Origin of the sequence: Bradyrhizobium jicamae (assembly GCF_018130695.1) — a bacterium.
GTDB lineage: Bacteria > Pseudomonadota > Alphaproteobacteria > Rhizobiales > Xanthobacteraceae > Bradyrhizobium > Bradyrhizobium jicamae_B.
In genome coordinates, this window is sequence record NZ_JAFCJX010000016.1 from 1 (window position 1) to 113,345 (window position 113,345).

General features: G+C 64.6%; 109 protein-coding genes and 1 tRNA gene (1 of these 110 running past the window's edge). 45 read left to right on the forward strand and 65 right to left on the reverse strand.

Features of this window, described 5'->3' with window-relative positions; translation table 11 throughout:
* From JQ604_RS22965 to JQ604_RS22975, 3 genes are all read right to left on the reverse strand, one after another.
* Positions 1-719 (reverse strand): Hpt domain-containing protein (locus JQ604_RS22965; RefSeq protein ID WP_212362177.1); only part of this gene is annotated, 719 nt, incomplete at its 3' end.
* Positions 720-1,085: 366 nt separating this feature from the next.
* The gene (locus JQ604_RS22970; RefSeq protein WP_212362180.1) at positions 1,086-3,152 is read right to left on the reverse strand and encodes a flagellin; all 2,067 of its coding nucleotides are present in this window, start codon (positions 3,150-3,152) and stop codon (positions 1,086-1,088) included.
* A 412-nt stretch (positions 3,153-3,564) separates the two neighbouring features.
* Complete coding sequence (locus JQ604_RS22975) at positions 3,565-3,981, reverse strand: response regulator (RefSeq protein ID WP_212362183.1); 417 nt, start codon at positions 3,979-3,981, stop codon at positions 3,565-3,567.
* Positions 3,982-4,588: 607 nt separating this feature from the next.
* Between JQ604_RS22975 and JQ604_RS22980 the strand changes: the two genes are divergently transcribed.
* The 3 genes from JQ604_RS22980 to JQ604_RS22990 all read left to right on the forward strand — a co-directional run bounded on the left by JQ604_RS22980 (position 4,589) and on the right by JQ604_RS22990 (position 6,583).
* Complete coding sequence (locus tag JQ604_RS22980; RefSeq protein WP_212362185.1) at positions 4,589-5,299, forward strand: Crp/Fnr family transcriptional regulator; 711 nt, start codon at positions 4,589-4,591, stop codon at positions 5,297-5,299.
* 217 nt (positions 5,300-5,516) lie between these two features.
* The gene (locus tag JQ604_RS22985; RefSeq protein ID WP_433996276.1) at positions 5,517-6,209 is read left to right on the forward strand and encodes a Crp/Fnr family transcriptional regulator; all 693 of its coding nucleotides are present in this window, start codon (positions 5,517-5,519) and stop codon (positions 6,207-6,209) included.
* Positions 6,210-6,334: 125 nt separating this feature from the next.
* Positions 6,335-6,583: a hypothetical protein gene (locus JQ604_RS22990; protein ID WP_212362192.1), complete on the forward strand. Its 249-nt coding sequence runs from the start codon at positions 6,335-6,337 to the stop codon at positions 6,581-6,583.
* 78 nt (positions 6,584-6,661) lie between these two features.
* Here JQ604_RS22990 and JQ604_RS22995 read toward each other — a convergent pair whose 3' ends face one another.
* Positions 6,662-7,231, reverse strand: coding sequence for a response regulator transcription factor (locus JQ604_RS22995; RefSeq protein WP_249158582.1), 570 nt, complete (start codon positions 7,229-7,231; stop codon positions 6,662-6,664).
* A gap of 588 nt (positions 7,232-7,819) precedes the next feature.
* Here JQ604_RS22995 and JQ604_RS23000 point away from each other — a divergent pair.
* Complete coding sequence (locus JQ604_RS23000) at positions 7,820-8,260, forward strand: hypothetical protein (protein ID WP_212362200.1); 441 nt, start codon at positions 7,820-7,822, stop codon at positions 8,258-8,260.
* A gap of 92 nt (positions 8,261-8,352) precedes the next feature.
* A complete protein-coding gene (locus JQ604_RS23005; protein ID WP_212362203.1) occupies positions 8,353-8,994 on the forward strand; it encodes a hypothetical protein in 642 nt (213 codons plus the stop codon).
* 21 nt (positions 8,995-9,015) lie between these two features.
* On the opposite strand, the gene JQ604_RS23010 is transcribed toward JQ604_RS23005, so the two are convergent.
* Complete coding sequence (locus tag JQ604_RS23010; protein WP_212362206.1) at positions 9,016-9,198, reverse strand: hypothetical protein; 183 nt, start codon at positions 9,196-9,198, stop codon at positions 9,016-9,018.
* Between the two features lie 126 nt (positions 9,199-9,324).
* Positions 9,325-10,326, reverse strand: coding sequence for a glycoside hydrolase family 3 protein (locus JQ604_RS23015; RefSeq protein ID WP_212362209.1), 1,002 nt, complete (start codon positions 10,324-10,326; stop codon positions 9,325-9,327).
* Between the two features lie 156 nt (positions 10,327-10,482).
* Here JQ604_RS23015 and JQ604_RS23020 point away from each other — a divergent pair, with 156 nt between their 5' ends.
* Both JQ604_RS23020 and JQ604_RS23025 read left to right on the forward strand, forming a co-directional pair.
* Positions 10,483-12,528: an acetoacetate--CoA ligase gene (locus JQ604_RS23020; protein ID WP_212362212.1), complete on the forward strand. Its 2,046-nt coding sequence runs from the start codon at positions 10,483-10,485 to the stop codon at positions 12,526-12,528.
* Between the two features lie 37 nt (positions 12,529-12,565).
* Positions 12,566-13,699 carry a threonine synthase gene (locus tag JQ604_RS23025; RefSeq protein ID WP_212362215.1) on the forward strand — a complete coding sequence of 378 codons (1,134 nt, stop codon included), beginning with the start codon at positions 12,566-12,568 and terminating at the stop codon, positions 13,697-13,699.
* A 114-nt stretch (positions 13,700-13,813) separates the two neighbouring features.
* On the opposite strand, the gene JQ604_RS23030 is transcribed toward JQ604_RS23025, so the two are convergent.
* Both JQ604_RS23030 and JQ604_RS23035 read right to left on the reverse strand, forming a co-directional pair.
* The gene (locus JQ604_RS23030; protein WP_212362218.1) at positions 13,814-14,848 is read right to left on the reverse strand and encodes an aldo/keto reductase; all 1,035 of its coding nucleotides are present in this window, start codon (positions 14,846-14,848) and stop codon (positions 13,814-13,816) included.
* Positions 14,849-14,877: 29 nt separating this feature from the next.
* Positions 14,878-16,059, reverse strand: coding sequence for an MFS transporter (locus JQ604_RS23035; RefSeq protein ID WP_212362221.1), 1,182 nt, complete (start codon positions 16,057-16,059; stop codon positions 14,878-14,880).
* A gap of 100 nt (positions 16,060-16,159) precedes the next feature.
* Between JQ604_RS23035 and JQ604_RS23040 the strand changes: the two genes are divergently transcribed.
* Positions 16,160-17,119 carry a LysR family transcriptional regulator gene (locus tag JQ604_RS23040; RefSeq protein WP_212362225.1) on the forward strand — a complete coding sequence of 320 codons (960 nt, stop codon included), beginning with the start codon at positions 16,160-16,162 and terminating at the stop codon, positions 17,117-17,119.
* A gap of 19 nt (positions 17,120-17,138) precedes the next feature.
* Here the strand turns inward: JQ604_RS23040 and JQ604_RS23045 are convergent, their stop codons facing one another.
* From JQ604_RS23045 to JQ604_RS23055, 3 genes are all read right to left on the reverse strand, one after another.
* Positions 17,139-17,963 (reverse strand): substrate-binding domain-containing protein, encoded by an 825-nt coding sequence (locus tag JQ604_RS23045; RefSeq protein WP_212362229.1) that lies wholly within the window; start codon positions 17,961-17,963, stop codon positions 17,139-17,141.
* Positions 17,960-18,640: an ABC transporter permease gene (locus JQ604_RS23050; protein WP_212362232.1), complete on the reverse strand. Its 681-nt coding sequence runs from the start codon at positions 18,638-18,640 to the stop codon at positions 17,960-17,962. Before JQ604_RS23050 ends, JQ604_RS23045 begins: the two co-directional genes overlap by 4 nt.
* A 113-nt stretch (positions 18,641-18,753) precedes the next feature.
* The gene (locus JQ604_RS23055; protein ID WP_212362235.1) at positions 18,754-19,443 is read right to left on the reverse strand and encodes a hypothetical protein; all 690 of its coding nucleotides are present in this window, start codon (positions 19,441-19,443) and stop codon (positions 18,754-18,756) included.
* Between the two features lie 222 nt (positions 19,444-19,665).
* On the opposite strand from JQ604_RS23055, the gene JQ604_RS23060 reads away from it, so the two are divergent.
* A complete protein-coding gene (locus tag JQ604_RS23060; RefSeq protein WP_212362238.1) occupies positions 19,666-20,979 on the forward strand; it encodes an Hsp70 family protein in 1,314 nt (437 codons plus the stop codon).
* Positions 20,980-21,010: 31 nt separating this feature from the next.
* Here JQ604_RS23060 and JQ604_RS23065 read toward each other — a convergent pair whose 3' ends face one another.
* Genes JQ604_RS23065 through JQ604_RS23075 form a run of 3 tightly spaced genes read right to left on the reverse strand, consistent with a single transcriptional unit; the run spans position 21,011 to position 24,143 of the window.
* On the reverse strand, positions 21,011-22,258 hold the full coding sequence (locus JQ604_RS23065) for a metal-dependent hydrolase family protein (RefSeq protein WP_212362242.1): 1,248 nt from the start codon (positions 22,256-22,258) through the stop codon (positions 21,011-21,013).
* A 17-nt stretch (positions 22,259-22,275) separates the two neighbouring features.
* Positions 22,276-22,785 (reverse strand): GAF domain-containing protein, encoded by a 510-nt coding sequence (locus tag JQ604_RS23070; RefSeq protein WP_212362245.1) that lies wholly within the window; start codon positions 22,783-22,785, stop codon positions 22,276-22,278.
* Positions 22,785-24,143: an MFS transporter gene (locus JQ604_RS23075; RefSeq protein ID WP_212362248.1), complete on the reverse strand. Its 1,359-nt coding sequence runs from the start codon at positions 24,141-24,143 to the stop codon at positions 22,785-22,787. The genes JQ604_RS23070 and JQ604_RS23075 overlap by 1 nt, the downstream gene beginning before the upstream one ends.
* A gap of 115 nt (positions 24,144-24,258) precedes the next feature.
* On the opposite strand from JQ604_RS23075, the gene JQ604_RS23080 reads away from it, so the two are divergent.
* Positions 24,259-25,185, forward strand: a complete 927-nt coding sequence (locus JQ604_RS23080; RefSeq protein WP_212362251.1) for a LysR family transcriptional regulator — start codon at positions 24,259-24,261, stop codon at positions 25,183-25,185.
* A gap of 95 nt (positions 25,186-25,280) precedes the next feature.
* Positions 25,281-26,303 (forward strand): LLM class flavin-dependent oxidoreductase, encoded by a 1,023-nt coding sequence (locus JQ604_RS23085; RefSeq protein ID WP_212362254.1) that lies wholly within the window; start codon positions 25,281-25,283, stop codon positions 26,301-26,303.
* 6 nt (positions 26,304-26,309) lie between these two features.
* Here the strand turns inward: JQ604_RS23085 and JQ604_RS23090 are convergent, their stop codons facing one another.
* From JQ604_RS23090 to JQ604_RS23185, 20 genes are all read right to left on the reverse strand, one after another.
* Positions 26,310-27,410 carry an NADH:flavin oxidoreductase gene (locus tag JQ604_RS23090; RefSeq protein ID WP_212362257.1) on the reverse strand — a complete coding sequence of 367 codons (1,101 nt, stop codon included), beginning with the start codon at positions 27,408-27,410 and terminating at the stop codon, positions 26,310-26,312.
* A gap of 271 nt (positions 27,411-27,681) precedes the next feature.
* Complete coding sequence (locus JQ604_RS23095) at positions 27,682-28,383, reverse strand: HpcH/HpaI aldolase family protein (RefSeq protein ID WP_212362261.1); 702 nt, start codon at positions 28,381-28,383, stop codon at positions 27,682-27,684.
* A gap of 13 nt (positions 28,384-28,396) precedes the next feature.
* The gene (locus tag JQ604_RS23100; protein ID WP_212362264.1) at positions 28,397-29,194 is read right to left on the reverse strand and encodes an SDR family oxidoreductase; all 798 of its coding nucleotides are present in this window, start codon (positions 29,192-29,194) and stop codon (positions 28,397-28,399) included.
* 7 nt (positions 29,195-29,201) lie between these two features.
* Positions 29,202-30,884, reverse strand: a complete 1,683-nt coding sequence (locus JQ604_RS23105; RefSeq protein WP_212362267.1) for a hydantoinase B/oxoprolinase family protein — start codon at positions 30,882-30,884, stop codon at positions 29,202-29,204.
* A gap of 13 nt (positions 30,885-30,897) precedes the next feature.
* Positions 30,898-32,964, reverse strand: a complete 2,067-nt coding sequence (locus tag JQ604_RS23110; RefSeq protein ID WP_212362270.1) for a hydantoinase/oxoprolinase family protein — start codon at positions 32,962-32,964, stop codon at positions 30,898-30,900.
* Between the two features lie 198 nt (positions 32,965-33,162).
* Complete coding sequence (gene nac, locus JQ604_RS23115) at positions 33,163-34,104, reverse strand: nitrogen assimilation transcriptional regulator NAC (RefSeq protein ID WP_212362273.1); 942 nt, start codon at positions 34,102-34,104, stop codon at positions 33,163-33,165.
* An 89-nt stretch (positions 34,105-34,193) separates the two neighbouring features.
* Positions 34,194-35,402: an aspartate transaminase gene (locus JQ604_RS23120; RefSeq protein ID WP_212362276.1), complete on the reverse strand. Its 1,209-nt coding sequence runs from the start codon at positions 35,400-35,402 to the stop codon at positions 34,194-34,196.
* Positions 35,403-35,425: 23 nt separating this feature from the next.
* Positions 35,426-36,166: a branched-chain amino acid ABC transporter ATP-binding protein gene (locus JQ604_RS23125; RefSeq protein WP_212362280.1), complete on the reverse strand. Its 741-nt coding sequence runs from the start codon at positions 36,164-36,166 to the stop codon at positions 35,426-35,428.
* A complete protein-coding gene (locus tag JQ604_RS23130; protein WP_212362283.1) occupies positions 36,159-36,929 on the reverse strand; it encodes an ABC transporter ATP-binding protein in 771 nt (256 codons plus the stop codon). The genes JQ604_RS23125 and JQ604_RS23130 overlap by 8 nt, the downstream gene beginning before the upstream one ends.
* Positions 36,926-37,909 carry a branched-chain amino acid ABC transporter permease gene (locus JQ604_RS23135; protein ID WP_212362715.1) on the reverse strand — a complete coding sequence of 328 codons (984 nt, stop codon included), beginning with the start codon at positions 37,907-37,909 and terminating at the stop codon, positions 36,926-36,928. Before JQ604_RS23135 ends, JQ604_RS23130 begins: the two co-directional genes overlap by 4 nt.
* A 45-nt stretch (positions 37,910-37,954) precedes the next feature.
* On the reverse strand, positions 37,955-38,827 hold the full coding sequence (locus JQ604_RS23140) for a branched-chain amino acid ABC transporter permease (RefSeq protein WP_212362287.1): 873 nt from the start codon (positions 38,825-38,827) through the stop codon (positions 37,955-37,957).
* A gap of 12 nt (positions 38,828-38,839) precedes the next feature.
* Positions 38,840-40,024 (reverse strand): ABC transporter substrate-binding protein, encoded by a 1,185-nt coding sequence (locus JQ604_RS23145; protein WP_212362291.1) that lies wholly within the window; start codon positions 40,022-40,024, stop codon positions 38,840-38,842.
* Positions 40,025-40,258: 234 nt separating this feature from the next.
* A complete protein-coding gene (locus tag JQ604_RS23150; RefSeq protein ID WP_212362295.1) occupies positions 40,259-41,143 on the reverse strand; it encodes a LysR family transcriptional regulator in 885 nt (294 codons plus the stop codon).
* A gap of 58 nt (positions 41,144-41,201) precedes the next feature.
* Positions 41,202-41,696 (reverse strand): cupin domain-containing protein, encoded by a 495-nt coding sequence (locus JQ604_RS23155; protein WP_212362299.1) that lies wholly within the window; start codon positions 41,694-41,696, stop codon positions 41,202-41,204.
* 123 nt (positions 41,697-41,819) lie between these two features.
* Complete coding sequence (locus JQ604_RS23160) at positions 41,820-42,851, reverse strand: MBL fold metallo-hydrolase (protein WP_212362303.1); 1,032 nt, start codon at positions 42,849-42,851, stop codon at positions 41,820-41,822.
* 1 nt (position 42,852) lies between these two features.
* Entirely contained in the window at positions 42,853-43,245 is a 393-nt protein-coding gene (locus tag JQ604_RS23165) for a RidA family protein (protein WP_212362306.1), read from the reverse strand.
* A gap of 29 nt (positions 43,246-43,274) precedes the next feature.
* Positions 43,275-44,582, reverse strand: coding sequence for an MFS transporter (locus JQ604_RS23170; protein ID WP_212362309.1), 1,308 nt, complete (start codon positions 44,580-44,582; stop codon positions 43,275-43,277).
* A gap of 44 nt (positions 44,583-44,626) precedes the next feature.
* Positions 44,627-45,415, reverse strand: coding sequence for an SDR family oxidoreductase (locus JQ604_RS23175; RefSeq protein ID WP_212362312.1), 789 nt, complete (start codon positions 45,413-45,415; stop codon positions 44,627-44,629).
* On the reverse strand, positions 45,412-46,404 hold the full coding sequence (locus JQ604_RS23180; protein WP_212362315.1) for a D-2-hydroxyacid dehydrogenase family protein: 993 nt from the start codon (positions 46,402-46,404) through the stop codon (positions 45,412-45,414). Before JQ604_RS23180 ends, JQ604_RS23175 begins: the two co-directional genes overlap by 4 nt.
* Before the next feature lie 137 nt (positions 46,405-46,541).
* On the reverse strand, positions 46,542-47,288 hold the full coding sequence (locus JQ604_RS23185) for an RraA family protein (RefSeq protein WP_212362320.1): 747 nt from the start codon (positions 47,286-47,288) through the stop codon (positions 46,542-46,544).
* 125 nt (positions 47,289-47,413) lie between these two features.
* On the opposite strand from JQ604_RS23185, the gene JQ604_RS23190 reads away from it, so the two are divergent.
* On the forward strand, positions 47,414-48,424 hold the full coding sequence (locus JQ604_RS23190; protein WP_212362324.1) for a LysR family transcriptional regulator: 1,011 nt from the start codon (positions 47,414-47,416) through the stop codon (positions 48,422-48,424).
* Between the two features lie 861 nt (positions 48,425-49,285).
* Here the strand turns inward: JQ604_RS23190 and JQ604_RS23195 are convergent.
* Positions 49,286-49,375, reverse strand: a tRNA-Ser gene (locus tag JQ604_RS23195).
* A gap of 209 nt (positions 49,376-49,584) precedes the next feature.
* Here JQ604_RS23195 and JQ604_RS23200 point away from each other — a divergent pair.
* Positions 49,585-50,451 (forward strand): alpha/beta fold hydrolase, encoded by an 867-nt coding sequence (locus JQ604_RS23200; protein ID WP_212362328.1) that lies wholly within the window; start codon positions 49,585-49,587, stop codon positions 50,449-50,451.
* Between the two features lie 274 nt (positions 50,452-50,725).
* Here the strand turns inward: JQ604_RS23200 and JQ604_RS23205 are convergent, their stop codons facing one another.
* A complete protein-coding gene (locus JQ604_RS23205) occupies positions 50,726-51,865 on the reverse strand; it encodes an ROK family protein (protein WP_212362331.1) in 1,140 nt (379 codons plus the stop codon).
* Between the two features lie 332 nt (positions 51,866-52,197).
* On the opposite strand from JQ604_RS23205, the gene rplU reads away from it, so the two are divergent.
* The 3 genes from rplU to JQ604_RS23220 all read left to right on the forward strand — a co-directional run bounded on the left by rplU (position 52,198) and on the right by JQ604_RS23220 (position 53,724).
* Entirely contained in the window at positions 52,198-52,581 is a 384-nt protein-coding gene (rplU, locus tag JQ604_RS23210; protein ID WP_212362335.1) for a 50S ribosomal protein L21, read from the forward strand.
* Positions 52,582-52,686: 105 nt separating this feature from the next.
* Complete coding sequence (gene rpmA / locus JQ604_RS23215; protein ID WP_016847848.1) at positions 52,687-52,956, forward strand: 50S ribosomal protein L27; 270 nt, start codon at positions 52,687-52,689, stop codon at positions 52,954-52,956.
* 171 nt (positions 52,957-53,127) lie between these two features.
* A complete protein-coding gene (locus JQ604_RS23220; RefSeq protein ID WP_212362338.1) occupies positions 53,128-53,724 on the forward strand; it encodes a GNAT family N-acetyltransferase in 597 nt (198 codons plus the stop codon).
* A 4-nt stretch (positions 53,725-53,728) separates the two neighbouring features.
* Here the strand turns inward: JQ604_RS23220 and JQ604_RS23225 are convergent, their stop codons facing one another.
* The gene (locus tag JQ604_RS23225; protein WP_212362341.1) at positions 53,729-54,643 is read right to left on the reverse strand and encodes a DMT family transporter; all 915 of its coding nucleotides are present in this window, start codon (positions 54,641-54,643) and stop codon (positions 53,729-53,731) included.
* A 164-nt stretch (positions 54,644-54,807) separates the two neighbouring features.
* Here JQ604_RS23225 and JQ604_RS23230 point away from each other — a divergent pair, with 164 nt between their 5' ends.
* The 3 genes from JQ604_RS23230 (at position 54,808) to proB (ending at position 57,656) form a co-directional block, all read left to right on the forward strand.
* On the forward strand, positions 54,808-55,287 hold the full coding sequence (locus JQ604_RS23230) for a MaoC family dehydratase (protein ID WP_212362344.1): 480 nt from the start codon (positions 54,808-54,810) through the stop codon (positions 55,285-55,287).
* A gap of 101 nt (positions 55,288-55,388) precedes the next feature.
* A complete protein-coding gene (gene obgE, locus JQ604_RS23235) occupies positions 55,389-56,438 on the forward strand; it encodes a GTPase ObgE (protein ID WP_212362349.1) in 1,050 nt (349 codons plus the stop codon).
* Positions 56,439-56,513: 75 nt separating this feature from the next.
* Positions 56,514-57,656 carry a glutamate 5-kinase gene (gene proB, locus JQ604_RS23240; protein WP_212362352.1) on the forward strand — a complete coding sequence of 381 codons (1,143 nt, stop codon included), beginning with the start codon at positions 56,514-56,516 and terminating at the stop codon, positions 57,654-57,656.
* A 3-nt stretch (positions 57,657-57,659) separates the two neighbouring features.
* Here the strand turns inward: proB and JQ604_RS23245 are convergent, their stop codons facing one another.
* Entirely contained in the window at positions 57,660-57,956 is a 297-nt protein-coding gene (locus JQ604_RS23245) for a type II toxin-antitoxin system RelE/ParE family toxin (RefSeq protein WP_212362355.1), read from the reverse strand.
* A complete protein-coding gene (locus JQ604_RS23250) occupies positions 57,946-58,215 on the reverse strand; it encodes a type II toxin-antitoxin system ParD family antitoxin (protein WP_212362358.1) in 270 nt (89 codons plus the stop codon). The genes JQ604_RS23245 and JQ604_RS23250 overlap by 11 nt, the downstream gene beginning before the upstream one ends.
* 202 nt (positions 58,216-58,417) lie before the next feature.
* On the opposite strand from JQ604_RS23250, the gene JQ604_RS23255 reads away from it, so the two are divergent.
* From JQ604_RS23255 to JQ604_RS23295, 9 genes are all read left to right on the forward strand, one after another.
* Complete coding sequence (locus JQ604_RS23255) at positions 58,418-59,710, forward strand: glutamate-5-semialdehyde dehydrogenase (RefSeq protein WP_212362361.1); 1,293 nt, start codon at positions 58,418-58,420, stop codon at positions 59,708-59,710.
* A 50-nt stretch (positions 59,711-59,760) separates the two neighbouring features.
* Positions 59,761-60,378 (forward strand): nicotinate-nucleotide adenylyltransferase, encoded by a 618-nt coding sequence (locus JQ604_RS23260; RefSeq protein ID WP_212362364.1) that lies wholly within the window; start codon positions 59,761-59,763, stop codon positions 60,376-60,378.
* Between the two features lie 201 nt (positions 60,379-60,579).
* On the forward strand, positions 60,580-60,936 hold the full coding sequence (rsfS, locus tag JQ604_RS23265; protein ID WP_212362368.1) for a ribosome silencing factor: 357 nt from the start codon (positions 60,580-60,582) through the stop codon (positions 60,934-60,936).
* A gap of 50 nt (positions 60,937-60,986) precedes the next feature.
* Positions 60,987-61,469: a 23S rRNA (pseudouridine(1915)-N(3))-methyltransferase RlmH gene (gene rlmH, locus JQ604_RS23270; protein ID WP_212362371.1), complete on the forward strand. Its 483-nt coding sequence runs from the start codon at positions 60,987-60,989 to the stop codon at positions 61,467-61,469.
* 52 nt (positions 61,470-61,521) lie between these two features.
* Positions 61,522-62,859 (forward strand): murein hydrolase activator EnvC family protein, encoded by a 1,338-nt coding sequence (locus tag JQ604_RS23275; RefSeq protein ID WP_249158585.1) that lies wholly within the window; start codon positions 61,522-61,524, stop codon positions 62,857-62,859.
* Positions 62,856-64,223, forward strand: coding sequence for a S41 family peptidase (locus JQ604_RS23280; RefSeq protein WP_212362376.1), 1,368 nt, complete (start codon positions 62,856-62,858; stop codon positions 64,221-64,223). The genes JQ604_RS23275 and JQ604_RS23280 overlap by 4 nt, the downstream gene beginning before the upstream one ends.
* 173 nt (positions 64,224-64,396) lie before the next feature.
* Entirely contained in the window at positions 64,397-65,620 is a 1,224-nt protein-coding gene (locus JQ604_RS23285; protein WP_212362379.1) for a divergent polysaccharide deacetylase family protein, read from the forward strand.
* A 67-nt stretch (positions 65,621-65,687) separates the two neighbouring features.
* A complete protein-coding gene (locus tag JQ604_RS23290; protein ID WP_212362382.1) occupies positions 65,688-66,191 on the forward strand; it encodes an RNA pyrophosphohydrolase in 504 nt (167 codons plus the stop codon).
* Positions 66,192-66,209: 18 nt separating this feature from the next.
* On the forward strand, positions 66,210-66,707 hold the full coding sequence (locus JQ604_RS23295; RefSeq protein WP_212362385.1) for an RNA pyrophosphohydrolase: 498 nt from the start codon (positions 66,210-66,212) through the stop codon (positions 66,705-66,707).
* Here the strand turns inward: JQ604_RS23295 and JQ604_RS23300 are convergent.
* From JQ604_RS23300 to JQ604_RS23330, 7 genes are all read right to left on the reverse strand, one after another.
* Entirely contained in the window at positions 66,704-67,660 is a 957-nt protein-coding gene (locus JQ604_RS23300) for a helix-turn-helix transcriptional regulator (protein WP_212362388.1), read from the reverse strand. The genes JQ604_RS23295 and JQ604_RS23300 overlap by 4 nt on opposite strands.
* An 18-nt stretch (positions 67,661-67,678) precedes the next feature.
* Positions 67,679-69,355 (reverse strand): adenylate/guanylate cyclase domain-containing protein, encoded by a 1,677-nt coding sequence (locus JQ604_RS23305; protein WP_212362391.1) that lies wholly within the window; start codon positions 69,353-69,355, stop codon positions 67,679-67,681.
* A 144-nt stretch (positions 69,356-69,499) separates the two neighbouring features.
* Positions 69,500-69,907 (reverse strand): F0F1 ATP synthase subunit epsilon, encoded by a 408-nt coding sequence (locus JQ604_RS23310; protein ID WP_212362394.1) that lies wholly within the window; start codon positions 69,905-69,907, stop codon positions 69,500-69,502.
* A gap of 93 nt (positions 69,908-70,000) precedes the next feature.
* Entirely contained in the window at positions 70,001-71,440 is a 1,440-nt protein-coding gene (atpD, locus tag JQ604_RS23315) for a F0F1 ATP synthase subunit beta (RefSeq protein WP_212362397.1), read from the reverse strand.
* A 54-nt stretch (positions 71,441-71,494) separates the two neighbouring features.
* Positions 71,495-72,370, reverse strand: a complete 876-nt coding sequence (locus JQ604_RS23320; RefSeq protein WP_212362400.1) for a F0F1 ATP synthase subunit gamma — start codon at positions 72,368-72,370, stop codon at positions 71,495-71,497.
* A gap of 150 nt (positions 72,371-72,520) precedes the next feature.
* Entirely contained in the window at positions 72,521-74,050 is a 1,530-nt protein-coding gene (atpA, locus tag JQ604_RS23325; protein WP_212362403.1) for a F0F1 ATP synthase subunit alpha, read from the reverse strand.
* Complete coding sequence (locus JQ604_RS23330; RefSeq protein WP_212362406.1) at positions 74,050-74,610, reverse strand: F0F1 ATP synthase subunit delta; 561 nt, start codon at positions 74,608-74,610, stop codon at positions 74,050-74,052. The genes atpA and JQ604_RS23330 overlap by 1 nt, the downstream gene beginning before the upstream one ends.
* 633 nt (positions 74,611-75,243) lie before the next feature.
* On the opposite strand from JQ604_RS23330, the gene JQ604_RS23335 reads away from it, so the two are divergent.
* Positions 75,244-75,753, forward strand: coding sequence for a septal ring lytic transglycosylase RlpA family protein (locus JQ604_RS23335; RefSeq protein WP_212362409.1), 510 nt, complete (start codon positions 75,244-75,246; stop codon positions 75,751-75,753).
* 171 nt (positions 75,754-75,924) lie between these two features.
* Here the strand turns inward: JQ604_RS23335 and JQ604_RS23340 are convergent, their stop codons facing one another.
* Positions 75,925-78,135, reverse strand: coding sequence for a primosomal protein N' (locus JQ604_RS23340; protein ID WP_212362412.1), 2,211 nt, complete (start codon positions 78,133-78,135; stop codon positions 75,925-75,927).
* 125 nt (positions 78,136-78,260) lie between these two features.
* On the opposite strand from JQ604_RS23340, the gene JQ604_RS23345 reads away from it, so the two are divergent.
* The 4 genes from JQ604_RS23345 to JQ604_RS23360 all read left to right on the forward strand — a co-directional run bounded on the left by JQ604_RS23345 (position 78,261) and on the right by JQ604_RS23360 (position 81,916).
* Complete coding sequence (locus tag JQ604_RS23345; protein WP_212362415.1) at positions 78,261-79,232, forward strand: tyrosine recombinase XerC; 972 nt, start codon at positions 78,261-78,263, stop codon at positions 79,230-79,232.
* Between the two features lie 156 nt (positions 79,233-79,388).
* Entirely contained in the window at positions 79,389-79,631 is a 243-nt protein-coding gene (locus JQ604_RS23350; protein WP_249158587.1) for a hypothetical protein, read from the forward strand.
* 84 nt (positions 79,632-79,715) lie between these two features.
* Positions 79,716-81,221 (forward strand): sulfatase, encoded by a 1,506-nt coding sequence (locus JQ604_RS23355; RefSeq protein WP_249158588.1) that lies wholly within the window; start codon positions 79,716-79,718, stop codon positions 81,219-81,221.
* A gap of 104 nt (positions 81,222-81,325) precedes the next feature.
* Positions 81,326-81,916, forward strand: coding sequence for a DUF4337 domain-containing protein (locus JQ604_RS23360; RefSeq protein WP_212362418.1), 591 nt, complete (start codon positions 81,326-81,328; stop codon positions 81,914-81,916).
* A gap of 137 nt (positions 81,917-82,053) precedes the next feature.
* Here the strand turns inward: JQ604_RS23360 and JQ604_RS23365 are convergent, their stop codons facing one another.
* The 12 genes from JQ604_RS23365 to JQ604_RS23420 form a co-directional block, all read right to left on the reverse strand.
* The gene (locus JQ604_RS23365) at positions 82,054-82,584 is read right to left on the reverse strand and encodes a hypothetical protein (RefSeq protein WP_212362421.1); all 531 of its coding nucleotides are present in this window, start codon (positions 82,582-82,584) and stop codon (positions 82,054-82,056) included.
* Positions 82,585-82,619: 35 nt separating this feature from the next.
* Positions 82,620-84,020: a dihydrolipoyl dehydrogenase gene (gene lpdA / locus JQ604_RS23370; protein WP_212362424.1), complete on the reverse strand. Its 1,401-nt coding sequence runs from the start codon at positions 84,018-84,020 to the stop codon at positions 82,620-82,622.
* A 35-nt stretch (positions 84,021-84,055) separates the two neighbouring features.
* Positions 84,056-84,805, reverse strand: coding sequence for an SDR family oxidoreductase (locus tag JQ604_RS23375; RefSeq protein WP_212362427.1), 750 nt, complete (start codon positions 84,803-84,805; stop codon positions 84,056-84,058).
* Between the two features lie 67 nt (positions 84,806-84,872).
* Complete coding sequence (gene odhB, locus JQ604_RS23380; protein WP_212362430.1) at positions 84,873-86,114, reverse strand: 2-oxoglutarate dehydrogenase complex dihydrolipoyllysine-residue succinyltransferase; 1,242 nt, start codon at positions 86,112-86,114, stop codon at positions 84,873-84,875.
* Between the two features lie 155 nt (positions 86,115-86,269).
* Entirely contained in the window at positions 86,270-89,230 is a 2,961-nt protein-coding gene (locus tag JQ604_RS23385) for a 2-oxoglutarate dehydrogenase E1 component (RefSeq protein ID WP_212362433.1), read from the reverse strand.
* Positions 89,231-89,365: 135 nt separating this feature from the next.
* The gene (gene sucD, locus JQ604_RS23390; RefSeq protein ID WP_212362435.1) at positions 89,366-90,250 is read right to left on the reverse strand and encodes a succinate--CoA ligase subunit alpha; all 885 of its coding nucleotides are present in this window, start codon (positions 90,248-90,250) and stop codon (positions 89,366-89,368) included.
* A 31-nt stretch (positions 90,251-90,281) separates the two neighbouring features.
* Complete coding sequence (locus JQ604_RS23395; protein WP_212362438.1) at positions 90,282-90,758, reverse strand: DUF1579 family protein; 477 nt, start codon at positions 90,756-90,758, stop codon at positions 90,282-90,284.
* 1 nt (position 90,759) lies between these two features.
* Complete coding sequence (gene sucC / locus JQ604_RS23400; RefSeq protein ID WP_212362441.1) at positions 90,760-91,956, reverse strand: ADP-forming succinate--CoA ligase subunit beta; 1,197 nt, start codon at positions 91,954-91,956, stop codon at positions 90,760-90,762.
* A 170-nt stretch (positions 91,957-92,126) separates the two neighbouring features.
* On the reverse strand, positions 92,127-93,095 hold the full coding sequence (gene mdh / locus JQ604_RS23405; RefSeq protein ID WP_212362444.1) for a malate dehydrogenase: 969 nt from the start codon (positions 93,093-93,095) through the stop codon (positions 92,127-92,129).
* A gap of 249 nt (positions 93,096-93,344) precedes the next feature.
* A complete protein-coding gene (gene zapE, locus JQ604_RS23410; protein ID WP_212362447.1) occupies positions 93,345-94,532 on the reverse strand; it encodes a cell division protein ZapE in 1,188 nt (395 codons plus the stop codon).
* A 216-nt stretch (positions 94,533-94,748) separates the two neighbouring features.
* Positions 94,749-95,285 (reverse strand): RNA 2',3'-cyclic phosphodiesterase, encoded by a 537-nt coding sequence (gene thpR / locus JQ604_RS23415; protein WP_212362450.1) that lies wholly within the window; start codon positions 95,283-95,285, stop codon positions 94,749-94,751.
* A 169-nt stretch (positions 95,286-95,454) separates the two neighbouring features.
* Complete coding sequence (locus JQ604_RS23420) at positions 95,455-96,102, reverse strand: arylesterase (RefSeq protein WP_433996277.1); 648 nt, start codon at positions 96,100-96,102, stop codon at positions 95,455-95,457.
* 55 nt (positions 96,103-96,157) lie between these two features.
* Here JQ604_RS23420 and JQ604_RS23425 point away from each other — a divergent pair, with 55 nt between their 5' ends.
* The 4 genes from JQ604_RS23425 (at position 96,158) to JQ604_RS23440 (ending at position 101,085) form a co-directional block, all read left to right on the forward strand.
* Positions 96,158-96,877 carry an ABC transporter ATP-binding protein gene (locus JQ604_RS23425; RefSeq protein WP_212362453.1) on the forward strand — a complete coding sequence of 240 codons (720 nt, stop codon included), beginning with the start codon at positions 96,158-96,160 and terminating at the stop codon, positions 96,875-96,877.
* Positions 96,874-99,444 carry an ABC transporter permease gene (locus JQ604_RS23430; protein WP_212362456.1) on the forward strand — a complete coding sequence of 857 codons (2,571 nt, stop codon included), beginning with the start codon at positions 96,874-96,876 and terminating at the stop codon, positions 99,442-99,444. Before JQ604_RS23425 ends, JQ604_RS23430 begins: the two co-directional genes overlap by 4 nt.
* A gap of 233 nt (positions 99,445-99,677) precedes the next feature.
* Positions 99,678-100,469 carry a Bax inhibitor-1/YccA family protein gene (locus JQ604_RS23435; protein WP_212362459.1) on the forward strand — a complete coding sequence of 264 codons (792 nt, stop codon included), beginning with the start codon at positions 99,678-99,680 and terminating at the stop codon, positions 100,467-100,469.
* An 85-nt stretch (positions 100,470-100,554) separates the two neighbouring features.
* The gene (locus JQ604_RS23440) at positions 100,555-101,085 is read left to right on the forward strand and encodes a GNAT family N-acetyltransferase (RefSeq protein WP_212362462.1); all 531 of its coding nucleotides are present in this window, start codon (positions 100,555-100,557) and stop codon (positions 101,083-101,085) included.
* Positions 101,086-101,137: 52 nt separating this feature from the next.
* Here the strand turns inward: JQ604_RS23440 and JQ604_RS23445 are convergent, their stop codons facing one another.
* From JQ604_RS23445 to acnA, 3 genes are all read right to left on the reverse strand, one after another.
* Entirely contained in the window at positions 101,138-101,509 is a 372-nt protein-coding gene (locus tag JQ604_RS23445; RefSeq protein WP_212362465.1) for a DUF2794 domain-containing protein, read from the reverse strand.
* Between the two features lie 517 nt (positions 101,510-102,026).
* Complete coding sequence (locus JQ604_RS23450; protein ID WP_212362467.1) at positions 102,027-102,788, reverse strand: DUF1223 domain-containing protein; 762 nt, start codon at positions 102,786-102,788, stop codon at positions 102,027-102,029.
* A 225-nt stretch (positions 102,789-103,013) separates the two neighbouring features.
* On the reverse strand, positions 103,014-105,734 hold the full coding sequence (gene acnA / locus JQ604_RS23455) for an aconitate hydratase AcnA (RefSeq protein ID WP_212362470.1): 2,721 nt from the start codon (positions 105,732-105,734) through the stop codon (positions 103,014-103,016).
* Between the two features lie 236 nt (positions 105,735-105,970).
* On the opposite strand from acnA, the gene ccmA reads away from it, so the two are divergent.
* The 6 genes from ccmA (at position 105,971) to JQ604_RS23485 (ending at position 109,380) form a co-directional block, all read left to right on the forward strand.
* Positions 105,971-106,573 carry a heme ABC exporter ATP-binding protein CcmA gene (ccmA, locus tag JQ604_RS23460; protein ID WP_212362473.1) on the forward strand — a complete coding sequence of 201 codons (603 nt, stop codon included), beginning with the start codon at positions 105,971-105,973 and terminating at the stop codon, positions 106,571-106,573.
* Positions 106,570-107,238, forward strand: a complete 669-nt coding sequence (gene ccmB / locus JQ604_RS23465; RefSeq protein WP_212362476.1) for a heme exporter protein CcmB — start codon at positions 106,570-106,572, stop codon at positions 107,236-107,238. Before ccmA ends, ccmB begins: the two co-directional genes overlap by 4 nt.
* Positions 107,239-107,314: 76 nt before the next feature.
* Entirely contained in the window at positions 107,315-108,085 is a 771-nt protein-coding gene (locus JQ604_RS23470; protein WP_212362479.1) for a heme ABC transporter permease, read from the forward strand.
* A complete protein-coding gene (gene ccmD, locus JQ604_RS23475; RefSeq protein WP_212362482.1) occupies positions 108,082-108,264 on the forward strand; it encodes a heme exporter protein CcmD in 183 nt (60 codons plus the stop codon). The genes JQ604_RS23470 and ccmD overlap by 4 nt, the downstream gene beginning before the upstream one ends.
* Complete coding sequence (locus tag JQ604_RS23480; RefSeq protein WP_212362485.1) at positions 108,264-108,845, forward strand: DsbE family thiol:disulfide interchange protein; 582 nt, start codon at positions 108,264-108,266, stop codon at positions 108,843-108,845. Before ccmD ends, JQ604_RS23480 begins: the two co-directional genes overlap by 1 nt.
* A 166-nt stretch (positions 108,846-109,011) precedes the next feature.
* Positions 109,012-109,380 carry a ComEA family DNA-binding protein gene (locus tag JQ604_RS23485; RefSeq protein WP_212362488.1) on the forward strand — a complete coding sequence of 123 codons (369 nt, stop codon included), beginning with the start codon at positions 109,012-109,014 and terminating at the stop codon, positions 109,378-109,380.
* 139 nt (positions 109,381-109,519) lie between these two features.
* On the opposite strand, the gene JQ604_RS23490 is transcribed toward JQ604_RS23485, so the two are convergent.
* Entirely contained in the window at positions 109,520-110,119 is a 600-nt protein-coding gene (locus JQ604_RS23490) for a septation protein A (protein ID WP_212362491.1), read from the reverse strand.
* Between the two features lie 61 nt (positions 110,120-110,180).
* Positions 110,181-111,122, reverse strand: coding sequence for a signal recognition particle-docking protein FtsY (gene ftsY, locus JQ604_RS23495; RefSeq protein WP_212362494.1), 942 nt, complete (start codon positions 111,120-111,122; stop codon positions 110,181-110,183).
* Between the two features lie 49 nt (positions 111,123-111,171).
* Between ftsY and JQ604_RS23500 the strand changes: the two genes are divergently transcribed.
* The gene (locus JQ604_RS23500; RefSeq protein ID WP_212362497.1) at positions 111,172-111,873 is read left to right on the forward strand and encodes an RluA family pseudouridine synthase; all 702 of its coding nucleotides are present in this window, start codon (positions 111,172-111,174) and stop codon (positions 111,871-111,873) included.
* A gap of 103 nt (positions 111,874-111,976) precedes the next feature.
* Positions 111,977-113,098 (forward strand): DUF2336 domain-containing protein, encoded by a 1,122-nt coding sequence (locus JQ604_RS23505; RefSeq protein WP_212362500.1) that lies wholly within the window; start codon positions 111,977-111,979, stop codon positions 113,096-113,098.
* Positions 113,099-113,112: 14 nt separating this feature from the next.
* Here JQ604_RS23505 and mtaB read toward each other — a convergent pair whose 3' ends face one another.
* Positions 113,113-113,345, reverse strand: the 3' portion of a protein-coding gene (mtaB, locus tag JQ604_RS23510) for a tRNA (N(6)-L-threonylcarbamoyladenosine(37)-C(2))-methylthiotransferase MtaB (protein WP_212362502.1). It continues 1,033 nt past the right edge of the window; 233 of the gene's 1,266 nt are visible here — the last part of the coding sequence; its start codon lies off the right edge, out of view; the stop codon is at positions 113,113-113,115.

The window sequence follows — 113,345 nt, forward strand, 5'->3', positions numbered from 1 at the left end:
CGGATCGACTGGTTGGCGATCTTGTCGCCTTCCTGGACCTCGCTCTCGACAGCCACCGCCTTCTTGGCCGGCTTCTTTTCCTTGGGAGCTTCGGCCTCAACTTTCGCCGGTGCAGGCGCCGGTGCTTCGATCTCGGTCTCGCGGAAGGCACGTTCGAGCTCGTCGAGCGAGACCTCGCCGGGGCGCAGCGGACGCTCCAGCGTCTGATCCACCAGCGAACCGTGGGTCATCGCCTTCTCCGGCGCCTTGGCCTCAACGGCCGGGGCTTCCGGCGCAAGCGGCGGCGCTTCGGCGACGGGCGCAGCCGCCGCGATCGGCGAAGCCGACGCTGACATCGCGGCCATGCCGCGCTCGACCATCTCTTCCAATTGATCGATCAGGTCGCGGTCATCGCCTTCGGGCTCAGCCTCGGTCGCCTCGAGACCGGCGAGAATCTCCTTGATGCGGTCGATGCTCGACAGGATCAGCGTGACGGCTTCGGCCTTGACCGGCATGCCGTCGCGGAATTTGCCCATCAAGGTCTCGCCGGCATGGGCGAGCGCTTCGAGCCGGGGCAGACCGAGGAAGCCGCACGTGCCCTTGATGGTGTGGACCAGGCGGAAGATGTTATCGAGGATCTTTGCGTTGTTGGGGTCCTGCTCGAACTGCACCATCTGGTTGTCGACAGTGTCGAGGCTCTCGCTGCTCTCCGTCAGGAATTCCCGCAACAGATCGTCCATCGGATTCCGCCCCTCAAAGTGCTACGTAACGGCCGCCTCCAAGGGATACCGCGCACAGCTTCACGGCGACGTTAATATCGCCGTCCGTGCAAATACGGACCATGAAGGTCTTCAAGGAGTTGGGATGTTGCATTCCAACGTGTCCACGAGCGTCGACAGGACAGATATTCGCCTGCCGTCGGTAACAGGCTCCTTCAACCGGAAGCTTGCGTTTGATTCAAATTGAACCGAGCACGTTGATAAGCACGCGCCTCACCGCGCCTGTCACATGCGTTCGTCAAGCCGCATCGCGCGACACGGCGCACAAAGCAAAAGCGGCGGAGTTTCCTCCGCCGCTTCCGATCTCGTTGTTGCCTGCGGCTACGCTTAGCGGAGCAGCTGCAGCACGCTCTGCTGCGACTGGTTGGCCAGAGCCAGCGCGGACACCGCGATCGACTGGCGGGTCGACAGCGCCTGGCTGTTCGCCGCTTCCTCGTTGGTGTCGGCCAGCGTCAGGTTGGACGAGCCGGTCTGCAGCACGTTGATCAGGTTCTTGGAGAAGTCCTGACGGATCTGCACGATCGACAGGTTCGAACCGAGGGTCGAAGCCTGCGAGCGCAGCGTGCCGCTGGCTGCATTGAGTGCCTTGATCGCGGTGTTGGCCGAGGTGTTGTCGAGGAAGTCCGTTCCGGCGGTCAGCTTGGAGAGTTGGAGGCCGGCAGCGTTGAAGGTCACGCCCTGGATCTTCAGCGTCGAGGTACCCGTCTCGTTGAAGGTCAGCTTGAGCTGATCGCCATTGAGCAGGTTGATGCCGTTGTACGAGGCGTCCTGGGCCGTCGTGGTGATCTGATCCAGGATGTTGTTGTACTGGTCAACCAGGTTGGCACGGTTGGAGAGGGCCGTCGGATCCTGCACCGGCGCGGCACCGGCAAGGCCGGCGAACACGTTACCCACGGCAGCCGCGGTACCACCGATCGCGCCGATGGTGGCCGAAGCCGCATCGTTGGTGGTGGTGATGGTGAGCGCACCGGTCGAGCTCAGCGTCGCCTGCAGGTTGTTACCTGCGAGGGCGTTGTTGAGGTCGTTGAGCGACTTGACCTGGCCAACACCGTTACCGAACGTGATGTTCGTGGCAGTGCCGTTGCCGGTTGCCGCGATGGTTAGCGTCTTGCCGGTCAGGCCGGAGGGGGTACCACCAGCCGGCTGCGAAACGCCCGAGGCCGGCAAGCCCAGCGCGGCCAGCGCGGCCGTGTTGGTGCTGGTGATGTTCAGCGAACCATAGTTGGTGCCGGTGTGCAGCGTGATCGCGCCAGCTGCGATGCCCGAGCCGGTTGCGCCGCTCGCGGTATCGATCGCCGTCAGCAGGCTGCTGACATTCGCCGTGGCGAGGTCGAGATACTGGGTGTTGGCAGCAGAGCCCGCCGATCCGCCCACGCCGGAGTCGTAGAACACGATCGACTTGCCGTCGACCGCAATAGAGTCGCCTGCGGCGAACTGGCTCGACAGCACGCTGTTGCTCTGCGTGGCGACGCCCTGCAGCAGGGTGGTGCCGACGAGGGCCGTGGTCGTCGCGGTGTTGCCGCCGCGGCTGGACGAGGCAATGCCGAGGGCCGACAGGATCGCGGTGCTGTTGGCGTCGGTGCCGAAGGTGATGTCGCTTGTGGTGCCGGTCGACAGCGTGATGTGGCCGGTGCCATCGATACCAGAGGTGACGCCGGTGCCGGCGGCTGCCGCGATCGAGGTGGTGATGTCACCCACCGTCGAGGTCGTGCCCGCGCCAAGACCGATGGTCGTGACGGTGCCGGCGGTCGTGGTTGCGGTCGCCGCCGCGTTGAAGACGATCGTGTTGCCGTTGGCCAACGTCAGCGTCTTGCCCGACAGCGCCGTCAGCACGGCCGTATCGAGGTGGTTGGCAGCGGCCGCGTCGAGCGAGGTGCTCGCGGTCACGGCAGCCGGGGTGCCGGCGTTGTCCTGCAGGGCGACGGAGCCGGTGGTGCTGGTGGAGGTGTAGGCCGAGCGGGTGGCACCGGTGGCCGCGCTGCCGACGAAGGTCGCGTCTGTGTAGCCGGCGCCCGAGCCGAGCAGGTTGTCGGTGGTCGCGCCGGCGATCGCGCCGGTGGTCACGGACGACTTCTGGGAGTAGCCGACGGCAGCCTGGAGCGCCTGGTTGGCGACCGACTTGGCGCTGTCGACCAGCTTCTGCAGCGAGGTGATGCCGGTGTTGGCAGCCTGCAGCACCTGCACGCCGTTGCCGATGCCATCCAGCAGGTTGTTGATGTCGCTCGCGCGGTTGTCCAGCGAGGCGGCGGTGAAGAAGTTGGTCGGGTTGTCGAGCGCAGTGTTGACCTTCTTGCCGGTGGCAAGGCGGTTCTGCGTGGTGGCGAGCAGGTCAGCGGTCGACTGCAGCGAGAGCAGGTTCTGGCGAACCGATGACGAAAGAACGATGCCGGACATACGAGGTACCCTTCTGGATGAACACGATTGACGCGACGCCGCAGATTTCGCGCGGCGATCGGTGCCACCCTGAGCCGTCCGCGCTACTCGTTCGTTAAAGTGCTCCTCCGTACAAATACCCAGACGGCCCTCCGGCGGTAATCATACGGGACGTCCGTTCGCTCCCGCCAAGGCACGCGCCTTGGCGAAGGATCGAATTTGACGACGACTGACTTCGTGCTGGTTTTGCTGGCCTTGAGCGATATCGACGTTGCCGCACGCGTTCCCGACATGGCTGCGAGGAGACCTGGAAGACGGATTCTTCGCCGCGCCTTCGAGGTGGCAATGGTTAATGGAAATCAATAAATGCCGTCAAAAAACGCAACGTCTGCGCCCCGGCGCCGGCACGCGGCAACAAGTCTCTTGGGCAACGCTAACCCGTCTTGGCGGCGCCCGCACAATCCCGCCTGGCTTCAATCAGACACTCGTTGATCAGCGCGAGCAGCGCCGCCGGCGTGAACGGCTTGCGCAGGCAGCGCGTGGCACCGAGCTCGAGCGCCATGCGCAGGAAATCGGGCGCCGGACTGTCATGATTGGCGAAGGCGTAACCGGACATCGCGATCAGCGGCAGGGTCGGCGCGCGCTCGTGAAAGACCCGGATCGACTCGAAGCCGCGCATATGCGGCATGAAGATATCGACCAGCATCAGATCGAAGCCGCCCTGCCCAAGCGCGCGCAGCCCGCTCTCGCCGCCGTCGGCGATCGTGACGTCAAAACCCTGGCGCCCGAGATAGGTCTCGATGGCCATGCAGACCATGGGGTCATCATCCACGACCAAAATTTTCGTCATATGTGCCCCCTGAGGTGAAATGATTGGTATCCGATCATTCAAGTGATGCAAAACTCACGTCGGAACACACGCTACGTCGTCCGGTTCTCCTCGTTTCATGTTTTGCGGGACAAGCCTCCCCGGCTTCGCCGGCGGCGAAGACCACAGATCCGGCGTCTCATGAAGAGTCAGCCCGTCCCAGCCCGTTCGTTCAAATCCTTTCGTGACGCGCCGCCCCAATCCGGGCGCGCCGATGCAGTGACGGTCGCGAGCACATCGCGACCCCAAGGCCGTATCGGCTCAGCCAAGCGCCAATCGCGCGACGGGTATGCGTGTCATCGTCCACGACCAGAATGCGACGCATGCCGGTCTCCTCGCCGCGCCTCGCGCTTTCTCAGCATCGTCGATCACCTTGCAATTTTCGCGAGCGAATCAGCGCGCAATTCATTATTTGCGTCGCAAACGACTCTGGCTGTCTGCCCTCTAGAGTGTATAGGATCGATATCGCAACCCATGGATATCGCGACCCTTGTGCTATTGGATGGAGAAGCTATGGTGCGTTCCATCCCACACGCCAAGAGTAGGTGATGCGAGACCCACGTGCTCCCGCCTGACGGCAGGAGAATTCATGTCTGCGGTTCCGCATCCGCTCAATAGTTTGCTGCACGCTCTGCCCGCGGCGGAGCTCGAGCAAATCCGACCTCTCCTCGAAACGGTGGAGCTGACCAAGGACACCGTGCTGGCCGAGGCTGGGGCACCGGTGCAGCGGGTCTATCTTCCTCACAGCGGCATCGTCTCGATGGTGGTCAACCTCGCCGATGGACAGGCCGTGGAGACCGCGACCATCGGTCGCGACAGCATGGTCGGCGCTTCCGCGGCGTTGTTCGGCGGTCCGCTGCTGACGGATGCGATCGTCATCGTGCCGGGCAGCGCGGCGATGATGAAGGCCGACGATTTCCGCGCCGTTGCCAACCGCAGCAACACCTTCCGCACCCTTGTCATCCTGCACGAGCAGGCGTTGACGGCGCAGACCCAGCAATCCGTGGCGTGCAACGTCTCGCATTCGGTCGAAGCGCGACTGTCGCGCTGGTTGCTGCGCGCGCGCGACCTGTGCGGGAGTGAAGGATTGCCGCTCACCCAGGAGATGCTGGCGCAGATGATCGGCGTTCGGCGCAACGCGGTGTCGATCGTCGCCCATGCGTTTCAGCAGGCCGGCATTCTCCGCTACAGCCGCGGGTACATCGAGATCGTCGACATCGAGGGTCTGCGCCGGACCGCCTGTGAATGCTACCGCGCCGTCAAGACGCATACCGAACGCCTGCTCGGTCCGGCAGAATAGCGCGCTTCGGGACAGAAGAGCGGGCGATCCTGCATGGCCGTGGCACAAACTGCATAGCCCCATTGGCCAGTATGTCTGGCAGCCGGAACGTGGCAATATTGACCTGTCAGTATTGCTGTCGAAGTCGAATTGCGCGCGTCAGGCTGGGCACGGGACAAGCTTTGCTCGTTTAAGGCTGGAGGCTGCTTTGGATTCGGGTTCGCGCCCCCCAAATGGATTGCTCTCGTCGTTATCGGCGAACGATTTTGACCTGATCCGTCCGCATCTACGGAACATCGACCTGACCTCGGACATGGTGCTGATCGAGGTCGACGAGACGCTCAAGCGCGCCTACTTCCCGCACAAGGGCGTGATCTCGCTGGTCGTCAAGCTGGCGCGCGGCGAGCATGTGCAGGTCGCGATGGTCGGCCGCGACAGCGTCTTCGGCGCCTTCGCCGCGCTCGGCGACGCGACCGCGCTGAACAGCGCCGTGGTGCTGGTTCCCGGCGTGGCCTCGACCATCGAGCTCGAACCGTTGCGCGCCGCGGCCGACCGAAGCGCGACATTTCGCGCGGCGCTGGTGCGGCACGGCCTCGCCATCCATGCCCAGGCCCAGCAGACTGCGGGCTGCAACGCCGCGCACACCGTCGAGTCGCGCCTGGCGCGATGCCTGCTGCAAACCCGCGACCTCTCCGGCAGCGACAAGATCGTGCTGACGCAGGAGGCGATGGCGCAGATGATCGGCGCGCGGCGCAACAGCGTGTCGCTGGTCGCGCATACGCTGCAGCAGGCCAATTACATCCACTACAGCCGCGGGCATATCGAGATCACCAATCTTGACGGACTGCGCAAGACCTCGTGCGAGTGCTACGCCACCGTCAAGGCGCAATATTCCCGGCTGCTGCACGCCCAGGAATCCTGCACCGCCTGATCCGGAAGGCGCCCCGCCGAGGCGTCTGGTGCCGGCGGCAGCATTCCGGCCGTACTTCTACGGCTCGGAATTTTCACTGACGACTAACGATGACTGGCGATAGTGACGTGGACACGAGGCATCGCATGTTCACGTATGAAACGACCGACCCGAAGGAAGCCCGCCGCTTCCGCATCGCTCAGTTCAACGGCCGGAACGCCACCGCCCGATCGGCCGGCACGACCGTTACCGGCCGCGTCCGTGCGATTGTCGAAAACAAATCCGCGATTCCTGCGGCCTGGACCATCACCATCATCCCGGAAGAGCCGAAGACATCAGCGCCCGTGCTGCGCCCGGCCCCACGCGTCCGCGCCTTCGCCGAAGACTATCTCTGAGACGACCTCGTCGCTGTGACAGCGACGCCCCATCGCGCGCTCAGGCGCGGCGATCATCTTCCTTGAGATCAGCAACAATCAGGGGTGCAGCAGCGCCTTGCGGACGAGATCCGCGGTGTTGCGCGCGCCAAGCTTGCGCATGGCTTCGGCGCGATGGCTCTCGAAGGTGCGCGGGCTGATGTTCATGCGCAGCGCGCCCTGCTTGTTGGAATAGCCTTCGCTGATCAGGTTGAGCACTTCGCGCTCGCGCTTGGTCAGCGGCTTCTGGCCGGCTTCCGGCGACAGCACCATGTCGGGCGCCCGCGCCGGCTGGGTCTCGCGCGCCGGCTTCAGCTCGATCGCGGCAGGCACGGCCGGATGGAGATCGGAGATCTGCTTCAGCATCGCGCAGACCCGCTCGGTCTGTTCCAGCGCGTTCTCGACGATCTGCTGCAGGTAGATGCGGTTGCCCGGGCTCTGCGAGAACTGATGGCTGTGCTGCTTGATCTCATTCATGTAGAGCAGCAGCGCCGTCATCGGCCCATTGAACTGGCGCGCGATCGCAGCACCCGCCTCCTCGGCGGCCTGCACGCGCAGTGTCGACACCGCGATCGCCTCAGCGCGCATTTCGAGCGCACTCCGCTCCTCCGGCCACTTGGCCAGAGGCATTTCGGCTCGATGATCGTGGTGCGTCATGGTTATGGTTTACCGGAGCTGAACTGTGGCAGAGTTAATTCCAGGATCCGTAGAAATACGGAGAACGCAATTCGCGATTCAAACCTTCTGACGCCCAAACAGACGCGGATTGGCAAGGATTTGCAACAAAACTCGTATAAGAAATTCAAATTCCGGTAGTTCTACGGGTGGGGAAATTGCCTTAATCCCCGTAGTTTCACGGGCCATGCGTTTACCATGCGGTCCGTGCCGGGCCGTCCAGTCATGGATTGGTTACCTGACCTCAGGGTGATTCGAATCAGCGGGGACGGCCGGTGAACGCTCATCGGCGTCCTCCAGAGGCCGCCGCAGCCGCAAGAACTTCTCCAGGAAGCGTCCGGAAACGACGAACCTGAACCACCAATACGCCATGCGACGCGTCTTCATGTGTCATGTCCTCGACACCGAATTGGCCCAGCCTCTCCCCCTTAGCGCGTGGGGCGCTGCCGCGCTGTGAAGCGCTTCACACGGTTTACAGGCCTCGCACGCCTCGCGATGATCGCCCCCTCGATCATCCCAACAACATCCGAGAAGGAGACCGCGATGGCACGAGGACAGGGATCACGGATCGCAATGGCCGCGCTCGCTTGCGCAATCGGTCTTGCGCCCGCCGCGAACGCACAGACTTCGCCAGCCGGCAATGCGACCCCGGCACCCGCCAGCACCGCGGCGCCGACGGCGGACAATGCCGTGATGCTCACCATCTTCCTCAAGCATGATCAGTCGCGTCCGCTCGGCGAGCTCAACGCCCAGCTCGAACGTCAGGGCTTCTACAAGGCGTTTCCGCCTGAAGGCGTCGAGGTGGTGAGCTGGTATGTGATGATGGGCGTCGGCCAGGTGGTGACATTGCGGCTGCCGGCCTCGCGGCTGCGCGAGGTCAACCGCATTTTCGAAACCAGCGCCTGGGGCGCCTACCGCACCGAATTCTATCCGACCTACGACTACAAGGCGATCGGGATCGCCAATCACGACAAGGCAAAGTGATCGCGCTGACGAAAGAGTTGCACCGGCGCGATCTTGCTCGACTTTTCCCGCTCCGGTAGCATTGCAGAAACCCACCGAGTGATTTTCTTGCCATGAGTCTGCTCGCATTTGCCGCCGGCGCCCGTCGGCAGCCATACCTCGTATTGGCCCTGCTCGCCCTGCTTGCCTTCGTACCTGTCGCAGCACGCGCAGCCGACAACGTCGAGCATGTCGTGCTGTACGAAGAAGACCCCGCAAATCCTGCCGGCCTCCGCTTTCCCGGTTCGGTGGCCTGGCGCACCGAGAAAGTCACCTCCGCGGGCCAGCCCGATGACATTGCCGTGCGCGCCGATATCGACATTCCCGGCCAGTTCAAGATGAGGCTGGTCTTCAAGCGGAACCGCGATACTACGCTTCCGGCCAGCCATGTGGTCGATCTGACTTTCGTTCCCGCGCCAGGCTATCAGGGCCTCAACATCGCCAACGTTCCGGGCATGCTGATGAAATCCAACGAGGCGGCTCGCGGCACGCCGTTCGCGAGCCTTGCGGTCAAGGTCACCAACAACGTCTTCTTGATCGGCTTCTCCAATGTCGAGGTCGACCGCCAACGCAATCTGCAAATGCTCCGGGAGAAAACGTGGTTCGATATCCCGATGGTCGACGCGCGCCAGCGCCGCTCGATCATCGCAATCGACAAGGGACTTTCTGGCCAGCGCGCCATGACCACGGCGTTGACGGCATGGGGGCAGAACTGACGGCGCGAAGCCGTCAAGAGACTAGGCGTGCGCCCGCGCGCGCTGACTGAGCTTGCGGGCCAGCATCTGCAAATCCTCGCGGCGTCCGCTACACAGCAGCCGCGTGAATTCGTCGGAATCGACATTGGTGGGCGGGAAGGCGGCATCCGACTTGCGCGAGCGACGAAGCCAGGTCCAGCGGAAGAGACGCTTGAGCATCTTCATGGTTGTGAGCCCCGAGAAATCTCACAGAGAAGCCTGCGTGGAGCAGCTTGCGGATAAGTCGCGGGCTCACCGATTGGTTCCGCCTGCGGCCTCCGACTGCGGGCAATTCTGAGCCGATAAAGCTCTTCACGCAAGCAGCGCTTTACGCTTTCGCACCCGCAAAATGGATTGCGTGATCGCAGCCTGACCGAGCGTCCCATCCACGATCTGCCGCTCGGCCGCCTCGGCGATGCCGGCCATCTCCTGCTCCTGGTCGAGCAGATTGTTGCCGATGCAGACCATGTCCATGCCGGCCCTGATCGCCGCAAGGCTGGCGGCGTGGGTGCCGAGCGCCTTCTGCAGCCCTTGCATCTGCATGTCGTCGGTGATCAGCAGCGTTTCCGGCAGGCGCGCGCGCAACCGACCGATCCCCGCGGATGACAGCGTTGTCGGCAGGTCGGGATCCCATGGCGCGACGATGGCGTGACTGACCAGCACGGCATCGCCGAACATCTCCGGCGCCAGTTCGTAAAACAGCTCCTCCTGATCCTCGCGCAGCGCGTCCGAAATGTCCATGAACTCCAGATGCGAATCGACGTTGGCGCCGCCGATGCCCGGATAATGCTTCAGGCACAGCCCGACCCGAGCCGCGCGTGCCGCCGCGTCCACCAGCCGCGCATTGGCCTCGACCTCAGCGATCTCAGCGGAATAGGCCCGCTTGATCTTGCCAATGTTGGGATTATCAGGGTTGTAATCGACGTCGACGACCGGCGCGAAATTGTAGCTGACGCCGAGCTGCCGCAGCTCGCCGTAGCTCGCGGCGAGCAGCCGCCGCTTCTCCGCCTCGTCGAGCCGGTTGAAATCCCTCGCGCTCGGCAGCGGCTGGAAACCGCGCCCCTCCTTGAGGCGACGGACCAATCCGCCTTCCTGGTCGATGAACACCATCGGGCTTGACGGCAGCGCCGCGATCTCGGCGCAGAGCGCGCGGACCTGGTCGGGATTCTCGATGTTGTTGTCGTATTGCCGGGTCTGGCAGGAATAATCGAACAGGATCACACCGCCGAGCGAGAACCGCGCGGCAAATTCTCTCAGCCAGGACGGGATGGCCTTGCCGTGGAAGCCGAGGATGAAGAGTTCGCCGACCGACATGGGCCCTCGCAGAATCAACGCGCGCAGGAGGAAGCTAGCATGCGGCGGTATGACGATGCAGCCGACGGATGACGAAGACTGCGTTTGCCGCGTCCCATCGCGATGCTAAATCAGACCCCACGAGATGCGCCACCAGGCGCACGACAGGACCGGATCATGACAGCACCTTACGTTCCGCAGATGGCCCTCTACCGCCAATGGCTGAAGGACGTCAGCGGCCTTGCGTTCAGCACTTATGAGGAGATGCGGCGCTGGTCGGTGACCGACATCGACGGCTTCTGGCAGAGCATTTGGGACTATTTTGACCTGCGCTCGCCGACGCCGCACAGCGCGGTGCTGGCGCAACGCAAGATGCCGGGTGCGGTCTGGTTCCCCGGCGCCTCCGTCAACTATGCCCGCCAGGTGCTGCGCCATGTCGACGCCGCCGATGCCGCAGGCCTGCCGGCGCTGATCTCGGCCGGCGAGGACGGCGTGCTCACGGAGACGAGCTGGCCGGAGCTGAAGCGCAAGGTCGCCGCACTTGCGCTGCATCTGCGGGCGCAGGGCGTGACGTCGGGCGACCGCGTCGCCGCTTATCTGCCGAACATTCCGGAGACGATCGTCGCGTTTCTGGCGACCGCCAGCATCGGCGCGATCTGGAGCCTGTGCGCGCCCGACATGGCCGCGCCCGCCGTGATCGACCGCTTCAAGCAGATCGAGCCGAAGGTGCTGATCGCAACCGACGCCGTGACCTATGCCGGCAAGCGGCACGATCGCCGTAACGTCATCGCGGAGCTGCGGCGCGCGCTGCCGACGGTGCAGCATGTCATCCTGCACGGCGAGGCGGCAATGTCGGAGATCTCGCTCTCATCCATCTTCGCCGGCCGTGGCGCCGCGATCGACGCCTTCGAGCCGGACTGGCTGCCCTTCGACCATCCGCTCTGGATCGTCTATTCGTCCGGCACCACCGGATTGCCGAAGCCGATCGTGCACAGCCATGGCGGCATCATCGTGGTGGCGCTGCCGCTGTCGGTGCTGCACAACGACATCGGCTGCAGCTATCACGAGAATTCCTTCGGCGAGCGCTTCCACTGGTACTCTTCGACCGGCTGGATCATGTGGAATTGCCAGGTCGGCGGCCTGCTCAACGGCACCACCTGCTGCGTGTTCGACGGCAGCCCGGGCGGCTCAAAGGACAAGCCCGACTGGACCACGCTGTGGCGCTTCGTTGCCGACAGCCAATCGACCTTCTTCGGCGCGGGCGCGGCGTTCTTCGCCAACTGTGCCAAGGCGGAGATCGACCTTGCCGCTGCCGGCGACCTCTCGAAGCTGCGCACGCTCGGCTCGACCGGCTCGCCGCTCAGCGCCGACACGCAGGACTGGTTCAACACGCGTTTCGCGGCACTCTCGAAGACCAATGGCAGCGCGGCGCAGGCCGACATGTGGTGGGCCAACATCTCCGGCGGCACCGATTTCGCCGGCGCTTTCATCGGCGGCAATCGCGAGCTGCCGCAAGTTCCCGGCACCATGCAGTGCCGCTCGCTCGGCTGCGCGGTCGAGGCCTTCAACGAGCAGGGCCAGGCCGTGATCGACGAGGTCGGCGAACTCGTCTGCACCGAGCCGCTGCCCTCGATGCCGCTGCGCTTCTGGAACGATCCCGGCGATGTCAGATACCGCGCCAGCTATTTCGAGACCTATCCCGACAATTTCGACGGCAGCGGCCGCGGTCCGGTCTGGCGCCACGGCGACTGGCTCAAGGTCGATCCCTACGGCTCCTGCGTGATCTATGGCCGGAGCGATGCCACCATCAACCGCCACGGCCTGCGCATGGGCACCAGCGAACTCTATTCGGCGATCGAAGCGCTGCCGGAAGTGCTCGATACGCTCGTCGTCGACCTCGAATATCTCGGCCGCGACAGCTACATGCCGCTGTTCGTGGTGCTGCGCGACGGCGTCGCGCTCGATGCCGCGATGAAGACGAAGATCAACCAGGCCGTCGAGGCCGGCCTGTCGCGCCGCTTCCTGCCCAGCGACATCTTTGCGGTTGCCGAGATCCCGCGCACGCTCTCCGGCAAGAAGCAGGAGCTGCCGATCAAGAAGCTCTTGCTCGGACACGCCGTCGAGAAGGTGATCAACCGGGATGCGATGGCCAATCCAGGCTGCCTGGACTGGTATCTCGATTTTGCGAAAAGCCACTTGAACAAGAACGCCGGCGCGGCGTAACGAAGCTTCCGGCACCGTACCGCCCAGGACTTTCCCAATGCCCTCTCCCAGCTACATCGATCCCCTCACCGGAAAGCTCTACCCGCTCGACGTGCCGCGCTGGTGCTCCGACGAGGGCAAGCCGTTGATGATGACGGAGCTTAAGGGCATCTCGCGCGACGAGATCGATCGCGGCACGCGTTCGCTGTGGCGCTATCGCGCGGCGCTACCGGTCGAGATCAAGGCGCCGATCACGATGGGCGAGGGCTGCACGCCGCTGGTCGAGAAGGAGTGGGGCGATCTCCGTCCCCATTTCAAGCTCGAATGGTTCAATCCGACCGCGAGCTTCAAGGATCGCGGCACCACGGTGATGCTGTCAGCCATGCGCCAGCTCGGCGTCGGCGCCGTGCTGGAGGACAGTTCCGGCAATGGCGGCGCGTCGGTCTCCGCCTTTGGTGCGGCCGGCGGCATGCGGGTGAAAATCCTCGCGCCCGCGACGACGTCGCCGATGAAGGTCGCGCAGATGCATGCCTTCGGTGCCGAAGTGCAACTGGTGGAAGGCCCGCGCGAGGAATCGGAAAACGAGGCGATCCGGCAGTCGAAGCAGATCTTCTATTCCAGCCACAACTGGCAGCCGTTCTTCCTGCAGGGCACCAAATCCTTTGCTTACGAGATCTGGGAGGATTGCGGCTTCACCGCTCCCGATAATGTCATCATGCCCGTGGGCGCCGGCTCCAGCCTGCTCGGCTGCTATATCGGCTTCAAGGAATTGCTCGCTAGCGGCCAGATCAAGAAGCTGCCGCGCCTGTTCGCGTCGCAGCCACTGAACTGCTCGCCGCTCGATGCGAGCTTTGCAGCCGGCGTCGACACGCCTGTTGCCCGCGAGGTGCGCAAGACCATCGCCGAGGGCACCGCGATCAAGTCGCCGTTGCGGCTGAAGCAGATGGTCGCCGCGCTCAGGGAGAGCGGCGGCGGAACGGTCGCCATTCCCGAGGACGGCATCGTCGCGGCATTGAAGCGGATGGCGCGCACCGGCCTGTTCGTCGAGCCGACCTCGGCCTCGGCGGCAGCGGCACTCGACGAGCTTCACCGTCGCGGCGCGATCAAGCCGAACGAGCGTACGGTGGTGATCATCAGCGGCACCGGCATCAAGGCGTCGGCACTGATCACGGAGCTATTGGGCGCAAGCTAGAGCATGATCCGGAAAAGTGTGCAGCGGTTTTCAGAAAAGGCATGCTCAAACAAGGAGCTAAAGCGCGATGACGATTCAACTTATCTCATCGCGCTTTAGTCGTGCGCGCGGCCCTCACACCGCCGGCGGATTCAATCGTCGGAATCCGTCCTGGGTGCGATAGGGGTAATAGGGATAGCTCGGCATCGCAGCGCTGGCCTGGTCGAGGCGTGCGATCTGGTCTGATGTCAGCGACCATCCAACCGCGCCAAGATTGTCGCGCAACTGCGCCTCGTTGCGCGCGCCGATGATCACGGACGATACGGTCGGACGCGTCAGCAGCCAGGCAATCGCGATCTGCGGCACGGTGCGGCCGGTCTCCGCCGCCACCGCATCGAGCGCATCGACAACCGCATAGAGCCGCTGCTCGTCGACCGGCGGCCCGAACTGCGCCGTCTCGTGCAGACGGCTGGTGTCCGGCAGCTTCTCCCCGCGACGGATCCTGCCGGTGAGCCGGCCCCAGCCCAGCGGACTCCAGACCAGTGCGCCGACGCCTTGGTCCAGGCCGAGCGGCATGAGCTCCCATTCATAGTCGCGGCCGATCAGCGAGTAGTACACCTGATGCGCGCCATAGCGCGGCCAGCCGTGACGATCCGCCAGCGCGAGCGATTTCATCAGATGCCAGCCGGAGAAGTTCGAGACGCCGACATAGCGCAGCTTGCCGGCGCGCACGAGCATGTCGAGCGTCGACAGCACCTCCTCGATCGGCGTGAATGCGTCGAAGGCATGGAGCTGCAGCAGGTCGATATAGTCGGTGCCGAGCCGCCGCAGCGCCGCCTCGACTGCGTTCACCAGGCGATGGCGCGATGAGCCCGCATCGAGCGGGCCGTCGCCCATCGGCAGGCCGGTCTTGGTCGAGATCAGAACCTGATCGCGGCGGCCCTTGATGGCAGCGCCGAGAATTTCCTCGGATGCGCCGTTCGAATAGACATCGGCGGTGTCGAACAGATTGACGCCGGCCTCGAGGCAGATGTCGATCAGCCGGCGCGCGTCGTCGACGCCGCTGCGGCCCCAAGCCGAGAACAGCGGCCCCTGCCCGCCGAACGTGCCCGTCCCGTAGCTGAGCGCGGACACCTTCAGGCCGGATGTCCCGAGATTACGATAGTCCATGACAGACCTCCTTGCTTGACGCGTGATGCTCATTCGGCCGGGCAGGCCAGCGCAGACACCGCAGGTCGATCGAGACGCAGGCTCCATAGCGCAAGCAGCAACCCGGTCGCGGTGATCGCCGCCGCCACCAGCGGCAGCGCGCCGAGGCCGAAACCGCGATCGATGGCGAGCCCGCCGGCCCAGGCACCGAGTGCGTTGCCGAGATTGAAGGCGGCGATGTTGAGGCTCGAGGCGAGCGTGCGGCCTTCCGCGCCGGCGGCTTCGAGCACGCGCAGTTGCAACGGCGCGACCGTTGCGAACGCAGCGATTCCGAGCAGGAACAGCAGCGCCACCGCGAAGGCCTTGATCGAGAGCACCGCCGCCAACGCCCCCAGCACGAAGACAAGACCGCCCAGCGTGACGATCAACGCGCGCCCCAATCCGCGATCGGCGAGCTTGCCGCCCGCGACGTTACCGATCGCAAGGCCGGCGCCGAACACCAGCAGGATCGGCGAGACGGCGGCCTCCGGAAAGCCGGTCAGCCGGGTGAGGATCGGCTGCACATAAGTGAAGACGACGAACAGACCGGCAAAGCCGAACACCGTCATGGCGAGCCCGAGCAGCACCTGCGGGCGACCGAGCACCGCCAGTTCCTCCTGTAGCCGCGCCGGAGGATCGTTGCGGCCAACATGACCGGGCACGAGCACGGCCAGTACGATGAAGGCCACGACGCCGATCGCGGTGACCGCCCAGAATGCCGCGCGCCATCCCAGCATCAGTCCGAACCAGGCGCCAAAGGGGACGCCGAGCAGGGTTGCGACCGTCAGGCCGATAAACATGGTCGCAATCGCGGAGGCGCGCTTGTCCTCGGCCACCAGGCTCGTCGCCACCACGGAGCCGACGCCGAAGAACGTACCGTGGGCGAGCGAGGTGAGCACCCGCGCGGCCATCAGCAGCGCGTAGCTCGGCGCCAGCGCGCAGGCTGCATTGCCGAGCGTGAAGACCGCCATCAAGGCCAGCAGCACCGTCTTGCGCGGCATCTGCCGCGTCGCCAGCGTCAGGATCGGCGCGCCGACGAACACGCCAAGCGCGTAACCGGAGATCAGCAAGCCCGCGACGGGCACCGACACCTGGAGGTCCGCGGCTACCTGCAGCAGCAGCCCCATGATGACAAATTCAGTAGTGCCGATGCCGAAGGCACCGGCGGTGAGGGCAAGGACGGCGGCAGGCATGTGTCACTCCGGTCGGATGGATGTCCGCGCTGGAGATAGCGAAGCCGCCGAAGGAGGATTAGATTGCCCTTGATCCAATGATTTGTGACATGAATTCAACATGGCCCGTCCCGACACCAATCGCTCCGCCGAGATGGACGTCTTCGTCCGCGTCGTCGATCTCGGCGGCTTCACCGCCGCCGCCAAGAAACTGCGCGTCACGCCGTCGGGAGTGAGCAAGCTGGTTTCGCGGCTGGAGGCGCGGCTCGGAACGCGGCTCGTCAACCGCACCACGCGCAGGCTTCAGCTCACCGAGGAAGGCCAGGCCTTCTACCAGCGCGCGGTGCGCATCCTCGCCGACATCGAGGACGCCGAGCGGGAGGCAGGCTCGGGCGCCGCGCCGCGCGGACATCTGACGGTCAACAGCAACATCCCGTTCGGCATGCTGCATGTCATGCCATTGCTGCCGCGTTTCCTCAGCCAGCATCCCGACATCACGCTCGATATCGTCCTCACCGACACGCTGATCGACCTGATGCAGGAGCGCGCCGACGTCGCGATCCGCGCCGGACCGCTACAGACCTCCCGGCTGGTCGCGCGCAAGCTCGGCACCAGCCGCATGGCCGTGGTGGCAGCCCCGGACTATCTGGCACGCTTCGGCACGCCGAAGACGCCGGCCGATCTCGCTGACCATCGCGGCATCGGCTGGACTTTTCCGCGCAGCATCCGCGGCTGGCCGTTCCGCCGCAACGAGCGGATCGAGGAGGCGCTGCCGCCGCCGGTCGCGCGCGCCAGCGATGGCGAGGTCGCGCGCCGGTTGACGCTTGGCGGCACCGGGATTGCACGGCTGGCGCTGTTCCATGTCGGCCCCGACATCGAAGCGGGGCGACTCGTGCCGGTGCTGCAAGGCTACAATCCCGGCGATCGCGAGGACATTCACGCCGTCTATGTCGGCCATGCCGGACCATTGCCGGCGCGAGTTCGCGCCTTCATCGATTTCCTGGCAAAACACATCCGCATCGGCGACCCTGCGCTGCGGCGTGGTGCGAACGGAAAATGGCGGGTGACGGCCGATCGCTGAAGCGGCTCGCGCGCGGCCGTCAGCGCGGCGCCGAGGCCGACGGGACGAACAGCTGCTGGCCGCCGACCTTGAAGGCGCCGATCGCCTGCTGGCCGTCCGGCGAGACCAGCCAGTCTGCAAACACTTTGGCGTCGTCGAGCTTCGACGCCGCATGTTTCGACGGGCTGAGCTCGATCACGTCGTAGCGGTTGAGCAAACGGGAATCGCCTTCGATCGCGATTCCGAGCGGTCCCTTGTTGTTGAAGCTGAGCCAGGTGCCGCGGTCGGACAAAGTGTAAGCCGCCATCGCGCTCGCCGCGTTCAGCGCCTGCCCCATGCCGCCGCCGATGTCGCGGTACCAGGTCTCCTTGCCCAAGGCGTCGGGCGACTGGGCGGCGAGCTTCCACAACCGGAGCTCGGCTGCGTTGGTGCCGCTCTTGTCGCCGCGCGAGACGAAGGGCGACTTGGCGGCGGCGATCGCCTTCAGCGCCGCGACGCTGTCGTTGCCGCCCCGCACCTTGGCGGGATCGGCATCCGGGCCGACGATGATGAAGTCGTTCCACGCGATCTGCCGGCGCGTCGCGCCGTGCCCCTCATCCATGAATTGCTGCTCGGCCTCGGGATCGTGCACCAGCAGCAGGTCCGCATCGCCGCGGCGGGCGGTGTCGATCGCCTTGCCGGTGCCCTGCGCGACCACGTTGACGGTGATGCCGGTCCTGGCGGTGAACTGCGGCAGGATCGCCGCCAGCAGGCCGGATGCCTCGACCGACGTCGTCGACGCCAGCACGATTGATTTGCCGGCGGCCATCGCCGGAGCTGCACAGATCAAGGCAAGCGCCGCGGCGGCGATGCGGATGGCTCTCATGTTTCGTCACTCCCTGCAGTTCTCGCGCGCCCCGCCAGCGCGAACACAGTCGCGCTGATCGAGATACTGATGCCGACCAGCACGGCGCCGAGCGCCAGAGCGAGCGAGAGATCGCCCTGGCTGGTCTGCAGCGCAATCGTCGTGGTCATGGTGCGTGTCGCACCGCGAATGTTGCCGCCGACCAGGATCACCGCACCGACCTCGGAGACGGTGCGGCCGAAGCCGGCCAGCACGGCTGTGATGATGTCGGCGCGGATGATAGCCAGAATCTGCAGGATCGCCTGCCGCCGCGACGCTCCGTCGCAGATCAATTCGTCGCCGTAGCGCGCCCAGGCGCGCTCGCTGGCGCGATGCACCAGCGCCGTGATGATCGGCATCGCCAGCAGCGCCTGCGCCACGATCATCGCGGCCGGCGTGAACAGCCATCCGAGCAAGCCGAGCGGCCCGGACCGCGACAGCGCCAGGTACAGAATGAGGCCGACGACGACTGGCGGCAGCCCGAAGAACGCATTGGCCAGCACGACGACAGCGCGGCGGCCGGGAAAATCCACCACCGCAAGCGCCGAGCCGAGCGGCAGTGCGACTGCGGTCGCGATCGCCGTGGCCGCAAAGCTCACGCCGAGCGAGAGTTGGATGATTTGCAGGAATTCTGTCACGGCGCCCTCGACCCCACTCATATCGCAAGGCCGCACCTGACATCAACGTAGCCGAGCACGCACCTTCGGTCGCAGCGTGCCAACAACGATCGGATCGCACTCGGCAGAAACAATCCGCGCCTGACGCAGGCGCGCTAACCCTGAACGCGCAGCAGTTCGCTGATGATACGCGGCTTCAACCAGCCGACATAGTCGATGATCTCCTGGCGCAGCGCGTCCTTCTGCGCCTCGTATTGCTCGCGCGTGATGCCCTGGCCTCCCTGTCCGCCCACGGCGGTGAGGCCGTAGGCTTCCAGCGACGATTCCTGGCGGGCTTTCCATTCGAGCACCTTGTTGGTCATGCCCTCGGCGATCGCCGGCACTGAACCGGGATGGCCGGCGATGTCGCACAATTCCTTGGTCCGCACGTCCGCCGCCAGCATCAACACGTTCCAGTCGTCGAAACCGACCAGGTCCATGTGGGCATAAAGAAACGCGCCGTGCTCGCCGTCATAGATGGTATGGTCGATCACCAGGAACGGCGCGGCGCGGCAATAGCCGTAGCGCGCCGTCATCTCGCGATTGAAGGCCTCGGTGCGCTGCTCGAGCCGCGCCTTGGCGGCCGCGAACATCGCAATGTAATCCTCGGCCGTCTTCCTGATATTGCGCGGATCATCGGGTTCGAAGCCGCATTGGCGCAGCATCGACCCGATCTTCGGATCGTCCCAGAGTTCCCTGGAGAAGACGCGCGTCACGCCGTCGGCATCCGGCGTCGGACTTGTTTCCGCCCTGAGTTCGCTCAGGGTCTGTTGTTTCTTGCCGAACGTCACCCCGCGTCCAAACATCACCGAAATTCCTTTCGCCAGGAGCCAGCTCAGGCCAGTCGCGGCAATCTATCGTGGAGCCTGTTAATTTACCTTCGGCCGCGAGCAACGGACTTTCTGCAATCAATGAGTGATTCTTTCATCATTCCGCGCGGCTCACACGCCTGGTTGTCTACTGCCTTGGCAAAGTCCGCCAAAGCCGCTAAACGTCCGCCCCCTTTCACAGCATTTTCAGAGCAGAACATGTCGAGCGCCAAGCCCGCCGTCTCGATTGGCGTCGATTTCGGCACCAGCAATACCGTCGTTGCGCTGGCGACATCAGACGGCAAGGTTGAGGCCGTGCGCTTCGAGCATGGCGGCCGCACGCACTCTGTTTACGTCTCTGCCATCTGCTTCTGGGAGGAACGGCCGGGCAGTGGGCAGCCTCCGCGCGCCGAGGGCGGGCCGTGGGCGATCGAGCAGTTCCTCGAGGGACGCACGGTCCATCGCTTCATCCAGTCATTCAAGACCTTTGCGGCGAGCTCGGCCTTCACCACCACGCAAATTTTTCGTCAGCGCTACAAGTTCGAGGATCTGCTGGCCGCATTCCTGCGCACACTGGTGCGCCATGCCGGCGGCGGCTTCGATCTGGGCGCACCGACCGTGATGGTCGGTCGGCCCGTGCGCTTCGCCGGCGGCAATCCCGATGAAGCGCTGGCCATGCAACGCTACCGCGACGCGTTCGAACGGCTCGGTGCTGGACACGCACGCTATGTCTACGAGCCGGTCGGCGCCGCCTTCTCCTTTACGCGGCAACTGAAGCATGACGCCACGGTGCTGGTCGCCGATTTCGGCGGCGGCACCAGCGACTTCTCGGTGATGCGTTTCTCGCGCCAGGGCGGCGTGCTGCGCGCCGAGCCGCTCGGCCACGCCGGCATCGGCATCGCCGGCGACACTTTCGATTATCGCATCGTCGACCACATCGTGTCGCCAAAACTCGGCAAGGGCAGCCTCTATCGCTCCTTCGACAAGGAGCTTCCGATCCCCAATCACTATTATTCGACTCTCGCGCGCTGGCATCAGCTCGCGATGATGAAGGGCAGCAGCGATCTGCGCGAGCTGCAGCAGCTGGTGCGCACCGCGCTTGAGCCGGCGCCGCTGGAGGACTTCATCACCATCGTCGACCGCGATCTCGGCTTCTCGCTGTATCGCGCCGTCTCCGACACCAAGGTCGCGCTATCTGGCAGCGACAAGGTCGAGTTCCGCTTCAAGCAGGACGGCATCGACATCGGCGCGTCAGTCACCCGCCGCAAATTCGAAAGCTGGATCGCCGACGACGTCGCCCGCCTCGGCACCACCGTCGATGCGGCGCTGACCAAGGCCGGCATCGCCGCAAAGGATATCGAGAAGGTGTTCCTGACCGGCGGCACCTCGTTCGTGCCCGCCGTGCAGCGCCTGTTCGCCGAACGCTTCGGCGAGAAGAAGCTGACCTCGGCGGATCAGTTCGAGTCGATCGCCTATGGGCTGGCGCTGATCGGGCAGACGGCGGAGCCGGATCGGTGGACGGTGGCCGCGTGACCGGGAACAGTCGCCGCCGACTCGCGTGCGGCTACGCACTCAGCCTGTCGACCTGAGCCTTCCCGGCCTTCATCACCAGCGGAATGTGCTCGCCCTGGCCGAGCAGGCATGACACGTCGCGGAGCGGATTGCCTTCGACCACCAGCAGGTCCGCCCAGGCGCCGGACAAGATGCGGCCGAGCTTGCCGGTCATCCCCAGCACCTCGGCACCGATCACGGTCGCGCTGGCGATCACCTCGCGCGGGCCAAGGATCTCGGCACGGATGCGGAATTCGTCGCTCTGCAGGCGCTGGGACGGCCCGAGCAGATCGCTGCCAAAGCCCATCTTCACGCCGGCTTCGCGATAGATCCCGAGCGAGCGCAGGCCGGCGTCGCGGACGTCGGCGATCTTGGCCACGCTCTCCGGCGGCAGTCCGTATTGGGCGCCTTCGTTGGCCAGCGCCTCATAGGTGACGAGCGTCGGCACCACATAGACGCCCTTTTCCGCCATCAACCGCGCGGTCGGAAGGTCGACCAGGTTGCCGTGCTCGATGGTGCGCACGCCGCAGCGCACCGCGCGCGCGATGGCTGCCGCCGTGTAGGCATGGGCGAGCACATAGGTCTGGCGCGCCTCCGCTTCGGCGACGATGGCGCGGATCTCGTCCTCGGAGTAGCCGAACGCGCCGACCGGATCGGTCGGGGACGCGACGCCACCGGACGCCATGATCTTGATCTGGTCCGCGCCCATCTGCAGTTCCTGCCGCGCGGCCCTGCGCACCTCGTCGACGCCATCGGCGACACGCGCGAGCGCGCCGACACGAACGCAGCAGGGACATGGCGCGTCACTGGCTAGATAGTCGGAACGCGCGCGCATGTCGCCATGCCCGCCGGTCTGGCTGAGCGCACGCCCGGAGACGAACAGCCGCGGGCCATCCGTCAGGCCGGTCTCGATAGCCTGCTTGAGCGCGTAGCCGGCTCCACCGGCATCGCGCACGGTGGTGAAGCCTCGCCGCAGCATGCCGCGCAACAGCAAGGTCGAGCGCAGCGTCACCAGCACGTTCGCCATCTGCACCTGCTGCGCCAGATTGAGCTCGACGGCAATCGCGTGCACGTGCAGATCGATCAGGCCGGGCATCAGCGTCTTGCCGCCGAGGTCGATGGTTCGATCGGCGGAAATCTGCAGCGGACGGTCGGAGACCTCCTTGATCAGGTCGTCCTCGACCAGCACGTCATGTCCTTCGAGCAACTCGGGCTGGAGCGGGTCGAGCAGGGCGGCATTCTTGAACAGGACACGGGCCATGATGGTTTCCTGTTGGCTCAGGACGAAGCGGGTGAAAGCAGCGCCGGCAGCGCGAATTGCGCAAATGGGCGGCACAGCGCCGCGTCATCCTCACCATACCACCCGGCCTCGTGAAGCAAATTGAGCGAGCCGAGCGTACGCCCGCACCAGCGCACCGGCATGTTGAGCACGCTCTCGCAGCCGAGCGAGGCGATCAACGCGTGATCGGAAAAGACCATGCGCAGGTCGGCCAGCGTACGGCCGATATAGGCCTCGCCACGATCAAGAACGGTCTCGGTCCATGGGCCGGGCGCCAGGCGCTTGCGCCCGCCAGTCGGATAAGGCGCGGGCAGGTTGGAATAGACCCGCGCCGCCTCGGAGGTCGCGCTGTCATAGGTCAGGATCGTGAACAGCCTGTGCCCGATCGCCGACTTCAGCGCTTCGTCCAGCGCCGCAAATAGTGCATGCGGCTGATCCGCGCTGCCCTGCGACGTCGCAACGGCGCAGAGCAACGGATCGGCGTTGTATTTGGTCCGCGCGCGAAGCATCAGGCCGCCTCGCCCGCGGCGATGTCCTCCAGCGAGCGTCCGCGCGTCGGCACGCCCATCAGCACGACGGTGAGCGCGCCGAGCAGCAGCACAGTCGTGGTGACGCCGAACACGCCGGCGAAGCCGAAGTTTGGATAGAGATAGCCGACCAGGATCGGCGAGACGATCGCCCCGATGCGGCCGATCGCCGAAGCGAGTCCCGCGCCGGTGGTCCTGAACGCCGTCGGGAACACTTCGGCCGTATAGGCATAGACGCCCGCATAGGTGCCGTTCATGAAGAACGACAGGAAAATTCCCGCGAGCATGATTTGCTGGTCGCTCGCTGCAAAAGCGAGCCCCAGCGCGCTGGCGCCGCCGAGCAGCATGTAGGTGGCAATCGTCGCCTGCCGGCCGATCCGCTCGTTGAACCAGGCGGCGCTGAAATAGCCCGGCACCTGCGCGCAATAGATCGCGAGCGAATAGGCGAAGCTCCTGGTGATGCTCATGCCGTTCTGGACCAGCAGGCCGGGGATCCAGACGAAGAAGGAGTAATAGCTGAAGGTGATCGCGAGCCACATGATCCAGGTCATGATGGTGATGCGCGCCTGCCGGCCTTTCAGCAGTCCCGCGAAATTACTCAACAGCGTTCCCGCCGCTGCGGACGGCACGACAGCTTCGACGACAGGCTGCGGCAGGACGCGGCCCTCGCGTGCGAAAACGGCTTCGATCCTGTCGAGGACAGCTTCGGCCTCCTGCTCCCTGCCCCGGCTTTCCAGCCAGCGTGGGGATTCCGGCAGCGACCTGCGCCACCACAGCAACATCACCACCGGCAACGCGGTGATGACAAGCACGATACGCCAGCCGTTCTCATAGGCCGGAACGATGAAATAGCCGAGCAGCGCCGCGGCGACGAAGCCGAAGGAGAAGAAGCCGGCCAGCGCTCCCGTGAAGCTGCCGCGGAAGCGACGCGCCACGAATTCCGCGAGATAGGGCGCGATGATCGCGCTCTCCGCACCGGTGCCCATGCCCGCCACGACGCGCGCGGCGAAGAAGGACGGCCAGGTGTCCACCGCCGCACTCACGACCGATGCCACGCAGTAGAGCGCCAATGCCGACATCATCACCGCACGGCGGCCGATCAGGTCGCCCAGCGTGCCCGCCAGCAAGGCGCCAAACAGGAAGCCGATATAGGTGCTGCTGCCGAGCACGCCGATCTCGACGCTCGACAGATTCCAGGCGGTCCGCAGCACCGGCAGGATGAAGGCCAGCACGGCGGCGTCCATCGCGTCGAACATGTAGCCGAGCCCGCCCATCAGCAGCAAATGCGTGTGGAAGCGTGCGAACGGAAGGCGCTCGATCCGCGCCGATATCATTGACATCAAAGTCCCCCTCGATTTGACGGCCCGGCACGCCGCATGTCTCGGGAGGGAACCATAGACAAGGCAGTATTATCGTCCTAATTTATAATTATGATCTAATATATCACTGATGTGAATGTTTGCCGTGTCGTTCCGCGCGCTCGACCTCAATCTCCTGAAAGTGTTCGAGGCCTTGATGACCGAGGGCAGCGTCACGCGTGCGGCAACGGCGTTGACGATGACGCAGCCCGCGGTCAGCAACGCCCTGGCGCGGCTGCGCGACGCGCTCGGCGATCCCCTGTTCGTGCGTTCCGGCACCGGGATCCGCCCGACCCAGCGCGCGGTGGTGCTGTGGGAGCCGATCGGCGAAGCCCTGGAAAGCGTGCGCGGCGCGCTCGATGAGCAGGTCTTCGATCCGCGTCGCGCGCAGACCGAGTTCAGTCTGTCGATGTCGGACTACGTCGCCGCCTTCGTCATGCCGCAACTCCTCGTCCGCTTCGGTGAGGTCGCCCCGACCGCGCGCATCCACACCGTGCCCAACACCATCCTGGGAATCACCGATCAACTCGAGGAGAACCGGGTCGATTGCGTGCTGAGTGTCTATGTCAACGAGGCGCAGCACCCAGCCCCGATCCGCTCACGCGCGCTCTGGAGCGTCGATTATGCCTGCTTCATGCGGCGCGGTCATCCGCTCGCCGCGAAGAAGCGGCTCAGCACGCGCACCTTCCTGAACGCCAAACATGTCGATGTGAGCCTGGCCGGCAAGACCCTGCCATCCTACGATCTTTTCCTGGCCTCGCAGGGCCTGGCGCGCAACCTCGTCGCCACCGTCAATCACTACAGCGCCGCCTACGAGATCGTGCGTCAATCCGATCTCATCGCCGTGCTGCCGAGCGACCTGCGCTCGGAGTCCCGCCATGCGCCCTTCCTGCACGCGATGCCGCTCCCGCTGCAGGCGCCGCGGCGCATCGTCAGCATGTTCTGGCACCAGCGCAACGACACCGTGCCTGCGCAACGGTGGTTGCGCGAGACCATCGTCGAGATGTTCGCGAAGCCGGAGTGAGCGGTGGCGTGAAATGACTGCTTTGCGCGGTGCGCATCACCGATGCGGTCACATCGCCGATCGCAAACCGTGCCGAACACTGCTAGATGACCCCCATGAAAAAAATCGGATTCCTCTCCTTCGGGCACTGGACGCCCTCGCCGCAATCGCAGACCCGGTCGGCTGCGGATACGCTGCTGCAATCCATCGAGCTCGCGGTCGCCGCCGAGCAATTGGGGCTGGATGGCGCCTATTACCGCGTGCATCATTTTGCGCGCCAGCTCGCTTCGCCCTTCCCGCTGCTGGCGGCGGTCGGCGCCAGGACGAAGCGGATCGAGATCGGCACCGCCGTGATCGACATGCGCTACGAGAACCCGCTCTATATGGCTGAGGATGCGGGCGCGGCCGACCTGATCGCGGGCGGGCGGCTGCAGCTCGGCATCAGCCGCGGTTCGCCCGAGCAGGTGATCGATGGCTGGCGCTATTTCGGCTATCAGCCCGCCGAGGGCCAGAGCGACGCCGACATGGGGCGGCGCCATGCCGAGGTGTTCCTCGACGTGATCCGCGGCGAGGGTTTTGCGCAGCCCAATCCGCAGCCGATGTTTCCCAATCCGCCGGGCCTGCTGCGGCTCGAGCCGCACTCCGAGGGCTTGCGCGAACGCATCTGGTGGGGCGCGGGCTCGAACGCCACGGCGGTGTGGGCGGCGAAGCTCGGGCTGAACCTGCAGAGCTCGACCCTGAAGAACGACGAGACCGGCGAGCCCTTCCACATCCAGCAGGCCGCGCAGATCCGCGCCTACCGCGCGGCGTGGAAGGAAGCGGGCCACGGCCGCACGCCGCGGGTCTCGGTCAGCCGCAGCATCTTCGCCCTCGTCGACGATCGCGACCGCGCCTATTTCGGGCGCGGCGGCGACGAGGAAGACCAGATCGGCTTCATCGATCCTCGCACCCGCGCGATCTTCGGCCGCAGCTACGCGGCCGAGCCGGACAGACTGATCGAACAATTGAGGGCGGATGAGGCGATCGCCGAGGCCGACACGCTGCTGCTGACCGTGCCCAACCAGCTCGGCGTCGCCTACAACGCTCATGTGATCGAGGCGATCCTGACTCACGTCGCGCCGGGACTCGGCTGGCGCTGAACTGCGTCAGCTCAGCGTCGCGAGCGCGCTCTTTTCGAACGGCAGCAGGTCGTCGCTGCGGCCATCGCGGATCTTGACCAGCCATTGCGGGTCCTGCAGCAGCGCGCGGCCGACGGCGACGAGATCGAATTCGTCGCGATCGAGCCGGCGGATCAGCTCATCGAGCGAGGCCGGGCGCGAGCTCTCGCCGCCGAAGGCCGCGACGAACTCGCCGGTCAGGCCGACCGAGCCGACGGTGATGGTCGGCACGCCCGTCAGCTTCTTGGCCCAGCCCGCGAAATTGAGGTCCGAGCCTTCGAACTCCGGCTCCCAGAATCTTCGCTGCGAGCAATGCAGGATGTCGGTGCCGGCGTCGACCAGCGGCTTCAGCCAGGCTTCGAGCGCCTGCGGCGTGTCGGCGAGCTTCACCGCAAAATCCTGCTGCTTCCACTGGCTGATGCGCAGCACGATCGGATAATCCGGGCCCACCGCATTGCGCACGGCGCGGACGATGTCGGCGGCAAAGCGTGCGCGGCCGGGCAGGTGCCTAGCCCCATAGGCATCCTCGCGCTGGTTGGTGCCGTCCCAGAAGAACTGGTCGATCAGATAGCCATGGGCGCCGTGCAGCTCGACGGCGTCGAAGCCGAGAGTCTTCGCGGCAAGCGCGGCATCGGCGAAGGCACGAATGGCGTCCGCGACATCCACATCGCTCATGGGATCGCCAAAGGGCTTGCCGGGGCGCGACAGGCCGGACGGGCTGTCATAGGCGCCGGCTGGCGACCAGATCGGGTCACGGGTGCGAATGCCCCCGACATGCCAGAGCTGCGGCGCCATCAGCCCGCCCGCCGCATGCACCTGATCGATCACGCGCCCCCAAGCCGCAAGCTCCTTCTCGCCATGGAAGCGCGGCACGTTGGGATCATTCAGCGAGGCCGGCCGATCAACGCCCGTGCCTTCGGAGATGATGAAGCCGACCTGGCCCTCGGCGCGGCGGCGATAGTACTGCGCGACGTCGCCCGTCGCGACACCGCCCGGCGAGAACGAGCGCGTCATCGGCGCCATCACGACGCGGTTCGGCAGGCGCAGGCCCTTCAACTGAAAGGGCCGGAACAGCACATCGGGCGACATCAATATTCCCCGCTCAACTTGATATGGACGGTCATACCCGGGATCAGGGTCGGAAGCGAGAGCAAGGCGCGGCAGATTCATGCCGAGAGAACGCGGCCGCTTATCATTTGGGTGTCGTCGCCCGCGGATGCGGGTGATCCCGCGGCCTATCGGTTCACATGCAACCGTCTCTGGAATACTGGATCACCCGCATGCGCGGGTGATGACAGCGCGGGTGAGCTGTTGACAACTCACGCCGAAACAACCCAGCCGCCAGACCGAGAGAGCGAAGTTATCGCCCCAGCATCTTCCCGATGCCGGCCAGACCGACGCGCAGGAACGGGTCGGAATGGACATAGAAATATTTGACGCCGCGCTCCAGCCAGAATGGCAATTCATCCGACGTCACCAGCGTGCCTGCAACTTTACCGGCGGCGCGGATCTTCCTGACTGCGAGCTCGACCCGCTCCGTCACGGCCTGCGGCCGGGGCTGCCCGAACGGCGGAGCCGGCGGATAGCCCATGTTCTGCGAGAGGTCGCCGGGCCCGATGAAGAAGACGTCGACGCCTTCCACCGCGAGCATGGCCTCGAGATCGTCGATCGCCTTGGGCGTCTCGATCATGGCGATGACGAGCCGCTTCTCGTGATCGGCGGGGCAGGCATAGCGCACCGCATCGACGATGGCGCGCGCCTGCTCCGCGGTATCGACCATCGGCACCATCAACCCGTCGGCGCCGGCGTTGAGATAGCGGATCAGGAGCGGCCGCTCATGCGCGTGCGGACGAACGATCGCAGCGCCCCCGGCGCCGCGGATCGCCTGCGCGGTGACGCGCACGTCCTCAAAGCTCCAAGTGCCGTGCTCGCAATCGACGAAGATCGCGTCCGCACCGAGCTCGACCAGGCGGACTGCCAGTCCCGATGACGCATGATGCGGCGTGAGCATCGTGATCGCCTCGCCCTTGGCGAGACGTTCGCGCAATTTGGCTCCGTTCATGGACAATCCTCTCTCAAGACTTCGGCTTCAGGCCTTCGGGCGCGCCGACCCAGCGCGCCACCTCGATGTCCGCCGATGTATCGCGCATGAAGGTCGGGCAAATGTGCAGCTCGGGAATCATGGCGCCCTTCTGCAGGCTGGCGCAGAGCAGCACCGCGCGCGCGACGTCGTGCGGATTGAGCATCACCGCCCGCTCGCCTTCGAGCGGCGGCCGGGCGCGGTTGTCCATGATCGGCGTGTCGGTCTCGCCGGGCAGGATGGTCGTCGCGCGGATGCCCTGGTTGCGGTAGGTGTTGTGCAGGAAGCTCATGAAATTCTTCACGCCGGCCTTGGCCGCGCCATAGGCCGCGCCGCCGAGCAGGTTCGGATTGACCACCGCGAGCGAAGAGACCGTGATGATGGTGCCTTCCTTCCTCGCAAGCATGTCTTCCAGCACGGCCTGGGTCAGGTTGAAGACCCCGGTGAGATTGACGTTCACCGTGGCGTTCCACTCGGCTTCGCTGAGGAAGCGCGCATTCAGCACCTTGCTGGCGCTGCCGGCATTGTTGACGAGAATGTCAATCGTCCCGACATTGCGCTTGGCCCAGGCCACCGTCTCCAGGATCGCCTCACGCGACGCCACATCCAGCACATGAGCGACGGCCTTGCCGCCGGCCTTCTCGATGACCGTGACGACGTCCCTTAGCGGATCGATCCGTCGTCCGGTCAGGACGACCGTTGCGCCCTCCTGCGCCAGCAGGATCGCGGTCTCGCGCCCGATGCCGGTTCCGGCACCGGTGACGAGTGCGATCTTTCCATCGAGCAGACCCATGATGTTCCTATTCGGCGGCAGTCGCCGCCACGCTTGAGCGCTGATAGCCGTAAATCTGCCTCGCCGCCGCAGGCGTGATCAAGCCTTCGGCAAGGTCGAGCTCGATCGCCGCCGCCGCGCGCTCGGCTGTGCGTCCCCATCCGCCGCCGCCGGGCGTCTCGACCTCCAGGCGATCGCCTGTCTTCAGCACCACCTTGCCCTTGGGAAATTGCGGCTCGCCATTCCGGTACACCTTGCCGGCGCTGCCGGACTTGCCGCCGACCACGCCGAAACAGGGATGGCGCACGCGCTCCGACGCCAGGTAGATGTTCATCGGGTTGCGCCCGAGATTGCGCAGCACGACGCGCTGGCCGAGGCCGCCGCGGCTCTTGCCGGCGCCGCCGGAGTCCGGGATCAGCTCCTTGCACTCGGTGAGCGCGGGCACCGCGATCTCGAACATCTCGATCGCCGTCACCTTGCAATTGGACGGGAAGCTCAGCGTATCAAGACCGTCGAATTCAGCGCGGGCGCCCTGCCCGCCGTGAAAATTCTGCACCGAGCCGTATTGCGACCCGTCATCACGCCGTCCGACGCAATTGGCGGCCCAGATCGGCGCACCGCCGCTGTCGCCCATCACCTTATTCGGCACCACGCCTTCCAACGCTTTGAAGATCAGCGACGGAATCACATGCCCGATCAGGTTGCGCGAATTGCCCGCCGTCCATTCCTCGGGATTGAGGATCGAGCCGAGCGGCGCCTCATCCGTGATCGGCGTGATGCAGCCTTCGTTGTTCGGCGTATCCGGATCGAGCAGGCATTTCAGCGCATAGACCGAATGGGCGTAACGGTAATTGGTGCGACAGTTGATCGAGTGAAGGATCTGCTCTGATGTCCCGCTATAGTCGACGTGAATCGAATCGTCGCGGACGATCACGGCGGCCTTGAGCGTCACGTCAGTATCGTAGCCGTCGAGCAGAACCTCGGCGCTGTAGGTGCCGTTCGGCCATTGCCGGATCGCACGACGGGTCTGCGCCTCGGAGCGGGTGTGGATCGCGTCGGCGAGCTCATCGATGCCGTCGAGATCGTATTCGTCGAGGAATTTGACCAGTTCGCGGCCCATCACGTTGTTGGCCGCGACCATGGATTCGAGATCGCCCATCACCTCGGTCGGCAGGCGAACCGAGGCAGCGATGATGTCGAGCACATCCTGGTTGGGAACGCCGGCCTTGTGCAGCTTCACGATCGGGAAGCGAATGCCTTCCTCGAAGATGTCGCTGGCCTCGGAATGCAGGGGCGCGCCGCCGATGTCGGGCAGGTGCGCGATCGAGCCGGCATAGGCCACGACCTTGCCGTTCTTGAAGATCGGCGTGATCATGGTGACATCGGGCAGATGGCCGGTGCCGATCTCGGGATCGTTGGTGGCGAGCACGTCGCCCTCTTGCAACGTCCCGGCGGGAAATTTCGGCAGGAAGTATTTCTGCGCGGCGACCGGCAGCGAGGTGATGAACACCGGGATCGACCAGGTGCATTGCGCCAGCGCGCGGCCGCGGCTGTCGAGCAGCACGGTCACATAGTCGTGGTTCTCGCGCACGATCGGCGAGAACGCGGTGCGGCCGAGCACGATGTCGGCCTGGTCGGCGATGAAGATCAATCGATTCCACATCACCTGCAGATTGATGGGATCGTTGAAATCGGCAGCATTCACGGACATGGCGTCGTCGTCCTCAGGCGATGTTGATCACGAGATTGCCGTTGATGTCGACATGCGCCGTACCGCTCGGCCCGACAACGGCGGTCGACTCCCGCTGCTCGACGATCGCAGGTCCCTGGATCGCTTCGCCGACCGGCAGCTTGTAGTGATCGTAAACCGGCGTCTCGACGAAGCCGCCGCGCTCGCTGAAATAGACCGCGCGCGTGCCTTTCTTGGCATCAGCAGCATGCCGCGTGTGCGGGCGGGTGACTTGAGCCTTCTCGCCGCTGGAACGCAGACGCCAGGTGATCACCTCGACGGACGAGCCCGCGACGGTGCGGCCGAACAGTTCGCGATAGAGCTTGTAGAAATTGCCGAGCAGTTGCTCGAAGAATTGCGCGCGCGGCAGGCTGCGATCGGGCAACGTCACCGTGATCTCATGCCCCTGACCGACATGACGCATGTCGACCGTGTAAGTGTTCGTGATCGTCTCCGGCGCAACGCCGGCGGCGCGGACCACTTCCGCGCCTTGCGCGGAGAGATCGCCGAGCAGCCGATCCATCGCCTCAAAATCCCAATTGTCGACCTGCATCGGGAAGCTCGCGGAGAGATCGACCGCGACCGGAGCGATCAGCAGGCCGATCGCCGAGGTGACGCCGGCGCCGGTCGGGCAGATGATGCGCTTGATGCCGAGCTTGCGCGCGATGCCATAGGCGTGCACGGGGCCGGCGCCACCGAACGCGACCATCGGCAGGCTGCGCGGATCGACGCCGAGATCGGTCGCATGCACCGCGGCCGCCTTGCTCATGGATTCATTGACGAGATCGTGGATGCCGAAGGCGCAGCGGGGAACGCTGACGTCGAGCGAGGCTGCGAGCTTCGTCATCGCCGTAAGTGCCGCGTCCTTCGACACCTTGAACGAGCCACCGACGAAGGATTCGGTGCCCATATAGCCGAGCAGAATGTCGGCATCGGTCACGGTCGGCTCGGTGCCGCCGCGCTGGTACGCGGCCGGTCCCGGCATCGCGCCCGCCGAGCGCGGGCCGACGTCGAGCAGGCCGAGCGGATTCTTAGCCGCGATCGAGCCACCGCCGGCGCCGATCTCGATCATCCGAATCGACTGGATTTTTAGCGGAAAGCCCGAGCCCTTGCGGAAGCGATGATAGTGCGCGACCTCGAGGTCGGTGCCGACCGTCGGCTCGCCATTCGGGATCAGGCACAGCTTTGCGGTGGTGCCGCCCATGTCAAAGGACAGCACGCTGCCTTCGCCGGCGATGCGGCCGAATTCGGCGGCAGCGACCGCGCCGGCGGCCGGGCCCGATTCAATCAGGCGCACCGGCAACTCCGCGGCGCGGCTGCTCGGCACCAGACCGCCCGACGAGGTCATCCACAGCACCTGGCGATTGATGCCCTTGGCCGCAAACTCGCGTTCGAGATGGGCGACGTGGCCGGACATCTGCGGCCGGGTATAGGCGTTGACGACGGTGGTCGAGGCGCGATCGAACTCGCGGACTTCCGGACAGACTTCTGAGGACAGTGACACGAAGATATCGGGATCCTCTTCGCGCAGCAGCGCCGCGATGCGCTGCTCATGGTCAGGGTATTTGTAGGCGTGCAGCAGGCAGACGGCGACGGACTTGATGCCCTCGTGGCGCAAGCGGCCGGCGATCTCGCGGACCGTGTCCTCTTCCAGCGCCGTGATCACCTCGCCATCGGCGGACATCCGCTCGACCGCGCCAAAGCTGTTGGCGCGCGTCACCAGCGGGTCGGGATATTTCAAGTTCAGATCGTAGAGATCGTAGCGCCCCTCGTTGCGGATGCGCAGCATGTCCTGGAAACCGGCCGTCGAGATGAAGCCGGTCTTGACGCCCTTGCGCTCCAGCACTGCATTGGTGACCACGGTGGTCGCACCGAGCACCTGAAGATGATCGAGATCGACGACGTCGCCGAATTCCGCGAGCAGTTCGGAGACGCCGCGAACCACGGCCTCGGCCGGATTGGCCGGCGTGCTCAGCACCTTGTGGAGATGCAGCTCGCCCCTGTCGTCGAGCAGCGCGAAATCGGTGAAGGTTCCCCCGGTGTCGAATGCGAGCTTGGCCATCTGTTTCCTCGGAGCGATTATCTTCGAGGGTAGGGAATGCGGTCGCACGCGACCACCACAACTCCGATCTGCCGCCATAGGTTTTGTTTATGGCCTGTCAAAACCGGCGCGCAGCAGCAACGGACCCGTTTTACGGCCAACAAAAAAACGAAAACAACCCCATGCACAGTAGAACGGCCGCGGCCGCAGCTGTGTTGCTCAGACCGCGCGAATGCCCTGCGGATGGCTGCGCATCAGCTTCTCCACCACGGTCAGAAGCACCGAGCGCGTGGCCAGCGCGGGCTCCGACAGCGGCAGATGATCGGAGACGCACAGCGAGACGGTCGCCTCGATGGCGGGGCGCACCAGCCGCCGCACCTCGACGCCGGCAAAGCTCGACGCGCTGGCGGCGGCGACCGAGGCCGGCAGGATGGTCGAGCCCAGCCCTTCGGTCACGGCCGCGCCGAGCGCGGACACGGATTCGATCTCGGAGGCGACGTTCGGCGTCACCCGCGCACGCGCCAGCGACTCGTCGATCAGGCGCCGCAGGAAATGCCCCTGGCTCGGCAGCAGCAGCCTGACGTCAGCCAGCGCCGACAGCGGCAACGGCTCGTCGGCCGGCTTGTTCGCCACCGTCTCGGCGCGCGAGACGAGATACAGTTCCTCGCGAAACAGCGGCTGCAGCTTGACGCCCTTGATCGGGCCGGAGCCGTAGATCATGGCCATGTCCATCTTGCCGGTCATGATCAGCTCGCTCAGCACGTGGCCAAAGCTGTCGTTGATGTGGACGATGATCTGCGGATGCAGCGTCGACATCTCTTTCAAGATCGGCAGCGACAACGTGCTCGACGCCGAATAGGTCGCCAGGCCGATCGAGACCCGCCCGGCCAGCGCCTTGGTCGATTGATCGATGTCGATCTGCGCCTGCTCAATCTGCTTCAGCAGCAATTGCGCATGGCGGTAGAGGATCAGGCCGGCTTCGGTCGGGACGATGCCGTGATTGCTGCGCAACAGCAGCTTGTGCTTGAAGTGGCTCTCGAGCGCCGCGATCTGCTGCGACAGCGCCGGCTGCGCGGTGCGCAGCAGGCCGGCGGCGCGCGAGACGCTGCCGGCATCGACGACTTTGACGAAGCTCTTCAGCTTCCTGAAATCGACGCTCATGTGTCGAACGCTGGTCCTGAAAACACGCTGCTGACCAGCACTATCCTTTATCTAGCCCGTTGATTTCAATCGGTTTCATAGCTTCCCGCTCAGCGCAGCGCCCGGCAAGCCCGCTCGATGCGGTCGCAGGCGTCCTTGATCGCCTCCATCGAGGTCGCAATCGACAGCCGGAAATACGGCGAGAGCCCATAGGCCGCGCCTTGCACGGCGGCGACCCCAACGCCATCGAGCAGATAGAGCACAAAGTCGAGATCGTTCTCGATGACCTTGCCCTCCGGCGTGGTCTTGCCGATCACGCCGGCGCAGCCGGGATAGAGATAGAACGCGCCGTCAGGCACCAGGCACGACAGGCCCGGAATCGCATTGAGCCGCGCGCAGGCATAGTCGCGACGTTCCTTGTAGAGCTTGACGCTGTCGCGCACGAACGCCTGGTCGCTGGTCAGCGCATGCGCCGCGGCGGCCTGGCTGATCGACGACGGGCAGGACGACATCTGCGATTGCAGCTTGTTGATCGCCGAGACCAGCGGCGCGGGCCCTGCGGCATAACCGATCCGCCATCCGGTCATGGCATAGGTCTTGGACACGCCGTTGGTGAGCAGGATGCGGTCCTTCAAGGCAGGTACGGCCGCCGCGAGCGTCGTCGCAGGCTCGTGGCGATACCAGATCTGGTCGTAGATATCGTCCGACAGCACGAGCACGTTGGGATGGCGCAGCAGCACGGCGCCGAGTGCTTCGAGGTCGCTGCGGGAATAGGCCGCGCCGGTCGGGTTCGACGGCGCGTTGAGGATCAGCCAGCGCGTGTTCGGCGTGATCGCAGCTTCGAGCGCCTCCGCCGTCAGCTTGAAGCCCTGGTTCTCCGAGCAGCGGACGATGACCGGCTTGCCGTCATTGGCGATCACCATGTCCGGATAGGACACCCAATAGGGCGCGGGAATGATCACTTCCGCCCCCTCCTCCACGCTCGCCATCAGTGCGAGGAACAGGATCTGCTTGGCGCCGCCACCGACGCAGATTTCATTGTCGGAATATTCCAGCCCAAGGCGGCGCTTGTAGTCGGCGATAATCCCTTTCCGGAGCGCGACGGTGCCGTTGACGGCGGTATATTTCGTCTCGCCGCGGTCGATCGCCGCATGCGCCGCCGCTTTGACGTCATCGGGCGTGTCGAAATCGGGCTCGCCGATCGCCATGTCGACGATGTCGCGGCCGGCGGCCTTCAGCTCGCGCACCCGCGCGGACGCCGCCGTGGTCGGAGATATCTTGATGCGCGAGACGCGCGCGGCCGGCACGAAGATCGTCACTGTGGTCGTCCTTTGAGTTGCAGTCAGTGTTCGACGTCGGTCTCACCGCGCATGCGGCCGGTGAGGAAGAGCTCGCCGAGCTCGTCATGGGTGATGTCGGCGGGCCGGCCGTCCCAGATCACCTTGCCGAGCCGCAGAATGACGGCGCGCTGCGCGACCTGCATGGCCTTCTTGGTGTTCTGCTCGACCAGCAGGATGGTCTGGCCGGCCGCGTTGATGCGCAAGAGTTCGTCGAACACGATGCCGATCGCGGTCGGCGACAGGCCGACCGAGGGCTCGTCGACCAGCAGGATCTTTGGCCGCTGCAGCACCGCCATCGCGACCTCGAGCAATTGCTGCTCACCGCCGGACATGTTGCCGGCCAGCGTGTTGCGCCGCGTCTTCAGGATCGGGAACAGGTCGTAGACATAATCGCGCTCCGCCTTCACCCGGCCGTCGCGCAAGGTATAGGCGGCCATCTGCAGATTCTCGTCGACCGTCATGACGGGAAAATTGCAACGGCCCTGCGGCACCCAGGAGATGCCTTCGGCCAGGATCGCGCGCGACTTGAAGGCCGAGATGTCCTTGCCCTGCCAGTTGATGCTGCCGCCCTTGACCGTGGTCATGCCATAGAGCGTCTTCAGCAGTGTCGACTTGCCGGCGCCGTTCGGGCCCATCAGCGCGACGAACTGGCCCTGCGGCACGTCGAGGTCGACGCCGTTGAGGATGTCGAGCGAGCCGTAGCCCGCGCGCAGGCCCTTGATCGAGAGAGAGGGTTCAGCCACCGAGATAGGCCTCCCGCACCGCCTGGTTCTGCACGATCTCGTCCGGAGTGCCTTCCGCGAGCTTGCGGCCCTGGTCGAGCACGACCACGCGCTTGCACAGGCTCGTGACCACGTCGATGTTGTGCTCGATGATCAAAAAGCTGACGCCGAACGAGGTGTTGGCAAGACGAATGCTGTCGACCACGCGCTCGATCAGTTTCGGATTGATGCCGGCCATGGGCTCGTCGAGCAGGATGAGCTTTGGTTCCGGCATCAGCATCGAGGCGAACTGGATCAGCTTCTGCTGTCCGCCGGAGAGCTTTCCCGCCGGCTGGAAGCGCACGTCCCAGAGACCGGCGATCTGGATCAGCTCACGTGCACGTTCGCGCAAGGCCGCGACGCGATTGCGCGCGGCGGCGCCGATGCCGAAGGTCGACCAGATCCCGGGAAAGGTGAACATCTGGCCGGCGATGACGAGATTCTCCTCGATATCGAGCGCCGAGAACACCACCGTCTTCTGGAACGAACGCAGCATGCGCCCTTCGCGGGCGATATCGTTCAGCGACCAGCCGGTGATGTCCTGGCCGTCGAGCTTCACCGCCCCGGCGCTTGGCTTGGCAAGTCCGGTGACGCAGTCGAAGAAGGTCGACTTGCCGGAGCCGTTCGGTCCGATCAGCCCGCAGATCTCACCGCGATTAACGTGCAGGTCGATCCCGTCGACCGCGCGCACGGCGCCGTAGGATTTGCAGAGGCCCGAGATATCGAGGATCGGCAGCCCGCTCATTTGCGCCTCTCGAGGAATGACCAGAAGCGGCCGATCAGCGGCGCGAAGCCGTTCGGGAAGTAGAACACGAGGGCGAGCAGGAAGAAGCCGTAGGCGATCATGCGCAGTTCCGGCGCGACGCGCAGCGCCTCGGTGAGGCCGACGAACAGCAGGCTGCCGAAGATCACGCCCGAGATCGTCCCCGCGCCGCCGCCGAGCACGATGATCAGCATCGTAGTCGAGTAGTACATCTGGAAGGTCAGCGGGCTGACCACGGTGAGGTAATGCGCATAGAGGCTGCCGCCGAGCCCGGCAAAGATCGCGCTGATCATGAACACGACCAGCTTGTAGTGCCAGGTCGGAATGCCCACGGATTCCGCCAGCGTCTCGTTCTCGCGGATGGCGATCATGTTGCGGCCGGCCGGCGAGCGCACGATCAGATAGACCGCAAGCGTCGCCAGCGCCGCGATGACGAGCACCAGGTAATAGAAGCCGACGGTGCCGGAGACCGTGAAGGAGGCCGGGCCCAGTGCGAAGTAGGGCCTTGGCACCGCCGCCAGTCCCATGTCGCCGCGCGTCAGGCTGATCCAGTTCTTGGCGATCGCCTGCCCGATGATGACGAAGCCGAGTGTGCACATCACGAACGACGTCGAGCGCAGCCGCAGCGCGGGAATGCCGAGCGGCAGCGCGATCGCACCGGTGATGAGGCCGGCGGCGAGGAAATTCACATAGAACGGCGTGCCGAAATGCACCGCCAGCAGCGCCGAGGCATAGGCGCCGATGCCGAAGAACGCCGCCTGCGCCAGCGACAGCAGCCCGGTGTAGCCGAGCAGCAAGTTGAGGCCATGCGCCGGCAGCAGGAAGATCAGCGCGATGATGATTGCGTGCAGCGGATAGTTGCCGAGGAACAGCGGCGCGACGCAGGCCAGCGCTGCGAGCCCAAGGCCGAACGGAACGCGCAAATCCGGTCCCGTCGCAACTTTGTGCTCGGCTGCTGTCACGGTCTGGTCTCGGACGATCTCGGTCAAGGTGTCACATCCCTGCGATCAGAAGCGCGCCTGCGCGGAGAACAGCCCGTGCGGACGCCACATCAGCACCAGCATCAGAGTCGCAAAGCCCACGGTGTCGCGGAACTGCAGGCCGACATAGGTCGCAACCAGGCTCTCCGCGATGCCCAGAATCATCGCCGCGACGAAGGTGCCGCGGACATTGCCGAGCCCGCCCATGATGATGATCGGCAGCGTCTTGAAGGTGATCAGCTCGCCCATGCCGCCATAGACGCTGACATTCACCGGCGCGGTCAGCACGCCCGACAGTGCCGCAAGGCCGGCACCGAGGATGAAGGTCCACAGCGCGACATGGCGGACGTCGATACCGACGACGGCGCAGCACTCGATGTTCTGCGACACCGCGCGCATCGCCTTGCCGATCCGGCTGTAGGTGACCATCAGCTCGAGGCCGATGAACACGATAAGGCCGACGATGATGATCAGGATGCGCTGCTCGGCCAGCGTGAAGCCGAACAGCGTCACCGGCTCGATGTAGCCGCCGGAGAAGAACTTGTAGCTGCCGCCGAACACCAGGATGACCGTGTTCTGCAGGATCAGCGCGACACCGAGCGTCGCCAGCACGCCGGCTTCGGCCGGCGCGCCGACGATGCGCTGCATCACGATATTGCCGACGACCACGGCGATGACCGCCGTCGCCACCACGCCGATCACGATCGCCACCGGATAGGGCAGATCGAAATACTCGATCGCGAACCACGCCCCGAAGGTGCCGAGCATGTAGTATTCGCCGTGGGCGAAATTGATGGCGCGCAGCACGCCGAAGATCATCGTCATGCCGACGGCAACGATCGCGTAAACCGATCCGGATACGATGCCGTTAACGACCTGCTCGATGATCGTGTAGAACATGTGCGTCCCGCCCTATTTGGGATAGTCGATCTCGGCCGAATAGGCGCCCTTGATGGCCGGCTTGCCGTTCTCGATCTCGAGCAGGATCATCGGGAGGCGCGCCTGGTTGTGATCGTCGAAGGTGACATCGCCGACCGCGCTCGCATAGTGGATGCTGGAGAGCGCGGCGCGAACTTTCTCGCGGTCGATGCTCTGCGCCTGCTCGATCGCCTTGGCCAGCAGGTGCACGGTCTCCCAGTGCACATAGGCGTGGTTGTTCGGCGCCTCGCGGAACTCGGCGGTGAACTTCTCGACGAAGGCCTTGCTCTTGGCGGAGTCGTAGGCCGGCAGCCAGGCGGCCGCCTCGATCGCGCCTTCGAGCGCCTTCGGCGCGGCCTTGATGGTCTTCTCGGTGTTGAACTCGGCGTTGCCGATCAGCGGGATCTTGCCGGCGATCCCGACTTCCATCATCTGGCGTCCCACGATCGGCGTGGAGTCGGCGTTGCCGTACATGATGATCGCCTGGGCGCCGGAATCGCGGATCTTGGAGAGCACGCTGCGGAAATCCACCTCGCCCTCCTTGTAGTAATCCTCGGTCAGGATCTGGCTCTTGAACCGTGGAAGGTATTTCTTGGTGAATTCGATCGCCGCGCGGCCATAGTCGCTGTCGACCGAGAGCACGGCGTATTTGGTGAAGCCCTTCTTCTCGGCGGCGTATTGCAGCACGATCAGAGCGCGGTTCTCATCGGTCGGATAGTTGCGATAGGTCCATTTGAAGCCGCCGACGCCGGCCTTGTAGGTGATCTTCGGGTTCGACGAGGCCGCATTCAGCAGCAGCACGCCGGCATCCTCGGCGACCGGCTGCATCGCCAGCGTCACCGAGCTCGAGACGTCGCCGATGATGTAATCGACCTGATCCTGGTCGATCAGCCGCCGCGTCGCCGAGACGCCCTCGACCGGGGTGCCCTGGCTGTCACCGGCGAGGATGTTGATCTTGCGCCCGCCGATACCACCGGCCGCCGTGATCTCCTTCACCGCCATCTGGGCGCCGCGCAGCGAGAAAGCACCGTAGCGGGCATTCGGCCCGCTCATCGGCGCGACGAGGCCGAGCTTGACGGTGCCGTCCTCGGTTCGGGCGAACGCACCGGAGGACATGGCCTGAACTCCGACCAGCGCCGTTCCGATGCAAAATCCCCGCCGGCTCAACTCGATCGTCATGTCCCTCTCCGTTGCTGCTGCAAATCGCCTTTGCCAACTCCGCCGCTGTTGTGATCTTGCGCCTGGATTTTTTTGCTGCGGCCGACGGTAAAAAATAGATTTGTCGCCGCGCGCCGGGGAAGCACGACTGTCCTCTGCCGCCATAGCGAATTCTTATGGCGAGGGGACGTCAAGCCCTGCCGCCAGGACCTGCCTGGCGCCGACATTCCATTCAGTCGGCGTGAGACAAGCGGGTCAATGCGGCTCAAAAACGGAGCGCGCCGCCTTCACGGAGGCAGCGATGAACCGATGGACTTCCTGAACGCTTCGCATCTCGTGCGTATCGGAGTGCGAGGTCAGCCAATAGGTTCGAACGAACTTCACATCTGGAAGCAGGCGCTTGAGCTCCGGATAACGTTGTGCCGCATAGTCATGCAATATTCCGATGCCGTGTCCGGCACGGACGGCCTCCATCTGGGCGACCACGCTGCCGCACTCGTATCGACGTGACATCTGCCGCCCGAGCACCGACGCATAATCCAGCGCCTGGCTGTAGACGAGATCCTCGACATGCGTGACGAAGAGGCGTCCCGCCAGATCGGCCTGGCTGCCGATCGGTCCTTCGCGCGCCAGATAGCTGTCTGCCGCGTAGACGCCGAGCGTGTAGTTGGTCAGTTTCGACAGGATCAGACGCCCCTGCTTCGGCCGGTCAAGGGTGATCGCGATGTGCGCTTCGCGGCGCGACAGGGAGAAGGTGCGCGGCAGCGGAACAAGCTGAATGGTCAGTCCGGGGTGTTTCGACGCAAGCGCGCCAAGACGGTCGGCCAGGAAATAATTGCCAAGCCCGTCCGGTGCACCCACGCGCACGGTGCCGGTGATCGCCTCGACCTCTCCGATGTTCGAGCCGACCTTGAGAAGCTCGCTCTCGGCGCGTTCCGCGGCCGCAAGCAGCACCTTGCCCGCGGCCGTGAGCGTGCAACCCGACACACTGCGCTCGATCAGCCTGGTGTTGAGGCTCTTCTCCAGCGCGGTGATCTGGCGGGCGACGGTGGTGTGATTGAGCCGCAGATGCTTCGAAGCCTTCAGGATCTGCCCGGCGCGCGCAACCTCCAGGAATATGCGCACGCGTTCCCAATCCATTGGCCGCTCTTTCTATGCACGACGGAGCCGCCAATTCAGCCTCCGGCATGACGCAAGGTTACTTCCTGGCATTGCGCGGATCATCTGACGGATTGACGAATGTGGTCCCCGTCGGCCCCGTCGCCGTGCACTGCACGGTGACTTCCTCACCTTTGGTGGCGGCAAAATGTGCTCGTCCGGCAGGCTCGGTGTAATGGCTGCCGGCAGGCAACTCCACCAGCTTTGACTCATCCCATACGGTGCCGTAGCCAAAATACCAGGTCCCGGACAAGATAAAGCACGACCTTCCATCGGGATGCGAATGAGGCTGGATCTTCGTGTTCGGCGGCGCCTTGAATACAAGAGAGTACAATCCGTTGCTTTTTCCGTCACCGATCACAAAGATCACCTGCTGACCTTGCACCATCGCCGATCCCGCCTGGTTCGCTTGGCTTTGCGGCCATTTGAACTGATCGAACCGCAGTCTCTGCTCAGGCAAGTCCTGGGCAACGACTTGCGACGTGGCAGCAATGCCGATCAGAATCGAAGCGGCATTCTTCAGGTGCCATTTCACGAAAAATTCTCCTGTCAGTTGACGACGCGAATCTGCCTCATCCGCCGCACGGCGGCAGCCGTCCGGACATGATCTCAAGAGTTCGCGTCACAGAGTCTTGTGGGAGGGGTCAGCCTTGGCCGCTCACCCTGCCTGCGAGTAGTTCAAGGGCACATAGGTGTAGGCCTTCTCGCCGTTGCGACGGACGTGGCCCAGTCCGGGAAACGAGATGTGCGCGCCCCCGACCAGATAGCCGTTCTCCGCGGCATCCGCGAAGGCGAGTTCGTGGACATGCTCGGCCTCGGGAGCGTCCACATCGTAGGCGATTGTGACGGTCGGGTCCTCGAATTGCACGGCAGCGACATGCACCACGTCACCCCACAGAGCCAGCTTTTCCCCCCGGCTCTCGACCACATACATGGTGTGTCCGGGCGTGTGGCCATACGCAGCCTGCGCACGCACGCCGGGGATCAAATCGGTGTTTCCATCGAAAACGACGAGCTTGCCGGCCTGCTGGTACGGGGTGATCGACGCCATGGCGGCCTGGAAGAACCGCTTCGCTTCAGCGGGGGCAGCGCGCATGTTGGCCTCGCTGAGCCAGAAGTCGGTATCCCGCCGGCTGACCCGCACGACCGCGTTTGGAAACGCACGTTGATCTCCGGCCATGAGTCCACCGACGTGATCGGCATGCAGATGCGTGAGATAGATCTCATCGATCTGCTCCGGTCGGTAGCCCGCGGCGCGAAGATTGCCCAGGAGTTGACCGTTCGATGGACCCAGGAGAGAGCCGGCGCCCGCGTCGATCAACACCAGCTTGCTGCCGGTATTCACCAGGAATGAATTATGCGACGTCTCGACGAGATCGCCGAGATAATTGCGTCGCAGCGCCTGCTCGAGCCGGGCAGGATCGCCCCGCAACAATTTGGTCGCTGGAAGCATGTTGGTGCCATCGGACAGCACCACCACTTCGAAATCACCAAGCATCAATCGGTAGAACGCGGGAGCTTGTCCCTTGGCATGCGGCGCATCGGCAAACGATGCCGTCGGCAGTCCGCACCCCAGGCAAAGACAGCCGGCGGCCAGGAACGAACGGCGGCTCAGATCGAGGACGCCGTTGTTTGCCGGCGTCTGCCGGCCGGAGCGCTTCGCGCCATCAAACAAACGATCGAGCATCATGTCAGTGCCGCTCCCCGATAACCGCCATGAAGTCACACTGGATCAACGCGGGTCCCTCCACCTGCAGGGGCTGCGCGTGCCGGGCCGGACGCGACGCGGGATCTGGAAACATGCGCAACCACTCCACGTTCAGCGGGTCGCGGTTGTTTCGATCCCGGATGAAGACATTGAGCTTGATGATGTCGTCGGTCGTTCCGCCGGCGGCTTCGATCACCGACTTCACGTTCTGGAACATGTTCGCGCATTGGGCCGACAGATCGTCGGGAATGGCACGGGTGGCCGGGTCCATGGGCTGAATCGCACCCGAGACGACGACATTGCCGATGCGACATGCATTCGGCACCGGAAATTTATGCGCAATCTCCGGAACTGTGATGCTCTTGCGGCCAGTCATGGCAGAACTCCTCGTTGTCGCGATATCGGTTACGGGGTTGCGGGACCTGGTTGGGCGACGGCCAGATCTTTCGTCGCGTCAGGCCTGATGTCGCCGCCGGCGCCAGGCGTCAGGCTGATGCCCTTCGTTTCGGGGAGCAGGAGCGTGGCGACAAGGGCGATGCCGTAGCCGACCAGCGCGACGAACCCGATCGCCTCCGCCAGCGTGATCCACTGCGCCAGCACGCCGATGCAGGAAACCGCGGCCGCGCCGGCGGCCTTGCCGAAATTGTAGGCGAAGCTTTGGCCGTTTGCCCGGATGGCGGTGGGAAACAGCTCCGTGAAGAATGGTCCCAGCACGGCATAGTTGCCGATCGTGAAGAAGCCGAACGGCACGCCGAGCAGGATCAGCGTCCAGCCGGACAGCGGCAGGAACATGTAGACGACAGTCACGATCCAGGAGCAGACCAAGAACAGCTGAAACGTTCGCCGGCGGCCGAGCCGATCCGACAGGTAGGCGCTCACGAGGAAGCCGGCGAAAGACCCGCCCGTCACGAAGAACACGTAGTAGCCGGATTCACTCGGCGACAAATGGCGAATGGTCTTCATGAAGGTGGGCAGCCAGTTGACGATGGCCCCGCCGACGCCGATCACGCCGAAGGCCAGCAGTGACGACAGGACCGTCGTTGGCAGAATGGCAGGCCGGAATATGGCGGCGAGGCCAGGCAGCGCGTCCGCCTCCGCGAGAGCAGCGCGCGTCGTGATGTACACCTCTGGCTCGGTGATGCCGCGACGCAAATAGAGCACAAGCAACCCGGGCAGCACGCCGATCATCAGCAGAACCCGCCAGCCATAGTCGTGCGGAATGAGCGCGAGAACGACACCGGCCAGGATGGCGGCCATGCTCCAGCCAACGCCGAAACCGCTCTGCACACAACCGACGGCCTTGCCCCGATGCGCGGGACGGATGATCTCGCCCATCAGCACGGCTCCCGCGGCCCATTCGCCGCCGAAGCCCAGTCCTTGCAGCACGCGCACCAGGATGAGTTGACCAAAATCCTGCGTGAAGCCCGCGATGAACGTGAACAGCGAAAACCACAGGATCGTGAATTGCATCACCCGGACCCGGCCGAACCGGTCAGCCAGATAGCCGCAGGCCCAGCCGCCGATCGCCGCCGAAAGCAGCGTGGCTGTCGCGAGATAGCCGGCCTGCGCCGTGCTCATCCCCCAGGCGACGATCAGGACGGGAAGCGCAAAGCTGAAGAGCTGAGCGTCCATGGCATCCACCGCCCAGCCCGCGAAACAGCTCCAAAACGTCCTGCGCTCGCGGTCCGTCAATTCCCGGTACCAACCGAACATCCGATTCCGTCCCTGGCTCTTGATGTGTTGTTTTGCTGCGGTGGTTAGACGACGAGTGGCGTCAACCCTCCATCCATCGTCAGGGAGGCCCCGGTCACGTAGGAAGCGCGGGCGCTCGCAAGGTACAGCGCGGCGTCGGCGACCTCTTCGGGGTTGGCGTATCGACCGAGCGGAATTCGCGCCTGATTCTGGCGGAGGAGCTCCTCGGGTGATTTGCCGGTCAGGCGGGACTCGGCATCCAGCGACATCTGCACCCGGTCCGTCAGCGTGGCTCCCGGGTTGATCACGTTGATGCGGACGCCGGCTTGTCCCCACGCCGCTGCAAGTCCGGCAGAGGCGAGCATGAGCGCCGCGTTCGCGGCGCCGCCCGGGAGATGGATCGGGGACGCGATCTTGCCGCCGGTGCCGACGATGTTGACGATTGCGCCGGCGCGTCGCGCGACCATCCGCGGCAAGGCGAAGTCGATCACGTTCATGTAGGAAAAGAACTTCGCGTCCATGGCCGTCCGCCACTTGTCCGGCGTCAGCTCGGTCGGGGTGACCCGCTTGGCGCCTCCAGCCGAGTTGACGAGAGCGGCGAGCGGCCCAACCTGCTCCTCAACCGCCGCGACCATTTTTTCGGCATCCGATGCAACGGACAGGTCCGCCGCAAAGCAGGCCACCGCAATGCCGTCTTCGCGAAGCGCACCTTGCGCCTTGTCGAGATTGCCCTGGCTGCGTGAGACGATCGCCACGCGAGCGCCTTCGCGTCCAAAGGCGCGGGCGCAAGCGAGACCAATCCCCTTGCTGCCGCCGGTGATCAGGACCACTTTTCCGTCGAGTTCAAGCTTCATGTGCACGGCTCCTGTTTGAGCGAGGCCGGATTGCGAACGTTGATTGGCGTACCGCGCGCGAATGCCGCGATCTGATCGAAGGCATTGCCGTAGCCGAATTCGTAATTGTCACGCTCCACATAGCCGAGATGCGGCGTGCACAGGGCATTTGGGAGCGCAAGCAGCGGATCGTCGGCATTCGTCAGCGGCTCACGCTCGAAGACATCGACGGCGGCCTTGCCTGGCCGCCCCTGTCTCAAGGCCGCCACGAGCGCTCCCGGCTCAATCAGCTCCGCCCGGCTGGTGTTCACGAGCAGCGCGGTTGGCTTCATGCAGGCGAGGTCGTCCGGTCCGAGCAATCCTGCGGTGTCCGCGCTCAACCGCAGGTGCAGACTCAAGACATCCGATTGCTCGAACAATTCCTGCGCGCTCGCCGCGACGCGGTAGCCTGCGGCGGACGCCCGCTCGAGCGATCCCTGCCGACCCCACACCAGCAGTTTCATTCCGAAGGCAACGCCGATTTCGGCCACGAGAGCCCCGAGCTTGCCGAAGCCATAGATGCCGAGCGTCCGGCCTCGCAGTCCGAGCCCGATGGTCGATTGCCACCGGCCCGAACGCAAGGCCTCGGCCTCGAAGGGAATGTTGCGCATGGCAGCCAAGATGAGGCCCCAGGTCAACTCGACGGTGCAGTAAGAGGGCCGCCCGCCCGAGGCCGAGCAGACGACCACGCCGTGGCGCGTGCAGGCCTCCAGATCGATGTGCGGCACGTGCCCGTTCTGGCTAATCAGCTTGAGCTTTGGCAGACGGCTCAGCAATGCAGCGTCGACTTTGGTGCGCTCCCGCATCAGGACCAGCGCATCGGCGTCAGCCAGGCGCTCGGTCAAGCCGTCGAGATCCTCGACATGGTCGTTCCAGACCGTCACCTCGTGACCGCCCAGTTTCGTGAAGCAGTCAAGTGTTCGGACGACATCCTGATAATCGTCGATGACGGCAACGCGCAGCCGCTGCATGTGATTGCTCCAAGCGATAGAGCGTTTTCGAGCGAAGCCTGTCCCGGACTTGATCCGGGATGGATACCGGTTCGCGCGAAGAAAACGCGTCAAAACAAGAATCTGCAGTCCCGTTCCGCTTCCATCGGAACGGGGCTCTAGGCGTTTGTCGGAAGGTCGGCGACCGAAACGCCGGCATCGATCGCATCGCATTTCCGGCCTTCGGACGATGCCTTTTCGAGCGCGCGCGCCAGCACCTCTTCCGCCCGGCCGCGCGGGATGAAGCACACGCCTGTCTCGTCGGCGACCACGATGTCGCCGGGCGAGACGCGAATGCCGGCGATCTGGATGTCCCCGTTGATCTCGACGGTCTCGATGCGCCATTTGCCGGTGACCGGGGTGATCTCGGTCGCCCAGATGGGATAGCCGACACGCCTGGAATGCGCGACATCGCGGACCCCGCCGTGCACGATGGCGCCGGCTTCACCCTGGCGCTTGCCGGTCTGGGCCGAGATCCCGCCCATATTGGAAATGCCGGCAACACCGTCGATCACCACGACGTCGCCGGGAAGCGCCAAGTTGTGCGCCTCGAATTCCGCCATGCGATTCACATGCTCGCGCGCGGTTTCATAGACATGCTCGCGCTGAAGAATGTTGCGCACCGTCAAGGCCGGGCCCACCAACGTTGAGCCCGCTATCGTTGGCTTCAGGACCGACGCGCCGATCGCTCCGGTCATGCCCAACTCGTCCATGATGTCCGAAATCACGCTGCTGGCGTCGCTGATCGATTTGAAGCCTTCGACCAGACCGCGGGGCGGCCGCGGCGTGCGCATCAGGCGGATACGATCCGGGGCGATTTTTCCCGTCAGCTTCGGCGGCAGGTCTTCAGGGGCGGCGCGGTTCATGCTGAGGCTTCCTCCGGTGCGAGACCGCGTTACGTCCGCATCCCGCTTCACTTTTATAAGTTGCGCAAATCATTCCCCCAGTCCAATTTAGATTTTGATGCACCATCATCATCTGGGTGAATAATATGCGGTTCGACCTGAACCTGGCCGCCGTGCTCGAAGCCATCATGCTGGAGCGGAACGTAACGCGGGCCGCAGCCTCTCTGGGGATGAGCCAACCGGCCGTCAGCAACGCCCTGCGACGGGCTCGCGCCCTCGCCGGCGACCGCCTGTTTCTGAAGGTGGCCGGCGGAATGCAGCCCACGGCACGAATGCTGGCCATCTGGCCAGAGCTGCATCGCTCACTCGGGACGATCCGGACGTCGATCACCCCGCAGCATTTCGATCCGCGGACAGAAACGACGACCTTCCGCTTGGCAGTGACTGACAGCCTGGCTGTGGAAGCCGTCGCCGCAATCGCGCTTCGTTTGAGGTCCGCCGCGCCGCGGGCCCGCATCGCATTTGCCATTCACACCAATGCGAATTCCCTGGCAGGCGTTGAGCGCGGGACCCTGGACTGCGCGGTCGGCATGTTTCCCGCACTCCCCAGGCATATGCACGTCCAGGGCGTCCGCACAGACCGCTACATTTGCGTCATGCGCCGGGACCATGAACTGGCGCATCGGCTGACCCTGGAACGGTTCGTCGCGGCCGATCATGTCCTGGTCGCGCCATCGGGCAATGAACTGGGCGTGGTCGATGGATGGCTCAGCTTGCAGGGCCATGCCCGGTCGATCGTCGCCGTGGTCAATCACTTCGCCGACGGCTTGCGAATTGTTGCAGGCAGCGACTTGCTGACCTGCGTGCCGCAGAGCTACGTCGATCGTCATGGCAGCGGTCTCATGGCGGAGCACGAACTGACGAGCTGTGCGCTGCCGTTTGAAGCGGAGCGCATCCTTCACAAGATGATCTGGCACGAGCGTCTTCACAGCCATCCGGCGCACCGGTGGTTTCGCGGTTTGGTGGCGGATGTTTGCGGACTTTCTGCCGCCTTCGGCGATGAAGCCGCGGAAGCCGAGCCTGGGCGAGCAATTGCGCCCGTTGCCGCCGGTCGACAAGAGGCGGAGCTCGGGAAAGCCACACGATCGCAACCTTGACCAGCGCTTGGCGCGGGAGCAGGCCGGTCGCTCCAGGCATCCTGCGGCCGACGAATTCCAGCGATTCGGCGTCGCCATTCCGGGCGATGCCGACTCCCGATTTCTGCTCTCCGGGATAGTTTTCAAGATTTTCATAATTTCTGTTGACACCAACCCGGATCGGTGATCTAATGCGCTCGTCTCACCCGACACGAGGGGCGTTTCGCGAACGTCAGGAACGTGGGTGCAGATGCGGTGGACGCTGAGTGTGCGACAGGCGTTGCGCACATGCGGCGGACGGCGAAGTCGTGTGGTCTGGCCGCCCCGATGCAGGTGGCAAATTCGTGAGAGGCCAATGCCCTCATGGACGACGGTGACAAACCAGCATGGTCTCGCCGCGGAGAGTACGTATAAGCCGTAAAACCATCGCGCAGGGAAAGCCGGAATGCCTCCGCTTCACCTGTATGCTCGTGTGCGCACCTTTTTGTGCACATTGCACGCGAGACCGCGGGTGCGGCGTGCACCCGGCTTTTCCTGCGCCCTCGTTGTTAGAGAGGGCGGAACGAAATGAAAAACTCGGACAAATGATGTCGCGAGAATGCGAACGCATATCTTCAGTGTCGTCGCCCGCGCATGCGGGCGATCCAGTACGCCGCGGCCTATCGGCTCAATCACGATCGTCTCTGGAATACTGGATCACCCGCATGCGCGGGTGATGACACTGGAATAGCTGTTTGACAGGTCCATTTGAGGAGCGCTCGTCTGGCCAAAGTTCGCAGACAAAGTCCGTCTTCGCTTTCGCTGCGCTTCAGCTTCGCCGGACACGCTTCGCCCTGCGGTCTTCCGCGTGGCTGCGCCACGCGTAGCCCGCAGGGCGAAGCGTGGCGGAGAGGGAGGGATTCGAACCCCCGATAGGCTTGCACCTATGCCGCATTTCGAGTGCGGTGCATTCAACCACTCTGCCACCTCTCCGGAAGCGCGCGGGTGATTTGCTCACCCCGTGGTCGGGGCGTGTTCTAGGCGAGGTTGGCGGGCCAGACAAGGCGCTGCAATAATATTTCCGCCCTGGCGATGTAAGTCGGCGCGGCGAGCGACGCGGCAGAAGAAAGTGCGTGGAAACAAAGCGCTAGCGGCCCGGCATTGATTCGAGCGGGGTCCCAGCCGGACGGAAGGAGTGAGACATGGAGCATCTGACGGTGCAGGCAAATGGCGCGGCGTTCCATGTCGCGCGGATCGGCGCGGGCCCGCCGCTGCTGCTGCTGCACGGCTGGCCGGAATTCTGGCTGACCTGGAAACCGGTGATGACGCGGCTGGCCGGCCGCTTCACGCTGATCGCGCCCGATCTCCGCGGGTTCGGCGACAGCGACAAGCCGGACGGGCCAGCTTACGGCCCTGACCAGCATGCGGACGACATGCTCGCCCTGCTGGATGCGCTCGGCATCGAGAAGGCCGGAATCGTCGGCCATGACGTCGGCGGCGCGGTGATGCAGCCCCTGGCGCGCAAGGCGCCCGAACGGATCGCCGGGCTGTTCTTCTTCGACTTCGTCTATCCCGGCATCGGGCCGCGGATGGCGGCGCCGGATCGGCTGAACCACATCTGGTACCAGTCGTTCCACCAGATGGAGATGGCGCCCGCGCTGGTCGGCGCCAGCAGAGAAAGCTGTCGCACTTACATCGGCCATTTCCTGCGCAACTGGTCGCATCGGCAGGATGCGTTCGACGATGTTCTCGATGCCTTCACCGACAATTTCATGAAGGGCGGCAATCTCGCGGGCGGCTTTGCGCATTATCGCGCGGCGCATGCGGCGCGCGTGAAGATGATGCAGGGGCAGGCACCGCAGCTGGCGCCGATCGCGGTGCCGACCTGCGTGCGTTGGGCGGAGCACGACCCGCTGTTTCCCTATGCGTGGACGGATCGGCTGGGCGAGACCTTCACCACTCTCGATCTGCAGATGTTCGGCAATGTCGGGCATTTCCCGCATCGCGAGGATCCCGATCGCGCAGCAGTGGAGATTTCGGGCTTCTTCGATCGGATCAATTGGAGGTAGAAAGGGGTGGGACCGCCAGACGCGACAAAATACTGGCGGTCCCGTGCCGTGCTTCAATATTGCTGGCCGGGGAAGTGCGGCTTCGCCGGCCAGCGGGCGCGACGGGAATCACGCTAGCAAGCGATGAGGAAACGGCAACGTGAACCCGATCTTAACCTAACCGCTCAACCTTACCGGGCCGGGGAACACATCGGCTCGCATAGCATCCCGGCGCAAACGCCGTGCATGGGCCGCGCGAGGCAGCGATTCTCCCGTAATTTCACGGGCCTGCGCGTCAGGCCTTCGCCTTCTTCGCTTTCCGCTCGGCCTTCTCGTCGTCGTCCTTACCCTTCTTCTCGGCCTTGTCCTTGCCGTTCTCCTTCTTGCGATTGGTATAGCGCGCATTGCCGAGCCCGGTGCCGATGGTCAGCACGCCCCAGCGCTCGACGTCCTGCATGAACGGCACTTCGGCGAGACCCTGGGCGACACCGTCATTATGCATCACGATCGCAGTGTCGTGGCCACCGATCTCGGGGATCGCCTCGACCAGGCTCGCCGGCAGGTTGAACTTGCTGCTCTCCCAATTGCCCGGCAGGTTCTGCGCGCCCTTCTCGATCGAGCCATCCTCGTTGATGACGCCGGGACAGGAGATGCCGATGAACGGCGCGAGCTTGTGCCCCTCGGCTTCGGCCGCGGTGATCAGATCCTTCAGCATCTTGACCAGCCGCTTCACCGCGCCCTCGCGCGTGGGCTCGTCATCGGCGTGGCGCCACAGCTCGGACTTCCACACACTGGCCTTGGAGAGATCGGGCGCCTTCTTCCAGCGCGTCTCGACCACGCCGCAGCGGATGTTGGTGCCGCCGATGTCGACGGCGAGGATGCTGTCATGAGCCTCGAAGATCCAGGACGGCGCCAGATGCAGCGTGCCGATCAGGCCGGCGTCATCAGGATGAAAGCGGATCGGCACCAGATCGACCTTGAAATCCTCGGCTTTGAGGATGATCTCGGTGCGCGCGATCGCGAGCTCGCCGAGCCGGCTCTCGCGAAAGCCGCCGCCGACCACGATGCGCTCGGTCTTGGCCCAAGCCTTGGTCTTGAGGAAGCGGCGGGTGACGTAAGCGAGCTCCTGCGCGAACTCCTCGATCGCGCTGTGCACGACGGCGGAGGCCTCGGTGTCCTCGCCGACCAGCATGTCGTCGAGCTTCTTCTTGCTGATCTTCTCCGAGGGCTCGTCGCCAAATGGGTCCTCGCCGGTCTTGCGCAGCGGCTTGCGCCAGCGGTCGAGGATCTTGCGGAAAGCGCCCTTGGAGGCACGGTCGCCGAGGAAGCCCTCGTCGTCCTTCAGCTCGATGTTGAAGCTGTCGATGTCGACCGACGGCAGCCGCGCCGCGCCGTGGCGGGCGATTCCCGTGGTTGTTGCAATCTCGTCGGCCATGTGCCCTCTGCCCTTCGCGGAATTTGCGGGACAACGGCCGGGGAACCCGATGGTTTCACGGCTGGCGTGAGGGAGGCGGGGCCGCCAAGAGGCCCGAAACGGCGCCAAATCCTTCATTTTGGGCCGGTTTTCGCCCTGCTTTGCCTTGACTCCCCGTCGATTGCGGCTATAAGTCCGCCCCAACAGGCGCGAGGATTTCTCGCGCTGTTTGTTTTTGCGCGGATTTCAGGGGCTCGCCCCAATTTGTGCAGAACACGAAACCCATCGCGACTGAACAAGAAGCCGGCCCGGAGCGATCCGAGGCACGGAATCGAACACGAAGGAATCAAACGATGTTCGCAGTCATCAAAACCGGCGGCCGGCAATACCGCGTCGTTCCGAATGATGTACTCGAGATTGGCAAGATCGCCGGCGATGTCGGCACGATCGTGCAACTTGGCGAAGTTCTGGTGCTCGGCGGCGATACGCCGACCTTGGGCGCTCCGACGGTGGCAGGTGCTTCCGTTGCGGCCGAAGTGCTGCAGCACAAGCGCGGCCCGAAGGTGATCTCGTTCAAGAAGCGCCGCCGCAAGAATTCGCGCCGCAAGCGCGGCTACCGCGACGAGATCACGGTGCTCCGCATCACCGAGATCCTCGCCGACAACGCCAAGCCGACCATCGGCCCGCGGCCGAAGAAGGCGAAGCCGGCTGAGCCCGCTGCCGAGAAGGCCGCGTAAGGTCAGCGTCAGAGATCGACGTCACGCGCAACTTGGCGTGACCGGAATTGAAATGATTCCGTCAAGGAATTGAACTAGACATTCGAGCGAATTCGGAGACGAGCCATGGCTCACAAAAAAGCAGGCGGTTCATCGCGCAACGGACGTGATTCCAAGGGCAAGCGCCTCGGCATCAAGGCGTTCGGCGGCGAGCGCGTGATTCCCGGCAACATCATTGCGCGTCAGCGCGGCACCACCTGGCATCCCGGCCTTAATGTCGGCATGGGCACCGATCATACTCTCTTCGCCAAGGTCGAGGGTCATGTCGAGTTCCGTGCCAAAGCCAACGGCCGCACCTTCGTATCGGTCATCCCGATGGCGGAAGCGGCCGAATAGACGGTGGACACATTCGAGTCCGCCGGGTCCTGTTGAACCGGCGGAGTCGTAAAGGGCTCCAAGAGGGGAGGCGGGAAACCGGCCTCCCCTTTTCATTGCGCGCGGTCCGACTTTGATCCCGCGCAATGTCCCCAGCGTTGCGTACCGTTATCGCATCACAGGAGCCCGACCATGTTGCAGGACATTCCGACCACGACATTGCGCGAGTCCAGAGCTTGCGTCCTCGAGACCGAACGGCTGACCTTGCGCAAGCCGACGCTCGCGGACGTAAAAGCCATTGCCCGTCTCGCCAATGATCGCCGCATTGCGGAGAACACGCGCCGCCTGCCGCATCCCTATTGCCAGGACGACGCCATCGATTTCGTGCGCGCGCTCGCCGCCGGCGGCCGCGAGACGGTGTTTCTGATCGAGCACAGCCACAAGCCGATCGGCATGGTCGGCATCGACTGGCGCGCGGAGACTTCGGCCGAACTCGGCTACTGGCTCGGCGTCGACCATTGGGGCCAGGGTTTCGGCACCGAGGCCGCACGCGCGGTGATCGACTATTTCTTCGAGGAGTTCGACCTCGATCATCTCATCTCCGGTGCCCGCGTCGCCAATCCGGCCTCGCGCAACATCCTGGAGAAATGCGGCTTCCAGTGGAGCGGCGTCGAGCTGCACCGCTTCGAGGCGCTGGGCTCGTCGACCCCGGTCGACTGCTTCCGCCTGTCGCGCAGCGTCTGGTCGTCGCTGAAGAACTGGAACCAGACGACGCGTCGCAATACGTGAAGAACTACGCCGGCGGATTCACCGCCGGCTGTTCACGCCCGAGCCGCTGCTCGCGGATGAAAATATAGAGGCCGGCGCCGATGATAACAGCGGCGCCGATGATCGTGGCGGGCGACGGCACGTCGCCGAACACGACGAAGCCGAAGATCACGGCCCAGACGATCATCGAATATTGATACGGCACCACGACGCTCGCGGGCGCCAGTTTCAGCGAACGATTCACACACAGCAGCGCCGCGACCGAGATGATGCCGGCCGCCGCGAATGCCACCAGGCTGCCTGCCGTCGGCGTCACCCAGCCGAACGGCGACATCACGGCGCCGAGCACGAAGGTGCCGCCGAATTGTGATGTCGCCAGCACGATATCCGGCGTCGAGCGCAGCGAGCGCGTGATCAGCATCAGCACGGCAAACGACAGGCTGCCGCCGAGCGCGATCATCGCCGGCCAGCTGATCGTCTGCGCGGATGGCCTGAGCGCGATCAGCACGCCGCAGAAACCGACCAGGATCGCAGTCCAGCGCCGCCAGCCGATATGCTCGCCGAGTACCGTGCCCGACAGCGCGGTGACGAAGATCGGTCCGGCGAGATAGTAGGTGATGACGTCGGCGAGCGGCAGATAGACGGTGGCGAGGAAGAACGCCGCGACCTCCAGCGTCGACAGCGTCACCCGCAGCAATTGCAGCCAGGGCCGCTCCAGGGAGAAGAACTCCTTGCGCTGCTTCCACACCATCGGCAACAGCACCAGCAACGCCGCGCAGGCGCGCAGCCACAGCAATTGCCCAACCGAATAGGTCGCGACCATGAACTTGCCGAGCGCATCGCCGAACGAGAACATGAAGATCGACAGCAGCATCAGCCCGATGCCGGCAAGGCGAGCGGAGCGATCGTCATAGGTGGAGAGCTTTGCAAACAGGCTCATCTTGCTTGTGTTGTTGTTGCCGCACGCGAGTCGCGTGAGAGCCGTTTTTAACGGCGCGGATGCGCAGGACAACCCCGATTACTTCGAATCGAGCCAATTGTCGCAGTGCGGCGCCTGCGCTACCGGTAAGTCCGTCATTCCAAAAACAGAGCAGGAAACGCCGCATGACCGAGTTCGACCCCGCTCAGCACCGCATGGTATCAGCGCAGCGCTGGTTCGAGGATTTCGTGCTCGGCGAGCGCTTCGTGATTCCGAGCCGGACCCAGACCTCGGCGGTGTTCGCGGCGTTCCAGACCGCGAGTGGCGACACCCATCCGATCCATTACGACGTCGAATATTGCCGCGCCCGCGGCATGCCGGACCTGCTGGCGCATGGCTTCCAGACGCTGGTGCATACCGCGCCCGGCGCGGGGCTGTTTCCCTACGTCGTGGAGGAATCGCTGGTCGGCTTCCTCGAACAATCCAGCAAGTTCCTCAAACCGGTCTATGCCGGCGACACCGTCTACCCCGCACTGGAGGTGATCGAGCTCGTGCCCGGCCGCTCGACCGGCGTGGTGACGCTGCGCTCCACGGTGCACAATCAGCGCCGCGAGCTGGTGCTGGAAGGCATGCAGAAATTCCTGGTGCGGCGCCGGCCTGCGTAGGTCCCGGGGCCGCAAAAAGGCCCGAAAATTAAGGCTTTTCGCCGAAGTCAGGGCGTTTCCGGGTTGCCGCAGCGGCCCCCCTGCCCTAACTAGAGCCCATCATGAAATTCCTCGATGAAGCCAAGGTCTATATTCGCTCGGGCGACGGCGGCAACGGCTGCGTCGCGTTCCGGCGCGAGAAGTTCATCGAGTTCGGCGGGCCCTCCGGCGGCAATGGCGGCCGTGGCGGCGACGTCATCATCGAGGTCGTCGACGGGCTGAACACGCTGATCGACTACCGCTACCAGCAGCACTTCAAGGCGCAGAAGGGCACCAATGGCATGGGCAAGGACCGCCATGGCGCCGCCGGCAAATCCATCGTGCTGAAGGTGCCGGTCGGCACCCAGGTGTTCGACGAGGATCGCGAGACGCTGATCCACGACTTCACCACGCTCGGCGAGAAGTTCGTGCTGGCCGAAGGCGGCAATGGCGGCTTCGGCAACGCGCATTTCAAATCCTCCACCAACCGCGCGCCGCGCAATGCCAATCCCGGCCAGACCGGGGAGGAGCGCTGGATCTGGTTGCGGTTGAAGCTGATCGCGGACGCCGGTCTCGTCGGCCTGCCGAACGCCGGCAAATCGACCTTCCTCTCGGTCGTCAGCGCGGCGAAGCCGAAGATCGCCGACTATCCCTTCACCACCCTGCATCCGCAGCTCGGCGTCGTGAATGCGAGCGGCCGTGAATTCGTGCTCGCCGACATTCCCGGCTTGATCGAGGGCGCGCATGAGGGTGCGGGCCTTGGCGACCGCTTCCTCGGCCATGTCGAACGCTGCCGCGTGCTGCTGCATCTGATCGACGCGACCTGCGAGCATGCCGGCAAGGCCTACAAGACCGTGCGGACCGAGCTCGAGGCCTATGAGGGCCAGCTCGCCGACAAGATCGAGATCGTCGCACTGAACAAGATCGACGCGGTCACGCCCGACGAATTGAAGAAGCAGAAGGACCGCCTGAAGCGCGCGGCGAAGAAGACGCCGATGCTGCTGTCGGGTGCCACCGGCGAAGGCGTGCAGGACGCGTTGCGCGCGTTGGTCGAGGTGATCGGCGAGGCGCCGGTGTCGAACAAGGCCAAGGGCCAGGCGGAGCCGTGGGCCGAGCCGATCCCGCAGGGCTAAGCGAGCCCTGCACTTCCCATCTCGCGTCTCGGCGCGTAATGCTTCACCGACCTCCGTTCCAGTCCGACCAAAACCATGCAACGCCCCGCGCTTAGGAATTTTCGCCGCATCGTCGTCAAGGTCGGCTCGTCGCTGCTCGTCGACTCCAAGGCGGGCGAGCTGCGCGCGGCGTGGCTGGAAGCGCTGGTCGACGACATCGCAAAACTGCACAAGGATGGCCGCGAGGTCATGGTGGTATCGTCGGGCTCGATTGCGCTCGGCCGCAGCCGTCTGAAGCTGCCGCGCGGCCCGCTCAAGCTCGAGGAGAGCCAGGCGGCCGCCGCCGTCGGACAGATCGCGCTGGCGCGGATCTGGTCGGAGGTGCTCGGCAATCACGGCATCGGCGCCGGCCAGATCCTGGTGACGCTGCAGGACACCGAGGAACGCCGCCGCTATCTCAACGCGCGCTCGACGATCGCAAAGCTGCTCGAATGGCGCGCGGTGCCCGTGATCAACGAGAACGACACCGTCGCAACCAACGAGATCCGCTATGGCGACAATGATCGCCTCGCCGCCCGCGTTGCGACCATGGCAAGCGCGGATCTCTTGATCCTGCTGTCAGACATCGACGGCCTCTACACCATGCCGCCCAATGCCAATCCCGATGCAAAGCTGATCCCGATCGTGGAGAGCGTCACCTCCGAAATCGAAGCGATGGCGGGCGCCGCCGAGTCCGAACTGTCGCGCGGCGGCATGTATACGAAGATCGAGGCCGCGAAGATCGCGACCACCGCGGGCACGCATATGCTGATCGCCTCCGGCAAGATCGAGCATCCGCTGAAGGCGATCGCCGATGGCGGCCGCTGCACCTGGTTCCTCACCCCGGCCAACCCGGTGACCGCGCGAAAACGCTGGATCGCGGGCTCACTGGAGCCGAAGGGCACGCTGACGATCGACGCCGGCGCGGTGGCAGCACTTCGCGCGGGCAAGAGCCTGTTGCCCGCCGGCGTGATCCGGATCGACGGCCAGTTCGCCCGCGGCGACGCCGTCATCGTGCGCGGCCCGGACACCCACGAGATTGGCCGCGGCCTCGTCGCCTACGACGCTGAGGATGCCGAGAAGATCAAGGGGCGCTCCTCCCCGGACGTCATGACCATTCTGGGCATCAGTGGCCGGGCCGAAATGATCCATCGCGATGATCTGGTGGTGGGCGGGCCGCGATCTACGGACACGAATTGATCGCTACTGCATATCGTCGGCGCTGATGTCGCGACGGCCGTGCATAACGCGAACGACCTCGATGCCGTCGCGCACGGGAACATAGAAGATCACATAGTTTCCTACGGCAAAGCTGCGCAGGTTTCTCGCAAGGTCTTGACGTGCACGGCCGACGAGCGGTGAGTCGGCCAACATGTCGAACGCTGCATCGATCCGATCGATGATCGCGTCCGCTGCGCGAACGCTGTCTTCGGCGATGTACTGCCAGATCTCGGTAACATCGATCTCAGCTTGTGGACTTTTGCGGCGCTTACTTGCCATGCTTGGCCGCCAGACGTTTCCGTCCTTCAGCCTTGATCCGTTCAAACATGTCGCCGACCGGTTCGGCGGGCCCGCTGTCGAATCCCTTCTGGATTTCTTCGCGTAACGCTTCGAGCTTGGCTTGGCGTCGTGCCTCGCGCTCCTCGACCAGACGCAAACCCTCGCGCATCACCTCGCTTGCGGTCGCGTAACGCCCGCTCTCGACAAGGTCGTCGATCATCGCCTCGAAATGCTTGCCGATGCTGTAGCTGGTGGCCATGGCGGAACTCCGAAGTATCAAATAATGATATATATTGATATTGCGGGGAACAAGACCCAACCTCCTCTCGGCCATTGGCCGACTCGGACGGCGGCTGCCGGTGCAGGGCCAACCGCCGCCCATCAGCCATGCCAGTTCCCCGCCTCGCCACCCCTCAATTGCCATGCTAGAACATGGCCTTACTCGCAAAGCTGGGACTGCCATGACCGCGCCGCTGAAGGCGATCGACGGCAACGCCGATCTCTCCGCCCTGATGAACGACCTCGCTGCGAAAGCGCGCGCTGCCGCGCGCGTGCTGGCGCTGGCGCCGCCGGAGCAGAAGAACCGCGCGCTTGAAGCCGTTGCGCGCGCGATCCGCGCCAACGCGCCGGCGATCCTGGCGGCCAATGCCGAGGATGTCGCGGAAGCGCGTGCCGGCGGCACGACGTCCGCCTTCCTCGACCGCCTGACGCTGACGCCGGCCCGCATCGAGGGCATGGCCGAGGGCGTTGCGACCGTGCGCGACATTCCCGATCCCGTGGGCGCCGTGACGGAGAGCTGGCGGCGGCCGAACGGCATGACCATCGAGCGCGTGCGCGTCCCGCTCGGCGTGATCGGCGTGATCTTCGAAAGCCGTCCGAATGTCGCGGCCGACGCCGGCGTGCTCTGCCTCAAGTCCGGCAATGCCGTGATCCTGCGCGGCGGCTCCGACAGTTTCCGTTCCTGCCGCGCGATCCATGAATGCCTGGTCCAGGGCCTGCGCGAAGCCGGTTTGCCTGAAGCTGCGATCACCCTGGTGCCGACGCGTGACCGCGCAGCCGTCGGCCTGATGCTGTCGGGCCTGAACGGCGGCATCGACGTGATCGTGCCGCGCGGCGGCAAGAGCCTTGTCGCTCGCGTCGAGGCGGAAGCGCGCGTGCCGGTGTTTGCGCACCTCGAAGGCGTGAATCATGTCTATGTCGACGGCAGCGCCAATCTCGACATGGCGAAGTCGATCGTGCTGAACGCCAAGATGCGCCGCACCGGCGTCTGCGGCGCGGCCGAGACGCTGCTGGTCGATCGCAAGGCGGCGCCGACAACGCTGAAGCCGCTGGTCGAGATGCTGCTCGAGTCCGGCTGCGAGGTGCGCGGTGACGAGGCCGTGCAGAAGATCGACGCGCGGGTGAAGCCGGCCTCCGACGACGATTGGAACGAAGAATATCTCGACGCGATCATCGCTGCACGCGTCGTCGACGGCGTCGACGCCGCAATCGCGCATATCCAGAACCACGGCTCGCGCCACACCGATGCGATCGTGGCTGAGGACGCCAAGGCTGCGGAAAAGTTTCTGAGCCAGGTCGACTCCGCGATCGTGCTGCACAACGCCTCGACGCAGTTCGCCGATGGCGGCGAGTTCGGCTTCGGCGCCGAGATCGGCATTGCCACCGGTAAATTCCACGCGCGTGGTCCGGTCGGCGCTGAGCAGTTGACGAGTTTCAAGTACCGCGTCCACGGCACCGGACAGACGCGGCCGTGATGGCAATTTAACGCGCGGCAGAGCCCTTGCAGCACGCTTCGACCGCGCCGATGTCAGCAGCCCAGGCTTTGCCGTTCTACACCAACGGCATGCGCATCGGGCTGCTCGGCGGCTCCTTCAATCCGCCGCACGCCGCGCATCGCGCGATCAGCCAGTTCGCGATCAAGCGCCTGCGGCTCGATCGCGTGTGGTGGCTGTTAACGCCGGGCAATCCGCTGAAGAATCATGACGGCCTGCATGCACTCACCGAGCGTGCTGCGGCCGCGCGCCGCGTCGCCGACGATCCGCGCATCGACATCAGCTGTCTCGAAGCTGTCATCGGCACGCGCTATACCGTCGACACGATCATCCACTTGCGTCGCCGCGTCTCCGGTGTGCACTTTGTCTGGATCATGGGCGCTGACAATCTCGCGCAATTCCATCGCTGGAAGGACTGGCGGCGCATCGCCTCCGATGTGCCCCTCGCCGTGATCGACCGTCCGCCCCAGAGTTTTCGCGCCCTCGCCGCGCCGGCGGCCCAGGCGCTTGCCCGCTACCGCATGCCCGAAAATCAGGCCTCCCGCCTCGCCGATCAGCAGGCACCGGCCTGGGTTTTCCTCACCGGCATGAAATCCAATCTGTCTTCGACCGGCCTTCGGAACCCGGATGGGAGCTGGCGGACGGTGTGAGGGTATGGGGGCGACTGGAATATTGAAACCGTTAACCCCACATGCATAGAATGGTCCGTGGGCGCCATGGATTCGGCTCCCGCGATACAGTGAAAGGAATGGTCCCTGGCCACATCTGTATTGTCAGAGTCTGTTTTACCCAAGGTTCCCAAGACGTCACGTCCTAAGACTGCGCGTAAAACATCGACGAAAACCGCGGCCTTGCAGGCGACGCAACCCGACGCCAACAAGACGCTGAATCTGATCCTCTCCCGCCTCGACGATATGAAGGCGGAAGAAACGGTCACCATCGACCTTCGCGGCAAATCCGCATATTCCGACTACATGATCGTCACGACCGGCCGGGCCAACCGGCATGTCGGCGCGATCGCGGAAAATGTGACGAAAGCGCTGAAGGAAAACGGACAGAGCAAAATCCATGTCGAGGGCTTGCCCAATTGTGACTGGGTTCTGATCGATTCCGGCGACGTGATCGTGCACGTGTTCAGACCCGAGGTGCGCGAGTTCTACAATCTCGAGCGATTGTGGGCTCAGAACCCGGCAGCCGCGGCGGTCTAAGGCGTAGCGAAGCCGATGCGAATCGGCAGCAGCGCAGCTAAATTGCGCTGATGCGTCTCGTCGTCATCTGCATCGGCCGGCTGAAACAAGGTCCGGAACGGGAGCTCGCGGAGCGCTACCGCGAGCGCTTCGAGGATATCGGCCGCAAGCTCGGCTTTCGCGGCCTCGAGATTCATGAAATTGCGGAAAGCCGCGCCCGCGATGCGGCTGCGCGAATCGCGGAAGAAGCGGCGGCGATCACAGCCCTGCTGCCGGATAAATACGCGCTGGTGGCACTGGACGAGCGCGGCAAGAGTGTCGACAGCGCAAGCTTCGCGGCGCAGCTTGGCCGCTGGCGCGACGAGGGCAGTGCAAATACGGTGTTCGTGATCGGCGGCGCGGACGGACTTTCGCCTGAATTGCAGCGCAAGGCACAGCTACGCATTGCGTTCGGCTCGGCGACCTGGCCGCATCAAATGGTTCGCGTCATGCTTCTGGAACAGATTTACCGAGCCGCCACGATTCTGGCTGGCCACCCCTATCACCGCGCGTGAATGCGTCGTGATGCGAAAGCGCTGAACGGGACGAATGCACTTCAAGCGGCATATGAATCTCGACGCTGACACCGCCCGTCGCGGGAGTCTGCTTGCGTCGCTGCCGCTCGCCCTGCACCTGGCCATTGCGCCCGCGCATGCACAGAACGCCCCGGTGCCGCAGCAGGCGGCCGCAACCTCGCCCGACGCCATCAAGCAACGCGAGCAGGAGCTCGAGGCCGCGCGCGAGCAGCAGCGCAAGGCGGCCGAGCTGCAGGAAAAGCTGAAGGCCGATATCGCGGCGATCGGCCAGGATCGCAGCAAGCTCAATGAACAGCTGATCGATATTGCCGGCCAGGTGCGCGGCGTCGAGACGCGGATTGCGGATACTGAGGCGCGGCTGCGCCAGCTCGACGGTCGTGAGCGCGACATCCGCGCCTCGCTGGATTCGCGCCGCGCCGACATTGTCGAGGTGCTCGCAGCGCTCCAGCGCGCCGGCCGCCGCACGCCGCCGGCGCTTTTGGTGCGACCCGAGGACGCGCTGCAATCGCTGCGCACCGCAATGCTGCTAGGTGCGGTGGTGCCGGAATTGCGCAGCCGCGCGGAGAAGCTCGCGACCGACCTCGGCGAACTGGTCGCACTGCGCAAGACGATCTCGACCGAGCGCGACGGCCTGGCGCGTGACCGCGACAAGCTGAGGGATGATCAGGTCCGCCTCTCAGCCCTGGTCGACGAACGGCAGCGCCAGCAGAGCGCGGCTGAAAAGGACATGGAGGCGGAAGGCGCCCGCGCGATCGCGCTGTCGAAGCAGGTCGGCGACCTTCAGGGCCTGATCGCCAAGATGGAGCAGGACCTCAAGAGCGCCGCCAAGGCGGCTGCCACCGCCAATCTGCAGGGGGCACCGGCACCCGTGAACGGCAAGCCGAATCTGGGCGCTTTCAAGGATCCCGCCCGCCTCGCCCCCGCGGTCGCTTTCGCTTCGGCCAAGGGATTGTTCTCCTATCCCGTGAATGGCAGCAAGATTCGCGAATTTGGCGGTTCCGATGGGGCGGGTGGCGTCCAAAAAGGCATCTCTTTGGCCGCGAAACCGGGCGCGCAGGTCACAACCCCGTGTGACGGCTGGGTTGTTTACGCCGGTCCATTCCGCTCCTATGGTCAACTCTTGATCCTCAATGCCGGGGGCGGGTATCATGTCCTGATCGCCGGGATGGAGCGCATTTCGGTAAACATCGGCCAGTTTGTTCTTACGGGGGAGCCGGTCGCGACGATGGGATCGACATCTCAGGTCGCATCCATTCTGGCGACCAATGCGAGCCAGCCTGTGCTCTATGTCGAGTTCCGTAAGGACGGCACTCCAATCGATCCAGGCCCATGGTGGGCCACAAATGAAGGCGAAAAGGTTCGCGGATGATGCGCAAGACTTCTGTAATCCTCCTCAGCGCCGCTGCCGGCGCGGCACTGACGCTGTTCGTGACCCAGCCCCGCGCGATACTGATGGGTTCGAGCGCGCGTGCGGCGACGTCGGACACCTATCGTCAGCTCAATCTGTTCGGCGACGTGTTCGAGCGCGTGCGCAGCGACTATGTCGAGAAGCCCGATGATTCCAAGCTCGTGGAGTCCGCGATCTCGGGCATGCTGTCCGGCCTCGATCCGCATTCGAGCTACATGGATGCCAAGAGCTTCCGCGACATGCAGGTGCAGACCCGCGGCGAGTTCGGCGGCCTCGGCATCGAGGTCACCATGGAAGACGGCCTGATCAAGGTGGTCTCGCCGATCGACGACACCCCGGCCTCGAAGGCCGGCATCATGGCCAACGACATCATCACCACGCTCGACGACGAGGCCGTGCAGGGCCTGACCCTGAACCAGGCGGTCGAGAAGATGCGCGGCCCGGTCAACACCAAGATCCGCCTCAAGATCATCCGCAAGGGCCAGGACAATCCGATCGACGTCACGCTGGTGCGTGACAACATCCGCGTCCGCTCGGTGCGCGCCCGCGTCGAGGCCGATGACATCGCCTATATCCGCATCACCACCTTCAACGAGCAGACCACCGAAGGCCTGAAGAAGGAGATCGCCAATCTCTCCGGCCAGATCGGCGACAAGCTGAAGGGCTACATCATCGACCTCCGCAACAATCCGGGCGGCCTGCTCGAAGAAGCGGTCACGGTGTCCGACGCGTTCCTGGAGCGCGGCGAGATCGTCTCGACCCGAGGCCGCAATGCCGAGGAAACCCAGCGCCGCGCCGCCCATGCGGGCGACCTGACCAAGGGCAAGCCGGTCATCGTGCTGATCAACGGCGGCTCGGCTTCGGCCTCCGAAATCGTCGCCGGCGCGCTGCAGGACCACAAGCGGGCGACGCTGGTCGGCACCCGCTCGTTCGGCAAGGGCTCGGTGCAGACCATCATCCCGCTCGGCTCGGGCAATGGCGCGCTGCGCCTGACCACGGCGCGCTATTACACGCCGTCGGGCAAATCGATCCAGGCCAAGGGCATCGTGCCCGACATCGAGGTGCTGCAGGACGTGCCGGAAGAGCTCAAGGCGCGCACCGACACCAAGGGCGAAGCCTCGCTGCGCGGCCATCTGAAGAACGACGGCGACGAGAAGACCGGCTCGCAGTCCTACGTGCCGCCGGACGCCAAGGACGACAAGGCGCTCAAGATGGCCGACGACCTGCTACACGGCATCAAGTCGACCTCCAGCGCAACCCCGGCGCCTGCTGCGGCCGGCGACAAGGCCGCGGTCGACAACAAGCCGGCCAAGGCCGCGAACTAAAGGCTGCGAACTGATCGCCACGACGAGATTGATTGCAAAGGGCGGCCCTCGGGCCGCCCTTTTTGCTTGGGGTATCAGCCCCCGAAGGCCCGACCGTGCTTTGACGGAGCCCATCTCGGGCGCGGGAACATGCCGCGCCGTGGTATCTTCGCGCAGCTGATTCGGGGAGGTTCATGGCAGAGGCGGCTGACGAACTGAGCACGCCGCTCGGGCAGAAGACGGTAAGCAGGAAGCGCCGGTTTCGCCTGCCCTTCACGGCGATGCAGGCGCTTGCCGTGCTGCTCGGCCTCGTCCTGGTTGCCTTCGCCGGCGTCGCCTTGTTCAACGACAATCCGCTCGGCGGCGAACCGATCGCCCGCATCGCGCTCCGCAAGACCCCGCCCGCGGTCGACGACAAGCATGCGCCGGCCCCCGCCGCCGCATCCGGCCATAGCGAGCCGGTCGTCAAGGCTGCGCCCAAGCAGGCGCCGGCAGGCGATACCAAGACCGTCACCATGATCGATGGCTCGACCGGCAAGCGCCAGGACGTCGTGATCGGCGCCGGCGATCCCAGCGACAAGGCCGGCGGCGATGCACCGGCCCCCACCATGGCGATGGCCGGCGTCGATCCGCGCCTCTTGGAAAAATCCCGCTACGGCATGATCCCCGTAGTCGCCGACGGCCTGAAGCCCTTCACGATCTATGCGGCCGAGGCCGACCGCGCCAAGGCCGCCAGGATGCCGGTGGTTGCGATCGTGGTCACCGGCCTCGGCGTCGGCGCGGCCAAGACCACCGACGCCATCATGAAGCTGCCGCCGGCGGTGACGCTGGCCTTCACGCCCTATGGCGCCGACCCGACCAAGCTTGCCGAACGCGCCCGCACGCAGCGCCACGAGATATTGCTGCAGATCCCGATGGAGCCGTTCGACTATCCCGACAATGATCCGGGCCCACAGACGCTGCTGACGACGTTGAATTCCGAGCAGAATCTCGACCGCTTCTTCTGGCACCTCAGCCGGTTCCAGGGCTATGCGGGGATCGCCAATTTCATGGGGGCCCGCTTCGTCGCAACCGATCCGGTGATGCAGCCGATCGTCCGCGAGGCCGCCAAGCGCGGGCTCGGCTATTTCGACGACGGTTCCACCCCGCGCAGCGTGGCCTCGTCGCTGGCCGCCGGCCAGGCGATGCCGTTCGCCAAGGCCGACTTTGCCATCGATTCGGTGCCGACCTCGGCGGAAATCGACCGCGCGCTGGCCAAACTGGAGACGCTGGCGAAGGAACGCGGGACCGCAGTCGGCGTCGCCTCGGCACTGCCGGTGTCGATCGAGCGGCTAAGCGCCTGGGTCAGGACGCTGGACGCCAAAGGCATCATGCTTGCGCCATTGACAACGGCGATGCTGAAACCAAAATCAGGCTAGAGATATCAATCTGTTGGTCCGGCATGCCGGGTTGGACGGTTCAGGGAGTGGGTGAGGTATCGACGGAATGGCGCGTTACGAGGACCTGCCCTACCGGACCTGCGTCGGCATCATGCTGCTGAATGCGGCCGGACTGGTCTTCATCGGGCGACGTGCCGGCGGCGTCGAGCATGTCGACGACAGCCATGTCTGGCAGATGCCGCAGGGCGGCGTCGATCCCGGTGAAGACACCTATCAGGCCGCCAAGCGCGAGCTCTACGAGGAGACCAGCGTCAAATCGGTCGAGAAGCTCGCCGAGGTCGATGACTGGCTGATCTACGACATTCCCCGCACCGTCGCCGGTCGCGCCTGGAAGGGCCGCTATCGCGGCCAGCGCCAGAAATGGTTCGCGCTGCGCTTCACCGGTAAGGACAATGAGATCAACGTCGCCAATCCCGGCGGCGGCCACAAGGCCGAGTTCATCACCTGGCGCTGGGAGCCGATGAAGAATCTTCCGCAGCTGATCGTGCCGTTCAAGCGGCCGGTCTATGAGCGCGTGGTGCAGGAATTCGCCACGCTCGCCGCCAAGTAACGCCCACCGCGTAAACCAATGTCAGACAAACCCTATCGCCCCAATGTGGGGATCGCGCTGTTCAACGCCGACGGCCGTGTGCTGATCGGCCACCGCTTCAAGGATGACGGGCCGGAGATCGTGCTGCCCGGTCTCGACTGGCAGATGCCACAAGGTGGCATCGATGAGGGCGAGGATCCGCGGCAGGCGGTGATGCGCGAACTCTGGGAAGAGACCGGCGCGGTCAACGCGGCCTATCTCACCGAGACCGACTGGATGACATACGAATTCCCGACCTATGACGGGCCGGCCTCGCATCGGCTGGCGAAATTCCGCGGCCAGCGTCAAAAGTGGTTCGCGCTGCGCTTCACAGGCCGTGACGCGGAGATCGATCCGCTGACGCCGCGCAACGGCCAGCCGGCGGAATTCGACCAATGGCGCTGGGAGAAGCTCGACCGCGTCGCCGATCTCGTGGTGCCCTTCCGCCGCGAGGTGTATCGCAGCGTCGCCAAACGCTTTGCGGAGTTCGCGCGCTAACTCATCGTCGAAGCAGCCCGTGCATCGCCGGGCGTCATGCCATAGGTGGCGCGGAACACGCGGTAGAACGTCGCGATACTGTCGAAGCCGCAGGCAAAGGCGATATCGTCGATGCCGCGCGCCGGCGCACCTTCCAATAAGCGCCGCGCCCGCTGCAACCGGACGACTGTCAGCGTTCGGGCAAAGGACACCCCGGTCGGCTCGAACAGCACATGCAGTTGCCGGAGTGAAATGCCGAGCTCGGTCGCGACCGCCGCTGGCGTCAGATCCGGCAGATGCAGGTCACGTCCGACGATCTCACGCGCGGCGTGAAGCAGCCCGGCGCGAAGCGCTGCGCGGATATCATGCTGCCGCGGGCGCAGCCGTCCGCGCGCAAGCAGGGCCAGCCGCACCATGTGATCGATGTCGTCGGCGAACTCCGCGGCCTGCGCCGGCGCTCGCGCCATTGAGCGAAACATGGCGCCGACGAGCCGCGTCAGGCCGGCATCGCGCTGCAGCGCCGCCGGCACGATGTCGTCGGCGCGCGCGCCGAGCAGCAGATCGGGTCGCACGGGAATCTTCAGGCTGAAGAAGTGAAACCCGTCCGAGCGCTCCGGGACCGATGCGAACGGCAGGTTCGAATGGCCGAAGCAGAGATCGCCTTCGAAGACGAACTGGGTACGGTCGCGGCCGGTGTTGAGATGGCCGGGTCCACGCACCTGCCACGACAGATGCAGGCTGTCACTGCCGACGCGCGCGATGTCGCTCATGGTGCGGCCGACCCGGTAGGAAGTGGCCTTCATCTCGGCGAACACGGCATCACCGATCGGCGTCGCGGAGAAACGGCCCTCGAAATCGGCGCGCCTCTCGCGCTCCAGCTCGATGGTGACACCGAACAGGTTCTTGCCGCGGACCTCGCACCAATGGTCGAATCGGTCTTGCGGGCGGAGATTGTCGGTCGAGAAGGTCAGCACGGCGTCGTGTCTTGTTGGCTAGTGTGGTCCGACTGCGAATGGCCCAATTGCAATCACATGGCAATCGCTGTCACGCTTGGCGCATTCGGCGAGCGCCGCGTTGACCGCCGTCTGCTCGTTGGCGGTCTTCAGTCCAAGCCCCGGGCGGCCCTGGGTGCCGACGGCCACGGCGTTCCAGCCGGACGATGCGTCGGCCAGCTTTTGCGCGACATCGTTCCGCTCATTCGGCGTGATCACCGCGCTGTCGGCCGGCTTGAAGAAGCCGATCGCATGCAACGTGGTCGGAATCGGCACCACGAACACATCGTCGACCGCGACGATCATGCAGGGCACGCCGACAAGGGCACCGCAGCTCTGCAGGCTGCGGCGTGATCCTTCCTCGAGGCTTTCCATGGCGGTGTTGAAGAAAAACTGACCGCCTGGCGCGAGCGCGATCGTTCGCGTCTTCCTGCCCGACACAAAATTGGCTTCGAGACGATTCTTTCCGGGGTCACGCACCAGGGGCAGGTCCTTGGTCGCGTACGGCTTCTCGACCAGCGGATCGCGTTTGACCCAGGGCTGCGGCGGCAGCGGCGGCTGACCATGGCCATAGACCACGGTGTTGCCGACCGCATAGAGCTCGCATTTGCGCGGCGCATTGGCCGCGTCGGCGCGCTTCTGGCACTGCTCGAGCGCGGCCGTTTTCGCTGCATCCTCGTTGGCCTGCCCCATGACCCAGCCGGTGAAGCCGTTGATGTTGATCGCGAACGCCTTCGCGTCGCCGCCGGTGACATAGTCTGTGCCGAGCGCGCCGCGATTGCGGTCGCTGATGAAGGGCACGTTGTCGGCCACGAATTTCTCGCCCGAGGCAATCGCCGGCGGCCCTGGCGGAGGTGGTGGCGGCGGCGGAGCGACCGCAGCGATCGTCGGCACAGGCGTCGGCGTTGACGCAGCAGCTGGCGCTGGCGAGGCGACCGGCGTGGCTGATGGTGACATCGCGGCAACCGGAGTCGGCGCGCGGCTCACCACGGCCGCCGGCTGCGAGGCCGCGTTCTCCAGCTTGGTGTAATACAGGAAGCCGCCGACGCCGATCGCGGTCAGCAGCACCAGCGTCGCTGCGGCCGGCCACATCCAGCTCGGCGTGCCCGCGGCCGCGGGCTTGGCCGGCTTCTTCACCTGCGGGATCGCGTAGGTGCCGTCCTCGCGCCGCATCGCCACCATATAGGCGTGCACAGGCGTCGGGATGTTCTTCACTTCCTGCGCGCCGATGTCGGCGAACTGCACCGACAATTTGTTGGCGACCTGCTCGTGCACCGCGCGCGAGACGCAGATGCCGCCGACCTCGGCGAGGCCTTCGAGGCGCGCAGCAATGTTGACGCCATCGCCGAGGAGATCGCCATCACGCTCGACGACGTCACCGATGGTGATGCCGATGCGGAACGCCATCTGCCGGCTCGGCGGATAGGCCATGTTGCGCGTGCGCAAGCTCTCCTGGATGTCGATCGCGCAGCGCACGGCTTCCACCGCGCTCGGGAATTCGGCCAGCACTGCATCGCCGGCGGTGTTGAAGATGCGGCCGCCGCCCTTGGCGATGAAATCGTCGGTAACCTGCCGATACGAGGCGAGGCGCCGCAGCGTCTCCTCTTCGTCCTCGGCGACCAATCGGCTGTAGCCGGCAATATCGGCCGCGAAAATCGCCGCGATCTTGCGTTTCATCAATGCCAGCCCCGAACCACAATCAGCCGCGGGCAGAATGCCGCCAGAAGTTCCCCGGCGCAACAAATAAGCGCCCGCCACGGTGTGGCGAGCGCTGAAATTGTTCAGGTTTTCGTGCGCTGAATCAGAAGCCCTGGGGCAGCCTTAGTGCATCGCCGTGGTGTTGAGCTCGTGCTGGATGCTCTTGAAGTGATCGAGCCGCTCGATGGCGTGGTCGAGTTCGGAGCCTTCCTTCTCGGCGAGCTTTTCCTGCATCTCATTGATGGTCTCGGCGAACTGCGCGCGATCGATATCGGCGAGCGCGGTCGCGACGTCGGCGAGCACGGTGAGGCCCTTGTCCGACACTTCGGCAAGACCGCCGAGCACGATGACCTTCTCGCGCTTGCCGGCCGCGGTGATGGTCAGGATGCCCGGGCGAACCGCGGCGACGACCGGGGCGTGACCGGCGAGCACGCCGAAATCACCCTCCACGCCGGGAACGTCGACCTGATCGACCTCGCCGGAGAAGGCGAGCTTTTCGGGAGAGACGAGATCGAAGTGGAAGGTGGCCATGGATAACCTGCGAGTAGCGAATTGCGAATGGCGAGTAGGGAAGAAAGGAAGTGGCGGCTATCTATTCGCCACTCCCTATTCGCTATTCGCCTCTTAGGCGGCTTCCGCCGCCAGCTTCTTGCCCTTCTCGACGGCTTCTTCGATCGTGCCGACCATGTAGAAGGCCGCCTCCGGCAGGTGGTCATACTTGCCCTGGCAGAGATCGCGGAAGCCCTTGATGGTGTCGGCGAGGTCGACGAACTTGCCCGGCGATCCCGTGAAGATTTCGGCGACGTGGAACGGCTGCGACAGGAAGCGCTCGACCTTGCGGGCGCGGGCCACCGTCAGCTTGTCCTCTTCCGACAGTTCGTCCATGCCGAGAATGGCGATGATGTCCTGCAGCGACTTGTAGCGCTGCAGCACCTGCTGGACCATGCGCGCGGTGTTGTAGTGCTCCTCGCCGACGACGAGCGGCGAGAGCATGCGCGAGGTCGAGTCGAGCGGGTCCACCGCCGGATAGATGCCCTTTTCGGAGATCGCGCGCGACAGCACCGTGGTGGCGTCCAAGTGCGCGAACGAGGTCGCGGGCGCCGGGTCGGTCAAGTCGTCGGCCGGCACGTAGATCGCCTGCACCGAGGTGATCGAGCCCTTCTGCGTGGTGGTGATGCGCTCCTGCAGCGCGCCCATGTCGGTCGCGAGCGTCGGCTGATAACCCACGGCCGAAGGAATACGGCCGAGCAGCGCCGACACTTCCGAGCCGGCCTGGGTGAAGCGGAAGATGTTGTCGACGAAGAACAGCACGTCCTGGCCCTGGTCGCGGAAGTGCTCGGCGACGGTCAGGCCGGTGAGGCCGACGCGGGCGCGGGCGCCGGGCGGCTCGTTCATCTGACCGAACACCAGCGCGCACTTCGACTTCACGCTCGGATCCGGATTGTGCGGATCGGCGTTGACCTTGGATTCGATGAACTCGTGATAGAGGTCGTTGCCTTCGCGGGTGCGCTCGCCGACGCCGGCGAACACGGAGTAGCCACCGTGCGCCTTCGCGACGTTGTTGATCAGCTCCTGAATCAGCACGGTCTTGCCGACGCCGGCGCCGCCGAACAGGCCGATCTTGCCGCCCTTGGCGTACGGGGCAAGGAGGTCGACGACCTTGATGCCGGTGACGAGAATTTCAGCTTCGGTGGACTGGTCGGTGTAGGTCGGCGCCTCCTGGTGGATGGCGCGCAGGCCTTCCGACTTGATCGGGCCGGCTTCGTCGATCGGCTCGCCGATCACGTTCATGATGCGGCCGAGCGTGCCGTCGCCCACCGGAACCGCGATCGGCTGGCCGGTGTCGGTCACTTCCTGGCCGCGCACCAGACCTTCGGTCACGTCCATCGCGATCGTGCGCACCGTGGATTCACCGAGGTGCTGCGCAACTTCCAGCACGAGGCGGATGTTGCCGTTCTTGGTCTCGAGCGAGTTGAGAATCGCGGGCAGATGGCCCTCGAACTGCACGTCGACGACGGCGCCCATGACCTGGGTGACGCGACCGACCGGGTTGGCTGTGGCCATGATTAGCTCTCCTTCGAAATTCTTGACTTGAACGACCGTCGTTTGATTCGTGCGTCAGACCGCCTCGGCGCCGGAGATGATCTCGATCAGCTCCTTGGTGATCTGGGCTTGACGGGTTCGGTTGTAGATCTGGGTTTGCTTGCGAATCATTTCGCCGGCGTTGCGGGTGGCGTTGTCCATGGAGCTCATCTGCGCACCATAGAACGAGGCGTTGTTTTCCAGCAGCGCACGGAAGATCTGGACCGCGATATTGCGCGGCAACAGGCGCGAGAGGAGTTCGTCTTCCTCCGGCTCATAATCGTAGGACGTCGTCGGCGCGTTCGCCGCCTTTTCTTCGACAGCCAGCGGAATGATCTGCTGCGCGGTCGGGATTTGAGCGATCACCGACTTGAACTGCGCGTAGAACAGCGTGCAGACGTCGAACTCGCCATTGTCGAAACGGGCCAGCACCTTCTTGGCGATGTCCTCGGCGTTGACGAAGCCGAGCTGACGAACGCTGCGCAGGTCGAGATGCTCGACGATCTGCTTTTCGTACAAGCGGCGGAGCTGCTCATAGCCCTTGCGGCCGACGCAGAAGAACTTCACATCCTTGCCCTGCGCGATCAGCGACTGCGCACGCTCACGGGCGAGACGCACGATCGAGGAGTTGAAGGCGCCGGACAGGCCGCGCTCGCCGGTACAGACGAGAAGCAGGTGAACCTGATCCTTGCCGGTGCCGGTCAGCAGCGCCGGTGCGCCGGGCGAACCTGCCGCAGCGCCGGCGATATTGGCGATCACCGCGCCCATCTTGTCGGCGTAGGGCCGCGCCGCCTCGGCCGCCTGCTGGGCGCGGCGCAATCTGGAGGCCGCGACCATCTGCATGGCCTTGGTGATCTTCTGCGTCGCCTTGGTGGAGGCGATGCGGACCCGCATGTCTTTAAGTGACGCCATTCTTCGTTCACCCCGGCGGTTCGATCCTTGCGATCAAGCCGCTAGCCTATCCCAGTCGTCATGCCCGGGCTTGTCCCGGGCATCCACGTCTTCATCGTTCGCACGGCAAAGCCGTGGATGGCCGGGACAAGCCCGACCACGATGGCTCTCTTATGCGAAGGACTTTGCGTAGCCTTCGACCACCGACTTCAGCTTGGCGGCGGTATCGTCGGACAGGTCGCGGCTGTCGCGGATCGCGTTGAGGATCTCGGCGTTCTTGCCGCGCAGCAGCGACAACAGACCGTCTTCGAACGCGCGCACCTTGTTGATCGGAAGCGGATCGAGATAGCCGTTGGTGCCGGCCCAGATCACGCAGACCTGCTCTTCCATCTTCAGCGGCGCGAACTGCGGCTGCTTCAGGAGCTCGGTCAGGCGCGAGCCGCGGTTGAGCAGGCGCTGGGTCGAGGCGTCGAGGTCGGAACCGAACTGCGCGAATGCCGCCATTTCGCGGTACTGCGCCAGCTCACCCTTGATCTTGCCGGCGACCTTCTTGGTGGCCTTGGTCTGCGCGGACGAGCCGACGCGCGACACCGACAGACCGACGTTCACCGCGGGACGGATGCCCTGGAAGAACAGGTCGGTTTCCAGGAAGATCTGGCCGTCGGTGATCGAGATGACGTTGGTCGGAATGTAGGCCGACACGTCGTTGGCCTGGGTTTCGATGACCGGCAGCGCGGTCAGCGAGCCGGAGCCCTGATCCTTGTTGAGCTTCGCCGCGCGCTCGAGCAGGCGGGAGTGCAGATAGAACACGTCGCCCGGATAAGCTTCGCGGCCCGGCGGACGGCGCAGCAGCAGCGACATCTGGCGGTAGGCGACGGCCTGCTTGGACAGGTCGTCATAGATGATCACGGCGTGCATGCCGTTGTCGCGGAAGTACTCGCCCATGGTGCAGCCGGTGAACGGCGCGATGTACTGCATCGGGGCCGGATCGGACGCGGTGGCCGCGACGACGATCGAATATTCCAGCGCGCCCTGCTCTTCGAGCACCTTGACGAACTGCGCGACGGTGGAACGCTTCTGGCCGATCGCGACGTAGACGCAATACAGCTTGATGTTCTCGTCGGGCTGCGCGTTGAGCGGCTTCTGGTTCAGAATGGTGTCGAGCGCGATCGCGGTCTTGCCGGTCTGACGGTCGCCGATGATCAGCTCGCGCTGGCCGCGGCCGATCGGGATCAGGGCGTCGATCGCCTTGAGGCCGGTTGCCATCGGCTCGTTCACCGACTTGCGCGGAATGATGCCGGGCGCCTTGACGTCGACGCGCATGCGCTTGTCGGCCTGGATCGGGCCCTTGCCGTCGATCGGGTTGCCCAGCGCGTCGACGACGCGGCCGAGCAGGCCCTTGCCGACCGGCGCGTCCACGATCGCGCGGGTACGCTTGACAGTCTGGCCTTCCTTGATCTCGCGGTCGGCGCCGAAAATCACGATACCGACGTTGTCGGTTTCGAGATTGAGCGCCATGCCGCGCGTGCCGTTCTCGAACTCGACCATTTCACCGGCCTGGACGTTGTCGAGGCCGTAGACGCGGGCGATACCGTCACCGACGGACAGCACCTGCCCGACTTCGGTGACTTCGGCTTCCTGGCCGAAATTCTTGATCTGGTCCTTGAGGATCGCGGAAATTTCCGCGGCGCGGATGTCCATCAGCCTGCCTCTTTCATCGCGTGCTTGATCGAATTGAGTTTGGTGCGAAGCGAACTATCCACCATGCGGCTGCCGAGCTTGACCACCAGGCCACCGATAATGGAGGGATCGACCTTCACGTTGAGCGCGACGTCCTTGCCCGTCACCGACTTCAGTGCGGACTTCAGCGCGTCGAGATTCTTTTCATTGAGCTGTTCGGCGACGGTGACCTCGGCGGTCGCCTCGCCCTTGAATTTGGCCACCAGCGCGCGATAGGCGCGGATCACATCGGCGACGGCGAACAGCCGGCGATTCGCGGTGAGCACTTTGAGGAATTTTGCGCTGGTGCCGACGATGCCAGCCTTGTCGAGCACCGCACCCAGCGCCTTGAGCTGTTGGTCGGCGGCAAACACCGGGCTGCGCACCAGGCGCTTCAGATCGGCGCTTTCATTGAGCATGGCCTCGAACTTGTCGAGATCGGCCCTTACGGCATCGACGGAGTTCTCGTCGCGCGCCAGCTCAAACAAGGCCGTTGCGTAACGACCGGACACTCCCGAAACGGACGGATCTTCAGCAGCCACGTGCTCGCTCTTTATTGCTGTCAAACTCGCAAGGGAAAAACCGTCGCCACGAACGCGGCGCCAAGCGATCCAAGCCCTTGGAATTCAAGCGGGACTTCGATTTTCGACCGACACGGGACGTGCCGGGATCGTTAAAATCGCGGCTTTGCTAACATAGCAACGGCGCAGGTGCAACATGACGGCGCGCCTCGTGGATGGCTTGTCGCACAAGGTTTTGCGGGCTGCGCGGGCTCGATGAAACGCAGATTCGCTGACCGGAAATTTCCGGGCTCGCGGACATCCGTTCAGCCTCCGGCGAATTTGTTCCATCAGCCGTTGCATACCTCCCATGAGCGCAGAATTTTGGAACCGGAGGCGGCTGCGCGCTCCATTTGGCGATTACTTACCGAAAACTTACTCGCGACCTTCTAATCAGTATTCGCAAGTATTGTATTAGTTAATATATCGTTAAAGCCAAATATTACGGAATTTCTGTCGAAGAGCCTTGGCAGTAACAAGATATTTCAAGCGGGAGCTTTGGGGATTTACTGCCCAAATCATGCCTCAATGGGAAACCAAACGGCCTTGGTCAACTTTGGGACGGGGGTTCCACTTGCCACGTTGGTGGCAATATTGTCTGAGGGTCTTAAATCTATGTTCAATATCAAGAACTCTGTGCTGGGAACGATTACCCAGCCGCGTATGGCGCTCGCTTTCGTTGCCGCAACTCTGTTGGTCGGTGGAACTGCCACCGAAGCTTCTGCCAAATCCAGGCACCACCATCACCGCGCCCACCACCATCATCACCACGCCCGGGCGGCCGAGACGTCCTCCTGGCGCGATGCCAATGCCTCGATCGCCTCGCCGTCCACCGGCGGCGGCCACAGCTTCTCGGGGATGGCCTCCTATTACGGCAATGAGTCCGGCAGCAAGACTGCGTCGGGCCAGCGCTTCAACCAGAATGCCATGACCGCGGCCCATCGCTCGCTGCCCTTCGGCACCAGGCTCCGCGTCACCCATGGCGGCCGCAGCGTCGTCGTCACCATCAATGACCGTGGTCCGTTCATCCGTGGCCGCGTGCTCGACCTCTCCACCGGTGCTGCCCGCGCCATCGGCCTGACCGGTGCCGGCGTCGGCCGCGTCACCGCCGAGGTGGTGTCGTAAGGGCGCCTGTCACGCCGTTTCCCGATCAGCGTGCTCGGTAAGCGTTGCGTCGCGTAGCGATCGCGAAATCTTCGCGGTTCGATCAAAGCCTGCCGTCGCCAATGACGGCAGGTTTTTTCGTTGTCCCTTTCCGTCGTTGCGAGGAGCAATGACGGAAAGGGTTTGCGACGCTTAGAGAAAACTCTGCGGATCGACGTCGACCTCGAGCTTGAGATTGCCTGTGGTCTTTGGCGCGGCCTCGAGCCATTCGCGCAAATATTGCGAGAGGTCGACATTGCGCAGCGACTTCACCAGCAGGCGGAAGCGGTAGCGGCCCTTGATGACCGCGAGCGGCGCTTCGGCGGGACCCAGCACCTGGATGCGTTCGTCGATCGGCGCAATGGACGCCAGCTTGCGCGCAAAGCCTTCCGCGGTCGGCCGATCGCCCGCAGAGATGATCAGGCTTGCCAGCCGTCCGAACGGCGGATAGCCGGTGCGCTCGCGGATATCGATCTCGCTGGCATAGAACGCCTCGCGATCGCTGGCGATCAGCGCCTTCATCACGGGATGCTCGGGCTGATGGGTCTGCAGATAGCCGACGCCGCGGCCCTGCTCGCGTCCGGCGCGGCCGACCACCTGATTCAGGAGTTGGAACGTGCGCTCGGCGGCGCGCGGATCGCCGTTGCTGAGGCCGAGATCGGCGTCGATCACGCCGACCAGGTTGAGCCGCGGAAAATTGTGCCCCTTCGCCACCAGCTGCGTGCCGATGATGATGTCGACGCGGCCCTCGGCGATCTCGTTGAGCTCGCTGCGCATGGTCTCGATCGAGGTGATGAGGTCGCTCGACAGCACCATGGTGCGAGCCTCGGGAAATATCTGGGCGGCCTCCTCCTGCAGGCGCTCGACGCCGGGACCGACGGCAGCCAGCGATTCTTCGGCCTGGCAATGCGGACAGATGTTCGGCCGCGGCATCGAGAAGCCGCAGTGATGGCAGACCAGCCGCTGGCGAAAGCGATGATCGACCAGCCAAGCGTCGCAGATCGTGCAGGCGAAGCGATGGCCGCAAGCGCGGCACAGCGTCAGCGGCGCATAGCCGCGGCGATTGAGGAACAGCAGCGCCTGCTCCTTCCGCTCGATCGCAAAGCGGACCTGCTCGGCCAGCGGCGGCGAGATGAAGCGGCCACGGGCTGGCTGAGCCCGACGCAAATCGATCGCCTCGATATGCGGCATGGTCTGGCCGCCGAATCGCGCCGGCAGCGCCACACGCTGGTAGCGGCCCTTGCGCGCATTGACCTCGCTCTCCACCGACGGCGTGGCGGACGCCAGCACGATCGGAATCTTGGCGATGTGTGCGCGTACCACCGCCATGTCGCGGGCGTGATAATGCGCGCCCTCATCCTGCTTGTAGGCTTGGTCGTGCTCTTCATCGACGATGATCAGGCCGAGATCGGCATAGGGCAGGAACAGCGCCGAGCGCGCACCGACCACGACCGGCGCCTTGCCTTCGGAGATCGCCGCCCAGTTGCGCGCACGGGTGCGCGGCGTCAGCTCCGAATGCCATTCCAGCGGCCGCACGCCAAATCGCTGCGAGAAGCGATCGAGGAACTGGCCGGTCAGCGCGATCTCCGGCATCAGGATCAGCGACTGCTTGCCGCGGCGGATATTTTCCGCGATCGCCTCGAAATAGACCTCCGTCTTGCCCGAACCGGTGACGCCGTCGAGCAGCGCGACATGGAAGCTGCCGCTAGCGGCGAGCGTGCGCATCATGTCGACCGCGCTGCGCTGGTCGCGTGAGAACTGCGGCTGCGCAAAATCCGGATCAGGCGCCGGCGGGACGGCCGGCGGCGGCATCGCCTCCACCGCCAGCGTGCCCTCATCGACGAGACCGTCGATCACGCCCGAACTGACGCCGGCCTCGCGCGCCGCATCGGACTTGCCGTGCAGCAGCCCGTCCGACAACACGTCGATCACCCGCCGCCGCGCCGGTGTCAGACGTCGCGGCGGATCGCCGACCAGGCGCACCCCGAGCCGCATCCGTTCGGGCCCGAGATTTTCGCCCATCCGAAGCGTCATCCGCAGCACCATGCCGCGCGCCGACAGCGTGTAGGTCGAGACCCAGTCGACGAGTTGTCGCAGTTCCGTCTTCAGCGGAGGTACGTCGAGCTTCTCGCTGACATCCTTGAGGCGGTTATGCAGGCGCGGATCGGGCTTCTCATTGTTGGCCCAGACCACGGCCACGACCTCGCGCGGGCCGAGCGGCACGCAGATGACGTCGCCGGGCACGAGCTCCATGCCGCGCGGCACGCGGTAGGAATAGGTCTGGTTCAACGCGACAGGCACCAGCACATCGACGACTTTGGTCGCCGATGCGGAAGCCGTGCTGCTGCGTGTTGCGTGATCCATCGAGAAAGTCGCGGTTTGCGCCTGATCCGGCCGCGGGCGGCGCGGGAAGTTAGCGAACGGTAAACGAAAGCGATGCGATATAATAACGAGAATCGCAACGCCAATCGCGCCTCCATCAGGACGTCATGGCCCGAACGGAACAGATCATCCAGCCGATCGAGCTCGATTGCGCCGACTTGGGCGTCACGCAGCAGATGACGCGCTGGCTGGCGCATCTGCGCGCCGAACGGCGACTGTCGCCGAAGACGCTGGAAGCCTATGCCCGCGACGTCCGCCAATGCCTGATCTTTCTCGCCGAGCATTGGGGATCGCAGGTCACGCTCGACGGCTTTGCTGGCCTTGAAGCGAGCGACGTGCGCGCCTTCATGGCGATGCGACGTGCCGACGAGATCGGTGGACGATCGCTGATGCGCGCGCTCGCCGGCCTGCGCTCGTTCGGCCGCTTCCTGGAGCGCGAGGGCAAGGGCAAGGTCGGCGCGCTGTCGGCGATCCGCGCGCCGAAGGTTGCGAAGAGCCTGCCGAAGCCGATCCATATGGAAGCTGCAAAACGTTTTGCCGACGCGGATGAACGCGCCGGCGAAACCCGCGAGACCTGGATCCTGATGCGCGACGCCGCGGTGATGGCGCTGCTCTACGGCTCGGGCCTGCGCATCTCCGAAGCGCTCGGGCTGAAGCGCCGCGACGTGCCGAAGCCCGGCGAGGGCGATGTGCTCGTCGTGACCGGCAAGGGCAACAAGACGCGGATGGTGCCGGTGCTGCAGAATGTGCTGCAGCTGATCGCCGACTATGCCGCGGCCTGTCCGCATTCGCTGTCGCCCACGGGCCCGGTATTCGTCGGCGCACGCGGCGGCCCGCTGAGCCCGCGCATCATCCAGCTCACCATGGAGCGATTGCGCGGCGCGCTCGGTCTGCCCGACAGCGCCACACCGCACGCATTGCGCCACTCTTTCGCCACACACCTGCTCAGCCGCGGCGGCGATTTGCGCGCGATTCAGGAGCTGCTCGGTCACGCCTCGCTCTCGACCACCCAGATTTACACCGGCATCGACAGCGAACGGCTGCTGGAAGTCTATCGCTCCGCACACCCGCGCGGTTGATCACGAGCGCCCGGCAAGTTCCCGCGTGCAAAAAAGTCACGGCCGGCCGCGATCCACCCGCATGACCAAGAATTAAGGTGAGCATCTCCGGCACGGTGCTACGGTTGCGTGCAGAAGGCCTTGTTTCTGCATGTTTCCGCAGCGTTGGTAGCGAGAATGAAGAACACAACTTTCGCCATAATGCCCGCGACCCTGGTCTGCATCGCCATCCTGATGCCGACCCATGCGTACGCATATCTCGACCCGGGCGCCGGAAGCTTTGCCCTGCAGGGGCTGATCGCCGGCGTCGCCGGCGGCATGGTCGTGGTACGCAGCTATTGGCATCGGATCGGCGGACTGTTCCGGCGCTCAAAATCAACCGATTCAAGCGAGCGTGTGCTGCGCGACAGTGACGGCTGATCAGGCCACGATCAGCGATCCACGGATGCAGGCCGGGTGATGCGGATTGGCGGCCACGATGCGCGCAGTCTGATCCAGGCAACGATGGCCACCATCGTCCTATCGACGATGGTGCTGTTCGATTTCTATGCCGCGAACATGCACGAGCTCGCCGATGCGACGCTCGTCTTTCGTTACGCATGGTTCATCCTGGCCGGCGTCGCCGTCAGCGCCATCTGCCTCAAGCTGGCATTGCCGCGATTCCCGCTGTGGCGCTGCCTGCTCGCGGTCGGTGTGACGGCCTTCGTGCTTTGCACATACGGTGCGATCGTCGGCCGACGCCACCAGGATGTCGCGATCTGGCTGCCGTCCATTTGGCCCGTCATCGCCATCGCGGCCGGCGCGCTCGCTCTGATATTCTTGCGGCAGTCCGTTGCCGCCTCGATCGCGCTGATCCTGGCACTGGCGTTTGCCTCACCTTCGCTGGTCCGGATCGCAGCCTTTCTCGCGAGCCGTCACGAATCGCAAGCCGCAGCCGGCAATCTCGAGAGAAGCATCCGCGCGCGCGTGGCGCCCAATATCTACTGGATCGTACTGGACGGGTATCCGCGGCAGGACGTGCTTCGCGAGACCTTCGGCTTCGATAATTCCGGCTTCGTACGGCAGCTTTCGGCGCTCGATTTCGTCGTTCTCGGCAACAGTCGCGCCAACTTCCCCGCGACCGTCAATTCGATCTCGAGCACCCTGAACATGGACTACACGGTGCAGCGCGACAGCGAGGGTCTCCGGCCGCTTGACTTGCTGGACATGCAGCTGATCGTGAAGGGCCAGAGCCGCACCGTCTCGAAGCTGAAGGCGATGGGCTACACTTACGTTCACTTCGAGAACGGCTATGACTACCTCACCGCATGCCACCCTCGCGAGCCCAGATGCATCCGCGGCAATTGGGGGCTCGACGAGCTCGACAGCGCGATCCTGTCCAACACCCCGCTGATCGACCTTCTCGTCAGCTGGGACGCGTTGAAGCCGGGGGCGCGATCAGCCGCGTTCGCATGGGGCGGTGTTGCCGATGTAACGGCCAAATTGAGCGACATCCGCGATACTGCGGCTCCATACTTCCTGTACGCCCATGTGCTGGCGCCGCATCCGCCGATCCGGTTTCATGCCGATTGCAGCTTCCGGCCGGCAGAACCTGATTTGCAGGGCTGGAGCCCGACGGCGCGGCCGGCGTTCATCGATCAGCTTGTTTGCACCAATACGCAGACGCTGGCGTTATTGCGGGCGATCACGACGTCAGACCCTCCCGCGCTGATCATCCTGCAGTCCGATCACGGCACCGCCTTCAACGGCCAGTTCGACAAGCCGCCGACCACATGGACCGACGACGACCTGCACGAACGCTTCGGCAATCTGAACGCGTTGCGCCTGCCCGCCTCCTGCCGTGCCGACGCTGCTGATGATCTCACCCTGGTCGATACTTTCCCGCTGGTGCTGTCGTGCCTGACCGGCGAGCCGTTCAGGCCCCATACGCCGCGTTTCTTCGTCACGCCCTACGATGACCGCCAGGAGTTTGGTCAGGCGTTCGAATACCCGGCGGAGCGGGTGCGTTAAATCGCTCTCGCGTTCATATTCATGCCAATGCCATAAAGCGCTCGCCCCTTGCGTTGCGCAGCGCAATTCGGCAATCGTGGGGCGGTCTCATCCGGAGGGGAATCATGAGCGCACACGAGAGTATGGAGCACGCCGAACATGCCGAGCACGCATCCGGTGAGAACAAGAAGATCGCGCTGCTGATCGCCGTGATCGCGCTGTGCCTGGCCCTCTCGGAAACGCTCGGCAAGGGTGCGCAGACCGAAACGATCAGCAAGAACGTCGAAGCCTCCAATCTCTGGGCGTTTTTCCAGGCCAAGAGCATCCGCCGCACCACAGTGCAGGTTGCGGCCGAACAGGGCAAGCTCAGCCTCGGCGGTGCGACCGATGAGGCCACCAAGGCGGCGCTGCAGAAGCAGATCGACGACTGGCAGAAGACCGCGGCGCGCTACCGCTCCGAGCCGGACACCGGCGAGGGATCGGAGCAGCTGGCCGAGCGCGCCAAGCACGCCGAGCATGAGCGCGACGAGGCGCAGTCGAAGTATCACCATTTCGAGCTCGCCTCGGCCGCCTTCCAGATTGCGATCGTGCTGGCCTCGGCCACCATCATCACCGGCATCCTGGCGCTTGCCTGGGTATCAGGCCTGCTGACGCTGGCCGGCATCGCGGTGACCGCGCTCGGCATGTTCCAGCCGCATCTGCTGCCGTTCCATTGATGTGCTGACGGCGGCACACACAAAGCTGTCGTCCCCGCGAAAGCGGGGACCCAGTACGCCGCGGCTTCTCAGCTAGATCACAACTGTCTCTGGAATACTGGATCACCCGCATGCGCGGGTGATGACACGGGACATGATCAGCGCGCTTCGTGGACGCTTTTGCGGAAGCGCGCGATCAGCCGGAACATGCGCGACGACCAGCCGCTGCCGTCACCACGAACGATCTCGCGAATTCGCTGCTTGACCGGCTCGACCAGCGCGGCAGCCTTGGCACGCATGTTCATCACGAACTGATAGAGCGCCTTGAACCAGGCCATCTCCAGGAGCTTCGGCCGCGTCACGTCGAAAATGAAGGCGGTGACGCCGACGCCCAAGAACTTAGCGAACACGATGGTCGAGATCGCACTGACCCAATATTCGTGCGTCAGCAGCCAGAGCCCGACCAGCTTGAGCGGAAACAGCGGAATGAGCGGCACGGCAAACACGATCAGCGTCATCGCCGGCGACAGGGAATCGACGCGATCGGCGAGCCACTGCTTGAACCGGTGAAGCGGAATCCAGGCGACGACCCGCGCGACGATCGGCTCGAGATGGTCCCATAGCCAGGCTTCGACCAGGAAGACGATCGCGAGCAGGACCCAGAACGGCTGAAGCAGGCGGCGCAGCATGGTGTTATCTCTACCCGGCTCGCGCCGGATGTCGATCACATATGGATCGCCCGCTTGCCGACCGCAAGCGCGGCTTCCTTGACCGCCTCCGAGCGGGTCGGGTGGGCGTGGCAGGTGCGCGCCAGATCTTCCGCAGAACCGCCGAATTCCATCAGGACGCAGGCCTCTTGGATCATCTCACCGGCCTCGCGACCGACGATATGCACGCCAAGCACCCTATCCGTCTTCGCATCTGCGAGAATCTTCACGAAGCCGTCAGTGGTCTGGTTGACCTTGGAGCGGCCGTTCGCGGTGAAGGGGAATTTGCCGACGGTGTAGGCGACGCCGGCCTGCTTCAGCTCTTCCTCGGTCTTGCCGACGGACGACACTTCGGGCGTGGTATACACGACGCCTGGGATAACATCGTAGTTCACGTGGCCGGCCTGGCCCGCGATGATCTCGGCCACCGCAACGCCTTCATCTTCCGCCTTGTGCGCAAGCATCGGTCCGGCCACGACGTCGCCGATGGCGTAGACGCCCTTCACCGAGGTCGAGAAATGCGCGTCGATCTGGACGCGGCCGCGGTTGTCGAGCGCGACGCCGGCTTCCTTCAGCCCGAGGCCTTCGGTGTAGGGCACGCGGCCGATGCAGACCAGCACGACGTCGGCTTCAAGCGCTTCCGCCGCGCCGCCGGCGGCAGGCTCGATCTTGGCCGACAGCGTCTTGCCCGAGGTATCAACCGAAGTGACCTTGGCGCCGAGCTTGAAGACGAATCCCTGCTTCTCCAGCATGCGCTGGAATTGCTTCGCCACTTCGCCATCCATGCCGGGCAGAATGCGGTCGAGGAATTCCACGACCATGACCTCAGCGCCGAGACGGCGCCACACCGAGCCGAGCTCGAGCCCGATCACGCCGGCGCCGACGATGAGCATCTTCTCCGGCACCTTCTCCAGCGACAGCGCACCGGTCGAGGACACGATGCGCTTCTCGTCGATCTCGATGCCCTTCAGCCGCGCGATGTCAGAGCCGGTGGCGATCACGATATTCTTCGTCTCGACCGTCTCGCTCTTGCCGCCGCCGGAGATTTCGACCTTGCCGGCGCCGAGGATCTTGCCGGTGCCCTTCAGCACGTCGATCTTGTTCTTCTTCATCAGGAATTCGACGCCCTTGACGTTGCCGTCGATACCCTGCTGCTTGAAGTTCATCATCGCAGGCAGATCGAGCTTCGGCGTGGAGACGCTGACGCCCATCTTGGCGAAGGAATGCGCGGCTTCCTCGAACATTTCGGAGGCATGCAGCAGCGCCTTCGACGGCATGCAGCCGACATTAAGGCAGGTGCCGCCGAGCGTCGCGTTCTTCTCGACGACCGCGACCTTCATGCCGAGTTGCGCCGCGCGCACCGCGCAGACGTAACCGCCGGGTCCGGTACCGATGACGACGAGATCGTAAGAAGCCATGATGAAGTCCTGTAGCGATATTCAGTGAAAGTTTGTTAGCGACCGCCCGAGACGTCGAGGATCGTGCTGGTGACATAGGAAGCCTCGTCCGACAGCAGCCAGACGATGGCATTGGCGATTTCATCGGCGGTACCGACGCGCTTCATCGGCACCAGATGCGCAAGCCGATGTGCCCGGTCGGGCTCGCCGCCGGCGGCATGGATCTCGGTATCGATCAGGCCGGGCCGGATGCCGGCGACGCGGATGCCTTCGCCGGCGACTTCATAGCCGAGACCGATCGTGAAGGAATCGATCGCGCCCTTGGAGGCGGCGTAGTCGACATAGGTGTTGGGCGCGCCGAGCTTGGCTGCGACCGAGGACAGGTTGACGATGACGCCACCCTTGCCGCCATGCTTGGTCGACATCCGCTTCACCGCCTCACGCGCGCACAGGATGCTGCCGGTGACATTGACCGCCATGACGCGCTGGATGCGTTCGGCCGACATCTCGTCGACGCGCACGCCGCTCTTGCCGACGATGCCGCCATTGTTGACGAGGGCGCCGAGCGTGCCGAACTTGTCCGCGGCCTTGAACAGCTCGACGATGTCGCCTTCCTCGGCAACATCGCATTTCACCGCGATGGCCTTGCCATTGCTGGCCGCAATCTGGCCAACGACCTCGTCGGCAGCCTGCTTGTTGCTGGCATAGCCGACGACGACGCGGAAGCCGCGCGCAGCGGCGGCCAGCGCGGTCGCACGGCCGATGCCGCGGCTCCCGCCGGTGATGACAACGACTCTATCCGTCATGCGCGCCTCCATGGTTCGACACGCGCCGTCGCACAAACAGGCGACGGCGCTCGCAGAGCATCAGCGATCAGAGATCAAGCACCAGCCGCGCCGGATCTTCCAGGCTCTCCTTGACGCGCACCAGGAAGGTCACCGCTTCCTTGCCGTCGATCACGCGGTGATCATAGGACAGCGCCAGATACATCATCGGGCGGACCTCGATCTTGCCGCCGACCACCATCGGCCGCTCCTGGATCTTGTGCATGCCGAGGATGCCGGACTGCGGCGCGTTGAGGATCGGGGTCGACATCAGCGAGCCGTAGATGCCGCCATTGGTGATGGTGAAGGTGCCGCCCTGCATCTCGTCGATCTTGAGCTGACCGTCGCGGGCGCGGCGGCCGAAATCGGCGATTCCCTTCTCGATGTCGGAGATCGACTTGTGGTCGCAGTCGCGCACCACAGGCACGACCAGGCCGCGATCAGTGCCGACGGCGACGCCGACGTGATAGTAGTTCTTGTAGATCAGGTCGCCGCCATCGATCTCGGCGTTAACAGCAGGAATGTCCTTCAGCGCCTGCACGCAGGCCTTGGTGAAGAAGCCCATGAAGCCGAGCTTGGTGCCGTGCTTCTTCTCGAACGCGTCCTTGTACTGCGCGCGCAGCGCCATCACGTTGGTCATGTCGACCTCGTTGAAGGTCGTCAGCATCGCGGCGGTGTTCTGCACGTCCTTGAGGCGGCGCGCGATGGTCTGGCGCAGCCGGGTCATCTTCACACGCTCCTCGCGCGCGGCATCGTCGGCCGGCGACGGCGCGCGGACCTGCACGGCGGCGGCGGGCTGATTGACCGGGGTCGGCGCGGACGCCGCCTTCTCGATCGCGGCCAGCATGTCGCCCTTGGTGACGCGGCCATCCTTGCCGGAGCCCGGCACGGTCGAGGCGTCGACGCCGCTCTCGGCCGAGAGCTTGCGCACCGAGGGCGCAAGCGGCGCATCGGCCGGCGGCGCCTTCGGCGCGGCGGGAGCGGCGGCAGGCGCTGCGGCTGCGGCGGCCTTGGCCGGCGCTGCGGCGGGAGCCGCGGCCGGCTTGGCGGCAGCGGCGCCCTCATTGATCTGGCCGAGCAGCGCGCCGACGGCGACGGTCTCGCCGTCCTTGGCGATGATCTCACCGAGCGTGCCGGCGGATGGCGCGGGCACCTCGATCGTGACCTTGTCGGTTTCGAGCTCGACCAACGGCTCGTCCACCGCGACGGCCTCGCCAGCCTTCTTGAACCAGCGGCCGATGGTGGCCTCAGTCACGGATTCGCCGAGCGTCGGCACACGGATTTCAGTCATGGTCTTTTCCTTAAGATAACCCTGCGGTCATAAAACTTGTGCGGCGATCATCCGCCAAAGCGGATGATCCGGTGCTCCGTGACGACAGCGATCGAGGCTGGATGACAGGGGGCACCGGATGCCCCGCTTGCGCGGGGCATGATGGAGTGAGGTCGTTAGTTCAGCGCTTCGTCGAGGAACGCCTTGAGCTGCGCCAGGTGCTTGGACATCAGGCCGGTCGCGGTCGCGGCGGACGCCGGGCGGCCCGCGTAGCGCGGACGCTTGTTCGGCGCGTTGATCTGGTTCAGCACCCACTCGAGATAGGGCTCGATGAAGTGCCACGAACCCATGTTGCGCGGCTCTTCCTGGCACCAGACCATCTCGGCACCCTTGAAGCGGCCGAGTTCATGCACCAGCGCCTTCAGCGGCACCGGATAGAGCTGCTCGATGCGCATCAAGTAGACGTCGTCGATGCCGCGCTTCTCGCGCTCCTCATAGAGGTCGTAATAGACCTTGCCGGAGCACAGCACGACGCGACGGATCTTGTCGTCGCCCTTCAGCTTGATCGCCTCGTCCGGCAGCATCTGGGCGTCATCGTACAGGACGCGGTGGAACGTGGTGCCCGTGCTGAGCTCGTCGAGCCGCGACACCGCGCGCTTGTGGCGCAGCAGCGACTTCGGCGTCATCATGATCAGCGGCTTGCGGATCTCGCGATGCAGCTGGCGGCGCAGCACGTGGAAGTAATTCGCCGGCGTGGTCGGATAGACCACTTGCATGTTGTCTTCGGCGCACATCTGCAGATAACGCTCCAGACGCGCCGAGGAATGCTCGGGCCCCTGCCCTTCATAGCCGTGCGGCAACAGGCAGACGAGACCGGACATGCGCAGCCATTTGCGCTCGCCCGACGAGATGAACTGGTCGAACAACACCTGCGCGCCGTTGGCGAAGTCGCCGAACTGCGCTTCCCACATCGCCAGCGCATTCGGCTCGGCGAGCGAGTAGCCGTATTCGAAGCCGAGCACGGCCTCTTCCGACAGCAGCGAGTTGATGACCTCGTAGTGGCCGGTGTTGTCGCCGCCGAGATGGTTGTACGGCGTGTAGCGGCTCTCGTCTTCCTGGTCGATCAGCACCGAGTGGCGCTGCGAGAACGTGCCGCGCTCGGAGTCCTGGCCGGACAGGCGGACGTGATGGCCTTCCTGCAGCAGCGAGCAGAACGCCAGCGCCTCGCCTGTCGCCCAGTCAATGCCGACGCCGGTGTCGATCGCCTTGGCGCGGTTGTCGAGGAAGCGCTGGATGGTGCGGTGAACGCGGAAACCGTCCGGCACCTTGGTGATCTTGCGGCCGATGTCCTTCAGCGTGCTGACGTCGACGCCGGTGACGCCGCGGCGGGCATCCTCTTCCTGATCGGCGATCTTGAAGCCCGACCACTTGCCGTCGAGCCAGTCGGCCTTGTTCGGCTTGTAGCCCGAGCCGGCCTCGAATTCGGCATCGAGCCGTGCGCGCCAGTCGGCCTTGGCCTTGTCGACCTCGCCTTCGGTCATCACGCCTTCGGCGACCAGCCGCTTGGCATAGATCTCCAGCGTCGACGGGTGCGAGGCGATGCGCTTGTACATCACCGGCTGGGTGAATGCCGGCTCGTCGCCTTCGTTGTGGCCATGCCTGCGGTAGCAGAACATGTCGATCACGACGGGCTTGTGGAATTTCTGCCGGAATTCGATCGCGACCTTGGCGGCGAACACCACGGCCTCCGGATCGTCGCCGTTCACGTGGAAGATCGGCGCGTCGATCATCTTCGCCACGTCGGACGGATAGGGCGAGGAGCGCGAGTAGCGCGGATAGGTGGTGAAGCCGATCTGGTTGTTGACGATGAAGTGCAGCGAACCGCCGGTGCGGTAACCCTTCAGGTCGGAGAGGCCGAAACACTCGGCGACCACGCCCTGGCCGGCGAACGCGGCGTCGCCGTGCATCAGGAGCGGCAGCACGGAGATGCGCATGTCCGGCGGATCGCCATGCTGGTCCTGCTTGGCGCGCACCTTACCGAGCACGACGGGATCGACGATCTCGAGATGCGAGGGGTTGGCGGTCAGCGATAGATGGATCCGGTTGCCGTCGAACTCGCGGTCCGAGGACGCACCGAGGTGATACTTGACGTCACCGGAGCCCTCGACGTCCTCGGGATTAGCCGAGCCGCCCTTGAATTCGTGGAACAGCGCGCGATGCGACTTTCCCATCACCTGGGTCAGCACATTGAGGCGGCCGCGATGCGGCATGCCGACCACGATCTCCTTCACGCCGAGATTGCCGCCACGCTTGATGATCTGCTCCAGCGCGGGGATCAGCGACTCACCGCCGTCGAGGCCGAAGCGCTTGGTGCCGGTGAACTTGACGTCGCAGAACTTCTCAAAGCCTTCGGCTTCGATCAGCTTGTTGAGGATCGCGCGGCGACCCTCGCGGGTAAAGCTGATCTCCTTGTCCGGACCTTCGATGCGCTCCTGGATCCACGCCTTCTGCGCGGCGTTGGAGATGTGCATGAACTCGACGCCGAGCGTCTGGCAGTAGGTGCGCTCGCAGATCTGCACGATCTCGCGCAGCGTGCCGTATTCTAGGCCGAGCACGTGGTCGAGGAAGATCTTGCGGTCGTAATCGGCCTCGGTGAAGCCGTAGGAGCGCGGATCGAGCTCTTCGCGATCGCGCGGCGCCTCGATGCCGAGCGGGTCGAGCTTGGCGTGGAAATGGCCGCGCATGCGGTAGGCGCGGATCAGCATCAACGCGCGGACGGAATCGCGGGTGGCCTGGTTGACATCGGCGGCGGAGAGCTCGGCGCCCTTGGCCTGCGCCTTGGCGGCGAGCTTGGCGCCGACGGCCTTCTCGACCTGGGCCCAGTTGCCGTCCAGCGCGGAGGTCAGGTCATCGCGGGGGGTGAGCGGCCAGTTGTCCCGGCTCCAGGAGGCGCCCTCGGCGTTCTTCTGAACGTCGGCGGGCGCATCTTTCAGACTTTTGAAGAACTCCTGCCACTCGGCGTCGACCGAGGCGGGGTCTTGTTCGTAACGGGCGTAGAGGTCGTCGATGTAGGCGGCGTTTGTGCCCTGCAAAAAAGATGAGAGGGCAAAAGCGGCATTCGCGTCCTGGCGAGACATGGGGCAGTCCTGGTGATTTTTCGGTTCGCGCGTAGAAGACGGCGCTAGCGCCGACCCGTTGGCCGGGTCGGCGGGGTAAAAGTCCTTTACCCTATCTATTCCGAAACTTCGCCCCGAAAAGAACCAAGAACTGAATTAGCCCTTCAATTTTTCGACAAGGGTATGTCCGAGCCGTGCAGGCGACGGAGAGACCGTGATTCCGGCCGATTCCATCGCCGCGGTCTTGGAACCGGCGTCGCCCTTGCCGCCGGAGATGATCGCACCGGCATGGCCCATGCGGCGGCCGGGAGGCGCCGTCACGCCGGCGATGAAGCCGACCATCGGCTTCTTGCGGCCGCGCTTGGCCTCGTCCTTGAGGAACTGGGCCGCGTCTTCCTCGGCCGAACCGCCGATCTCGCCGATCATGACGATCGACTTGGTCGCCTCGTCGGCCAAGAACATTTCGAGTACGTCGATGAACTCGGTGCCCTTGACCGGGTCGCCGCCGATGCCGACCGCGGTGGTCTGGCCGAGGCCTTCCTGGGAGGTCTGGAACACCGCCTCGTAGGTCAACGTGCCGGAGCGCGAGACGATCCCGACCGAGCCGGGCTTGAAGATGTTGGCCGGCATGATGCCGATCTTGCACTCGCCGGCGGTCATCACGCCCGGGCAGTTCGGCCCGATCAGGCGCGACTTCGACCCCGACAGCGAGCGCTTGACGCGGACCATGTCGAGCACCGGGATACCCTCGGTGATGCAGACGATCAGCGGGATCTCGGCGTCGATCGCCTCGCAGATCGCATCCGCCGCGCCCGGCGGGGGCACGTAGACGACGCTCGCGTCAGCGCCGGTCTTCTCGCGGGCTTCCGCCACGGTGTCGAAGATCGGCAGGTTCAGATGCGTCCCGCCGCCTTTGCCCGGCGCCACGCCGCCGACCATCTTGGTGCCGTAAGCGATCGCCGCTTCCGAATGGAACGTGCCGTTCTTGCCGGTGAAGCCCTGGCAGATGACCTTGGTGTTCTTGTCGATCAGAATGGACATGGTTGGTGATGCTTTCGCAAGACGAGGAGATTTAGTGGATACGCCGGTACACGCCGGTGAGCACGTCGGCCCACCCTTCCGCGTCAGGCGAGAACTGGATCTTCATGTTGTAGGTATTGTCGTCGACGACCTCGTAGACGTGCCGCGCATTGCCGCGCAGCGAGCCGCGCACCAGCACGAGCGACTTGTTGACCCAGCCGCCGGACGCCGGCGACGGCGGGTAGTAACCGAGCGAGTCGTGCCAGAACAATTTGTAGGTCCGATCGTCGCGGTCGTAGGTGAAGACGCCATGCGTGGCGAAAGACTGCTTGCCGTCACGCATCTGCACGCTGTCCTGGATCAGATAGAAGCCGTTGAGGTCGATGCGCGCGACCACTTTCGAGGTCGCCGGACCGCCAGCGGTCCAGCGCGACGGGTAGACCATCTCTTCGCCGGCCCACTCCCCGGCGAAGACCGCGAGCTTGCGGTGTTCTTCCAGCGGCGTCGGAGCGTCGAGATGATCGGCCATATCAGCCTCCCTTGACGGCTTTCACGATCTTCTGAGCGGCATCGTCGAGATTGTCGGCGGGCACGACATTGAGGCCGGACTCGCTGATGATCTTCTTGCCGGCCTCGACATTGGTGCCTTCGAGACGAACCACCAGCGGCACCTTGAGGCCGACTTCCTTCACCGCGGCGACCACGCCCTCGGCGATCACGTCGCACTTCATGATGCCGCCGAAGATGTTGACCAGGATGCCCTTCACGTTCGGATCGGCGGTGATGATCTTGAAGGCAGCCGCGACCTTTTCCTTGCTGGCGCCACCGCCGACATCGAGGAAGTTCGCCGGCGCCATGCCGTAGAGCTTGATGATGTCCATGGTCGCCATGGCAAGACCGGCGCCGTTGACCATGCAGCCGATATTGCCGTCGAGCGTGACGTAGTTGAGGTCGTATTTCGACGCCTCGATTTCCTTGGCGTCTTCCTCGGTCTCGTCGCGCAGCGCCATCACGTCGGGATGACGGTAGAGCGCGTTGCCGTCGAACGACACCTTGGCGTCGAGCACGCGGAGCTGGCCCTGCTTGGTGACAACCAGCGGATTGATTTCGAGCATCGCCATGTCCTTGGCGACGAAGGCGGCATAGAGCTGAGCGGTGAGCTTCTCGGCCTGCTTGGCGAGATCGCCGGAGAGCTTGAGCGCGTTGGCGACGGTGCGGCCGTGATGGGCCATGATGCCGGTCGCGGGGTCGACGGAGAAGGTGACGATCTTCTCAGGGTTGTTGTGGGCGACGTCCTCGATGTTCACGCCGCCTTCGGTCGAGACCACGAAGGAGATTTCCGAGGTTTCGCGGTCGACCAGGATCGAGAGGTAGAACTCCTTGTCGATGTCGGAGCCTTCCTCGATGTAGAGGCGGTTGACCTGCTTGCCGGCGGCGCCGGTCTGGATGGTGACCAGGGTCGCGCCGAGCATCTGCTTGGCGAATTCGTTGACCTCGGCGACCGACTTGGCGATGCGCACACCGCCCTTGTCGCCGGCTGAGGCTTCCTTGAACTTGCCCTTGCCGCGGCCGCCGGCATGGATCTGGCTCTTCACGACCCAGATCGGGCCGGGCAGCTGCTTGGCCGCCGCATCGGACTCGGCCGGCGACAGCACCGGCACGCCGCGCGAGATCGGCACGCCGAACTGACCGAGCAGAGCCTTGGCCTGGTATTCATGGATATTCATGGAACGACGCTCCCAAACCCTCGTGCGGTGAATTTCATGGAATTCACTTCAATCTTGCTGTCTGGCATACCATATACCAACGCAAGCGCAACCCCAAAATTCTCACCGATTTCATAACCTTGCGCCCGATAGACGATCAAATCCGCCTATCGGGCGATAACGAAGCGAGATTACTTCCCGAGCAGGTCGGGCGCGATCTTCTTGCAGGCGTCGACCAGGCCCTGCACCGCGCCGACCGACTTGTCGAAGGCTTCGCGGTCCTTGCCGGCGAGTTCGATCTCGACGATGCGCTCGACACCCTTGGAGCCGATCACGACGGGCACGCCGACATACATGTCCTTCACGCTGTACTCGCCGTTGAGATAGGCGGCACAGGGCAGCACGCGCTTCTTGTCCTTCAGATAGCTCTCGGCCATCGCGATCGCGGAGGCAGCCGGGGCGTAGAAGGCCGAACCGGTCTTCAGCAGGTTGACGATCTCGGCGCCGCCGTTGCGGGTGCGATCGACGATCTCGTCGATGCGGGCCTGCGAGGTCCAGCCCATCTTGACGAGGTCGGGCAGCGGAATGCCGGCGACGGTGGAGTAGCGGGTCAGCGGCACCATGGTGTCGCCGTGGCCGCCGAGGACGAAGGCGGTGACGTCTTCAACGGAGACGTTGAACTCATCGGCGAGGAAATAGCGGAAGCGCGCGGAGTCGAGCACGCCGGCCATGCCGACCACCTTCTTGTGCGGCAGGCCCGAGGCCTTCTGCAGCGCCCAGACCATCGCATCGAGCGGGTTGGTGATGCAGATGACGAAGGCGTCGGGGGCGTACTTCTTGATGCCGGCGCCGACCTGCTCCATGACCTTGAGGTTGATGGAGAGGAGGTCGTCGCGGCTCATGCCGGGTTTGCGCGGCACGCCGGCGGTGACGATGCAGACCTTGGCGCCGTCGAGCGCTTCGTAGGAGTTGGCGCCGACCAGGTTGGAGTCGAAGCCGTCGACCGGCGAGGACTGCGCGATGTCGAGCGCCTTGCCCTGCGGCACGCCCTCGGCGATATCGAACAGCACGACGTCGCCCAATTCCTTGAGGCCGACGAGGTGCGCCAGCGTTCCGCCGATCTGTCCGGAGCCAATCAGAGCAATCTTGTCGCGTGCCATGGGAAATCAGTCCTTTGAACTGGTAGCAGGAGGGGTGGGAAGTCGATTGGAAGGGTGGTTATCCCTTTCGAAAGAACCATTCAAGTCGCCGGCCTGCCCAATTGTCGGCCCTGCCTTCAATTCGATCAGGCATGCCAGGACGCGCGCGTCCGGAGCGCGCGAAGGCGCGACCGCGAAAGCCAAATGCGCCAGAGCGTTTTCCAGCGAAGTGGGTACCGGTTCGCGTTAGAAAACGCGTCAAAACGAAAGCTACGTCTCGACCAGGCCGGTCGACGAGCCGCTGGCGGCAGAGTCTTTCCGGCCGTGCGGCAGCGCCAAATAGGATTCCGAGCTCATTTCGATCAGGCGCGATGACGTGCGCTTGAACTCCATCGCCTCGATGCCTTCGGTCGCCAGATAGAGCGACACCGGATCGGCTTCGGCTGAGGCCATCAACTTCACGGCATTGTCATAGAGCGTGTCGATCAGCGAGATGAAACGCTTGGCCGAATTGCGCTCGCCAAAGTCCATCACGGGAACGTGGTCGACCAGGATGGTGTGATAGTCGTGCGCGAGGCGCAGATAATCGGAGGCCGCCAGCGGCTGCTCGCAGAGGTCCGAAAACGAGAAGCGCGCGACGCCATGCGCTGCGCACGGCACGTGCAGCACGCGCCCCTTGATGGTGATGTCACGCGACTTGCACGGCGCGTTGCCGGTCATCTTGCGCCAGGCTGCATTGAGCGCAGCATCAGCGGCATCGTCCGCCGGCACCAGCCACATCTTCACGCCGAACAATTTCTCCAGGCGGAAGTCGGTGCGCGCATCGAGCCGCAGCACGTCCATATGACTTTCGATCTGCGCGATGAACGGCAGGAACAGTGCGCGATTGAGGCCGCCCTTGTAGAGATCCTCCGGCGCGACGTTCGAGGTCGCAACCACGACGGTGCCGAGCTCGAACAGTTTTGCGAACAGACGCCCGAGGATCATCGCATCGGCGATGTCGGTGACGTGGAATTCGTCGAAGCAGAGCAGCCACGCCTCGTCGAAGATCGCCTGCGCGGTCAGCGCCATTACGTCGGCATCGCCGATTTCGCCGCGCGCGATCTGCTGGCGATAACCGTAGATGCGCTCATGCGCCTCGGCCATGAATTCGTGGAAATGCGCGCGGCGCTTGTGCTCGACCTGGCTCTGCTGGAAGAACAGATCCATCATCATGGTCTTGCCGCGGCCGACCTCGCCATGGACGTACAGGCCGCGTGGCGGCTCGTCCTTGTCGCCGCCGCCGAACAGGCGGCCGAGAAAACCCTGCTTGCGCGCCGGCTTGTAGCTCGACAGCCGCTCGTCCAGCGCCGCATAGGCTTGCGCCGCCTGCGCCTGCGCGGGATCAGCCTCGATCGCGCCGGAGGCGATCAGGGCCTTGTAGTGGTCGAGAAAGGAATTGGGCGAGGCGGACAGCATGAGCCCACCTTACGGCCCTACCGCGCGGCAAATTGCAAGCCGTGAATTGGTGTTGGGGGTATGCACTTTCCTCCCCCTCGCCCCGCTCTTGCGGGGAGAGGGTTGGGGTGAGGGGCTCTAACCGCCCGTCGCGGTCTATCGATCGACCTGTACCCCCTCACCCGGATCGCAAGAGCGATCCGACCTCTCCCCGCAAGCGGGGCGAGGTGAAGGGAGTCACGCGCAGAGCGCGTAGGAATCCTCGACCACGTAGGGGCCGCCGCCGGTGGAGGCGCGCGAGGAGAACAGCACGAAGCGGTCTGCCATGAAGCTGCGGCTCGGGAAGTAGCCGCGCACGGAGAGATAATCCGCAACGTCCTGGCTCGACGCATCATGCAGACGCGCGAGCGTCACATGCGGCGTAAACTTGCGCCCTTCGGGATCGAGCCCCATCCGCTGCATCATCCGTTCGAGCTCCGCCTGCAGCTCGATCAGCGGCCGGCTCGGCTCGACGGAGGCAACCACCGCGCGCGGCTTGCGGCCGCCGAAGCTCGACAGCCCCTGCAGCTTGACCTCGAACGGTTTTCTATTCACCCGAAACAGCATCGATGCGATCTCGTTGGCGTACATGCCATCGATATCGCCGATGAAGCGCAGGGTGACGTGATAATTTTCGGGATCGATCCAGCGTGCGCCCGGAAGGCCGCCACGCAAATTGGAAAGGGTCTGGCCGATCTCGGCCGGAATTTCCAGTCCAGTAAACAGACGCGGCATCGCAACAATCCTCGATGCTGAGGCGCGGGGTTTGGGAGCCCGTACCTTGTAACAAGGTCGGCAACGAATCACCGACGACTTAAGTTCTACCCGAGTTATATGACTCTGCGAAGCAGACCCTGTTAACGCCTCGTAAACCTACGGATAAGTCGCTGCGATTGCCCGTTTTTCAACTACGTTGCCCAGATACCGCGCCGAGAAATGCCTCCACCGTGGGCAAGATGTTCTTCACCACGATGTCAACGCCTTCGGCGGTCGGATGCATGCCGTCGGCCTGGTTGAGCTTGGACTCCGCCGCGACGCCGTCGAGGAAAAACGGATAGAGCGGGACGCTGAATTGCTTCGCGAGATCGGGATAGATCGCATTGAACTTCGCCGCATAGTCGCTGCCGTAATTCGGCGGCGCGACCATGCCGCACAGCAGCACCGCGATCTTGCGCGCCTGCAACTTTGTGATGATGTCGGACAGCGCGGCCTTCGTCACCGCAGGATCAGTGCCGCGCAGCGCATCGTTGGCGCCGAGCTCGACGATGACAGCATCGGTTCCGTCGGGCACCGACCAGTCGAGCCGCTCGCGGCCGCCCGAGGAGGTATCGCCGGATACCCCGGCATTGACCATGTCGACCTTTATCCCCTTGGCCTCCAAGGCTTTTTGCAAGCGGACCGGAAACGCCGCGGCGGCCGGCAGGCCGTAACCGGCGCTCAGGGAGTCGCCCAGAACCACCATCTTGATCGGCTTGGTCATCGTGGCCACCTGCGTCTGGGCGACGGCCTGTCCTGCCGTCATCAAGCCCATAAGCAACACGAGTATGTGCACGAACATGAGCAAGCGACCCTCGACCGCAGCGGCGGAAGTGCCATATGACCGAAGCATGGACAGTCTCATCGAACCCTCTTCACTGACCGGCGTCGAGCCGGACACCATTTCCATTCAGAACGTCAACCTGTCGCTCGGCAGCGGAGCGGCCCGCGTTCATATCCTGAAAGATATCAGCCTTCGTGTGGCATCGGGTGAGACCATTGGCCTGATCGGCCCGTCGGGCTCGGGCAAGTCGACCCTGCTGATGGTGATGGCGGGGCTGGAACGTCCTGACAGCGGAGAGGTGGTCGTCAACGGCACCTCGTTCAATGCCCTCGACGAAGATGCGCTGGCGCGCTTTCGCGGCCGCCAGGTCGGCATCGTCTTCCAGTCGTTCCATCTGATCCCGACCATGACGGCGCTGGAGAATGTCGCAGTCCCGCTCGAGCTCGCGGGCAATCCCGATGCCGCGGCGCGCGCCGCGCAGGAATTGCAGTCGGTCGGTCTCGGCGAGCGCCTGCATCATTATCCGACGCAGCTCTCGGGCGGCGAGCAGCAGCGCGTGGCGCTGGCGCGTGCGCTTGCGCCGGATCCTGCGATCCTCGTTGCCGACGAGCCGACCGGCAATCTCGATGAAGCCACCGGCAAGCAGATCGTCGATATGCTGTTCACCAAGCACGCCGAGCGCGGCATGACCCTGGTGCTGGTCACGCACGACACCTCGCTGGCGCAGCGCTGCGACCGCGTGGTGCGGCTGCGCTCGGGACGTATCGACGGACAATCAACCACATGAGCATAGCGTCCGAAGTCGCGGTGCAGGGCCGCGCGTCGTCGCTCGCCTTCCGCTACGCATTGCGCGAATTGCGCGGCGGCTTGCGCGGCTTCTACGTTTTCATCGCCTGCATCGCGCTCGGCGTGATGGCGATCGCCGGCGTCGGCTCGGTCGCGGCAAGCCTCGGCGACGGCCTGTCGCGCGAGGGCCGCACGCTGCTCGGCGGCGATGTTGCGTTCTCGCTGATCCAGCGCGAGGCCAAGCCCGACGAGGTCGCTTATCTGCGAACACGTGGCGATGTTTCGGTGGCGGCCACGCTGCGCGCGATGGCCCGCAGTGGCGACGGCAAGCTCGCCCTCGTCGAGCTTAAGGCGGTCGACAACAAATATCCGTTGCTCGGCGAATTGACGCTGGAGCCGCCGATGCCGGTCGCAGATTTGCTGGCCGAGCGCGACGGCGCGTTCGGCGCCGCCGTGGATTCGACCTTGCTGGCGCGGTTCGATCTCAAGCTCGGCGACCGTATCACCGTCGGCAGCGCCACCTTCCAGATCCGCAGCGTCGTGGTGGCCGAGCCCGACAAGCTCGCCGGCGGCGTCGGCCTCGGGCCGCGCTTCCTGGTCAGCGAGGCTGCGCTGCGCGCCACCGAATTGCTGCAGCCCGGCAGCCTGATCCGCTGGATCTACCGGGTGAAGCTGCCCGACGGCGCCAACGACGATCGCGCCACAACCGCGCTGATCGACGGCGCGCGGAGTGCCGCGCCGGAGGCCGGCTGGGAAGTCCGCAGCCGCAGCAACGCCTCGCCACAGCTGGAGCGCACCATCAATCGCTTCACGCAATTCCTCACGCTCGTTGGCCTGGCAGCCCTATTGGTCGGCGGGGTCGGCGTCGCCAATGCGGTGAAGAGCCATATCGACCGCCGCCGCGACGTCATCGCCTCCTTCAAGGCGCTCGGCGCCACCGGCCGTGAGGTCTTCACCATCTATCTGACGCAAGTGGTCGTGCTCGCCGGCATCGGCTCGATCATCGGGCTCGCGCTCGGCGCGGCACTGCCCTTCGCGATCGTCGGCCTGTTCGGCAAGCTGCTCCCGCTGCCGGTGGTGCCGGCGCTGCACCCGGACGAGCTCGCGCTGTCTTTCATCTATGGCCAGCTGACCGCGCTCGCCTTCGGCCTGTGGCCGCTCGGCCGCGTCCATGACGTGCCGGTCGCCGCACTGTTTCGCGAGACCGTCAGCAGCGAATGGCATCGGCCGCGCTGGAGCTATCTGGCGCTGATGAGCGTCGTGATCGTGTTGCTGATCACGGTTGCGATCGGGCTCGCCTACGACAAACGTGTCGCCGCCGTGTTCGTGGCGTCCTCGATCGCGGTATTCATCCTGCTGCGCGGAATCGCATCAATCCTGATGGCGCTGGCGCGTCGTGCGCCGCGCAGCCGCATCACCATGCTGCGGCTTGCGGTCGCCAACATCCACCGGCCGGGCGCGCTGACACCGTCGGTGGTGCTGTCGCTCGGACTTGGCCTGGCCGTGCTCGTCACCATCACCCAGATCGACGGCAATCTGCGCCGGCAGTTCATGGCGGCGCTGCCGGAGCACGCCCCGTCGTTCTTCTTCATCGACATTCCCTCGACCGAGGCCGATCGCTTCGGCGCCTTCCTCAAGCAGACCGCGCCCGACTCGACGGTCGAGGACGTGCCGATGCTGCGCGGCCGCATCGTCGCCGCCCGCGGCGTCAAGGCCGAGGAGCTCAAGCCCTCGGTCGATTCCGAATGGGTGCTGCAGAGCGACCGCGGCCTGACCTATACCGGCGAGGTGCCGAAGGGCTCCAAGGTCGTCGAGGGCGAATGGTGGGGCCCCGACTATAACGGACCGCCGCTGGTCTCGATGGAGAAGAAGATCGCCGACGGCCTGAAGCTGAAGATCGGCGACGAGGTCGTGGTCAACGTGCTCGGTCGCGACATCCCGGCCAAAATCGCCAATTTGCGCAACATCGATTGGCAGGGGCTCGGCATCAATTTCGTGCTGGTCTTTTCGCCCAACGCCTTCAGGGGCGCCCCGCACAGCCATGTCGCGACCCTGACCGAACCCCATCCCGACGCCAAGGGCGATGCCCGCATCATCAAGCAGGTCGCGGACGCCTTTCCGATGGTGACGAGCGTGCGGGTCCGCGAGGCCCTGGAGACGGTCGGCAGCGTGGTCAGCAATCTCGTGCTGGCGATCCGCGGCGCCAGCGCGGTGACGCTGATCTCGGCTATCCTGGTGCTCGGCGGCGCGCTCGCCGCCGGCCATCGCCACCGCGTCTATGACGCCGTGATCCTGAAGACGCTGGGCGCCACAAGGGCCCGGCTGCTCGGCGCCTACGCGCTCGAATATCTGATGATCGGCTTTGCCACCGCCGTGTTCGGGGTGATCGCGGGCTCGATTGCGGCCTGGCTGATCGTCACCCGGCTGATGACGTTGAGCTTCATCTGGCAGGCCGGCAGCGCGGCAGCGGTGGTCGTGGCGGCGCTGGTCGTCACGGTCGGTCTGGGGCTTGCCGGAACGCTACTCGCGCTGAACCAGAAACCTGCCACGGTGTTGCGGAATTTGTGACAATTTGTAGCGGCGAATAAAGGGCTTTTCGCTACATACACAGGGATAGAGCGACATTCAGCCGCGCGTGGAAGCTTGCCTCCGCTGTGTTAATTTCCCACATATCGATCAGGTCGGATGGGCGGTTTGATGACACGGAATTAATGTTCCGGAAAGTCGCCATCCGAGATAGATTTACCCCCGGCGCCGCAAATCCCTTGCGCTCCACCGGGACCAACCACGGGAATTCGACCATGTCGGACCTAGACCGTAACTATGCTTCTCCTTTCGGCAGGGCCGCCGCGCGCGTTGACGCTGCGACGGTCGATGCCGGGCTGCGCGCCTACATGCTGCGCATCTACAATTACATGAGCATTGGCCTGGCCATCACCGGCCTTGCCGCGCTCGGCGTCTATATGGGCGCCGTGACCACCGACCAGGCCGGCGCGGCCGCCAAGTTCGGCAACGCCTATCTGACGCCGTTCGGCTACGCGATGTTCGTCAGCCCGCTGAAGTGGCTGTTCATCCTCGCGCCGCTGGTGATGGTGTTCGTGATCTCGGCCGGCATCAACCGCCTGCAGCCGGCGACCGCCCAGCTGCTGTTCTGGGTGTTCTCGGCGCTGATGGGCCTGTCGCTGTCGTCGATCTTCCTGGTGTACACGCACACCTCGATCGTCCGCGTCTTCTTCATCACCGCGGCGACCTTCGGTGCGCTGAGCCTCTACGGCTACACCACCAAGCGTGACATGAGCGGCATGGGCTCGTTCCTGTTCATGGGCCTGATCGGCATCATCATCGCGAGCGTGGTCAACCTGTTCCTGGCGAGCTCGGCACTGCAGTTCATCGTGTCCGTGGTCGGCGTGCTGGTGTTCGCGGGCCTCACCGCCTGGGACACCCAGCGCTTGAAGAACGACTACATCTACGGCTACGCCTCGCAGGGTGGCGTGATGGCAGAACGTGCGGCGATCACTGGTGCGCTGTCGCTCTACCTGAACTTCATCAACCTGTTCACGCTGCTGCTGCAGCTGCTCGGCCAGCGCGACTAAGCGCTCAGAACCGAGACCCGATCGAAGCCCCGGCCCTCGCGGCCGGGGCTTTTCTTTTGAGGGGGAGAAAAATAATCTCCCCGGCATGTCCAATGCAGAAATCCGGCCCGCCACCGCGGCCGACCTTCCCTTCATCACCGCGATCTACGAGCACGCCGTGCGCCACGGCACCGCGACGTTCGAGCTGATCCCGCCCGACCTCGCCGAGATGACGCGCCGCTTCAACACGCTGATGGATGGCGGCTTCCCCTATCTCGTCGCCATCCTGGAGGGCCGCGTGGTCGGCTACGCCTATGCCGGCCCCTACCGGCCGCGTCCGGCCTATCGCTTCACGGTGGAGAATTCGGTCTATCTGGACCCATCGGCCCACCGGCGCGGCATCGGGCTGATGCTGATGCAGCGGCTGATCGCCGAATGCGAGGAACGCAGCTTCCGCCAGATGATCGCCGTGATCGGCGATTCCGCCAACGCCGGCTCGATCGGCGTGCACCGCCGATGCGGCTTCCAGATGATCGGGACGCATCCCAATGTCGGGCTCAAATTCGGCCGCTGGCTCGACACCGTGATGATGCAGCTCGCGCTCGGCGACGGCGCGGCGACCGTGCCGGGGGATTGAGATTTGTAGCCCCCGGATGGAGCGCAGCGAAATCCGGGCTACGGTGCTCTTGCTACACCAGCGCCAGCTTGCGATCGATCACCAGCAGCACGCGCTCGAGTTCATGGCCGCGGCGCAGGATCAGGCCAGTGGCCGAGATCACGCTGTACATGCCCTGCTTGCGCGCGAGCCGCGGGTCCTTCTCGATGCGATAGATCGGCATCTCCGAGGCGCGGCGGAACACCGAGAACACCGCGCGCTCCTTCAGGAAGTCGATCGCATAGTCGCGCCACTCGCCATCGGCAACCATGCGGCCGTACAGATTGAGAATGCGATTGAGCTCAAGACGATTGAACGTGACCCGATTGGGCTGGGGGGCCGCAGCGGCGGGACGCGCCACGGCGCGATTCCCGCTCGGATCAGTGTCCTCCGAGATCAAACTCATCGAGCGCCTCCTGTCATCTCCGTGACGATCTCGTCCCGAAAACCGGTCCCCACTTTCCGGGATCGTCACGCGGATGACATGATTGCGCTAAGTGAGGGGCGCTGCAAGGGGCTCAATTTTCCCTGTCGTTCAGCCTGCCGAGGGCGTGACGGACTGCCCCCGCAGGATTCACGGGAACGTTAGCAGAATCATATTGCTGCCCCACTTCCGCCCATCGCCCGCCCCGCTGGCTTGGGAAAAGAGAATCCTGCGTTGGCCCGGTCCTTTCGGTTCCGGATTCCTCAGCCCCCAGCCCCCCGGGGCCGTCGGGATCGGGCCTGTACGCAGGGGAGTTAATCCCCAACACACTGGGCCAACGCGAGTTGGTCCTTTTTGTTTTTGGGGATGCGCGATCCGCCCGCACCGGCACGGATCACAGCGATGTTCGTTTCCACACGACCTTCGTTTCCACACATTGCCACGCCGCCACCGCGCGCATCCCGCGCGGCGAAACGACGCGATCGATGTTTACGTTTGATTAGTGCAGCGACGTGAAGGCCGCGCCGAGCATCGGCCCCGGCTTCTCGCGATTGCCGTCCTGGACATAGACGACGGCCGCATCGACACCATCACGCGTGATGTTCTCGATCGGCACGGTCCAGTTTCCGGACGAGCCGTTCCAGTCACCGACCTTCAGGAGATTGCGCACCACGTTGTGGTAGGTGACCTCGCGTCCGCGATTTTCACCGCGGCTGATCTGGATCGGCACCGCCTTCGAGACCGAGCAGATCCACACTTCGCCGCGGGAGACGCTGGGCTCCGTGGCGGCCGCGACCGACACGTTGATCTGCTTGCCGGAGAGCGTCATCGTCACCGGCACCGACATCACGCCGTCGGCCTTGGTCGTGGTCTTGATCGCGTTCTCGATGCTGCTGCGATCGCTGCCGATCACCTGCGCGGCGCCGTTGACGACGGCCTGCGGCGTGTAGACGTCGCGATCGCCGCGCACATGCGAGTAGGCTTTCTGGCGCGCGCTGAAGCGGGAGTCGGCGAGGGTGTCCTTCCAGCCGAGATAATCCCAGTAATCGATCGGCATGCTCAGCGCGATGACATTGGGGTCCTTGGAGAGTTCACCGATGACCTTGTCCGCCGGCGGACAGGACGAGCAGCCTTGCGAGGTGAAGAGCTCGACGACGGCGCGTGGATCAGCATGGGCGGGGCGGATGACGGCGATGATCGCACAGATTCCGAGTGCACTGGACCACCGCGAGATACAATTATAGGCCATCATCGCTGTCATACTGAGAACCGGTCGTGATGAATACCATCCGTATTTGTACGGGACATCGATTTGATCCTTAACCGCGTGCCCCAAAACGCAAGAAAGCGGCCTTTTTCATAGGCCGCCTTCTTTTTAGCCGCTACTCACTAACGAGTGAGCCACTGATCACAAATCCGCGTTTCAAAGCGTTTTCAAGCGAAGTGAGTATCGGCTCACGTGCACAAAACGCGTCGAAAAAGGTTGTTACGCAGCGAGCTTGCGCAGCACGTAGTGCAGGATACCGCCGTTACGGTAGTAGTCGAGTTCGTCCAGCGTATCGATGCGGCAGAGCAGCGGGACGCGGTTCAGCGAGCCGTCGCTGGAGACGATTTCCGCCGTCAGCATCTGGCGCGGCTTCAGGTCGCCCTGCAGGCCGCGGATGGTGACCTTCTCGTCGCCCTTGAGCCCGAGCGAGGACCATGAGGTGCCCTGCTCGAAGGTCAGCGGCAGCACGCCCATGCCGACCAGGTTGGAGCGATGGATGCGCTCGAAGCTCTGGCAGATCACGGCGCGGACGCCGAGCAGACGGGTGCCCTTCGCCGCCCAGTCGCGCGACGAGCCGTTGCCGTATTCGGCGCCGGCGAACACCACCAGCGGCACTTCCTCCTGCTGGTACTTCATCGCGGCGTCGTAGATCGACATCTGCTCGCCGTCGGGCCAATGCTTGGTGAGACCGCCTTCCGGAATGTTGCCGTCGGCGCCCTTCAGCATGAAGTTCTTGATGCGGATGTTGGCGAAGGTGCCGCGCATCATCACCTCATGGTTGCCGCGCCGCGTGCCGTACTGGTTGAAGTCGGCGGGGCGCACCTGGTGCTCGCTGAGGAATTTGCCCGCGGGCGAGGTCAGCTTGATCGAACCGGCCGGCGAGATGTGGTCGGTGGTGATCTTGTCGCCGAACATCGCCAGGATCCGCGCATCGACGACGTCGACGATCGGATCGGGCTGCTTCTTCATGCCCTCGAAATAGGGCGGGTTCTGCACATAGGTCGAGCTCATGTTCCAGCGGTAGGTCTCGCTCTCGACCGTCTTGATCTTGCGCCAGTTGGTGTCGCCCTTGAACACGTCGGCGTAGCGCTTCTTGAAGATCGTCGCGGTGACGAACTTCTTCATGAAGGCGTTGATCTCCTTGGCGGTCGGCCAGATGTCCTTCAGGAACACCGGCTTGCCGTCCTTGCCGGTGCCGATCGGCTCGACTGCGAGATCCTTGGTCACGGTGCCGGCGAGCGCGTGCGCGACAACCAGCGGCGGCGAGGCGAGATAGTTCGCCTGCACGTCCGGCGAGACGCGGCCTTCGAAGTTACGATTGCCCGAGAGCACGGCCGCAGCGACGATGCCGTTGTCGTTGATCGACTTCGAAATCTCTTCCGGCAGCGGGCCCGAATTGCCGATGCAGGTGGTGCAGCCGAAGCCGACCAGGTTGAAGCCGACCTTGTCGAGATCCTTCTGCAGGCCCGAATTGGCGAGATATTCCGCCACCACCTGGCTTCCGGGCGCGAGAGAGGTCTTCACCCACGGCTTTGCGGTCAGGCCCTTGGCCGCCGCGTTACGGGCGAGCAGGCCGGCGCCGATCAGCACGCTCGGGTTCGAAGTGTTGGTGCAGGACGTGATCGCGGCGATCACGACGTCGCCATGGCCGAGCTGGAAATCGCGGCCTTCGACGGCGTAGCGCTTCTCGGTGTCCTCGGTCTTCTTGTACTCGCTGGTCAGCGCGGTGGCGAAGCCGGACGACACCGCCGGCAGCGCGATGCGGCCTTCGGGACGCTTCGGACCGGCCATCGACGGCACGACGTCAGCCAGGTCGAGGGTCAGCGTGGTGGTGAACACCGGATCGGTCGACTTGTTGGTGCGGAACAGGCCTTGCGCCTTGGCGTAGGACTGCACCAGCTTGACGCGGTCCGCCTTGCGGCCCGAGGTCTTCAGATAATCGATGGTTGCGGCATCGACCGGGAAGAAGCCGCAGGTCGCGCCATATTCCGGCGCCATGTTGCCGATGGTGGCCTTGTCGGCGACCGAGAGGAAGTCGAGGCCGGGGCCGAAGAACTCGACGAACTTCCCGACCACACCCTGCTTGCGCAGCATCTGCGTGACCGTGAGCACGAGGTCGGTCGCGGTGACGCCTTCCTTGAGCTGGCCCTTGAGCTTGAAGCCGACCACCTCAGGCAGCAGCATCGACAGCGGCTGGCCGAGCATGCAGGCTTCCGCCTCGATGCCTCCGACGCCCCAGCCGAGCACGGCGAGGCCGTTGACCATGGTGGTGTGCGAGTCGGTGCCGACCAGCGAGTCCGGATAGGCCACTTCGAAGGTGCCGGTCTTCTTGCCGACCGTCATCTTCTCCTTCTTGGTCCAGACCGTCTGGGCCAGATATTCGAGATTGACCTGGTGGCAGATGCCGGTGCCGGGCGGCACGACCGAGAAGTTCGAGAACGCCTTCTGACCCCACTTCAGGAACTCGTAGCGCTCCTGGTTCTGCTTGTATTCCTCGACCACGTTCTTGCCGAACGCCTTGTTGTCACCGAAGAAGTTCACGATCACCGAGTGGTCGATGACGAGATCGACCGGCACCAGCGGATTGATCTTCTCGGCATCGCCGCCGAGCTTCTGCATCGCGTTGCGCATCGCGGCGAGATCGACCACCGCCGGCACGCCGGTGAAGTCCTGCATCAGCACGCGCGCCGGGCGGAAGGCGATTTCATGCTCGAGCTGGCGCTTCTTCAGCCACTTCGACACCGCGACGATGTCGGCCTTCTTGACGGTGCGATCGTCCTCGTTGCGCAAGAGGTTCTCGAGCAGAACCTTCATCGAATACGGCAGCTTCGAAATGCCCTTCAGTCCGTTCTTCTCTGCCGTGGGCAGGCTGTAATAGACGTAGGTCTTGCCACCGACCTTCAGGGTCTTGCGGCATTTGAAGCTGTCGAGTGAGGTCATGCGAGGAAATCCCAGTTCTCAGTTATACCCGGCAAGGGTATTAGGACACCGGCGACCGGATCGGCCTGAGGAAGGCCTGATGGCTTGCGGCTGCCGATTGTGTGCTGCATCAAGTTCCGGGCTTATAGAATCTTTCTAGAAGCACCGCCACACCGACAAGCGACCTGCAGCGTTGCGCGACCCAAAAATTCTCACACGGTAGCGAAAGTTTTCAGAGGGCTGTGACAGAAGGGACCATGCGGCTCTCGGGGCAACAATTGCGATGCGTGCGCGGCGGCCGCGAGGTGTTCTCCGGCCTCGATTTTGCGGCCTCCGCCGGCGAGGCGCTGGCGATCGTCGGGCCGAACGGATCAGGCAAGACCTCATTGCTGCGCGTGATCGCGGGCTTGCTGGTGCCGGCGGATGGGACCATCGCGCTGGATGGCGGGGACGCCGAGCTCAGCGTGCCCGAGCAGGCCCATTATCTCGGCCACCGTGACGCCCTGAAGCCGGCGCTGAGCGTCGCGGAAAACCTGTCCTTCTGGCGCGAATTCCTCGGCGGCGAACCCGAAGACAGCGCAAAATGCCTGTCCGCGGTCGCCCTCGATCACGCCACGCACCTGCCGGCCGCCTTCCTCTCCGCCGGCCAGCGCCGGCGCCTGTCGATCGCCCGGCTGCTGACCGTCCGCCGCCCGGTCTGGCTGCTGGATGAGCCGACCTCGGCGCTGGATACCGCCGGGCAGGCGCTGTTCGTCGGCCTGATGCAGGGCCACCTCGCCCGCGGCGGCATCATCGTCGCCGCGACCCATTTGCCGCTCGGGATCGAGGCGCGGGAATTGCGCATGGGGGGCGCGGCATGACCGCCCTCGCCGCCCTGATCCGCCGGGACATCCGCATCGCGCTGCGCGTCGGCGGCGGGGCGCTGATTGGCGTGCTGTTCTTCCTGACCGTCACCGTGCTGATGCCGTTTGCGGTCGGGCCGGACCTGGCGCTGCTGTCGCGGCTTGGGCCGGCCATCCTCTGGCTTGGCGCGCTGCTGGCGAGCCTGCTCACCCTCGACCGCCTGTTCACGGCCGACCACGAGGACGGCTCGCTCGACCTGATCGTGATGAGCCGGACGCCGCTGGAACTGGCCTGTGCGGCCAAGGCGCTGGCGCATTGGCTGGCGGCAGGCCTGCCGCTGATCATCGCCACGCCCGTGCTCGGCCTGCTGCTCAATCTCGACGGGACTGCGACCCTGGCGGTGGCGGTCACGCTGCTGACGGGAACACCGGCGCTGACCTTCACGGGCATGATCGGGGCCGCGCTGGCGGTGACGATGCATCGCGGCGGGCTGTTGCTGGCGGTGCTGGTGCTGCCGCTGTCGATTCCGGTGCTGATCTTCGGCGTCGCCGCCTCGCAGGCCGCGATCGTGGGCCCGATGTCGTTCGGAACTCCGTTCTCGATCCTGTGCGCGCTGTCGCTGGTCAGCTTCGTGATCGGGCCTTTTGCCGCAGCCGCGAGCCTCCGGCACGGATTGGACTGACTTTGCGCCCGATCAATTCTTGCCGAGAAGATTTCGGCCAATTGCTAGAGCCATTCCAGACGACTATCAGGGTGCCATGCCGCTGATCGACCTTGCCAACCCCTCACGTTTCCTGGCGCTGACCGGGCGCATCCTGCCATGGCTGGCGGGTGCGACTGCGATCCTGCTCGCGATCGGCCTCTATCAATCCGCGCTGGCGCCCGACGACTACCAGCAGGGCGCGACCGTGAAGATCATGTTCATCCACGTGCCGAATGCGTGGCTGTCGATGTTCGTCTGGGGCGTCATGAGCCTGGCCGCGCTGGGCACGCTGGTGTGGCGGCATCCGCTGGCCGACGTCGCGGCCAAGGCCGCAGCCCCGATCGGCGCCGCCTTCACCTTCCTCGCACTGGTCACGGGCTCGCTGTGGGGCCGGCCGATGTGGGGCACCTATTGGGAATGGGACGCGCGGCTGACCTCGGTGCTGATCCTGTTCCTGATGTATCTCAGCCTGATGGCGCTGTGGCGCGCGGTGGAAGATCCCTCGCGCGCAGCGCGGGCGGCGGCGATCCTGACCCTGGTGGGCGCGATCAACATCCCCATCATCAAATTCTCGGTCGACTGGTGGAACACGCTGCATCAGCCGGCCTCGGTGATCCGGATGGGCGGACCGACGCTCGACAAATCCTTTCTGTGGCCGCTGCTGGTGATGGCCATCGCGTTCTCGCTGCTGTTCATCACGCTGCATCTGGCCGCGATGCGCAACGAAATCCTGCGCCGCCGCGTGCGCAGCCTGCAGATGATGCAGGCGAGTCGCACCGTGTTTTCGAGCGAACAGAGCGCCTCAACGAAAATGGGGACGGCATGACCATGGCGCTCGGTCCCTACGCATCCTTTATCGTGACTTCCTACGCGCTCGTCGCGGCCGTGGTGCTGCTGTTGATCGTCTGGATCTTCGCCGACTATCGACGGCAGCAAGCGCGCCTGAGCGAGCTCGAGGCCAGCGGCGTGACGCGCCGCTCCCGCCGCACCGCGGCGGACATCTGATGAACGAGCAAGCAACGCAACCGCCGCCGACGCGGCCCTGGCTGGTGGCGCTGCCGCTGATCATCTTCCTCGGCCTCGCCGCGCTGTTCCTGGTGCGGCTCTATGGCGGAGACCCTTCCAAGATTCCGTCGGCATTGATTGGACGGCCAGCGCCGCAAACCGTGCTGCCCGCGCTCGATGGCCTGGTGAAGGACGGCACGCCGGTGCCCGGGCTCGATCCCACAGCCTTCAAGGGCAAGGTCAGCGTCGTCAATGTCTGGGCGTCCTGGTGCGTGCCGTGTCATGACGAGGCGCCGCTGTTGACCGAGCTCGGCAAGGACAAGCGCTTCCAGATCATCGGCATCAACTACAAGGATTCTCCCGACAACGCGCGCCGCTTCCTCGGCCGCTACGGCAATCCGTTCGGCATCGTCGGCGTCGACGGCAACGGCCGCGCCTCGATCGAATGGGGCGTCTACGGCGTGCCCGAGACGTTTGTCGTCGGGCGCGAAGGCAAGATCGCCTACAAGCTGGTCGGCCCGGTGACGCCTGATAACGTCAACAGCGTGCTGAAGGCCGAGATCGAGAAGGCGCTGAAGTAGTCGTGCTCATTCGAGAGCGCGCGAGCGCGAAGCTGAATGGCGAATGAAGACTTCCGGCAAATATTTTCTTCGCGTTTATCTGCGGTTCATTTGCCGGACACGGCAACGCCACGAACGCGCACCTAACTCTCTTGCGTGACTTCACTCGCTCCCTTGGAGGGGACATATGCGCAAGACCACACTCGCTTCACTTCTCGCCACCACGCTCGCTCTGGGCATGCTGACATCAGCGCCGTCGATGGCCCAGTCGACGCAACCGGCCGCACCCGCCGCCACCAGCAAGATGGCTCCGGCGCCGAAGGCCACAGCCCCCGACACCAAGACCGTCGGGGTCGCCAAGGACGACCTGCTCGATATCAACAGCGCCAGCGCCGACCAGCTCGACGCGCTGCCCGGCATCGGCAAGGCCTACTCGGCCGCAATCATCAAGGGCCGCCCCTACAAGGGCAAGGATGAGCTGGTGCAGAAGAGCATCCTGCCGCAGGCGACCTACGACAAGATCAAGGACAAGATCATCGCCAAGCAGAAGAGCTGATCTCTCGTGCCCCGGACGCAGCGCAGCACGAAGTGGTGCGCTGCTGAGCCGGGGCCCATGCTTCAACGAAACATGTTTGGCGAGATGGGTCCCGGCTCTGCGGAGCGGCACTACGTGCCGCACCGCGTCCGGGACTCAGTTACTTCCGCACATCACCCGCTTCGGCCTCGCTTGCTTCCAGCGACGCCGGCTCCAGGTGATAGCGCTTGATCAGCGGCATCTGGGTGATGGCGAAGATCATAGTCAGCGGCGTCACGCCGAACACCTTGAAGTTCACCCAGAAGTCCGTGCTCTGGGTGCGCCAGACGATTTCGTTCAGCACCGCCAAGCCTGCGAAGAACACCGCCCAGCGCAGGGTGAGGACTCGCCAGCCCTGAGGCGTCAGATTGAACATCTGATCGAACATGATGGCGATGAAGGAACGGCCGAACAGCAGGCCGCCGCCGAGCACGGCCGCGAACAGGCCATAGATGATGGTGGGCTTGACCTTGATGAAGGTCTCGTCGTGCAGCACCAGCGTCAGCGTGCCGAACACCAGCACGATCGCGCCGGTGACCAGCGCCATGATCGGTACGTGTTTTGTCACCACATAGGATGCGATCATCGCCGCGACGATCGCCACCATAAAGGCGCCCGTCGCGACGAACAGATGATATTTTGCGTTCGCGACGAAGAACACGAGCAGCGGCCCGAGCTCGGTCGCGAGCTTGAACAGCGGATGCGGTTGGGTCTTGTCCATTAGAGATCGTCTTTTGTTTGAGGCATGACCTTGTCCGAAAACCGGTTCCCACTTTTCGGGGTCATGCCTCGATTCCAGCAATCGCCTTGGCGAAGTCTTTGGCGGTAAACGGCGCCAGATCCTCGACGCCTTCGCCGACGCCGATGAAATGCACCGGCAGCTTGTGCTTCTCCGACAGCGCCACCAGGATGCCGCCGCGCGCGGTGCCGTCGAGCTTGGTCATCACCAGGCCCGTGACGCCTGCCGTACGATGAAACGCCTCGACCTGCGACAGCGCATTTTGTCCCACCGTGGCATCGAGCACGAGCAGCACGGCATGCGGTGCCGTGGCGTCCACTTTCTTGATGACGCGCACGACCTTTTCGAGCTCGTTCATCAACTCGGACTTGTTCTGCAACCGGCCGGCGGTGTCGATCAGCAGCACGTCGCGAGCCTGCTCCTTCGCCGACGTCAGCGCGGTGAAGGCAAGGCTCGCGGAATCCGAGCCCTGCGCGCCCGCGATCACCGGCGACTTGGTCCGCTCGCCCCAGACCTTGAGCTGCTCGATCGCTGCCGCACGAAACGTGTCGCCGGCGGCCAGCATCACCTTGCGGCCTTCGTTGGCGAATTTCTGCGACAGCTTGCCGATCGTCGTGGTCTTGCCGGAGCCGTTGACGCCGACGACCAGGATCACGAACGGCTTCTTCGACGCGTCGATCTCGAGCGGCTTCGCCACCGGCGACAGCACCTTCTCGACTTCGGTGGCGACCACCGACTTCACCTCGTCGGCCGAGATCGCCTTGTCGTAGCGGCCCTTGCCGACGGCATCGGCAATGCGCACCGAAACCTCAGTGCCGAGATCGGCGCGCAGCAGCACATCCTCGATGTCATCGAGCATGGCGCGATCGAGCTTGCGCTTGGTGACGAGATCAGCGACGGCCGTGCCGAGCGCACTCGAGGTGCGCTTCAGCCCGCCGGTCAGCCGCTGCCACCAGCTCTGTTTGGTTCCCGTGGTATCGTTCATGGCGCCGGTGTGTTAGCCGTTTCGCCGCTCAAACGAAAGTCTCGACGAATTGAACGATGTTCCCCAATTGACCGCGGACGAGATCCTGGCTCGCGTGCTCCATCGCGACGGGCTGATGCTGGTCATCGACAAGCCGGCCGGGCTGCCGGTGCACCGCGGCCCCAAGGGCGGCCCCAATCTGGAGGCCTCGTTCGATGCCCTGAGATTCGGCCTGCCGCGGCCGCCGGTGCTGGCGCATCGGCTGGACAAGGACACCTCCGGCTGCCTTGTCCTGGGACGCCATCGCAAGGCCACCGCTTCGCTCGGGCTCTTGTTCAAGCACGGCAAGATCTCCAAGACCTACTGGACCGTGGTCGAGGGCGGCCCGGCCGAGGACGAAGGCACCATCGACATGCCGCTCGGCCGGCTCAACGCCGAGCGCGGCTGGTGGCAAAAGCCCGATCCGGAGGGGCAGACGGCCGTCACCAACTGGACGGTGCTGGGACGCGGCCAGGGGCTGACCTGGCTCGCGATGGAGCCGGTCACCGGCCGAACCCATCAGCTGCGGGTGCATTCGGCGGCGACCGGATGGCCGATTGTCGGCGACAACATCTATGGCAATGGCCCACGCTTCGGCGAGCCGATCCTGCATCTGCACTCCCGCGAGATCGGCATCCCGATCTCCCGGAATAAAGACCCGGTTCGCGTGATCGCGCCGGCCCCCGCGCATATGCATGAACGACTGCGGGCCTGCGGCTGGAACGGTGCGTAGTACTACGGTCTCTCCGTTCATTATCCTTTACGGAACGTTCAACGGCGTTCGGTAGACCGGATCAGGCTTAGAACAAGCGTGTGTATCCGGCTCAGGACGAGCAGTGGCGAGCGTGGGGCGTTCCATCGTTGACGAGGTCGAGGCTGCGATCAGCGGCGGCTCGGCCGAGAAGTGCCTGGCGACCGCCAAGCGCGTCACCGACCTGTTTCTCGTCTCCGCCGGCCGCTTCAACAGCGAGCAGGTCGAGCTGTTCGACAATGTGCTCGAACGCCTGGTGAAGACTATCGAGCTTCGGGCGCTTGCCGACATCAGCGCGAGCATGGCATTGGCCGACATGAGCGAGTTGCTGGCGCCGATCGCGCAGGCGCCGCCTTCGGTGGTGCGCCGTCTCGCCAAGAACGACGAGATCAGGATCGCCAGGCCCATGCTGCAGGAATCCTCGCGGCTCAGCCCGGACGATCTGGTCGAGATCGCGAAAACCAAGGGCGAGCCGCATCTGCTCGCGGTGGCCGGCCGCTGGTGGCTGAAGGAAGTCGTCACCGACGCGCTGCTGGCGCGGCGCTTTCAGAGCGTCAGCCGCCGCATCGTCGCCAATCCCGGCGCAAAGGTCTCGCCGGACGGATTTTCCGTCATCCTCGCGCAGGCGGAATACGATCCCGAGCTCGCGGTCGCGACCGGCATCCGCGCCGACCTGCCGGCCGAGCTCCGTCATCAATTGCTGCACGATGCGACCGAGACAGTGCGCAGCCGGCTGCTCGAGCGCGCGCCGCCGCATCTGTTCGAGGAAATCCGCAACACGATCGCAGCCGTGGCGGCCGGCGTTGGCCGCGAAATGTCGAAGGTGCGTGACTTCACCGCCGCGCGGCGCTATATCGCGCGGTTGAAGCAGACCGGACAGCTGACCGAGGCCGCGCTGTTCGATTTCGCCCGGCAGCGCAAATATGAGGAGACGGTCGTGGCGCTGGCGGAGCTGGCGCGCTCCACCGTCGAGGTGATCCGGCCGCTGATGCAAAGCCTGCGCGGTGACGGCTTGCTGGTGCCGTGTCGGGCCGCCGGCCTCGGCTGGGACACGGCCGCAGCCGTGCTGGAGTGCCGCTACACCACCGGCAGCATGGGCCCGGCGGAGCTCGCGAAAGCAAAAATCCAGTACGCCAAGGTGACACGCGACAATGCCGATCGCCTGCTGCGATTCTGGCAGGTCCGCACGGTGCCGGCGCCGCACTGAGGCCCTACGCGATCTCAGACGGTTAGCCGCGCGCCGTCATGTCCGGCGATCGCCAGGCGTTTCACCATGCCGGGCACCTCGCCGCTGATCGCCACGGGCATGAAGTGCTCGGTGCGGCCCTGGCTGTCGCTCTCGATCAACACGTCGCGTGTCGCACCGATCTCCGATGCAAGCCGCCGTTGCAGCGCCGCGTCACCGGCCTCGCGCAACCGCTTGGCACGCTCCTTGACGACGCCGCCCGCGACCT

Bases quoted from the DNA above. Each gene is read 5' to 3' on its own strand.
- JQ604_RS23350 (WP_249158587.1), top strand. From the start codon at position 79,389: ATGAAGAACACAACTTTCGCCATAATGCCCGCGACCCTGGTCTGCATC.
- JQ604_RS23150 (WP_212362295.1), bottom strand. From the start codon at position 41,143: ATGGATTGGGAACGCGTGCGCATATTCCTGGAGGTTGCGCGCGCCGGG.
- JQ604_RS22990 (WP_212362192.1), top strand. From the start codon at position 6,335: ATGTTCACGTATGAAACGACCGACCCGAAGGAAGCCCGCCGCTTCCGC.
- JQ604_RS23070 (WP_212362245.1), bottom strand. From the start codon at position 22,785: ATGCTTCGCGCGCGGACCAAATACAACGCCGATCCGTTGCTCTGCGCC.
- JQ604_RS23040 (WP_212362225.1), top strand. From the start codon at position 16,160: ATGGCCCGTCCCGACACCAATCGCTCCGCCGAGATGGACGTCTTCGTC.
- JQ604_RS23130 (WP_212362283.1), bottom strand. From the start codon at position 36,929: ATGAGCGGGCTGCCGATCCTCGATATCTCGGGCCTCTGCAAATCCTAC.
- JQ604_RS23025 (WP_212362215.1), top strand. From the start codon at position 12,566: ATGCCCTCTCCCAGCTACATCGATCCCCTCACCGGAAAGCTCTACCCG.
- JQ604_RS23200 (WP_212362328.1), top strand. From the start codon at position 49,585: ATGGAGCATCTGACGGTGCAGGCAAATGGCGCGGCGTTCCATGTCGCG.
- JQ604_RS23225 (WP_212362341.1), bottom strand. From the start codon at position 54,643: ATGAGCCTGTTTGCAAAGCTCTCCACCTATGACGATCGCTCCGCTCGC.
- JQ604_RS23490 (WP_212362491.1), bottom strand. From the start codon at position 110,119: ATGGACAAGACCCAACCGCATCCGCTGTTCAAGCTCGCGACCGAGCTC.
- odhB (WP_212362430.1), bottom strand. From the start codon at position 86,114: ATGACTGAAATCCGTGTGCCGACGCTCGGCGAATCCGTGACTGAGGCC.
- sucD (WP_212362435.1), bottom strand. From the start codon at position 90,250: ATGTCCATTCTGATCGACAAGAACACCAAGGTCATCTGCCAGGGCTTC.
- JQ604_RS23295 (WP_212362385.1), top strand. From the start codon at position 66,210: ATGTCAGACAAACCCTATCGCCCCAATGTGGGGATCGCGCTGTTCAAC.
- JQ604_RS23485 (WP_212362488.1), top strand. From the start codon at position 109,012: ATGCGCAAGACCACACTCGCTTCACTTCTCGCCACCACGCTCGCTCTG.
- JQ604_RS22970 (WP_212362180.1), bottom strand. From the start codon at position 3,152: ATGTCCGGCATCGTTCTTTCGTCATCGGTTCGCCAGAACCTGCTCTCG.
- JQ604_RS23000 (WP_212362200.1), top strand. From the start codon at position 7,820: ATGGCACGAGGACAGGGATCACGGATCGCAATGGCCGCGCTCGCTTGC.
- JQ604_RS23470 (WP_212362479.1), top strand. From the start codon at position 107,315: ATGCCGCTGATCGACCTTGCCAACCCCTCACGTTTCCTGGCGCTGACC.
- JQ604_RS23310 (WP_212362394.1), bottom strand. From the start codon at position 69,907: ATGGCCACCTTCCACTTCGATCTCGTCTCTCCCGAAAAGCTCGCCTTC.
- JQ604_RS23165 (WP_212362306.1), bottom strand. From the start codon at position 43,245: ATGACTGGCCGCAAGAGCATCACAGTTCCGGAGATTGCGCATAAATTT.
- mdh (WP_212362444.1), bottom strand. From the start codon at position 93,095: ATGGCACGCGACAAGATTGCTCTGATTGGCTCCGGACAGATCGGCGGA.
- JQ604_RS23425 (WP_212362453.1), top strand. From the start codon at position 96,158: ATGGACAGTCTCATCGAACCCTCTTCACTGACCGGCGTCGAGCCGGAC.
- JQ604_RS23055 (WP_212362235.1), bottom strand. From the start codon at position 19,443: ATGTTTGGACGCGGGGTGACGTTCGGCAAGAAACAACAGACCCTGAGC.
- JQ604_RS23185 (WP_212362320.1), bottom strand. From the start codon at position 47,288: ATGAACCGCGCCGCCCCTGAAGACCTGCCGCCGAAGCTGACGGGAAAA.
- JQ604_RS23015 (WP_212362209.1), bottom strand. From the start codon at position 10,326: ATGTCGGTCGGCGAACTCTTCATCCTCGGCTTCCACGGCAAGGCCATC.
- JQ604_RS23080 (WP_212362251.1), top strand. From the start codon at position 24,259: ATGTTTGCCGTGTCGTTCCGCGCGCTCGACCTCAATCTCCTGAAAGTG.
- zapE (WP_212362447.1), bottom strand. From the start codon at position 94,532: ATGCTGTCCGCCTCGCCCAATTCCTTTCTCGACCACTACAAGGCCCTG.
- JQ604_RS23140 (WP_212362287.1), bottom strand. From the start codon at position 38,827: ATGTTCTACACGATCATCGAGCAGGTCGTTAACGGCATCGTATCCGGA.
- sucC (WP_212362441.1), bottom strand. From the start codon at position 91,956: ATGAATATCCATGAATACCAGGCCAAGGCTCTGCTCGGTCAGTTCGGC.
- JQ604_RS23020 (WP_212362212.1), top strand. From the start codon at position 10,483: ATGACAGCACCTTACGTTCCGCAGATGGCCCTCTACCGCCAATGGCTG.
- JQ604_RS23445 (WP_212362465.1), bottom strand. From the start codon at position 101,509: ATGAGTTTGATCTCGGAGGACACTGATCCGAGCGGGAATCGCGCCGTG.
- JQ604_RS22995 (WP_249158582.1), bottom strand. From the start codon at position 7,231: ATGCCTCTGGCCAAGTGGCCGGAGGAGCGGAGTGCGCTCGAAATGCGC.
- rpmA (WP_016847848.1), top strand. From the start codon at position 52,687: ATGGCTCACAAAAAAGCAGGCGGTTCATCGCGCAACGGACGTGATTCC.
- JQ604_RS23250 (WP_212362358.1), bottom strand. From the start codon at position 58,215: ATGGCCACCAGCTACAGCATCGGCAAGCATTTCGAGGCGATGATCGAC.
- JQ604_RS23435 (WP_212362459.1), top strand. From the start codon at position 99,678: ATGTCGGACCTAGACCGTAACTATGCTTCTCCTTTCGGCAGGGCCGCC.
- JQ604_RS23430 (WP_212362456.1), top strand. From the start codon at position 96,874: ATGAGCATAGCGTCCGAAGTCGCGGTGCAGGGCCGCGCGTCGTCGCTC.
- JQ604_RS23105 (WP_212362267.1), bottom strand. From the start codon at position 30,884: ATGTCCGTGAATGCTGCCGATTTCAACGATCCCATCAATCTGCAGGTG.
- JQ604_RS23440 (WP_212362462.1), top strand. From the start codon at position 100,555: ATGTCCAATGCAGAAATCCGGCCCGCCACCGCGGCCGACCTTCCCTTC.
- JQ604_RS23095 (WP_212362261.1), bottom strand. From the start codon at position 28,383: ATGAACGGAGCCAAATTGCGCGAACGTCTCGCCAAGGGCGAGGCGATC.
- JQ604_RS23320 (WP_212362400.1), bottom strand. From the start codon at position 72,370: ATGGCGTCACTTAAAGACATGCGGGTCCGCATCGCCTCCACCAAGGCG.
- JQ604_RS23075 (WP_212362248.1), bottom strand. From the start codon at position 24,143: ATGTCAATGATATCGGCGCGGATCGAGCGCCTTCCGTTCGCACGCTTC.
- JQ604_RS23005 (WP_212362203.1), top strand. From the start codon at position 8,353: ATGAGTCTGCTCGCATTTGCCGCCGGCGCCCGTCGGCAGCCATACCTC.
- JQ604_RS23205 (WP_212362331.1), bottom strand. From the start codon at position 51,865: ATGGCCGACGAGATTGCAACAACCACGGGAATCGCCCGCCACGGCGCG.
- JQ604_RS23045 (WP_212362229.1), bottom strand. From the start codon at position 17,963: ATGAGAGCCATCCGCATCGCCGCCGCGGCGCTTGCCTTGATCTGTGCA.
- JQ604_RS23360 (WP_212362418.1), top strand. From the start codon at position 81,326: ATGAGCGCACACGAGAGTATGGAGCACGCCGAACATGCCGAGCACGCA.
- JQ604_RS22975 (WP_212362183.1), bottom strand. From the start codon at position 3,981: ATGACGAAAATTTTGGTCGTGGATGATGACCCCATGGTCTGCATGGCC.
- atpD (WP_212362397.1), bottom strand. From the start codon at position 71,440: ATGGCCACAGCCAACCCGGTCGGTCGCGTCACCCAGGTCATGGGCGCC.
- JQ604_RS23355 (WP_249158588.1), top strand. From the start codon at position 79,716: ATGGCCACCATCGTCCTATCGACGATGGTGCTGTTCGATTTCTATGCC.
- JQ604_RS23010 (WP_212362206.1), bottom strand. From the start codon at position 9,198: ATGAAGATGCTCAAGCGTCTCTTCCGCTGGACCTGGCTTCGTCGCTCG.
- JQ604_RS23230 (WP_212362344.1), top strand. From the start codon at position 54,808: ATGACCGAGTTCGACCCCGCTCAGCACCGCATGGTATCAGCGCAGCGC.
- JQ604_RS23090 (WP_212362257.1), bottom strand. From the start codon at position 27,410: ATGTCGCCCGATGTGCTGTTCCGGCCCTTTCAGTTGAAGGGCCTGCGC.
- thpR (WP_212362450.1), bottom strand. From the start codon at position 95,285: ATGCCGCGTCTGTTTACTGGACTGGAAATTCCGGCCGAGATCGGCCAG.
- JQ604_RS23110 (WP_212362270.1), bottom strand. From the start codon at position 32,964: ATGGCCAAGCTCGCATTCGACACCGGGGGAACCTTCACCGATTTCGCG.
- JQ604_RS23340 (WP_212362412.1), bottom strand. From the start codon at position 78,135: ATGGATCACGCAACACGCAGCAGCACGGCTTCCGCATCGGCGACCAAA.
- JQ604_RS23375 (WP_212362427.1), bottom strand. From the start codon at position 84,805: ATGACGGATAGAGTCGTTGTCATCACCGGCGGGAGCCGCGGCATCGGC.
- ftsY (WP_212362494.1), bottom strand. From the start codon at position 111,122: ATGAACGATACCACGGGAACCAAACAGAGCTGGTGGCAGCGGCTGACC.
- JQ604_RS23190 (WP_212362324.1), top strand. From the start codon at position 47,414: ATGCGGTTCGACCTGAACCTGGCCGCCGTGCTCGAAGCCATCATGCTG.
- rlmH (WP_212362371.1), top strand. From the start codon at position 60,987: ATGCGTCTCGTCGTCATCTGCATCGGCCGGCTGAAACAAGGTCCGGAA.
- nac (WP_212362273.1), bottom strand. From the start codon at position 34,104: ATGAGCGTCGATTTCAGGAAGCTGAAGAGCTTCGTCAAAGTCGTCGAT.
- obgE (WP_212362349.1), top strand. From the start codon at position 55,389: ATGAAATTCCTCGATGAAGCCAAGGTCTATATTCGCTCGGGCGACGGC.
- JQ604_RS23335 (WP_212362409.1), top strand. From the start codon at position 75,244: ATGTTCAATATCAAGAACTCTGTGCTGGGAACGATTACCCAGCCGCGT.
- ccmB (WP_212362476.1), top strand. From the start codon at position 106,570: ATGACCGCCCTCGCCGCCCTGATCCGCCGGGACATCCGCATCGCGCTG.
- JQ604_RS23180 (WP_212362315.1), bottom strand. From the start codon at position 46,404: ATGCAGCGGCTGCGCGTTGCCGTCATCGACGATTATCAGGATGTCGTC.
- JQ604_RS23145 (WP_212362291.1), bottom strand. From the start codon at position 40,024: ATGACGATCGAGTTGAGCCGGCGGGGATTTTGCATCGGAACGGCGCTG.
- ccmD (WP_212362482.1), top strand. From the start codon at position 108,082: ATGACCATGGCGCTCGGTCCCTACGCATCCTTTATCGTGACTTCCTAC.
- JQ604_RS23170 (WP_212362309.1), bottom strand. From the start codon at position 44,582: ATGTTCGGTTGGTACCGGGAATTGACGGACCGCGAGCGCAGGACGTTT.
- JQ604_RS23285 (WP_212362379.1), top strand. From the start codon at position 64,397: ATGGCAGAGGCGGCTGACGAACTGAGCACGCCGCTCGGGCAGAAGACG.
- JQ604_RS23060 (WP_212362238.1), top strand. From the start codon at position 19,666: ATGTCGAGCGCCAAGCCCGCCGTCTCGATTGGCGTCGATTTCGGCACC.
- JQ604_RS23100 (WP_212362264.1), bottom strand. From the start codon at position 29,194: ATGGGTCTGCTCGATGGAAAGATCGCACTCGTCACCGGTGCCGGAACC.
- JQ604_RS23305 (WP_212362391.1), bottom strand. From the start codon at position 69,355: ATGAAACGCAAGATCGCGGCGATTTTCGCGGCCGATATTGCCGGCTAC.
- lpdA (WP_212362424.1), bottom strand. From the start codon at position 84,020: ATGGCTTCTTACGATCTCGTCGTCATCGGTACCGGACCCGGCGGTTAC.
- JQ604_RS23050 (WP_212362232.1), bottom strand. From the start codon at position 18,640: ATGAGTGGGGTCGAGGGCGCCGTGACAGAATTCCTGCAAATCATCCAA.
- JQ604_RS23275 (WP_249158585.1), top strand. From the start codon at position 61,522: ATGAATCTCGACGCTGACACCGCCCGTCGCGGGAGTCTGCTTGCGTCG.
- JQ604_RS23030 (WP_212362218.1), bottom strand. From the start codon at position 14,848: ATGGACTATCGTAATCTCGGGACATCCGGCCTGAAGGTGTCCGCGCTC.
- atpA (WP_212362403.1), bottom strand. From the start codon at position 74,050: ATGGACATCCGCGCCGCGGAAATTTCCGCGATCCTCAAGGACCAGATC.
- JQ604_RS23280 (WP_212362376.1), top strand. From the start codon at position 62,856: ATGATGCGCAAGACTTCTGTAATCCTCCTCAGCGCCGCTGCCGGCGCG.
- JQ604_RS23365 (WP_212362421.1), bottom strand. From the start codon at position 82,584: ATGCTGCGCCGCCTGCTTCAGCCGTTCTGGGTCCTGCTCGCGATCGTC.
- JQ604_RS23385 (WP_212362433.1), bottom strand. From the start codon at position 89,230: ATGTCTCGCCAGGACGCGAATGCCGCTTTTGCCCTCTCATCTTTTTTG.
- JQ604_RS23065 (WP_212362242.1), bottom strand. From the start codon at position 22,258: ATGGCCCGTGTCCTGTTCAAGAATGCCGCCCTGCTCGACCCGCTCCAG.
- JQ604_RS23480 (WP_212362485.1), top strand. From the start codon at position 108,264: ATGAACGAGCAAGCAACGCAACCGCCGCCGACGCGGCCCTGGCTGGTG.
- JQ604_RS23290 (WP_212362382.1), top strand. From the start codon at position 65,688: ATGGCGCGTTACGAGGACCTGCCCTACCGGACCTGCGTCGGCATCATG.
- proB (WP_212362352.1), top strand. From the start codon at position 56,514: ATGCAACGCCCCGCGCTTAGGAATTTTCGCCGCATCGTCGTCAAGGTC.
- JQ604_RS23345 (WP_212362415.1), top strand. From the start codon at position 78,261: ATGGCCCGAACGGAACAGATCATCCAGCCGATCGAGCTCGATTGCGCC.
- ccmA (WP_212362473.1), top strand. From the start codon at position 105,971: ATGCGGCTCTCGGGGCAACAATTGCGATGCGTGCGCGGCGGCCGCGAG.
- JQ604_RS23085 (WP_212362254.1), top strand. From the start codon at position 25,281: ATGAAAAAAATCGGATTCCTCTCCTTCGGGCACTGGACGCCCTCGCCG.
- JQ604_RS23245 (WP_212362355.1), bottom strand. From the start codon at position 57,956: ATGGCAAGTAAGCGCCGCAAAAGTCCACAAGCTGAGATCGATGTTACC.
- JQ604_RS23395 (WP_212362438.1), bottom strand. From the start codon at position 90,758: ATGGCCGATCATCTCGACGCTCCGACGCCGCTGGAAGAACACCGCAAG.
- rplU (WP_212362335.1), top strand. From the start codon at position 52,198: ATGTTCGCAGTCATCAAAACCGGCGGCCGGCAATACCGCGTCGTTCCG.
- JQ604_RS23175 (WP_212362312.1), bottom strand. From the start codon at position 45,415: ATGAAGCTTGAACTCGACGGAAAAGTGGTCCTGATCACCGGCGGCAGC.
- JQ604_RS23160 (WP_212362303.1), bottom strand. From the start codon at position 42,851: ATGATGCTCGATCGTTTGTTTGATGGCGCGAAGCGCTCCGGCCGGCAG.
- JQ604_RS23255 (WP_212362361.1), top strand. From the start codon at position 58,418: ATGACCGCGCCGCTGAAGGCGATCGACGGCAACGCCGATCTCTCCGCC.
- JQ604_RS23450 (WP_212362467.1), bottom strand. From the start codon at position 102,788: ATGACAGCGATGATGGCCTATAATTGTATCTCGCGGTGGTCCAGTGCA.
- JQ604_RS23220 (WP_212362338.1), top strand. From the start codon at position 53,128: ATGTTGCAGGACATTCCGACCACGACATTGCGCGAGTCCAGAGCTTGC.
- JQ604_RS23035 (WP_212362221.1), bottom strand. From the start codon at position 16,059: ATGCCTGCCGCCGTCCTTGCCCTCACCGCCGGTGCCTTCGGCATCGGC.
- acnA (WP_212362470.1), bottom strand. From the start codon at position 105,734: ATGACCTCACTCGACAGCTTCAAATGCCGCAAGACCCTGAAGGTCGGT.
- JQ604_RS23260 (WP_212362364.1), top strand. From the start codon at position 59,761: ATGTCAGCAGCCCAGGCTTTGCCGTTCTACACCAACGGCATGCGCATC.
- JQ604_RS22980 (WP_212362185.1), top strand. From the start codon at position 4,589: ATGTCTGCGGTTCCGCATCCGCTCAATAGTTTGCTGCACGCTCTGCCC.